The 115,343-nt window shown below is 60.3% G+C and carries 99 protein-coding genes, 1 tRNA gene and 3 pseudogenes (1 of these 103 running past the window's edge); 38 read left to right on the forward strand and 65 right to left on the reverse strand.

Annotated features, from left to right (window positions below; genetic code table 11):
* Positions 1-220: pseudogene (locus PH547_RS04210) on the reverse strand (IS110 family transposase); the annotation flags it as partial.
* A 112-nt stretch (positions 221-332) separates the two neighbouring features.
* Here PH547_RS04210 and PH547_RS04215 point away from each other — a divergent pair.
* The 6 genes from PH547_RS04215 to PH547_RS04240 all read left to right on the forward strand — a co-directional run bounded on the left by PH547_RS04215 (position 333) and on the right by PH547_RS04240 (position 7,243).
* Positions 333-2,636 carry a putative bifunctional diguanylate cyclase/phosphodiesterase gene (locus PH547_RS04215; protein ID WP_104824297.1) on the forward strand — a complete coding sequence of 768 codons (2,304 nt, stop codon included), beginning with the start codon at positions 333-335 and terminating at the stop codon, positions 2,634-2,636.
* Between the two features lie 351 nt (positions 2,637-2,987).
* Positions 2,988-3,743 (forward strand): N-acyl amino acid synthase FeeM domain-containing protein, encoded by a 756-nt coding sequence (locus tag PH547_RS04220; RefSeq protein ID WP_104824296.1) that lies wholly within the window; start codon positions 2,988-2,990, stop codon positions 3,741-3,743.
* Positions 3,744-3,924: 181 nt separating this feature from the next.
* Positions 3,925-4,149, forward strand: a complete 225-nt coding sequence (locus PH547_RS04225) for an aa3-type cytochrome c oxidase subunit IV (protein ID WP_104824295.1) — start codon at positions 3,925-3,927, stop codon at positions 4,147-4,149.
* A gap of 126 nt (positions 4,150-4,275) precedes the next feature.
* Positions 4,276-5,439: a Re/Si-specific NAD(P)(+) transhydrogenase subunit alpha gene (locus tag PH547_RS04230; RefSeq protein WP_285167522.1), complete on the forward strand. Its 1,164-nt coding sequence runs from the start codon at positions 4,276-4,278 to the stop codon at positions 5,437-5,439.
* Complete coding sequence (locus tag PH547_RS04235) at positions 5,440-5,838, forward strand: NAD(P) transhydrogenase subunit alpha part 2 (RefSeq protein ID WP_104824293.1); 399 nt, start codon at positions 5,440-5,442, stop codon at positions 5,836-5,838. It abuts the gene before it with no gap.
* A gap of 10 nt (positions 5,839-5,848) precedes the next feature.
* Positions 5,849-7,243, forward strand: a complete 1,395-nt coding sequence (locus PH547_RS04240; protein WP_285167882.1) for an NAD(P)(+) transhydrogenase (Re/Si-specific) subunit beta — start codon at positions 5,849-5,851, stop codon at positions 7,241-7,243.
* Positions 7,244-7,331: 88 nt separating this feature from the next.
* Here PH547_RS04240 and PH547_RS04245 read toward each other — a convergent pair whose 3' ends face one another.
* The 6 genes from PH547_RS04245 to rpsU all read right to left on the reverse strand — a co-directional run bounded on the left by PH547_RS04245 (position 7,332) and on the right by rpsU (position 12,259).
* Positions 7,332-7,814, reverse strand: a complete 483-nt coding sequence (locus tag PH547_RS04245) for a DUF992 domain-containing protein (RefSeq protein ID WP_104824292.1) — start codon at positions 7,812-7,814, stop codon at positions 7,332-7,334.
* A gap of 81 nt (positions 7,815-7,895) precedes the next feature.
* The gene (locus PH547_RS04250) at positions 7,896-9,560 is read right to left on the reverse strand and encodes a sensor histidine kinase (protein WP_285167524.1); all 1,665 of its coding nucleotides are present in this window, start codon (positions 9,558-9,560) and stop codon (positions 7,896-7,898) included.
* A gap of 7 nt (positions 9,561-9,567) precedes the next feature.
* Positions 9,568-9,798, reverse strand: coding sequence for a hypothetical protein (locus tag PH547_RS04255; protein WP_285167525.1), 231 nt, complete (start codon positions 9,796-9,798; stop codon positions 9,568-9,570).
* Between the two features lie 3 nt (positions 9,799-9,801).
* Positions 9,802-10,881 (reverse strand): NAD(P)/FAD-dependent oxidoreductase, encoded by a 1,080-nt coding sequence (locus tag PH547_RS04260; RefSeq protein WP_285167527.1) that lies wholly within the window; start codon positions 10,879-10,881, stop codon positions 9,802-9,804.
* Positions 10,882-11,033: 152 nt separating this feature from the next.
* Complete coding sequence (locus PH547_RS04265; protein ID WP_104824290.1) at positions 11,034-11,909, reverse strand: tetratricopeptide repeat protein; 876 nt, start codon at positions 11,907-11,909, stop codon at positions 11,034-11,036.
* 137 nt (positions 11,910-12,046) lie between these two features.
* Positions 12,047-12,259 (reverse strand): 30S ribosomal protein S21, encoded by a 213-nt coding sequence (gene rpsU, locus PH547_RS04270; protein WP_003585885.1) that lies wholly within the window; start codon positions 12,257-12,259, stop codon positions 12,047-12,049.
* A gap of 295 nt (positions 12,260-12,554) precedes the next feature.
* Here rpsU and PH547_RS04275 point away from each other — a divergent pair, with 295 nt between their 5' ends.
* The 6 genes from PH547_RS04275 (at position 12,555) to PH547_RS04300 (ending at position 18,719) form a co-directional block, all read left to right on the forward strand.
* Positions 12,555-12,833 (forward strand): hypothetical protein, encoded by a 279-nt coding sequence (locus PH547_RS04275; protein WP_285167578.1) that lies wholly within the window; start codon positions 12,555-12,557, stop codon positions 12,831-12,833.
* 256 nt (positions 12,834-13,089) lie between these two features.
* Positions 13,090-14,343 carry a sarcosine oxidase subunit beta family protein gene (locus PH547_RS04280; RefSeq protein ID WP_104824289.1) on the forward strand — a complete coding sequence of 418 codons (1,254 nt, stop codon included), beginning with the start codon at positions 13,090-13,092 and terminating at the stop codon, positions 14,341-14,343.
* The gene (locus PH547_RS04285) at positions 14,343-14,762 is read left to right on the forward strand and encodes a hypothetical protein (protein ID WP_283047400.1); all 420 of its coding nucleotides are present in this window, start codon (positions 14,343-14,345) and stop codon (positions 14,760-14,762) included. The genes PH547_RS04280 and PH547_RS04285 overlap by 1 nt, the downstream gene beginning before the upstream one ends.
* A gap of 15 nt (positions 14,763-14,777) precedes the next feature.
* Positions 14,778-15,170, forward strand: coding sequence for a sarcosine oxidase subunit delta (locus PH547_RS04290; protein ID WP_104824288.1), 393 nt, complete (start codon positions 14,778-14,780; stop codon positions 15,168-15,170).
* Positions 15,167-18,163, forward strand: coding sequence for a sarcosine oxidase subunit alpha (locus tag PH547_RS04295; protein ID WP_104824287.1), 2,997 nt, complete (start codon positions 15,167-15,169; stop codon positions 18,161-18,163). The genes PH547_RS04290 and PH547_RS04295 overlap by 4 nt, the downstream gene beginning before the upstream one ends.
* On the forward strand, positions 18,156-18,719 hold the full coding sequence (locus tag PH547_RS04300) for a sarcosine oxidase subunit gamma (RefSeq protein WP_104824286.1): 564 nt from the start codon (positions 18,156-18,158) through the stop codon (positions 18,717-18,719). The genes PH547_RS04295 and PH547_RS04300 overlap by 8 nt, the downstream gene beginning before the upstream one ends.
* A 109-nt stretch (positions 18,720-18,828) precedes the next feature.
* Here the strand turns inward: PH547_RS04300 and PH547_RS04305 are convergent, their stop codons facing one another.
* The 13 genes from PH547_RS04305 to PH547_RS04365 all read right to left on the reverse strand — a co-directional run bounded on the left by PH547_RS04305 (position 18,829) and on the right by PH547_RS04365 (position 41,916).
* Complete coding sequence (locus PH547_RS04305; protein ID WP_260303141.1) at positions 18,829-19,317, reverse strand: MaoC family dehydratase; 489 nt, start codon at positions 19,315-19,317, stop codon at positions 18,829-18,831.
* 68 nt (positions 19,318-19,385) lie between these two features.
* On the reverse strand, positions 19,386-21,359 hold the full coding sequence (gene glgX, locus PH547_RS04310; RefSeq protein ID WP_285167582.1) for a glycogen debranching protein GlgX: 1,974 nt from the start codon (positions 21,357-21,359) through the stop codon (positions 19,386-19,388).
* A 213-nt stretch (positions 21,360-21,572) separates the two neighbouring features.
* A complete protein-coding gene (locus PH547_RS04315; RefSeq protein WP_104824283.1) occupies positions 21,573-23,201 on the reverse strand; it encodes an alpha-D-glucose phosphate-specific phosphoglucomutase in 1,629 nt (542 codons plus the stop codon).
* 4 nt (positions 23,202-23,205) lie between these two features.
* On the reverse strand, positions 23,206-24,648 hold the full coding sequence (gene glgA, locus PH547_RS04320; RefSeq protein ID WP_104824282.1) for a glycogen synthase GlgA: 1,443 nt from the start codon (positions 24,646-24,648) through the stop codon (positions 23,206-23,208).
* A gap of 3 nt (positions 24,649-24,651) precedes the next feature.
* On the reverse strand, positions 24,652-25,914 hold the full coding sequence (gene glgC / locus PH547_RS04325) for a glucose-1-phosphate adenylyltransferase (RefSeq protein WP_104824281.1): 1,263 nt from the start codon (positions 25,912-25,914) through the stop codon (positions 24,652-24,654).
* Positions 25,915-25,940: 26 nt separating this feature from the next.
* A complete protein-coding gene (gene glgB / locus PH547_RS04330; protein WP_104824280.1) occupies positions 25,941-28,148 on the reverse strand; it encodes a 1,4-alpha-glucan branching protein GlgB in 2,208 nt (735 codons plus the stop codon).
* Entirely contained in the window at positions 28,145-30,607 is a 2,463-nt protein-coding gene (locus PH547_RS04335) for a glycogen/starch/alpha-glucan phosphorylase (protein WP_104824279.1), read from the reverse strand. Before PH547_RS04335 ends, glgB begins: the two co-directional genes overlap by 4 nt.
* A 297-nt stretch (positions 30,608-30,904) precedes the next feature.
* Complete coding sequence (locus PH547_RS04340) at positions 30,905-32,149, reverse strand: vWA domain-containing protein (RefSeq protein WP_104824278.1); 1,245 nt, start codon at positions 32,147-32,149, stop codon at positions 30,905-30,907.
* A 129-nt stretch (positions 32,150-32,278) separates the two neighbouring features.
* Positions 32,279-33,160, reverse strand: a complete 882-nt coding sequence (locus PH547_RS04345) for a transglutaminase family protein (protein WP_104824277.1) — start codon at positions 33,158-33,160, stop codon at positions 32,279-32,281.
* Positions 33,161-33,164: 4 nt separating this feature from the next.
* Positions 33,165-35,582 carry a circularly permuted type 2 ATP-grasp protein gene (locus tag PH547_RS04350; protein ID WP_285167883.1) on the reverse strand — a complete coding sequence of 806 codons (2,418 nt, stop codon included), beginning with the start codon at positions 35,580-35,582 and terminating at the stop codon, positions 33,165-33,167.
* A gap of 16 nt (positions 35,583-35,598) precedes the next feature.
* Positions 35,599-38,919 (reverse strand): transglutaminase family protein, encoded by a 3,321-nt coding sequence (locus PH547_RS04355; protein ID WP_285167585.1) that lies wholly within the window; start codon positions 38,917-38,919, stop codon positions 35,599-35,601.
* Positions 38,920-39,099: 180 nt separating this feature from the next.
* Complete coding sequence (locus PH547_RS04360; RefSeq protein WP_285167587.1) at positions 39,100-40,527, reverse strand: mannose-1-phosphate guanylyltransferase/mannose-6-phosphate isomerase; 1,428 nt, start codon at positions 40,525-40,527, stop codon at positions 39,100-39,102.
* 291 nt (positions 40,528-40,818) lie between these two features.
* Entirely contained in the window at positions 40,819-41,916 is a 1,098-nt protein-coding gene (locus PH547_RS04365) for a DUF475 domain-containing protein (protein ID WP_285167588.1), read from the reverse strand.
* A gap of 425 nt (positions 41,917-42,341) precedes the next feature.
* Here PH547_RS04365 and PH547_RS04370 point away from each other — a divergent pair, with 425 nt between their 5' ends.
* Positions 42,342-42,587: a hypothetical protein gene (locus PH547_RS04370; RefSeq protein WP_104824273.1), complete on the forward strand. Its 246-nt coding sequence runs from the start codon at positions 42,342-42,344 to the stop codon at positions 42,585-42,587.
* Between the two features lie 60 nt (positions 42,588-42,647).
* Here the strand turns inward: PH547_RS04370 and PH547_RS04375 are convergent, their stop codons facing one another.
* Both PH547_RS04375 and PH547_RS04380 read right to left on the reverse strand, forming a co-directional pair.
* Complete coding sequence (locus PH547_RS04375; protein ID WP_104824272.1) at positions 42,648-43,118, reverse strand: hypothetical protein; 471 nt, start codon at positions 43,116-43,118, stop codon at positions 42,648-42,650.
* A 91-nt stretch (positions 43,119-43,209) separates the two neighbouring features.
* Positions 43,210-43,440 carry a hypothetical protein gene (locus tag PH547_RS04380; protein ID WP_104824271.1) on the reverse strand — a complete coding sequence of 77 codons (231 nt, stop codon included), beginning with the start codon at positions 43,438-43,440 and terminating at the stop codon, positions 43,210-43,212.
* Between the two features lie 217 nt (positions 43,441-43,657).
* Between PH547_RS04380 and PH547_RS04385 the strand changes: the two genes are divergently transcribed.
* Positions 43,658-43,966, forward strand: a complete 309-nt coding sequence (locus tag PH547_RS04385) for a hypothetical protein (protein ID WP_283047382.1) — start codon at positions 43,658-43,660, stop codon at positions 43,964-43,966.
* 96 nt (positions 43,967-44,062) lie between these two features.
* Here PH547_RS04385 and PH547_RS04390 read toward each other — a convergent pair whose 3' ends face one another.
* From PH547_RS04390 to cpdR1, 4 genes are all read right to left on the reverse strand, one after another.
* Positions 44,063-44,278, reverse strand: a complete 216-nt coding sequence (locus PH547_RS04390) for a hypothetical protein (RefSeq protein ID WP_104824270.1) — start codon at positions 44,276-44,278, stop codon at positions 44,063-44,065.
* A gap of 34 nt (positions 44,279-44,312) precedes the next feature.
* Complete coding sequence (locus PH547_RS04395) at positions 44,313-44,528, reverse strand: hypothetical protein (protein WP_104824269.1); 216 nt, start codon at positions 44,526-44,528, stop codon at positions 44,313-44,315.
* A gap of 192 nt (positions 44,529-44,720) precedes the next feature.
* Positions 44,721-44,795, reverse strand: a tRNA-Val gene (locus tag PH547_RS04400).
* 84 nt (positions 44,796-44,879) lie between these two features.
* Positions 44,880-45,242 carry a response regulator CpdR1 gene (gene cpdR1, locus PH547_RS04405; protein WP_004117561.1) on the reverse strand — a complete coding sequence of 121 codons (363 nt, stop codon included), beginning with the start codon at positions 45,240-45,242 and terminating at the stop codon, positions 44,880-44,882.
* Between the two features lie 288 nt (positions 45,243-45,530).
* Here cpdR1 and PH547_RS04410 point away from each other — a divergent pair, with 288 nt between their 5' ends.
* Positions 45,531-46,415, forward strand: coding sequence for an N-formylglutamate amidohydrolase (locus tag PH547_RS04410; protein ID WP_104825205.1), 885 nt, complete (start codon positions 45,531-45,533; stop codon positions 46,413-46,415).
* A gap of 551 nt (positions 46,416-46,966) precedes the next feature.
* Complete coding sequence (gene hisN / locus PH547_RS04415) at positions 46,967-47,740, forward strand: histidinol-phosphatase (protein ID WP_104824268.1); 774 nt, start codon at positions 46,967-46,969, stop codon at positions 47,738-47,740.
* A gap of 29 nt (positions 47,741-47,769) precedes the next feature.
* Here the strand turns inward: hisN and PH547_RS04420 are convergent, their stop codons facing one another.
* Positions 47,770-48,744, reverse strand: coding sequence for an alpha/beta fold hydrolase (locus PH547_RS04420; RefSeq protein WP_104825204.1), 975 nt, complete (start codon positions 48,742-48,744; stop codon positions 47,770-47,772).
* A 192-nt stretch (positions 48,745-48,936) separates the two neighbouring features.
* Between PH547_RS04420 and PH547_RS04425 the strand changes: the two genes are divergently transcribed.
* Positions 48,937-49,671, forward strand: coding sequence for an SDR family oxidoreductase (locus PH547_RS04425; protein ID WP_104824267.1), 735 nt, complete (start codon positions 48,937-48,939; stop codon positions 49,669-49,671).
* Here the strand turns inward: PH547_RS04425 and PH547_RS04430 are convergent.
* The 3 genes from PH547_RS04430 to PH547_RS04440 all read right to left on the reverse strand — a co-directional run bounded on the left by PH547_RS04430 (position 49,622) and on the right by PH547_RS04440 (position 52,385).
* The gene (locus tag PH547_RS04430; RefSeq protein WP_285167884.1) at positions 49,622-50,560 is read right to left on the reverse strand and encodes a LysR family transcriptional regulator; all 939 of its coding nucleotides are present in this window, start codon (positions 50,558-50,560) and stop codon (positions 49,622-49,624) included. The genes PH547_RS04425 and PH547_RS04430 overlap by 50 nt on opposite strands.
* A 147-nt stretch (positions 50,561-50,707) precedes the next feature.
* The gene (locus tag PH547_RS04435) at positions 50,708-51,775 is read right to left on the reverse strand and encodes a cyclic nucleotide-gated ion channel (RefSeq protein WP_285167590.1); all 1,068 of its coding nucleotides are present in this window, start codon (positions 51,773-51,775) and stop codon (positions 50,708-50,710) included.
* 130 nt (positions 51,776-51,905) lie between these two features.
* Positions 51,906-52,385 carry an Lrp/AsnC family transcriptional regulator gene (locus PH547_RS04440; protein WP_285167591.1) on the reverse strand — a complete coding sequence of 160 codons (480 nt, stop codon included), beginning with the start codon at positions 52,383-52,385 and terminating at the stop codon, positions 51,906-51,908.
* Positions 52,386-52,516: 131 nt separating this feature from the next.
* Between PH547_RS04440 and PH547_RS04445 the strand changes: the two genes are divergently transcribed.
* Both PH547_RS04445 and PH547_RS04450 read left to right on the forward strand, forming a co-directional pair.
* On the forward strand, positions 52,517-52,933 hold the full coding sequence (locus PH547_RS04445; protein WP_283047371.1) for a DUF2000 domain-containing protein: 417 nt from the start codon (positions 52,517-52,519) through the stop codon (positions 52,931-52,933).
* Positions 52,934-53,286: 353 nt separating this feature from the next.
* Positions 53,287-53,751, forward strand: coding sequence for an Hsp20 family protein (locus PH547_RS04450; RefSeq protein WP_104824263.1), 465 nt, complete (start codon positions 53,287-53,289; stop codon positions 53,749-53,751).
* A 107-nt stretch (positions 53,752-53,858) separates the two neighbouring features.
* Here the strand turns inward: PH547_RS04450 and PH547_RS04455 are convergent, their stop codons facing one another.
* A complete protein-coding gene (locus PH547_RS04455; protein ID WP_285167595.1) occupies positions 53,859-54,893 on the reverse strand; it encodes a bile acid:sodium symporter family protein in 1,035 nt (344 codons plus the stop codon).
* Between the two features lie 105 nt (positions 54,894-54,998).
* Between PH547_RS04455 and PH547_RS04460 the strand changes: the two genes are divergently transcribed.
* Positions 54,999-55,856, forward strand: a complete 858-nt coding sequence (locus tag PH547_RS04460) for a LysR family transcriptional regulator (protein ID WP_283047368.1) — start codon at positions 54,999-55,001, stop codon at positions 55,854-55,856.
* Between the two features lie 141 nt (positions 55,857-55,997).
* Here the strand turns inward: PH547_RS04460 and PH547_RS04465 are convergent, their stop codons facing one another.
* Both PH547_RS04465 and PH547_RS04470 read right to left on the reverse strand, forming a co-directional pair.
* Positions 55,998-56,120 (reverse strand): hypothetical protein, encoded by a 123-nt coding sequence (locus tag PH547_RS04465; RefSeq protein WP_260303136.1) that lies wholly within the window; start codon positions 56,118-56,120, stop codon positions 55,998-56,000.
* 149 nt (positions 56,121-56,269) lie between these two features.
* Positions 56,270-57,316: a threonine aldolase family protein gene (locus PH547_RS04470; RefSeq protein ID WP_285167597.1), complete on the reverse strand. Its 1,047-nt coding sequence runs from the start codon at positions 57,314-57,316 to the stop codon at positions 56,270-56,272.
* A gap of 568 nt (positions 57,317-57,884) precedes the next feature.
* Between PH547_RS04470 and gltB the strand changes: the two genes are divergently transcribed.
* Together gltB and PH547_RS04480 are read left to right on the forward strand one after the other, a co-directional pair.
* A complete protein-coding gene (gltB, locus tag PH547_RS04475) occupies positions 57,885-62,624 on the forward strand; it encodes a glutamate synthase large subunit (RefSeq protein ID WP_285167598.1) in 4,740 nt (1,579 codons plus the stop codon).
* Positions 62,625-62,786: 162 nt separating this feature from the next.
* Complete coding sequence (locus PH547_RS04480; protein ID WP_285167599.1) at positions 62,787-64,241, forward strand: glutamate synthase subunit beta; 1,455 nt, start codon at positions 62,787-62,789, stop codon at positions 64,239-64,241.
* 66 nt (positions 64,242-64,307) lie between these two features.
* Here PH547_RS04480 and PH547_RS04485 read toward each other — a convergent pair whose 3' ends face one another.
* From PH547_RS04485 to PH547_RS04500, 4 genes are all read right to left on the reverse strand, one after another.
* Complete coding sequence (locus PH547_RS04485; RefSeq protein ID WP_104824257.1) at positions 64,308-65,057, reverse strand: aminoacyl--tRNA ligase-related protein; 750 nt, start codon at positions 65,055-65,057, stop codon at positions 64,308-64,310.
* A gap of 247 nt (positions 65,058-65,304) precedes the next feature.
* Positions 65,305-66,390, reverse strand: coding sequence for a serine hydrolase domain-containing protein (locus PH547_RS04490; RefSeq protein ID WP_104824256.1), 1,086 nt, complete (start codon positions 66,388-66,390; stop codon positions 65,305-65,307).
* Positions 66,391-66,425: 35 nt separating this feature from the next.
* A complete protein-coding gene (locus PH547_RS04495; protein WP_483315529.1) occupies positions 66,426-67,613 on the reverse strand; it encodes an SGNH/GDSL hydrolase family protein in 1,188 nt (395 codons plus the stop codon).
* A gap of 87 nt (positions 67,614-67,700) precedes the next feature.
* Positions 67,701-68,924 carry a lytic murein transglycosylase gene (locus PH547_RS04500; protein ID WP_285167601.1) on the reverse strand — a complete coding sequence of 408 codons (1,224 nt, stop codon included), beginning with the start codon at positions 68,922-68,924 and terminating at the stop codon, positions 67,701-67,703.
* Positions 68,925-69,130: 206 nt separating this feature from the next.
* Here PH547_RS04500 and galU point away from each other — a divergent pair, with 206 nt between their 5' ends.
* A complete protein-coding gene (galU, locus tag PH547_RS04505) occupies positions 69,131-70,018 on the forward strand; it encodes a UTP--glucose-1-phosphate uridylyltransferase GalU (protein ID WP_285167603.1) in 888 nt (295 codons plus the stop codon).
* A gap of 58 nt (positions 70,019-70,076) precedes the next feature.
* On the opposite strand, the gene PH547_RS04510 is transcribed toward galU, so the two are convergent.
* Positions 70,077-71,606, reverse strand: coding sequence for an outer membrane beta-barrel protein (locus PH547_RS04510; protein ID WP_285167605.1), 1,530 nt, complete (start codon positions 71,604-71,606; stop codon positions 70,077-70,079).
* A gap of 196 nt (positions 71,607-71,802) precedes the next feature.
* On the opposite strand from PH547_RS04510, the gene PH547_RS04515 reads away from it, so the two are divergent.
* Positions 71,803-72,798: a KpsF/GutQ family sugar-phosphate isomerase gene (locus PH547_RS04515; protein WP_285167606.1), complete on the forward strand. Its 996-nt coding sequence runs from the start codon at positions 71,803-71,805 to the stop codon at positions 72,796-72,798.
* Here the strand turns inward: PH547_RS04515 and PH547_RS04520 are convergent, their stop codons facing one another.
* Together PH547_RS04520 and PH547_RS04525 are read right to left on the reverse strand one after the other, a co-directional pair.
* The gene (locus tag PH547_RS04520) at positions 72,799-73,257 is read right to left on the reverse strand and encodes an NfeD family protein (RefSeq protein WP_285167608.1); all 459 of its coding nucleotides are present in this window, start codon (positions 73,255-73,257) and stop codon (positions 72,799-72,801) included. It lies immediately after the preceding gene.
* 1 nt (position 73,258) lies between these two features.
* Complete coding sequence (locus tag PH547_RS04525) at positions 73,259-74,275, reverse strand: SPFH domain-containing protein (RefSeq protein ID WP_285167609.1); 1,017 nt, start codon at positions 74,273-74,275, stop codon at positions 73,259-73,261.
* Positions 74,276-74,639: 364 nt separating this feature from the next.
* Between PH547_RS04525 and PH547_RS04530 the strand changes: the two genes are divergently transcribed.
* A complete protein-coding gene (locus PH547_RS04530; RefSeq protein WP_285167886.1) occupies positions 74,640-75,548 on the forward strand; it encodes a S1C family serine protease in 909 nt (302 codons plus the stop codon).
* A 60-nt stretch (positions 75,549-75,608) separates the two neighbouring features.
* Here the strand turns inward: PH547_RS04530 and hemH are convergent, their stop codons facing one another.
* The 11 genes from hemH to PH547_RS04585 all read right to left on the reverse strand — a co-directional run bounded on the left by hemH (position 75,609) and on the right by PH547_RS04585 (position 86,929).
* Entirely contained in the window at positions 75,609-76,634 is a 1,026-nt protein-coding gene (gene hemH, locus PH547_RS04535; protein ID WP_285167611.1) for a ferrochelatase, read from the reverse strand.
* Positions 76,635-76,732: 98 nt separating this feature from the next.
* Complete coding sequence (locus tag PH547_RS04540; RefSeq protein ID WP_285167613.1) at positions 76,733-78,997, reverse strand: 5'-nucleotidase C-terminal domain-containing protein; 2,265 nt, start codon at positions 78,995-78,997, stop codon at positions 76,733-76,735.
* A gap of 150 nt (positions 78,998-79,147) precedes the next feature.
* Positions 79,148-79,468, reverse strand: coding sequence for a hypothetical protein (locus PH547_RS04545; RefSeq protein ID WP_104824245.1), 321 nt, complete (start codon positions 79,466-79,468; stop codon positions 79,148-79,150).
* Between the two features lie 34 nt (positions 79,469-79,502).
* On the reverse strand, positions 79,503-79,877 hold the full coding sequence (gene omp10 / locus PH547_RS04550) for an outer membrane lipoprotein Omp10 (RefSeq protein ID WP_283047352.1): 375 nt from the start codon (positions 79,875-79,877) through the stop codon (positions 79,503-79,505).
* A 182-nt stretch (positions 79,878-80,059) separates the two neighbouring features.
* Complete coding sequence (locus PH547_RS04555) at positions 80,060-81,511, reverse strand: homospermidine synthase (protein WP_104824243.1); 1,452 nt, start codon at positions 81,509-81,511, stop codon at positions 80,060-80,062.
* 136 nt (positions 81,512-81,647) lie between these two features.
* Positions 81,648-82,553 (reverse strand): heme-dependent oxidative N-demethylase family protein, encoded by a 906-nt coding sequence (locus PH547_RS04560; protein WP_285167616.1) that lies wholly within the window; start codon positions 82,551-82,553, stop codon positions 81,648-81,650.
* A 9-nt stretch (positions 82,554-82,562) separates the two neighbouring features.
* Positions 82,563-82,931, reverse strand: a complete 369-nt coding sequence (locus tag PH547_RS04565) for a nuclear transport factor 2 family protein (protein WP_285167887.1) — start codon at positions 82,929-82,931, stop codon at positions 82,563-82,565.
* A gap of 42 nt (positions 82,932-82,973) precedes the next feature.
* Entirely contained in the window at positions 82,974-83,258 is a 285-nt protein-coding gene (locus tag PH547_RS04570; RefSeq protein WP_285167617.1) for a YciI family protein, read from the reverse strand.
* 4 nt (positions 83,259-83,262) lie between these two features.
* Entirely contained in the window at positions 83,263-83,904 is a 642-nt protein-coding gene (locus PH547_RS04575; RefSeq protein WP_285167619.1) for an aminotransferase class IV family protein, read from the reverse strand.
* Positions 83,889-85,049 carry an aminodeoxychorismate synthase component I gene (locus PH547_RS04580; RefSeq protein WP_285167889.1) on the reverse strand — a complete coding sequence of 387 codons (1,161 nt, stop codon included), beginning with the start codon at positions 85,047-85,049 and terminating at the stop codon, positions 83,889-83,891. The genes PH547_RS04575 and PH547_RS04580 overlap by 16 nt, the downstream gene beginning before the upstream one ends.
* A gap of 23 nt (positions 85,050-85,072) precedes the next feature.
* Complete coding sequence (locus PH547_RS04585; RefSeq protein WP_283047348.1) at positions 85,073-86,929, reverse strand: M3 family oligoendopeptidase; 1,857 nt, start codon at positions 86,927-86,929, stop codon at positions 85,073-85,075.
* A 222-nt stretch (positions 86,930-87,151) separates the two neighbouring features.
* Here PH547_RS04585 and PH547_RS04590 point away from each other — a divergent pair.
* From PH547_RS04590 to PH547_RS04615, 7 genes and pseudogenes are all read left to right on the forward strand, one after another.
* Positions 87,152-88,403: pseudogene (locus tag PH547_RS04590) on the forward strand (sigma-54-dependent transcriptional regulator); the annotation flags it as partial.
* A gap of 125 nt (positions 88,404-88,528) precedes the next feature.
* A pseudogene (locus tag PH547_RS33930) lies at positions 88,529-88,735 on the forward strand (helix-turn-helix domain-containing protein); the annotation flags it as partial.
* Between the two features lie 174 nt (positions 88,736-88,909).
* Positions 88,910-90,880, forward strand: a complete 1,971-nt coding sequence (locus PH547_RS04595) for a peptidoglycan L,D-endopeptidase MepK (protein WP_104824237.1) — start codon at positions 88,910-88,912, stop codon at positions 90,878-90,880.
* 306 nt (positions 90,881-91,186) lie between these two features.
* Positions 91,187-92,119, forward strand: coding sequence for a LysR family transcriptional regulator (locus tag PH547_RS04600; RefSeq protein WP_285167622.1), 933 nt, complete (start codon positions 91,187-91,189; stop codon positions 92,117-92,119).
* A gap of 142 nt (positions 92,120-92,261) precedes the next feature.
* Positions 92,262-92,975, forward strand: a complete 714-nt coding sequence (locus PH547_RS04605) for an SDR family NAD(P)-dependent oxidoreductase (RefSeq protein ID WP_285167623.1) — start codon at positions 92,262-92,264, stop codon at positions 92,973-92,975.
* 56 nt (positions 92,976-93,031) lie between these two features.
* A complete protein-coding gene (locus PH547_RS04610) occupies positions 93,032-93,274 on the forward strand; it encodes a tautomerase family protein (RefSeq protein ID WP_104824233.1) in 243 nt (80 codons plus the stop codon).
* A gap of 370 nt (positions 93,275-93,644) precedes the next feature.
* The gene (locus PH547_RS04615) at positions 93,645-94,319 is read left to right on the forward strand and encodes a type 1 glutamine amidotransferase domain-containing protein (protein WP_104824232.1); all 675 of its coding nucleotides are present in this window, start codon (positions 93,645-93,647) and stop codon (positions 94,317-94,319) included.
* Positions 94,320-94,414: 95 nt separating this feature from the next.
* Here the strand turns inward: PH547_RS04615 and PH547_RS04620 are convergent, their stop codons facing one another.
* From PH547_RS04620 to PH547_RS04660, 9 genes are all read right to left on the reverse strand, one after another.
* The gene (locus tag PH547_RS04620; RefSeq protein ID WP_285167626.1) at positions 94,415-96,721 is read right to left on the reverse strand and encodes a cellulose synthase; all 2,307 of its coding nucleotides are present in this window, start codon (positions 96,719-96,721) and stop codon (positions 94,415-94,417) included.
* On the reverse strand, positions 96,718-97,767 hold the full coding sequence (locus PH547_RS04625) for a family 8 glycosyl hydrolase (protein WP_285167630.1): 1,050 nt from the start codon (positions 97,765-97,767) through the stop codon (positions 96,718-96,720). Before PH547_RS04625 ends, PH547_RS04620 begins: the two co-directional genes overlap by 4 nt.
* Entirely contained in the window at positions 97,764-100,229 is a 2,466-nt protein-coding gene (locus PH547_RS04630) for a cellulose biosynthesis cyclic di-GMP-binding regulatory protein BcsB (protein ID WP_285167631.1), read from the reverse strand. Before PH547_RS04630 ends, PH547_RS04625 begins: the two co-directional genes overlap by 4 nt.
* Positions 100,229-102,418, reverse strand: a complete 2,190-nt coding sequence (gene bcsA / locus PH547_RS04635) for a UDP-forming cellulose synthase catalytic subunit (RefSeq protein ID WP_104824229.1) — start codon at positions 102,416-102,418, stop codon at positions 100,229-100,231. Before bcsA ends, PH547_RS04630 begins: the two co-directional genes overlap by 1 nt.
* A 52-nt stretch (positions 102,419-102,470) precedes the next feature.
* The gene (gene bcsN / locus PH547_RS04640) at positions 102,471-103,460 is read right to left on the reverse strand and encodes a cellulose biosynthesis protein BcsN (protein ID WP_104824228.1); all 990 of its coding nucleotides are present in this window, start codon (positions 103,458-103,460) and stop codon (positions 102,471-102,473) included.
* Positions 103,461-103,740: 280 nt separating this feature from the next.
* A complete protein-coding gene (locus tag PH547_RS04645; protein ID WP_104824227.1) occupies positions 103,741-104,325 on the reverse strand; it encodes a hypothetical protein in 585 nt (194 codons plus the stop codon).
* A 161-nt stretch (positions 104,326-104,486) separates the two neighbouring features.
* Positions 104,487-104,747: a DUF2312 domain-containing protein gene (locus PH547_RS04650; RefSeq protein ID WP_104824226.1), complete on the reverse strand. Its 261-nt coding sequence runs from the start codon at positions 104,745-104,747 to the stop codon at positions 104,487-104,489.
* A gap of 99 nt (positions 104,748-104,846) precedes the next feature.
* Positions 104,847-105,152, reverse strand: a complete 306-nt coding sequence (locus PH547_RS04655) for a DUF1244 domain-containing protein (protein ID WP_104824225.1) — start codon at positions 105,150-105,152, stop codon at positions 104,847-104,849.
* 63 nt (positions 105,153-105,215) lie between these two features.
* Positions 105,216-106,013 (reverse strand): N-formylglutamate amidohydrolase, encoded by a 798-nt coding sequence (locus PH547_RS04660; protein ID WP_285167640.1) that lies wholly within the window; start codon positions 106,011-106,013, stop codon positions 105,216-105,218.
* A gap of 206 nt (positions 106,014-106,219) precedes the next feature.
* Between PH547_RS04660 and PH547_RS04665 the strand changes: the two genes are divergently transcribed.
* The 5 genes from PH547_RS04665 (at position 106,220) to PH547_RS04685 (ending at position 111,252) form a co-directional block, all read left to right on the forward strand.
* Entirely contained in the window at positions 106,220-106,708 is a 489-nt protein-coding gene (locus PH547_RS04665) for a DUF1036 domain-containing protein (protein ID WP_028752900.1), read from the forward strand.
* Positions 106,708-108,147 (forward strand): pyruvate kinase, encoded by a 1,440-nt coding sequence (pyk, locus tag PH547_RS04670; protein WP_104824223.1) that lies wholly within the window; start codon positions 106,708-106,710, stop codon positions 108,145-108,147. The genes PH547_RS04665 and pyk overlap by 1 nt, the downstream gene beginning before the upstream one ends.
* Before the next feature lie 340 nt (positions 108,148-108,487).
* Positions 108,488-109,882 (forward strand): selenium-binding family protein, encoded by a 1,395-nt coding sequence (locus PH547_RS04675; protein ID WP_104824222.1) that lies wholly within the window; start codon positions 108,488-108,490, stop codon positions 109,880-109,882.
* 27 nt (positions 109,883-109,909) lie between these two features.
* Positions 109,910-110,539: a hypothetical protein gene (locus tag PH547_RS04680; RefSeq protein WP_285167642.1), complete on the forward strand. Its 630-nt coding sequence runs from the start codon at positions 109,910-109,912 to the stop codon at positions 110,537-110,539.
* Positions 110,540-110,616: 77 nt separating this feature from the next.
* Entirely contained in the window at positions 110,617-111,252 is a 636-nt protein-coding gene (locus tag PH547_RS04685; RefSeq protein ID WP_285167643.1) for a LysE family translocator, read from the forward strand.
* A gap of 3 nt (positions 111,253-111,255) precedes the next feature.
* Here PH547_RS04685 and PH547_RS04690 read toward each other — a convergent pair whose 3' ends face one another.
* The 4 genes from PH547_RS04690 to PH547_RS04705 all read right to left on the reverse strand — a co-directional run bounded on the left by PH547_RS04690 (position 111,256) and on the right by PH547_RS04705 (position 113,682).
* Positions 111,256-112,227, reverse strand: a complete 972-nt coding sequence (locus tag PH547_RS04690; RefSeq protein WP_285167645.1) for a threonine ammonia-lyase — start codon at positions 112,225-112,227, stop codon at positions 111,256-111,258.
* Positions 112,228-112,316: 89 nt separating this feature from the next.
* Positions 112,317-112,889 carry a DUF4865 family protein gene (locus PH547_RS04695; protein ID WP_285167646.1) on the reverse strand — a complete coding sequence of 191 codons (573 nt, stop codon included), beginning with the start codon at positions 112,887-112,889 and terminating at the stop codon, positions 112,317-112,319.
* Between the two features lie 2 nt (positions 112,890-112,891).
* Positions 112,892-113,287, reverse strand: coding sequence for a cupin domain-containing protein (locus PH547_RS04700; protein ID WP_285167648.1), 396 nt, complete (start codon positions 113,285-113,287; stop codon positions 112,892-112,894).
* A 5-nt stretch (positions 113,288-113,292) separates the two neighbouring features.
* Positions 113,293-113,682: a tautomerase family protein gene (locus tag PH547_RS04705; RefSeq protein WP_104824217.1), complete on the reverse strand. Its 390-nt coding sequence runs from the start codon at positions 113,680-113,682 to the stop codon at positions 113,293-113,295.
* A gap of 110 nt (positions 113,683-113,792) precedes the next feature.
* Here PH547_RS04705 and PH547_RS04710 point away from each other — a divergent pair, with 110 nt between their 5' ends.
* Positions 113,793-114,734, forward strand: a complete 942-nt coding sequence (locus PH547_RS04710) for a LysR substrate-binding domain-containing protein (protein ID WP_285167651.1) — start codon at positions 113,793-113,795, stop codon at positions 114,732-114,734.
* Here PH547_RS04710 and PH547_RS04715 read toward each other — a convergent pair.
* Positions 114,713-115,343 carry the 3' portion of an alpha/beta fold hydrolase gene (locus PH547_RS04715; protein WP_285167652.1) on the reverse strand. It continues 419 nt past the right edge of the window, so the window shows 631 of its 1,050 coding nt (coding positions 420-1,050); its start codon lies beyond the right edge, outside the window; its stop codon occupies positions 114,713-114,715. The genes PH547_RS04710 and PH547_RS04715 overlap by 22 nt on opposite strands.

Here is a 115,343-nt window from a genome sequence, read left to right on the forward strand (position 1 = left end):
TCAACCGGATCTGGTGGCCTTGCGCCATAAACAGGCGTCCCAGATGATGCGCGCCGCAACATGCTTCCATTGCGACCACACAGGCCGGAAGCTTCGTCACATAGTCGATCAGCGTCTGCCGGCGCATTGTACGACGAACGACCACGGCACCGGCCGCATCGACGCCAACTATGCTGCAAGAGTTCTTGCCCAGATCAACACCGAGGATAGCAATAGACATTCGCTCGTTCCTTTCTCTTTCCCGATATCAGCATCCTACTCGATGCTGGGTGAAAGGGCGGGCCATTCCATAAGTTTCAACTAGAGTGCCTGCCGCATCAGGGGAACTCTGAATGAAGCCTCAAAGCCCGGACACCGTGCCGACAGATGTTTATCTGTCGTTCGTAAGTTCGCTTTTCGGAAACCGTAAAACGTTGTTTACGGGTGTGTTTGTTCACATCCTGACATATGTCATCGTGTTTCTGAGCACGGACGCCGGCATCTATCTCGGTCTCTGTCTCGCTTTCGCCGCCGTTTTCGCTTTCCGCATGTATTCCTTCTGGCAGTTCGACGCTGCCGATAAACATGCCTTTTCGCGCGCCGATATTGCTCATTGGGAAACGCGCTACGTGCTTGGCGCCGCAGGGACAGCGGCTATCCTCGGCATCGGCAGCGGCTATGCGATCCTGATCGTCCAGGATCCGTTGGCGGAGTTCATCTGCATCGCCGTGACCATGGCCTCGATGGTGTCGATCGTCGGCCGCAACTATGGTTCGCAGAAAGCGATCGACCTCCAGACCATGGCCTGCTGCCTGCCGATTATCGTCGCCTGCCTGATGTCGGAACAGCTTTACAAGTCCATCGTCTCCATCATGCTCGTGCCCTTCGGGTTGACGACGCGCTCGATGGCCAATGGCGTGCGCGAATTTCTCTACAAGAACGTCATCGCGTCACGCGAAATATCGTTGATTGCCGACCGGTTCGATACGGCGCTCAACAATATGACGCACGGCCTGTTCATGCTGGATGCCGACAATCGGATCCTGGTGGTGAACCGCAAAGCCTGCGAGCTGTTGAACCTGGCGCATCAGGAGCAGCTCAGGGATTGCGAGTTCGATGTCGTGCTGCGCTACGGTGCCCGCCATGCCTTCATCGACGGTTCGCTGCCCGGCCTGATCCAGCGGCAGATGGCGCAGCTCGTCAGCGGCTCGCTATCGCGCACCCTCATTCAGTTCAATGAGGATCTGTTTCTGGAATTTTCGGCAAGCCGTCGTGCCGATGGCATTGTCATTCTGATTTTCGAGGATGTGACGCCACGCATTCGCGCCGAGCGCAAGATCCTGCATATGGTGCGCTTCGATCCGCTGACGGGTCTGCCGAACCGCGAATATTTCGTCCAGATGGTCAAGGAAAAGCTCGCCGCTCGCGCCCAGGAAGGCCAAATTGGCCTTCTGGTTCTCGATGTGGACGACTTCAAGCACGTCAACGATACTAAGGGGCATTTCATCGGCGATCGGCTGCTGGTCGCCATAGCAGCGCGACTGAAGGAGAGGGCGGGAGACATGGCGCTTTGTGCGCGCCTCGTCGGGGATCAATTCGTCTTGTTTTTTCCGAACGAGGATGGCGAGCCGGATTTGGATAGCCGCGTGCATGCGCTGCACGCCGCCATGTCGGGCATCTACGAGGTGGACCGCAATAGTTTCCGCGTTTCCTTCAGCGGCGGCTATGTGACCATGTCGAGCCGCGAGTTCCGTCCGGAGGAATGGCAGATCAAGGCTGATCTGGCGCTGTTCGAAACCAAGTCGCGGATGAAGGGCGGATGCTCCGCCTTCGAGCAGGAAATGGATGCCCGTTACGTCGAGCGGCAGAAACTGAAAGAGGATCTGCGCGAGGCAATCGAAGGCGGTAAGCTGCATGCCGTCTATCAGCCGATGTTTACGCCGGATGGCAGCCGCATCGATTGCTGCGAGGCGCTGTCGCGCTGGGTGCATCCGGAAAAGGGCTCGATCCCGCCCAACGTCTTCGTGCAGATCGCCGAGGAAATGGGCATCGTGACCGGCATCACCCGCTTCGTGCTCAATCAGGCCTGCCGGGACTGTGCCAACTGGCCGGAGCCGATCTCGGTCTCGGTCAATCTCTCGGCGCAGGATCTGCGCAGCAACGATATCGTCACCATGGTCATGGAAGCGCTCGATGCATCGGGGCTGGACCCATCGCGGCTGCATCTGGAAGTAACCGAAAGCTGCCTGATGGACGAAATCGCGATCACGCGATCCGTTCTCACCGATCTGCGCGCCAGAGGCATCACCATCGCCATCGATGATTTCGGCACCGGCTTCTCCAGCCTCAGCTATCTCGACACGCTGCCTGTGGATATCGTCAAAATCGACCGCTCCTTCGTGCGCGACATCACCACGGACAGCCGCCGTTTCAAGCTCCTGTGCGGTATCGCCGATCTTTCCCGGGCTCTCAGCCTGGAAATCGTCATCGAGGGCGTGGAGACGCCGGAACAACTATCGCTCATTGAACAATATGATTTGGCCGACATCGTCCAGGGCTATGTCTTTTCGGTTCCCGTGCCGCGGGATAGCGTCATTGAGATGGTGGACAATCTCGGTCGCCACCAGCCGGCCATCCGGCAGGATAATGTGGCTTAGACCTCGCCGGGGAGGTCGGTTACAAAGCGTCCTTTACGACTGCCTCGGACACCAAGCCGGACTCAAGCCGCTCAGTGCAAGCCCCTTCATTTTCGATGGCAGACAGGCATTTCCGCCGCCGATACTTCCTAGCCTGCCGTTACGTTAGGCTCTTCCCAGCAAAGCCGGTAGCGCGGTCAGTTTATCCCCAATAATCTGTAGATGAGAATTTGTTAATATTCGAATCTATACCGGTATTTTTAATCAAAAATTAACCTTAACGAAAAGATAATTAATAAAAATTAAAACGATTATTGATCAATTTTTCTATTAATACCAATAATGGTCCGTTAACGTTTTGGAATAACGACCATGTCTTATATAAGTACTTTGAAAAATAGCTTCGCCGGCAAGCTAATGGAGGTGCTTGATCATATCGAATATCGCCGGATCGAGAGCAGCGAGGACATGGAGGATGTCGCTCGGTTGCGTTACAAGGCCTATAAAGCGCGTGCGGTTTTGCCGGTTGCGGCCCAGACCATGATCGACGATATCGATTTCGACGAGCAGGCCTATATTTTCGGCGTCTATTATTACGAAGAGCTGGTGAGTACGGTGCGGGTGCACCATGTCACGCCGGACCATCGTGTCTGCCAGTCAACAGGCATTTTTCCCGATGAAATCCATGCCTTTCTCGATGCCGGCATGACGCTGATCGATCCGGCGCGCTTCGCCATCGATCCCGATTTCGAACTTGAAATGCCGGCGCTGCCTTATTTGACGCTGAGACCGGCAATTGTCGGCGCTGTCTATTTCGATACCGACCGAGTCATGCAGCATATCCGCCCGGCGCATGCCGCCTTCTACAAACGTGTCTTTTATGCAGATACGATCGTGCCGCCGCGCATGACGGAGACCTATGGTTTCGAACTGACGCTGCTGGCTTCGCGGTCGAAGGAGATTCGCGGCAAGTTGATGCAGCGATACCCCTTTTTCGATTCGGAACCCTATGAGCGGCGGATGATGTTCTCGCGCGGCGCTGACGGCGGCACGCATCCGCTGACCATTCTGCCGACGGCGCGAATGGCTGCTGGCGGCCGCGCTGCTGGTCGGCAGCAGTTCAGCTAAGCCTTCTCAAGCCGCTGCGGCGTTCTCGTGCATTGCATTTTTCGTCGCTTTGTGTAACCCCTCGATTGAGGAAATTTGGCCGCGGTGTCTCTTCGGGATCTACCGCGGCTTTCGAGGCTGAACTCCAGCCGACACGCGATTGCAAAGCCGGTCGGGGAGTGCATAGAGGGGAGATTTTTGCATGGCCGAACATCAAGCCGGACCGGTCGAAACCGGTGCTCCTATGGATTACAAAGAGCACGACAAGACCTATCACGGGTTCCTTTTCGTCGCCAGGGCCGGATCGGCGATCATCGCCGCGTTGATGATAGCGATGGCGGCTGGCTTCTTCGGTCATGCCGGCTTCCTTGGCGGTCTGCTTATTTTCTTCGTTCTTTCAATCGTTGGCACCATGCTCGTGCGCTGATATTTCAAGCGCGCTGATCGATGCAGGGCCGTCCGGCCCGCGCCTTCCATGGAATCTCAGCCCTGGGTCTGCAGGCTATGCGCTGCTGTATCCAGTGGCGCTGTCGTTTGACGTGAGGTGGTGTCGTTGGGCAATCTGGTTTTTGTCGCCAAGGAGACCGTGGCGGATGAGACGCGTGTCGCAGCGTCCATCGAAACGGTGAAGAAAATGAAAAGCCTTGGCTTTGACATTGTGGTCGAAGCCGGCGCCGGTGCTCTGTCGCGCATCCCGGATGATGAATATGAAGCCATCGGCGCGCGTATCGGCTCCGCTCGGGATGCTGTGCGCGCCGATGTCATTCTCAAAGTGCGCCGGCCGACGAGCGAAGAGATTGCCGGTTACAAGAGCGGCGCGATCGTCATCGCCATCATGGATCCCTATGGCAATGAGGCAGCGCTCGCTGACATGGCGCGGGCCGGGCTCACAAGCTTCTCCATGGAGCTGATGCCGCGCATCACCCGTGCGCAGTCGATGGACGTGCTGTCATCGCAAGCCAATCTTGCCGGCTATCAGGCCGTGATCGAGGCAGCCGCGGTCTATGACCGGGCCTTGCCAATGATGATGACGGCGGCCGGCACCGTGCCGGCGGCGAAGGTCTTCGTCATGGGTGCCGGCGTCGCAGGCCTGCAGGCGATCGCGACAGCGAGGCGATTGGGCGCGCAGGTATCGGCAACGGATGTTCGTCCTGCAGCCAAGGAACAGGTCGCCTCGCTCGGTGCGAAATTCGTGGCCGTCGAGGACGAAGAGTTCAAGGCGGCGGAAACCGCCGGCGGCTATGCCAAGGAGATGTCCAAGGATTATCAGGCCAAGCAGGCGGCGCTGGTTGCCGAACATATCTCCAAACAGGATATCGTTATCACCACGGCGTTGATTCCCGGCCGTCCGGCGCCGCGGCTTGTCAACCGCGAGATGCTGAAGGCCATGCGCCCCGGCGCAGTTGCCGTCGATCTCGCCGTCGAACGCGGCGGCAATATCGAGGGTGTCGAATTCGGGACCGTGGCCGATGTCGAGGGCGTCAAGGTGATCGGATATCCCAATCTGGCCGGTCGCATTCCGGCAAGTGCCTCCGCGCTCTATGCCAAGAACCTCGTCACTTTCCTGGAAACGATGGTCGACAAGAATAGCAAGAGCCTCGGGCTCAACCGGGCCGATGAGCTGATCAAGGCGACGATGCTAACCGATGGAGGCGAGGTCGTGCATCCGAATTTCGTCGACCCGGATCAGCCGACGGTCAACAAGGGGGATCTGTAGATGGCCAGCCAAGCAATGGATCAGGCGCTCCAGAAATTGAACGACGCCGTTGCCGCTGTGACGACCGCGGCCGCGCAGGCGCCGGAATCCGTCAGCGCCATCTCCGGCGGCGCGATCGATCCCTTCGTGTTCCAACTGGCGATCTTCGTATTGGCGATCTTCGTTGGTTATTACGTCGTGTGGTCGGTGACTCCCGCCCTGCATACGCCGCTGATGGCCGTCACGAACGCGATTTCCTCGGTGATCGTCGTCGGTGCGCTTCTGGCGGTCGGCATTTCCGCCAGCGGGCTTGCCACCGGTTTCGGCTTCGTGGCGCTGGTGCTCGTCTCGGTCAATATCGTCGGCGGCTTCCTTGTCACCCAGCGCATGCTGGCGATGTACAAGAAGAAAGACAAGTGAGGGCGGCATGCTGAGCAATATCGCGGCCTTCCTCTATCTCGTCTCCGGCGTGCTGTTCATCCTGGCGCTGCGCGGCCTGTCGCATCCGGCCACCAGCCGCCGCGGTAATCTCTACGGCATGGTCGGCATGGGCATCGCCATCGCGACGACGCTGGTTCTCGCGACGCCTTCCTTCGGCGGCTTCGTGCTGATCATCCTCGGCCTTGCCATCGGCGGCGGGGCAGGGGCCTATATCGCCCGCGTCATTCCGATGACCTCGATGCCGCAACTCGTTGCCGGTTTCCATTCGCTGGTCGGTCTGGCCGCTGTGCTCGTCGCCGCCGCGGCACTCTATACGCCGTCGTCCTTTGGCATAGGCGAAATCGGGCATATCCATACGGAAGCGCGCATCGAAATGGCGATCGGCGTCGCTATCGGTGCGCTGACCTTCACCGGCTCGATCATCGCCTTCCTGAAGCTCGACGGCCGCATGTCCGGCAAGCCGATCCTGTTGCCCAACCGGCATATCATCAACGCCGTGCTGCTGGCGCTTATCCTGTTTTTCATCTTCGGCCTGGCGGTCAGCGAAAGCCACTTCAATTTCTGGGCGATCGTCGCCCTGGCTCTGGCGCTCGGCGTGTTGCTGATCGTGCCGATCGGCGGCGCCGACATGCCCGTCGTCGTATCGATGCTGAACTCCTATTCCGGCTGGGCGGCGGCCGGCATCGGTTTCACGCTCGGCAATCTGGCGCTGATCATCACCGGTGCTCTGGTCGGCTCCTCGGGTGCCATCCTCAGCTATATCATGTGCAAGGGCATGAACCGTTCCTTCATCTCCGTCATCCTCGGAGGATTCGGCGGCGAAACGGCGTCCAGCGGCGCCGACAATAGTGACAAGACGGTGAAGCTCGGCTCGGCTGAGGATGCCGCCTACCTGATGGCCAACGCCTCGAAGGTCATCATCGTGCCGGGCTATGGCATGGCGGTTGCGCAGGCCCAACATGCGCTGCGCGAAATGGCCGACAAGCTGAAGGCGAACGGCGTCGACGTGAAATACGCCATTCATCCCGTCGCCGGCCGCATGCCGGGACACATGAATGTGCTGCTTGCCGAGGCCAATGTTCCTTATGACGAGGTCTTTGAGCTGGAAGACATTAATTCGGAATTTGCCCAGGCCGATGTCGCCTATGTCATCGGCGCCAACGACGTCACCAATCCGGCTGCACGCGACGACAAGACGTCGCCGATCTACGGCATGCCGATCCTTGACGTCGACAAGGCCAAGACCTGCCTCTTCGTCAAACGTTCTCTTGGTTCCGGCTATGCCGGTATCGACAACACGCTGTTCTACAAGGACGGCACGATGATGCTGCTCGGGGACGCCAAAAAGGTCACCGAGGAGATCGTCAAGGCGATGAACGAGTGACCCCTCTCCGCGGCGGGAAGGTGGATCTCTGAGGCTGCGAAGGTACGGCATGGGGCGATTTGCAGGAATCGCCCCAACTTTGTCTTTCTCAAATCGAAGCGGGTGCCAGTGTCATCTTCTCGACGCCAATGGCGACGTTGACGCCTTCCTGAGCCTGGACGTTGAGAGGTTGCAGCATGAAAGCCCGGTTGGTGCCGCCAGCGATGACCTTGGCGCCGCCTCCGGCTGCAACGCTGGCATCGGCGCCGACGCCGTAATATTCGCCGGCCAGCGCGATATCGCTGAATGGCGTGCCGGTTTTAGCAAGCACAACCCAGACCATGACGCTGCGGCCGGTAATGCCGAGATCGACGCCATATTTCTGGATCATGCCGGCGTAACGCGCAGGCGCCCCGCCGCCGCTCGGCTCAAAAATGCACATCAGGTTCTTCTGCGACATGATGATCATGCCCGTCGACCCCTTCGACGTGCAGGTGAGCCTGCCGAGAGTAGCGTAGTCGGCGGACGTTGCGGGCGCAGCCCATACAGCAAAGGACAGTGCTGCGGATGCCAGGAGAATGTGTTTCAGCATGGTCTTTCTCCTCTGGATTGACCAATGATGAAACTGGAACGGCTCCTGCGGTGGAATGTTCCGGGCGGAGTCGGGGGCCAGCTAGTTTCGTTCGCGCTCACGCTCCATGGTGCTGCGCACAGCATTCAGCACCCAAACGAGGCCTGTCGGACGGAAGTCGATCTCGACTGTGCCGCTGAAGGCGGCGGCGGCATGCGCCTTGGTAACGGTTGTGCCAAAGCCCGTGATGGTCGGCGCTTTGACGATCGGGCCGCCGCTTTCCGTCCAGATGAGCCTGATCATCTGCCCGATCTCGCCGTCGGCGCTCGTCCATTCGATGGTGATCTTCCCTTCGGGAGCGGACAGAGCGCCGTATTTCACCGAATTCGTCGCCAGCTCGTGCAGAATCAAGCCGAGATTCTGCACCGCCTCCGGCTTGAGCAGGAAATCCCTGCCCTTGATATCGAGTTGTTGCGGTCCTTGCAGGAAGGTGGCCAGATGAATGTCGATCACCCGCCGCAGCGACACGCCGGACCATTGTTCGCTGGTCAGGACTTCGATCGAGCGCGCCAGGCCTTCCAGCCGGTCGGCGACCGCGCGCTGAAAGGTGTCGACGCTGTCGGTTTGTCGGGCGAGCTGACGGGTCATCGCCTGGGCGAGGGCGAGCAGGTTCTTGGTGCGGTGAACGAGCTCATGCATGACGAAATGCAGCCTGTCCTCCGTTTCGCTGCGATCGAAGGATGCGTTGGAAAGCGCCATGGCCATCTGATTGGCCTCGATCACACTGGTCTCGATCGGCGAAACAATCTCGCCCCGGCCCATGCGGTCCGCCATGTCGGCGATGCTCTGGATGGTAGTGCGCACCTGTCGGGCCAGCGCATAAACCGCAATCACCGCGATCAGCAACAGGGTGACGCCACCATAGATCAGGAAGCGCCAGGTGCTCATCAGCGAAGCCTGCGCGGACGCGATGGGGCCCCAGACCACGGCTTTCCACGACCAGCCCGGAATTTGCGCATAGCCGAGCAGCGAGTGCGGCAGGACCTTCTCATCCTGATAGACGCCGCTCGAGGCAATCAGTTTCGGCAGGATATCCTTGTTGAACGCGTCGCCAGGGGAATGATTGGCAGGGCCGCTGGCGGCAACGATGTGGCCGGAGCTGTCGATGACCGCAGCCGACCAGCCGGGCGCAAGGGCATCGGTCGTCACGAGCTTGGCGAGTTCATCGGCATCCTGGGTCATGGCCAGAGCCGCGCCGGCCGGCGAATGATCGAGCGGCAGGGTGACATTATAGACCCAGCGGTGGATGACTGATCCGACAAAGACGTCCGAAGCCTCGATGCGGCCCGAATTGAGCGCCGATTGTAAGGCGGCCATATTGCCGGTCTTGCCGAGCGGCTTGCTCAGCGGCCAGCGCGTGTTCAGTCGCATCTGACCGTCCTTGTCCAAAAGCAGGACGAAAAGCGAATCGGTGCGCAACACCGTCTCTGTCCGGTCGAAGAAGGTGGCGATGTCGTTGCGCTCCAGTTCCGGCGAGGAGGAAAGCAATCGCAGGGTCGTCGCCATGTCCTGCAGTTGCCGGTCGATGGTGCGCGCCAATGCCTGGGCGTCTTGAACCGTATCGCGCTTCAGCACATCGCGTTCGTTGTTTTCGAGCTGAACCAGCAGCAATGCCACGAAAGCCAGAATCGGCAAAGCGATCGCCAATGCTATGGCGATCAGATAGGCCCCAATCGAAGCCTTTGGGAAACGCGGCGGCTTTCTCATGACGCGATCAACCGATCGGACCACCATTAAAATAAAAAGCGTCTACCAAAGCGGGAATATCGGTCTTGATCACCATGTCGAGCGCCCCCATGCTTTTACCCGAGCAGCATGCTCTCGAAAGGGCCATGTTAGGGCCCGGTAAATTGCGTTGCAACACATGAAAAGTCATCGCAGTTAAATCGTAAGTGATACCAGACACTTTGGACGCGAGTGGCATAGGCTTAAAGTTGAGATCCATGAGTCAGTCACTTGTCGGCGCGAATCGCGACAGGCGAAATGGCGCGAGCTGAGGATCGGGATCGCCACTGAGGATCTCTGCTGCCGCAACCGATCCGACGAGCGGCGCCAGCGTCACACCGGAATGCAACACGGCAAGATAGAGGCCCGGAGCTGCATCGACACCGCCGATGATCGGGAAACCGTCTTTCGGCGTCGGACGATAGCCAACCGTATAAAAATCGAGTTCGAGCTCGTCGCCGCCACGCAGCATGGTTTTGACCTTGGCGAAGAGTTCGTCGGCGGCCTGCTGCGGTTTCTCGCCCGGATCGGTACCGCCGAAATCGGTGCCGGCAATGATCCTGCCTTCCATCGTCTGGCGCATGTGCAGCTCCGGCGCCATGACGAGGCCGTTCAGCAGCCGGGGAGCAGGGCGGGAATGAACGATGAGGCCCGGCGGCGTTTCGATCGGCACATCTATGCCGACGGATGCTGCGAGGGCTGCGGTGCCGGCGCCGGCGGCGAGAACGACATGATCGGCAAGCAGCACTCCGTCTGCCGTTTCAACGCCTACGATCCTGTCGTTCTCCCGCAGGAGGCGCCTAGCCTCCGTGCCATAAGACAGCGTTGCGCCATGACGGGTGGCATCCTCCAACAGCAAATTGGCGGCGGCAACCGGCTCGACGGCGCCTTCTTCGCCGACATGCAGCGCAAAAGTGGGCGGATCGGCGAGGTGAGGTTCGAGGGCGGCGCTTGTTTCGCGATCGACCTGCCGCAGGCTGTAGCCCCAGCCGCCCTGCCGCGCGGCATAGGCCTCCAATTCGGCTTCTGGCAGATCCCAGCAGAGCCCGCCGCACCAGGAAAGCGGCAGGCCGGGAAGGTCAGCCGCCAGCCGCGACCATTCCGCCATCGAGCGGCGACGGAAATGGAAATAGAATTCGGGGTTGCCCCAGCTCGCGTTGATCCAGGCGAAAGAGCTGGGCGTCGCCTCGCCTCCGGGCTTTGCCGCGATCACGGTGACGGATGCACCCTTGCGCGCCAAATGCCAGGCGATGGAGGCGCCGATAATGCCGGCGCCGATGACGATGATTTCTTGAGAAGGCATGCCGCGTCTCTTATCCGAATGTGGGGTCGGGGGGAGACTATGCGTTCAACAGCGCAAAGAAAAGCCGCCGGGCGGATGATCGCACGGCGGCCCACTGTTGTTCTCAGGCATTTGTGGCAAGAAAAGCGCCATGCGCTTTTCCTGCAACTATTTTAGGCGCCTGCCCCGACGCGTGCCAGGCCGTCCTTGGCCGGCTGGTAGGACGGGTCGAGGTTGACGGCGTGCTGATAGGAACGGCGGGCTTTGGCCTTATCGCCACGGCGCTCATAAACGAAAGCCTGGTTGGCCCAGGATTCGGCGACCTTGTTGTTGAGGTCGATCGCGTGATTGAAATCGGCAAACGCGTTGTCGTCGTCGTTCTGCGCGAGATAGGAGATGCCGCGGCTGTTATAGGGCTCGGGCGAATTCGGCGACAGCGAGATCGCCTTGGAGAAGTCGTCGATCGCCTTATCCTGCTGATTGCGCTTCTGGTAGATCACACCACGACCGTTATAGGCGCGGCCATCCGTCGTGCCGAGGCTGATCGCCTTGGAATAATCGTTGAAAGCGTCGTTGTCGCGGCCGGACTGACGATAGAGGTTGCCGCGGCCGATATAGGCGACGTCATAATTGGAGTTGATCTGCAGCGCGGCGTTATAGTCGGCGACCGCTTCCGGCAGCTTGCCCATGTTGCGATAGATGAGCGCGCGGTTGGCGTAGGCCTGATAGAACTTCGGATTGAGCTGGATCGCCTGGTTGAAGTCTGCAAGGGCGCGGCTGAATTCGCCGCCGCGGCCATAGGCCGTGCCGCGGACGTTATAGCCTTCCGGATCCTGCGGATTGGCATTGATGACCGAGGTCAGCGAGGCAATGTTTTCCGAAGAACCCTGCGCCTTGTCGATGCGGATCACCGTATCGGTGGAGGCGGTCTGGCAGCCGGAAAGGCCGATTGCAGTGAGAAGAGCCAAAGCGGGTACGGCAGCAGCGCGCTTCGAAACAAAAAAAGACAGTTTCGAAGTGCGGAACTGTTTGGACGTCGTGATTGCCATTATCGGGTTCGCTTTCCCCATGCGTTATATCAGGCTGTTTTGATAAATTCCGTTTGCCCGGAGAATAAATCAAAAAGGCGGCGGCGAACGACTCGCCCCCGCCAGACATGCATCTGAAAACGTCGAAAAAACGACGATTAGCGTGCGACCAGACCTTCGCGCTGTGCGCGCTTGCGTGCCAGCTTGCGAACGCGACGAACAGCTTCAGCCTTCTCGCGAGCACGCTTCTGCGACGGCTTTTCGTAGTAGTCGCGCATCTTCATTTCGCGGAAAATGCCTTCGCGCTGCATCTTCTTCTTGAGAGCGCGGAGAGCCTGATCGACATTGTTATCGCGGACAAGTACCTGCACGAGAATCACGTTCCTTTGGTTTGGTTGATGCCAGCGGCGACTGCAGCGCCAGGAGGCAAAACAATAACGTTCGCGCGGCCGCAGCCTTGCGATTGGTAAGGCGAGATAACAGATCGGTTTGTCAAAGTCTAGCCAGATCGTGAGTTTGCAGAGGAAAAAGCGCTTTGTCGAGCCTGAAGTGAGCCCGCGAGGTCGCCTCCGGCGTGCTTATGTGAGATTTGAGGGCCTGGTCATTTCCACCCGCTGCCGAACCGCCTGGTTTCGGTGGTTATCCGGCGTTAAGGGGAATCGCTTTATGAAATCGTTCGATCTCGCTGTCGCCGTCAGGTCATTTGGTGCGTCTATCCTGGTCGCCATCCTTCTTGTCGCAACGCTCGCACCTGCCGCAGCCGGCGAGGTGCGACTCGGCAAAAATGTCCACATCGGCGGCCATGACTTTTCCAACCAGACCTTCGACAGCAAACATCGGGCAAGAATCTATCTTTACGACCGCAAACCACAGAAGGAAGGATGCGCGTGGCGCAGCGACGGCCATGGTGGTCGAGTGAAGATCTGTCATCTTCAGCGCAAGTAAGGGTTGGGGGACTGATGAACGATCGGACCATGACGCACAGCGTTCACTATGCGAGCGGCTTGTGTATGCCTCAATGGCAGTCACTCAGATATATCGATCCGGGCTGTTCACGAGGTCGGGCCTTGCTGTAGCATTCTTTTTAACCGTGTCGAAAGCCGGTCGTGATTGCGTCGCAAAAGAGCCGTTGTGTCGGTTTTTGATCTGCGATTTGTATGGCCCATCGAAAGGGCTTGATCCCTGAAGGAGTTGAGGGCGAATGCGTAAATACTCTGTCTTTGCCGTGGCACGGGAAGCAATGCGGGCTCACAAGGGCTGGGAGGCCCAGTGGAGTTCGCCGGAGCCGCGCAAGGAGTATGACGTCATCATCATCGGCGCTGGCGGCCATGGCCTGGGCGCCGCCTATTATCTCGCCAAGGAACACGGCATCACCAATGTCGCCGTGATCGAGAAGGGCTGGCTCGGCGGCGGCAATACCGGCCGCAATACGACCATCATCCGCTCGAACTATCTCTATGAAGAGAGCATGCATATCTACGAGCATTCGATGAAGCTCTGGGAGGGGCTTTCTCAGGATCTCAATTACAATGTCATGTACTCGCCGCGCGGCGTGATGATGCTGTCGCACAATATTCACGATCAGCAGTCCTTCAAGCGGCATATCCATGCCAATAGGCTCTACGGCATCGACAATGAATGGCTGACGCCGGAGCAGGCCAAGGCTTACTGTCCGCCGCTCGATATTTCGAAGACGGCGCGCTACCCGATCAATGGCGCTGCGCTCCAGCGCCGCGGCGGCACGGCCCGTCACGATGCCGTGGCCTGGGGCTTTGCCCGCGCGGCTTCGGATCGCGGCGTGCACATCATCCAGAATTGCGAAGTGACCGGTATCCAGCGCGGGCCGGACGGTCGCGTGGCCGGCGTCGACACCACCAAGGGCTTCATCGGCGCCAAGAAGATCGGCGTTTCGGCGGCAGGTCACACGACCGTCGTCATGCAGATGGCCGGCGTGCGCGTGCCGCTGCAGTCGAGCCCGTTGCAGGCGCTGGTTTCCGAGCCGTTGAAGCCGATCTTCCCCTGCGTCGTCATGTCGAACACGGTGCATGCCTATATTTCGCAATCCGACAAGGGCGAACTCGTCATCGGCGCGGGTACGGACCAGTACAATTCCTATAGCCAGACCGGTGGCCTGCAGATCATCACCCATACGCTGGATGCGATCTGTGAACTCTTCCCGATGTTCCGCCGCGTGAAGATGATGCGCTCCTGGGGCGGCATCGTCGACAACACGCCGGATCGTTCGGCGATCCAGTCGAAGACGCCGGTGCCGGGCCTCTATGTCAATTGCGGCTGGGGCACGGGCGGTTTCAAGGCGACGCCGGGTTCGGCCAATCTGTTTGCGCATCTCATCGCCCGCGACGAGCCGCATCGGTTCAATGCCGGCCTGACGCTGGATCGCTTCCGCACTGGCCGCTTGATCGACGAGGCGGCTGCCGCCGCCGTGGCGCATTGATGCTGACGGCGGTCGGGATCGTTCTTGCGGCAAGGTTTTCGTTGTCGGCAGGAACGATCGTGACCGAAGTCAGTGATCTCTTTCCGGGGGTCGAGGATGTTCGCATGCAGGTGATCCATAAGGCGAAGGCCGAGGCCGAATGGCCCTTCGTGGCCGAAAGCGGCGTGCTTGCCTGCGTCAAGGTGTTGAAAAAGCCGGCGGTCTATTTTGTGCCGGAGCAGACGCCTGAGGCGACAAGGGCTTTTGCCATCGACACGGATCTGCTGGGAATGAGCTTGGTCAATCTGGGAATGACCAATGTGCTGAAACCCTACGGATCGCTGGAGGCGCTCGTGAAGCGCATAACACCTTTCGTCACAATGGGACGCCAGCTCTGCGCACAGCCTCCCGGCACAAGCCTTACGGGCTCCGAGCTTTAACATAGGTAGAAAACGATGCTGCTGATTTACTGCCCCTATTGCGAGGAAGAGCGTTCGGAACTGGAATTCCGCAACGCGGGCGACGCGCATATCGTGAGGCCGGAAAATATCGCCGGAATTTCCGATGAGGAATTCGAGGAATATTTCTTCCTGCGTGACAATCCGAAGGGCCTGATCTTCGAGCGCTGGCGGCATATGCATGGCTGCGGCCGCTTCTTCAACGCTGCGCGCGATACGGTGAGCGACCGCTTCTACCGGACCTACAAGGCCGGCGAGCCGAAGCCGGATATTTCGACGCTGCTGCCCGCGGCCCCCGAGCCGGTCCATGAGCCGGTGGCGCAAGACAACAACGTGCAAGAACAACGTGCACAAGAACAAGCACACCAAGAAGAGGGATTTGCGAAATGAGCGGCGCCAATCGTATTGCAGGCAAGGGCCGCCTGACGCCGGCCAGAACCGCCCGCTTCACCTTTGATGGCAAGAGTTATACGGCACTCGAAGGCGACACCGTCGCCTCGGCGCTGCTTGCCAACGGTATTCATCTCGTCGGCCGCTCGTTCAAATATCATCGCCCGCGCGGCATCCTGTCGGCCGGCGCGGAAGAGCCCAACGCGTTGCTCGACATCTCCCGCGATTCGGCCCGCCGCCAGCCCAATGTGCGCGCCAGCGTGCAGGAGGTCTTCGATGGCATGAAGGCGGAGTCGCAGAATCGTTGGCCGTCTCTCGCCTTCGATGTCGGCGGCGTCAACAATCTCATGTCGCCCTTCTTCGCCGCCGGCTTCTACTACAAGACCTTCATGTGGCCGAAGGCGGCCTGGAAGAATATTTACGAACCCTTCATTCGCCGCGCCGCCGGTCTCGGCGTCGCGCCGACTGAGGAGGATCCGGATCACTATGCCAGCCGTTATGCCCATTGCGACGTGCTGGTGGTCGGCGCCGGCATTGCCGGTCTTTCCGCCGCACTGGCGGCCGCAGAAACCGGCGCCAAGGTCATTCTCTGCGACGAACAGGCGGAAGCGGGCGGCTCGCTGCGTTTCGATGCCAGCGTCAAGATCGACGGTGTTGAGGGCTATGTCTGGGCACAGGATGTCGTCGCCAAGCTCAAGTCGATGGACAATGTGGAAGTGCTGACCCGCACGACGGCTTTCGGCTATTACAACCACAATTTCATCGGCCTTGCCGAACGCGTCACCGATCATCTCGCAAAGCCGGGCCGTCATCTGCCGCGCGAGCGTCTGTGGCAGGTCCGCGCCAAGCGCGTCATCATGGCGACGGGCGCGATCGAGCGGCATATGGTGTTCCCGAACAACGACCGCCCGGGCATCATGCTGGCATCCGCGGCGCGCACTTATCTCAACCATTACGGTGTTGCCGTCGGCGCCAAGGTTGGCGTTTATACGGCGCATGACTCGGCTTACGAGGCTGCCTTCGACCTGAAGCGCGCCGGCGTCTCCGTCGCGGCGATCATCGACAGCCGCGCACGGCCCGGCGAGGCCGTGCTTGCCGAGGCGAAGCGGCTCGGGATTGAGGTGCTGAGCGACTATGCCGTCATCGATACCGCCGGCAAGCTGCGCATTTCCTCCATGACCGTGGCGCGCAATGGCAGCCGCGGTGCCCGCAAGATTGCTATCGATGCGCTGCTGGTTTCGGCCGGCTGGACGCCTTCTGTGCATCTATTCTCGCAGTCGCGCGGCAAGCTGAAATTCGATGCCGAGAAGCAGCGCTTCCTGCCGGGCACCTATGTGCAGGATTGTCTCTCCGTCGGTGCCTGCAACGGCACGGACGGGCTGCAGGCGGCGATTGAGGAATCGCTTGCCGCCGGTGAATTGATGGCGCGAGCTGCGGGCGCAGGTGGCGCGGGCGGCAAGATCCTGCTGCAGGCCGAACAGGCCTTCGAATGGACGGGCGGCATGATCGGCGCAGCCGAGGGTGCCGGGCCTAATACCAATGCCAAGGCTTTCGTCGACTTCCAGCACGATGTCTGCGCGAAGGATATCCGCCTCGCCGTGCGCGAAGGCATGCATTCGATCGAGCATATCAAGCGGTTCACCACCAACGGCATGGCGTCCGACCAGGGCAAGCTCTCCAATATGCATGGCCTGGCGATCGCCGCGGAAATGCTTGGCAAGGATATTCCGAAGGTCGGTCTTACCACCTTCCGCGCGCCCTATACGCCGGTGACCTATGGCACGCTGATCAGCCATTCGCGCGGGTCGCTCTTCGATCCCGCGCGCAAGACGCCGATGCATGCCTGGGAAGAGGCGCATGGCGCCATCTTCGAAGATGTCGGCAACTGGAAGCGCGCCTGGTTCTATCCGCGACCCGGCGAGACGATGCATCAGGCTGTCAACCGCGAATGCCAAACGGCACGCGAAGTGGCTGGTGTGTTCGACGCCTCGACGCTCGGCAAGATCGAAGTGGTCGGGCCGGATGCGGCGCAGTTCCTGAACCTGCTCTACACCAACGCCTGGGACACGCTGAAGCCCGGTCGCTGCCGTTACGGCATCATGACCCGCGAGGACGGCTTTGTTTATGACGACGGCGTCGTCGGGCGCTTGGCCGAAGATCGCTTCCATGTGACGACCACAACCGGCGGTGCGCCGCGCGTGCTGCACCACATGGAAGATTATCTGCAAACCGAATTCCCGCATCTGAAGGTTTGGCTGACGTCGACTACGGAACAGTGGGCCGTCATCGCCGTGCAAGGGCCGAAGGCGCGCGAGATCATCGAGCCGCTCGTCGAGGGGCAGGATCTGTCCAATGAAGCCTTCCCGCATATGAGCGTGGCCGAGTGCAAGGTCTGCGGTGTACCGGCGCGGCTGTTCCGCGTCTCCTTCACCGGTGAGGCGGGCTACGAAATCAACGTGCCGGCGGACTACGGGCAGTCGGTTTTGGAAGCCGTCTGGGCGCGGGCCGAGCCGTTGGGCGCTTGCGCGTACGGCACCGAGACCATGCACGTTCTTCGCGCCGAGAAGGGCTATATCATCGTCGGCCAGGATACCGACGGTACGGTGACGCCCGATGACGCCGGACTTTCCTGGGCCGTGTCCAAGAAGAAGACCGATTTCGTCGGTATTCGTGGCCTGAAGCGGCCGGACCTTGTCAAGGAAGGGCGCAAGCAGCTCGTCGGTCTCGTCACCCGCGACCCGAAGGTGGTGCTGGAAGAAGGCGCGCAGATCGTCGCCGATCCGAATGAGCCGAAGCCGATGACCATGCTCGGCCATGTCACCTCTTCCTATTGGTCCGAAAATCTCGGCCGCTCGATTGCCTTCGCACTTGTTGCCGGTGGCCGCGAGCGCATGGGCAAGACGCTCTATGTGCCGATGCCGGACAAGACGATTGCCGTCGAGGTGACGGATCTGGTGTTCTTTGACAAGGAAGGAGGCCGGATCAATGGCTGATCTCGCTGTTCGCAAATTGCCGCTCGCCGGCCGCCACGGTGGCTCGGCCACTGTTCGCCTGACACCCGCAGCACCTGCAAGCCGCATTGCGCTGCGGGCACCGGCCGACTCTCTTGGCGGTCTTTCGCAGGCGCTCGGCCTGCAACTGCCTACCCGGCCGAAGACATCTGCCAGTGCAAATGGGCGTCATGCTCTGTGGATCGGCCCGGACGAATGGCTCGTTATCGACGAGAATGGCGCCGAGCTGGTCGGCATTGCCGCTTCCGCCGGCGTTGTGCATTCGGCCGCCGATGTCTCCCATCGAAACACGGCGATCATCGCTTCCGGCCCCGGCGCGGAAGCGACTCTCGCCGGCGGTTGCCCGCAGGACCTGTCGCTGCAGGCTTTTCCTGTCGGGGCCTGCTCGCGCACGCTGTTGGGTAAGGTGGAAGTCGTGCTGCTGCGCCTCGATGACGAGACATTCCGCGTCGAAGTCTGGCGCTCCTTTTCCGAGTATGCTTTCGGACTGTTGGCCGAGGCGGCTGAGGATGCGCAAAATACGTTTTCTCCTCGCTGACACGGCGCCTAATAGGGGAGGGGCGGGAAGCAGTTCTTTGCTGTAACGCCCCTTCATCCCGCGCGATGCGCGACCTTCTCGCCGCTGAGGCGAAGGTGGAAAAGCGGCCCTAAGCCCCTTCCGGCCGATCCTTTGGATCGAACTGCGATATAGTCGTCCATGTTGCGGTCAGCGCCGGCTTACGCTCGTTTTCGATTTCCACGGTCACATCATAAGTGAGCATCAGCATACTTGCACCGCGCAGCCGAGTTTCGGCGAGCTTGAAGTGGCCGCGCACGCGCGCCCCGCATTTGACCGGCGACATGAAGCGGATCTGCTCGAAGCCGTAGTTGATGCCCATCGTCTGCTCGCGGATCTTCGGCAGGCCGCTGTAGTTCATCGCCGAAAGCAGCGACAGCGTCAGGAAGCCGTGTGCGATGGTGCCGCCATAGGGCGTTTCCGCTTTGGCGCGCTCGGGATCGACATGGATGAACTGATGGTCGAGCGTCGCGTCGGCGAAAGTGTCGATCATCGTCTGGTCGACCGTGATCCAGTCGGAAATGCCGATCTCGGTTCCTACCAGCTTCATGATCTCAACAAGCGAAATATCGCCGGGCATTCCATCCTCGTCAGGTTTTGCTGCTTTCTGCGATCTTTCTGGCGATTAAAACCGGAAAGTCAACGGGCTCAGTTTTCGAGGAGGAAGCTGACCGAGCGCGCCGGCACGATGGTCTCGCCTTGAACCGGCGTTGCTCCCTCAGGCTTCAGCAGCGACCAGCCGGCCCCGCTCGAGGCCGGCAGCTTGACGTGTTGTTCCTCGTTCGCGCGGTTCAGCAACACGGCGAGACGGGTCTTCTTGCCACTATCACGATCCTCAGTCCCGATCGCCATGCCGAGCACGCGGGCAACCGGCGTCTCCCAATCAGGCACCGTCATGGCCGTGCCGTTGGCGGAGAACCAGAGGACATCGCCTTTGCCGTTGAAAAATTCCATCTCGCTGAAGGCTGTAAATCGACGGCGGAGACTGGCGAGCCAGGCGGTATGGCCAATCAACTCCTCGTCTGGCGTCGTCCAGTCCATCCAGGTGATATCGTTGTCCTGGCAATAGGCATTGTTGTTGCCCCGCTGGGTGCGCCCACATTCGTCGCCGGCGGTCAGCATGATCGTGCCGCGTGTGGCGAAAAGCGTAGAGAGCAGGGCTTCGATGTCGGTGCGGCGTTTGCGAAGGATCACTGGATCATCCGTCTTGCCCTCGACGCCATTGTTCCAGGAGAAATTTTCGTTATGGCCATCGCGATTGTTCTCGCCGTTCGCCTCATTGTGCTTGTGCGCATAGGAGACGATGTCCATGAGCGTGAAGCCATCATGGGCGGCGAGGAAGTTGACGCTGCGGGTCTGGGTGCGGCCGTCGCGGCCGAAGAAGGAAGACGAGCCGGCGAGGATGGTGGCGATGTCCCCGATCTTGTTGTCGTCGCCGCGCCAGAAGCAACGCAGATCGTCACGGGCGCGATCGTTCCATTCGAGAAAGGGAGCCGGAAAATTGCCGAGCTGGTAGCCACCGGGACCGATGTCCCAGGGTTCGGCAATCATGATCCGGTCCTGAAGCACGTCATCGGCGAAGAGGGACCGCAGCGTCAGGCTTTCGGGATCGAAGCCCTTGGCGGTACGGCCGAGGACGGTGGCAAGGTCGAAACGGAAGCCGTCGACGCCAGCGTGGAGCACGAAATGGCGCAGGCTGTCGATGATGAGCTGGCGCGTCGCCGGCTGATCGCAGGCCACCGTATTGCCGGTGCCGGTGTCGTTGATCAGCACACCGGGCTGGTTCGGGTCATGGTGGAAATAGGTGGGATTGTCGAGGCCACGCAATGACAGCGTCGAGCCTTGGCGATCGCTCTCGCCGGTGTGATTGAAAACGAGATCAAGGATGACAGCGATGCCCTCGGCGTGCAGTGCCGCCACCGTCCCGCGCAATTCCACGACGCCACCGGGTACGATACGGGGGTCGAGCGCCATGAAGGCGACGGGATTATAGCCCCAGCCATTGCCGAGGCCGAGCGGCGGCAGATGCCGTTCATCGATCCATGCGGTGATCGGCATCAACTCGACGGCATCGACATGCAGTCGCTTGAGATGGGCGATAACCGCGGGATGGGCGAGGGCGGCCAGCGTGCCGCGCTTCTCCGCCGGCACGCCCGGATGCAGCATGGTGAAAGGCTTGACGGCGATTTCGTAGATCAGGCCGCCCGGCTTGAACAACGGCTTGGCCGGCTTGACCACTATATCGCGGGAGACGATCGCCCTCGGTATCAGATCCTGCGTATCCTCGCCGAACGTGCCGAGGCGAGGATCGTAGCGGAAGGGCCGGTCGATTTCCTTGGCATAGGGATCGACAAGCAGCTTCGACGGATCGAACCACAGACCCTGGTTCGGGTCGTATGTACCATGGGCGCGGAAACCGTAGCGCGTGCCTTCCTTGATGCCATCGACTGCCAGACGATGCTCCTCGCCTTCGCGCTTCATCGGCAGACGCGCAATCTCTTCTCCGCCCTCGGCATCGAACAGGCAAAGCTCGATCTTCTCGGCATGTTTGGACGCGACGGCAAATTCGACACCCGAGTTGGTGAGGATCGCGCCAAGGCTGCGGATTGTCGGCTCGGACATGTCTTCGCGGGCTTTCCGGATGGCTAGAGGTGGTCCTCTCTCCCCGCATGCGGGAGAAGGCTAGGGTGAGGGGGGCGGAGCGTCCGGCAAACTGCGCAGTCGCGGTGAATTTTGAGAAGGCCCCTCATCCGACCAGTCGCCGCTTCACTACGTTCGGCGGCGTCTGGCCACCTTCTCCCCGCAATGCGGGGAGAAGGGCTTAGATCGTAGGGATCAGGTAATCACCGTCGGTGCATCGCGGCCGGTGCGGCCCTTGATATCGGCGATATCCTGAGCGGCGGCGATGAGGTCGGCAAGCGCTTCCTGCGTCTCGATGTTGTGGCGAGTCGGATCGGGCTCGTAGCGCTCGATGTAGACGCGCAGCGTCGCACCCGTCGTGCCGGTGCCCGAAAGGCGGAAGACGACGCGGGAGCCGCCCTCGAACAGGATGCGGATGCCCTGGTGCTGGCTGACCGACTTGTCGATCGGATCGTGATAGGCAAAGTCGTCGGCGGCGGAAACGGTGAGATCGCCAAACTGCGTGCCCGGCAGGGTCGGCAGCTTTTCGCGCAAGGCGTCGATCAGGCCATTGGCGGCATCGGTATCGACGCCTTCGTAGTCATGCCGCGAATAATAGTTGCGGCCATAGGTCGCCCAATGCTGGGTGACGATATCGATGACGCTTTCGCCGCGCACCGCAAGAATGTTGAGCCAGAGCAGCACGGCCCAGAGGCCGTCCTTTTCGCGGACATGGTTGGAACCGGTGCCGGAGCTTTCCTCGCCGCAGATCGTCGCCATGCCGGCGTCAAGCAGATTGCCGAAGAATTTCCAGCCGGTCGGGGTCTCGTAGATACCGATGCCGCGCTTTTCCGCGACGCGGTCGGCGGCGCCGCTTGTCGGCATGGAGCGGGCGATACCGGCGATGCCATGCGAATAGCCTGGCGCCAGATTGGCATTGGCGGCGAGGATCGCGAGGCTGTCCGACGGCGTGACATAGATGCCCTTGCCGATAATCAGGTTGCGGTCGCCGTCGCCGTCGGATGCCGCGCCGAAATCGGGCGCATCATCGCCCATCATCTCGTCATAGAGCTCTTTGCAATAGACGAGATTCGGATCGGGGTGATGGCCGCCGAAATCCGGCAGCGGCAGGAAATTGCGGACCGAGCCGCCCGGTGCGCCGAGGCGGATTTCGAAGATTTCCTTGGCATAGGGGCCGGTCACCGCGCTCATTGCGTCGAAGCAGAGGCGGAAGCCGAGGCTGATGAGGTTGCGGATGGCGCCGAAATCGAACAGCTCTTCCATCAAAGCAGCATAGTCTTCGACCGGGTCGATGACCGAGACGATCATCCCGCCAACGTCTTCACGGCCGATGCGGTCGAGATTGATGTCGGCGAAATCGGCGATCTTATAGCTTTCGATGATCTTGGTGCGCTCATAGATCGCATCGGTGATCTTTTCCGGCGCCGGGCCGCCATTGCCAATATTGTACTTGATGCCGAAATCCTCGGTCGGGCCGCCGGGATTGTGGCTCGCCGACAGCACGATGCCGCCGAACGCCTTGTATTTGCGGATGATGTTTGAGGCGGCGGGCGTGGAGAGAATGCCGCCCTTGCCGACCATCACCTTGCCGAAGCCATTGGCGGCGGCCATCTTGATGGCCTTCTGGATGACTTCGCGATTGTAGTAGCGGCCGTCGCCGCCGATGACCAGGCATTTGCCCTGGTAGCCTTCCAGCGAATCGAAAATCGACTGGATGAAGTTCTCAGCGTAATTCGGCTGCTGGAATACGGGAACTTTCTTCCGGAGGCCTGACGTGCCAGGCTTCTGATCCGCATAGGGTTTGGTGGGAATGGTTTTAATCATCTGATTAAGCGCCTCTCGAGACAAGGCTGGAGTAGAGGGCTGCATAGCGTTCTGCGCTCTTGCCCCAGGATACGTCGGATTTCATGCCCTGCTTTTGCATCTGCGTCCAGACCTTTCGATCCTGGAAAAGGTGCATGGCGCGGCGTACGGCTTGCAGCAGCCCATCGGCAGTGATGGGCGAAAACTGAATGCCGGTCGCGACTTTTGCCTGCAGCGCGGCGTGGTTGGCATCTATGATGGTGTCGTTGAGGCCACCCGTACGCGCAACGATCGGCAGGCAGCCATAGCGTAAGCCATAAAGCTGCGTGAGGCCACAGGGTTCGAAGCGGGACGGAATGATGATGGCGTCGCAGCCGGCCTGCATCAGATGCGACATCGGTTCATTATAGCCGGCGGAAACGCCGACGCGGCCGCGATGACGGCCGGCGGCGGCGAAAAGTGCGCCTTCGAGGGCGGCATCGCCGGCGCCGAGGATGGCGAGCTTGCCGCCCATCCGGACGATATCGCTGGAAATGCGGGCAAGCAGATCCATGCCCTTCTGCCAGGTCAGACGGCTGACGACGCAGAAAATCGGGCCGTCATCATCGTCCAGACCAAAATGCTCGACCACGAGCTTGCGGTTCGCGGCGCGGTCTTTCAGCGTCGTGGCGCCATAGGTCTGCGCGATCATCGGATCGGTTTCCGGGTTCCAGATACCGTCGTCGATGCCATTCACAATTCCGTGCAGGCTATTTGCCCGGCTGGCGATGACGCCTTCCAGGCCCATGCCGAATTCCGGCGTCAGGATTTCCTCCGCATAGGAAGGGCTGACGGTGGTCAGTGCAAGAGCGGTCTGAAGGCCGCCCTTCAGGAAGCCGACGTCGCCGTAATACTCGACACCTTCGATCGAAAAGGCATGCGCAGGCAGGCGCAGGCCGGGGAAGATGTCGGCGCCGAACTGGCCTTGAAAGGCGATGTTGTGGACGGTGAGGACGCTCGGCAGTTCCGGTGTCGGATAGTAACGCATGTAGACGGGCACCATGGCCGACTGCCAGTCATGGACATGCACCAAGTCCGGCCGCCAGCCGGGCAGCAGACCGGCGGCGATTTCCGCGCCGGCGAGCGACAGGGCAGCGAAACGCTGCCAGTTGTCGGGATAATCCTTGCCGGCAGCGTCGACATAGGGGCCGCCGGTGCGGTTATAGTAGGCCGGTGCGTCGAGGACGAGGAGGGAAATTCCGTCATGCTCGGCTTCGAAGACCGTCGCTTTTTCACCGAGCAGGTCGGAAAACTCGAGACGGGCCACCGGATTGCGAATGGCCTTCATAACGGCGGGATAGCCCGGGATCAGGGTCTTCGTTTCGACGCCGTAGGGCTTGAGAGCGATAGGCAGGGCGCCGGCCACATCGGCCAGGCCCCCTGTCTTGATCAAAGGGAAGACTTCGGACGAAACCGAAAGAACTTTCATATGTCAGATATCCAGCTTGTCGATCATCGTCTGGGTGATCAGGCAGATACCACTTTCCGTGCGGCGGAAGCGTTTGCCGTCCAGTTCCGGATCTTCGCCGACCACCAGGCCTTCCGGAATGGTGACGCCATGGTCGATGACGACATTCTTTAGCTGGGCGCGACGGCCGATCTTGACGCTCGGCAGCACGACGGCCCCTTCCAGCTTGGAATAGGAGTTGGCGCGCACGCCGGTAAACAGCAGGCTGTTCGACAGGCTTGCGCCGGAGATGATGCAGTCGCCGGCAACGACGGAGGAGACGGCCGAACCGCGGCGGTCCTCGTCGTCATGGACGAACTTGGCCGGCGGGGTGATTTCGGCATAGGTCCAGATCGGCCAGGACTTGTCGTAGATGTCGAGTTCCGGCACCACGGCGGTGAGGTCGATATTGGCCTGCCAGTAGGCGTCGACCGTACCGACATCGCGCCAATAGGCTTCGCGCTCGAAATCGGAGCGCACGCAGGACTGCGTGAAGCGATGGGCGACGGCTTTGCCGTTCTTGACGATGTAGGGGATGATATCCTTGCCGAAGTCGCGGCTGGAATTCGGATCGGCAGCATCGCGGCGCAGGCACTCGATCAGGAACTTCGTGTGGAAGACGTAGATGCCCATCGACGCCAGCGCGAAATCGGGATTGCCGGGAATGCCCGGCGGGTCCGCCGGCTTCTCGACGAAGTCGATGATCCGGTCCTTCTCGTCGACATGCATGACGCCGAAGCCGACGGCATCCATGCGCGGCACTTCGAGGCAGCCGATGGTGACATCGGCGCCGGAATCGACGTGCTGCTGCAGCATCCACTCATAGTCCATCTTGTAAATATGGTCGCCGGCGAGGATGACCATGTATTCCGGACCATAGGGCTCGATGATGTCGATGTTCTGATAGACAGCGTCGGCCGTGCCTTCGTACCACTGCGTTTCGGAAACGCGCTGGCTGGCCGGCAGGATGTCGAAGCTTTCGTTACGCTCTGGACGCAGGAAGTTCCAGCCGCGCTGCAGGTGGCGAATAAGGGAGTGCGCCTTGTATTGGGTGGCGACGCCGATGCGGCGGATACCGGAGTTCAGCGCGTTGGATAGCGCGAAATCAATGATACGAGCCTTGCCGCCGAAGTAGACGGCAGGTTTGGCACGGCGGTCGGTTAGCTCTTTCAGGCGGCTGCCCCGGCCACCGGCAAGAACGTAGGCCATGGCGTCGCGGGCCAGTGGCTGGATACGTTTTTCTACCATTTCAGTCCTCCCTGTCTGTGATGATTTCAAGATTCCGGTTCAAGCATGATCGTCGCCAGGGGAGGTAGCGTTATCGTCGCTTGTATGCCTCCGCCCGCACTGACGGCCTGCACGCGCCCGCCATTGCCCTTGCCGCTGCCGCCGTAAATATCGGCATCGGTGTTCAATATTTCGCGCCACCGCCCCTCAGCCGGCAGGCGCAAAGTGTAATTCTCGCGGTAGACCGGCGTGAAATTGGTGATGACCGCGACCGGCTTTTCGCCCGGCGCCTTGCGCAGCCAGGCAAAGACCGAATTCTCAAAGTCATCGACGATCAACCACTCGAAACCTTCGCCCTCGCAGTCCCGGGCATGCAGTGCTGCTTTGCTGCGATAGGTGAAGTTGAGATCACGCACCAGGCGTCGCATGCCTTCATGCATGCGGTACTGCAGAAGATTCCAATCCAGCGCACGGGCTTCGCTCCACTCGCTCCATTGCGCGAATTCCTGGCCCATGAACAACAGCTTCTTGCCCGGATAGCCCCACATGAAAGCGTAATAGGCGCGCAGGTTGGCAAATTTCTGCCAGTCGTCGCCTGCCATCTTGGCAATCAGCGACCCCTTTCCGTGTACCACTTCGTCATGGGAGAGCGGCAGAACGAAATTTTCCGAGAAAGCATAGATCAGGCCGAAGGTCAGTTCGTTGTGGTGATATCTGCGATGCACGGGCTCGCGGGCGAGATAGCTCAGCGTGTCGTGCATGAAGCCCATATTCCACTTGAAGCCGAAGCCGAGGCCGCCTTCGTGGACCGGCTGCGAGACTTTCGGCCAGGAGGTCGATTCCTCCGCGATGGTCATCACGCCCGGGTGCGAACCATAAAGCCTGGTGTTCATCGATTGCAGGAAGCGAACCGCTTCCAGGTTCTCGTTGCCGCCATATTCGTTGGGGATCCATTCGCCGTGCTTGCGGGAATAGTCGAGGTAGAGCATCGAGGCGACGGCATCGACGCGCACGCCGTCGAGATGAAATTTCTCGGCCCAATAGAGCGCGTTGTTCTGCAGGTAGGCGAGAACTTCGGTGCGACCGAAATTGTAGATCGCCGTGTTCCAGTCGGGATGGAAGCCCTTGCGCGGATCTTCATGCTCGTAGAGCGCGGTACCGTCGAACCAGCCGAGGCCGTGTTCGTCGGTCGGGAAGTGCGCCGGCACCCAATCGAGGATGACGCCGATGCCGACCTTGTGGCAGCCGTTGACAAAGCGCGCCAGGCCTTCCGGTTCGCCAAAGCGGGCCGTCGGCGCATAGAGGCCGGTGGTCTGATAGCCCCAGGACGGATCGTAAGGATGTTCGGTGATCGGCAGGAATTCGATATGGGTGAAGCCCATGTCGACGCAATAGGGAATGAGGCGCGAGGCAAGCTCGTCCCAGGAGAGCATGGAACCATCGTCGCGGCGCTGCCACGAGGCGGCATGCACCTCGTAGATCGAGATCGGCTGGCGGCGCTTATCGACACTGGCCCAATGTTCGAGATGGGCCTCGTCTTCCCAGACCTGCGTCATTTCGGTGGCGGTGACCGAAGCGGTCTTCGGCCGGAGTTCGCTGCGACGGGCGAAGGGATCGGCCTTCAACGGCAGGAGCACGCCGTCATGGCCGCGGATTTCGAACTTGTAGGCGACGCCGGCTGGAACGTCCGGCGCGAAGATTTCCCAGATGCCGGAGTCCGAGCGAAAGCGCATGACATGCCGGCGGCCGTCCCAATTGTTGAAGTCGCCGACCACCGAAACGCGCTGCGCATTCGGCGCCCAGACGGCGAAGTGAAAGCCCTGTACGCCTTCGTGCTTCAAGAGGTGAGCGCCCATCTTGTCGAACAGGCGCAGATGGGTACCTTCCCGGACGAAATAATCGTCCATCGGACCGAGGACCGGGCCGAAGCTGTAAGGATCGGTCACCGCCCATTCGGAATCGCCGCGCCGGGCGCGATAGCGCACCGGCTGCTGCTTGGTGACCGTGATATTACCGGAAAAGAACCCGGCTGGATCGAGACGATCCAGCTCGCCGATGACGGAGCCGTCCAACGCCGTGGCGGTGACGGCTTCTGCGCCGAGAATGAAGCAACGGGCGATGAACCCATTATCCGTCCGATGTACGCCGAGGACGGCGAATGGATCGGAATGTGTGCCTGCGAGAATTGCAGCAATCTCGTCTGCCGAAATGTCCCTCAAGGCGGTGCCGTCAGCGGGTCTTTTCGGCTTTTTCATCCGGCTCTCCAGATTTCCTTGGCGTATTGGCGGATCGTGCGATCGGAGGAGAACCAGCCCATCCGAGCGGTGTTGTTGATCGTCTTCGCGTACCACTCGGAGGGATTGGCCCAGAGGGTGTCGACCTGGCGCTGAGCGGCGGCGTAGGCGTCGAAATCGGCCGCGACCATGAACCAGTCATGGGCGTAGATGCCGTCGATCAGGCCGGCATAACGGCTGCGGTCGTCCGGGGAGAAGACACCAGACGCGATGGCCGAAAGGGCCTGCGCCAATTCGCGCGAACGTTCGATGACGGCGCGGGGATCGTGGCCGTCGCTGCGCAGATTGGCGACCTCGTCGGCTTTCAGGCCGAAGATCACGATATTGTCCTCACCGACATTGTCGCGCATTTCGACATTGGCGCCGTCCAGCGTGCCGATGGTCAGGGCGCCGTTGAGGCCGAACTTCATATTGCCGGTGCCGGATGCCTCCATGCCGGCGGTCGAAATCTGCTCGGAAAGGTCCGCAGCAGGAACCATAACCTCGGCGAGCGAAACGTTGTAGTTCGGCACGAAGACGACCTTCAGCAGGCCACGCACCGAAGGGTCGTGGTTGATGACGCGGGCGACATCGTTGATCAGCTTGATGATCAGCTTGGCGTTGTGATAGCTCGGCGCTGCCTTGCCGGCGAACAGCTTTACGCGCGGCTGCCAGTCCAGTTCCGGATGCGAGCGGATCTGATCATAAAGCGCGATGGCTTCGATGATGTTCAGAAGCTGGCGCTTGTATTCATGGATGCGCTTGATCTGGATGTCGAACATCGCATTGGGATCGAGCTTGATACCCATGCGGCTGGCGACGAGATTGGAAAGCTGCACCTTGTTGGCCCGTTTGACGGCGGCGAACTTCTCCTGGAAGGCGCTGTCGCGGGCGAATTGGTCGAGCGGCTTCAGCTTTTCCGCATCGTCGAGGAACGCGTCGCCGATGGTTTCGCGCACGAGGTTGGTCAGGCCCGGATTGCATTGCATCAGCCAGCGGCGTGGCGTGATGCCGTTGGTCTTGTTGTTGATGCGATCCGGGTAAAGCTTGTGGAGATCAGAGAAGACCGTGACCTTCATCAGATCTGTGTGAAGCGCCGAGACGCCATTGATCGAGTGCGAGCCGACGAAAGCGAGATTGCCCATGCGCAGGCGGCGGTCGCCATTTTCATCGATCAGCGAGATCGAGCGGATTTCTGCGTCGCTGAAATTGCGTGCCTTGCGGGCTTCGACCAGGATCTTGGCATTGATCGCATAGACGATCTGCATGTGGCGGGGCAGCAGCCGTTCGAACAGCGGCACCGGCCAGCTTTCCAGCGCTTCCGGAAGAAGCGTGTGGTTGGTGTAGCCGAAGGTGTTGCGGGTGATATCCCAGGCGGCGTCGAACTCCATGCCGTGAACATCGACCAGAAGGCGCATCATTTCGGCGACGGAAACGGCCGGATGGGTGTCGTTCAGTTGGATCGCGACCTTGTCGGCGAGGTTGGTGAGATCGTCATACTGCTGCAGATGGCGGCGCAGGATGTCCTGCAGCGAGGCCGACGAGAAGAAGAATTCCTGGCGCAGACGCAGTTCCTGGCCGGCAGGCGTCGCGTCGGCTGGGTAGAGAACGCGGGTCAGGCTTTCCGCCTTGTTGCTTTCACGCAGCGCGCCGATATGGTCGCCGGCATTGAAGGCGTCGAGCAGGATCGGGTCGATCGGCTGTGCCGACCAGAGGCGCAGCGTGTTGACGCGCTTGGCGCGCCAGCCGACGACGGGCGTATCGAAGGCGGCGGCGATGACGCGTTCGGCCGGCTTCCAGACATAGCGCGGCTGGTCGTCATGGCCGCTGACGAATTCGACGGCGCCGCCGAAACCGATTTCATAGGCGCTTTCCTGACGCTCGAATTCCCATGGATTGCCGTGGGCAAGCCAGGTTTCCGGCAGTTCCACCTGCCAGCCGTCGGCCATCTGCTGGCGGAACAGGCCGTGGACATAACGAATGCCGTAGCCATAGGCCGGCACATCGACGGTCGCCATCGATTCCATGAAGCAGGCGGCGAGACGGCCAAGGCCGCCGTTGCCAAGCGCCGCGTCGGGTTCGAGGCCGGCGATGACGCGGATGTCGACGCCGAGCGAGGAGAGCGCATTGGTGATCTCCTCCATCAGGCCGAGGTTCGACACAGCGTCGCGCATCAGGCGGCCGATGAGGAATTCGAGGGATAGATAGTAGACGCGCTTGGCACCGGTCTCGTACACCTTGCGGGTCGATTCCATCCATTTGTCGATGACACGGTCGCGAATGACAAGGATCGTCGCCGTCAACCAATCGTGCGGCTTGGCCACTTTTGCATCCTTGCCGATGCGATAGGTCAGGCGCTCGATGATTTCTTCCGCAAGGATTTCGGGGTGGGAACTGCGCGGAGCAGGAACGGGGAGATTGGCCTTGGTCAAGTTATTCATACTATCAAGTCTCGCCATTTGTGATTTATATTCAGGGCGTTACGCCTGATAAATCAAATTGCCATCGCCTTTACCTAGCAGTTTATGCACCGATGTAAAGCCGTTGCAACAAGTGAATTCGGCAGATGCGAAAATACCGGGCAAATGCTCTCAAAGCGCTAAAAAGACTTGATTCCGATTGTTTTTCCGGCTCTTATCGCCGGATTAGCTAACGCGCGAAAGCCGCCCCGGATTATTCTGGAGCGGCTTTCGTTTTTACGATCTATTCATAGTTTCCGGTGCGTCGCGCTCCGGTTGTTATTTGGTCAGGAGCGTCATTTTCTTTGACGCCTGCGTTGCAATCGACGAAAAGGCGCTGAACAGGTCTGCTGCATTCTGCGGCGTGAAGTAGTCGGAGGCCGACGTTGCGCAGTACTTCAGCAGAGCCTGGCCGTTTGCGGGCGCCATGAAGGCGATCGTGTAGACATGGATGCCGGCAGTGCGTGCCGCATCGCACTGGATCTTGGTGTTTGCGTCGGCGCTTGCCACGTTGTTGTCGCCGTCGGTCATGAAGACGATATACGTACTCGGGTTCGTTGAGCCGTTCTTGTTCTTGTGCTGCAACTGTTCGTTCGTGAGCCCCGGCGTCGTGGATGCCATCGTGAGGGCGGTCACTGCAGCCGTGAATGCAGGCGCCGAGTTTGTCGTGCCGCTTGCTGTCAGGTTGTTGACGTAGCTGGTGACGCCGCTGGTGCCCCAGGCGAGCGCCGTCGGCGTCTGGGCGCTGGAATTGTAGGAGTCGGCGCCAGTGCGAACATACATGCTGTTGGGGTCGGCCGTGTTCAATTGTGCCGCCAAGTTCGCGGTAGCGATCTTCAGCGATTGAAGCTTGGTGTAATAATTGGTTTGCGTACCCGTGCAGGTACTATTGACGGTCTTGCCTTTCGAGTTGGTCGTCGTGCAGGCATATGTGTACGTCGTCGTCGGCTGCTCGGTGTTGACCGTGTCCGTTGGTTCGTCCATCGAGCCAGAACGGTCGAGAACGAAATACATGGACAGCGGATTCTTTTGCGTGGATGTATTGTTGCCACTGACCGACGTGCTCGATGCGCCGACATTCATCGTGGTGAGGCCTAGCATGCGGGTCATGCCGTTCACCGGCATCGCATAGGACGCGTTCACAACGACGGAATAGCTGGCATTGCCTGACGAATCGGTCGTTTTCGTCACCGTTGCGGTCGTGCCGGCCCTGAGTGCGCTGGTGGCACTCGCATCGCCGGCAAGATAATTCGACATCTGCCCGGTCACGAAGTCAGCGGCCAGTTGCTGGGCGTTGGATGTCGTCGCACTGCCATTGGCAAGTGCCGTTGCCGTGGCAAGGGCCGCCGCATCGGTCGCTTCCTGCAGTTGGCTGTCCGTTACAGCCATATTGGAAACATCGACCGCAACGCCAGCCGCGGCCGCGAGGACGGGAATGGCTAGCGCGGTCAATATGCCGAAATTGCCGGCGCGATCGCGCAAAAGATTTTGAATGCCACGGAATTTGCTCGAACAAGTGATCATCACGTCCGCCCAAAAAGTATATGCCCCAGAACCGCGACTATCGGCGAAAACTCTAAGGACGGCGTTGAGATGATCATTCGACTTTTAGCAAATGACGCGAATATTTCCGATTTAGGGTTGTATTCGAAACTACTGCTTTAATGGAATGACGTCGACGGCCTGCACCGTCTTCTGGGTTCCATAGCTCTTCAGCACACCGATAACAGGGGCGACGTCGGAATAGTCGCGGCCGTAGGCGACGACGATATGGTCGGTTCCGGCCGGGATATTGTTGGTCGGATCGAGCTCGATCCAGCCTGCCGTTTCGCCGCACCAGATGCGCACCCAGGCATGCATGGCATCGGCGCCTTCCAGCCGCTCCTTGCCGGGCGGCGGGATGGTGCGCAGGAAGCCGCTGACATAGCCGGCCGGAATGCCGAGGCTACGCAACGCGATGATCATGACATGCGCGAAATCCTGGCAGACGCCGCGTTTCAGGCGGAATGCCTCTTTCGGCGCGGTGTCGACCGTCGTCGCCTTGGGGTCGTAGAGGAAATCCTTGTGGATCTGGGCGCAGACGGCGTGGGCGATCTGCATCACCGTCAGATTGGTCGTCGCCCATTGCCGGGCATAGTCGGCGATCTCCGTCGTCTCCGGCAGACGCGGGCTTGTGCCGATGAAATGATGCGGCGAGGATGGCTCGATCGACCAGCAGTCGCTGATTTCATCCGGCAGTTTGGCAAGTACGGGCGAGAAGTCGGCGGAGACCGGCTGGCTCTCGACCTGCACCCGCGCCTGCATGCGGATGTCGAGCTTTTCATGGGGGTTGCGCACCAGGATCGAAGTCGCTGGATGCTGGAAAAAATCGGTGAAGTTCGACTGCTCGTCCGGATGGGGCGTGACTTTCAGCGAGCCGGCAATCAAGCGCTGGCGGTTGGCGAGCGACAGCGGTAGCACGCGCACGATATGACGCGCGCCGCTGGCCGGCACGTCGTAGATATAGCCCATGTGCAGCGAGAGGTCGTAAAGCATCACATCATCCGAGATAGGTCTGGGCCAGGAGATCGGAGAGATGCTCCAGCTCCCGTTCCAGCTTTTTGTAGACCTCGTCGTTCATGGCCTCCGGCGTCATAACGGCCAGGCCCGAATGCAGCCGCATGGCTTCGCGGTAGAAGGGCGACATCTGGCCGTTGACGAAGGCGTTCGGCAATTGCTCCACTTCCCGATGGATTTCGTTCATCTGGAAGAGAATCGAGCGCGGGTTAAGTGGATCGAGCGCCAGCAGATCGGTCACCGTCAACCGAGCGGTATTGACGTTGTAGCGGCGGCGATGGGTCATCACGCTGTCGCCGATTTCGAGCAGCATGTCGAGCGCGCCGTCGGGCGCCTCCGGGCCGGACATGTAGCCGAGCAGGCGCGTCATATGCAGTCCGCGCTCGATATAGCGGCCGAGCGACAGGAAGCGCCAGCCGGTGAAACGATACATGTTTTCATGCACGAGACCGGCAAAGCCCGCGAGCTTGCGCAGGAGGATCGTCATCGCGTGACTGGCGTCGTCGCCGGATTTGACCTTTTCCTTGAAGCGGCGGGCGGTCTTGGCGAGATCGTTCAGCGCCAGCCAGCCGTCCGGCGAGAAGCGGTCGCGGATGTTGCTGGCGGAATAGACGGCGCTGTCGATATTGCGCAGCAGGCTTTCCGGCACGGCTTCCTTGGTATCGATATCGACGGCGGCGAGATAGGCGCTGACAGCGGCAAGCAGCGGCTGAGTGGGGTCGGCGGCTTCGGCAAAGCGGCCGTGCCAGGCGCGCAGGATGCGCAAGGCCCCTTCGGCGCGTTCGATATAACGGCCGAGCCAGAAGAGGTTGTCAGCGGCGCGGCTCGGCAGGCTGCCGGGCATGTTGCGGGTGAAGGTCTCTTCGGCCGGCAGCAGCGTGTGGCGCTCAACCGGTTTGTCGGAAACGATCCAGACATCGGCGGCCGAGCCGCCGGACTGCATGGCGATGGCGGCAACATCGTCGCCGCTGCCGATACGGGCAAAGCCGCCCGGCATGATCTGCCAGCCGTTTTCGGTGCGGGCGGCAAAGACGCGCAGGCTCATCGGCCGCGGTAGCAGTTTGCCGTTTACCCAGGCAGGAGTCGTCGAGAGGGTGACGACCTCCTGGCCAACCAGCTTGTGGCCGTCCGTCCGCAGCCAGTCGGTAATCGATTCCTTGGCGGTGGTGCGCAGCGTCGAGCCTAGCACTGACTGGCCATTGTCGTCGAAGAAGGGCATGCAGGAATAGGCCGGGCCGATCACCATTTTTTCGATATGCGCGGCGACATGTTCGCGCTCGGTCTTCTGTCCGCACCACCAGGTAGCGATCGACGGCAGCTTCAGGTCCTCGCCACGCAGATGCCGGCAGATGGTGGGCATGAAGGCGAGCAGGGCGCGGGTTTCCAGAATGCCCGAACCGAGCGCGTTGACGATGGTGACGGTTTGCGCCCTCAGCGCCTCGATCATGCCGGGCGTGCCGATATGGGATTGCTGATTGAGCTCCAGCGGGTCGGCATAGGATGCATCGAGGCGCCGCCAGAGCACGCTGATCGGTCGCAGGCCCGCGACCGTTCGCACCATCAGTTGATCGTTGACGACGGTAATGTCCTCGCCTTCGAGCAGCATGAAGCCGAGGTAGCGGGCAATATAGGCGTGTTCGTAATAGGTCTCGTTGGCGGGGCCTGGCGTCAGCACGGCAATGCGGTCGGTCGTGCCGCGCTTTGCACCCTGCAACGCGTCGCGGAAGGCGCCGAAGAAGGATGCGAGACGATGCACTCTTGTCTCTGCATAGATATCGGAGAAAGCGCGCGTGGTGGCGACGCGGGTCTCCAGCGCGAAACCGGCACCCGACGGAGCCTGGGCGCGGTCGGCCAGCACCCACCAATTGCCGTCCGGACCACGGCCGATCTCGAAGGCTAGGAAGTGGAGATAGTGCCCGTTCGCGGGTTTGACACCGGCGAGCGGCCGCAAGAATTCGGGGTTGGCGGCGATCAGCGCCGGCGGCAGCAAGCCTTCGTTGACCAGCCGGTTATCGCCATAGATATCGGCGATGACCTCCTCCAGCAGATCGGCGCGTTGCTGCAGGCCGGCCGACAGCGTCTGCCATTCACGCTCGTCGATCAGAACGGGGATATGCGAGATCGGCCAGTTGCGTTCGCTGACACCTGCCGCTCCATAGGCGCGGTAGAAAACGCCGGCATCGCGCAGATAGCGGTCGGCGCGAGCAAAACGCTCCAGGAGCTCCTTTTCCGGCATGCGGGTGAGCGCGGCCAGCAGATTTTGCCAGACCGGCCGCACCGCACCGGTATTGTCGACCATCTCGTCAGCGATGCCGGGCATGGCGGAATAGGCAAATGCCGGATCGTTGCCGATGCCAGCCTTTACCTCGTCCCGCCGTTCCGTCGCTGGTTTCTTCCCCACCATGCGTATGCCCGTTTCAAACTCCTATCGGCCGCCTCAGATCGAGCGTCAGCGGAAATTCTCCCGACACTGATTCTGTGCGCAGATTATAACCGCCCGCCGTATGTCCCCAAGGTTCGAATCGCGCCAAACGCCGCGCTTCGGCCTCATTGCCGTTGACAGGGAAGGTGTCATAGTTCCGGCCGCCGGGATGGGCAACATGATAGATACAGCCGCCGATCGAACGCTTCGACCATGTATCATAAATGTCGAAGGTCAGAGGTGTGTCGATCGGCAGAACCGGATGCAGGCCCGAGGCCGGATGCCAGGCCTTGTAACGGACACCGGCGATGGAGACGCCCGACGCGCCCGTGGGCGTCAGCGGCACGGCGCGGCCGTTGCAGGCGACGACATAACGCGAGGGATTGTTGGTTTCGAACCGCACCTGCAGCCGCTCCACCGACGAATCGACATAACGGACGGTGCCGCCGATCGCGCCTTCCTCACCCATGACATGCCAGGGCTCGAGAGCCTGACGCAGTTCCAGCTTGCTGCCTTCGTATTCGACTTCGCCGCAGAAGGGGAAACGGAATTCGAGCTGCGCCTGGAACCATTCGGGACGAAGGTCGAAGCCGTTTTCCCGAAGATCCGTCAGCACATCGAGGAAATCCTGCCAGATATGATGCGGCAGCATGAAGCGGTCGTGCAGCGCTGTTCCCCAGCGGACGAACTTGCCGTCGATCGGATTGCGCCAGAAACGGGCGATGAGGGCGCGGACCAGCAATTGCTGGGCAAGGCTCATGCGGGCGTTCGGCGGCATTTCGAAGCCACGGAGTTCCACCAGGCCAAGGCGGCCGGTCGGTCCATCCGGGGAAAACAGCTTGTCGATGCAGATTTCCGAGCGGTGCGTGTTGCCGCTGACGTCGGTCAGAAGATTGCGGAACAGGCGGTCGACGAGCCAGGGCAGGGGCGGGATGCCGCGACCGGGTGCCGGCACCTGCGCCAGCGCGATCTCCAGTTCGTAGAGGCTGTCGTGACGCGCCTCGTCGATGCGCGGCGCCTGGCTGGTCGGGCCGATGAACAGGCCGGAAAAGAGGTAGGAGAGCGAGGGGTGGCGCTGCCAATGCAGCACCAGGCTCTTCAAAAGGTCCGGCCGGCGCAGGAACGGGCTGTCGTTCGGATTGGCGCCGCCGACGACGACGTGGTTGCCGCCGCCAGTGCCGGTATGGCGGCCGTCGATCATGAATTTGTCGGTGCCGAGGCGCGTCTGCCGCGCCTCTTCATAGACCGCAGTGGTGATATCGACGCATTCCTGCCAGCTCGAAGCTGGATGAATGTTGACTTCGATCACGCCGGGATCGGGAGCGACGCGGATCACGTTGATGCGCTCGTCCTGGGGTGGCGGATAGCCTTCGATGTGAACAGGCAGGTTCAGGGCCGCGGCTGCGCGCTCGGCGGAGGCGACGAGGTCGAGGTAATCCTCGACGCTGACCGTCGGCGGCATGAAGATGCAGAGGCGCCCGTCGCGCGGCTCGACCGAGATCGCGGTGCGGACATAGCCGCCGATCTCGTCGATCGATTGCGGCATGGTCGGCTGCTGGCCGGCAAAGGGCTGGAAATGGGCGGCTTGCAGCGGCCGGCCCTTGTCCCGACCGTAATCCGGCAGTGCCTCGCGCGGGATCGTCGGGTCCATCGAGTTGATGTAGGGATATTGCGATGCCGGTATCCAGCCGAGCGAATTCAGCGGCAGGCGATAGCCGACCGGGCTGTCGCCGGGCATAAGGAAGATGCGGCCGCGGCGGGTGCGCCATTTCTCACTGACCCAACGACGGCCGCTGGCGCGCGCATTCCAGGCCTGTATCGGCAGAATATAGCCCGTCGGTCGCGTCAGCCCGCGCTCGAAGACGCGGGCCATGCGCGAGCGTTCCTCCGGATCCTTCAGCTTCGAGTTGGACGGGTCGACATTGTCGGGCAGGTTCGCTTCCTTGACCAGCCATTCGGCCGGATCTTCGAAAGCCGGCGCCACGTAGTCGGGCTCGATATCGAGCTCGCCGGCGATCGCCGTCAGGAGGCGACCGGCATCGTCCTCGGTAACGCTGTAGTTGCGGCCCTCGTTGGCGATCAGGTCGGGGTTCGACCAGATCGGCAGGCCGTCGCGCCGCCAGTACAGCGAGAAGGTCCAGCGAGGCAGGCTTTCGCCGGGATACCATTTGCCCTGGCCGTAATGCAGAAAGCCATTCGGCGCGAAGCGTTCGCGCAGGCGGCGGATCAGATTATCGGCCTTTTCGCGCTTGGTCGGGCCGACCGCGGCTGTGTTCCATTCATCGGACTGGAAGTCGTCGATCGAGACGAAGGTCGGCTCGCCGCCCATGGTCAGGCGCACGTCGTCTTGCCTGAGGATGGTGTCGACCTTTTCGCCGAGCGCGTTCAGGGCTTCCCAGCTTTCATCGGAGAAGGGCTTGGTGATGCGCGGATGCTCGGCAACGCGGGCAACCGTCATGTCGAAATCGAACTCGGTCTTGGCCTCACCGAAATAACCGCCAGAGATCGGTGCCGCGTTGCGGTAATGCGGTGTGGCGGCGAGCGGAATATGGCTCTCGCCGGTCAGCAGGCCTGAGGTCGGGTCGAGACCCACCCAGCCGGCGCCGGGAAGATAGACCTCCGCCCAGGCATGCAGGTCGGTAAAGTCGTGTTCCGTACCCGAGGGTCCATCGAGCGCCTTCAGATCCGGCGTGAGCTGAATGAGATAGCCGGAAACGAAGCGTGCAGCGAGGCCGAGATGGCGGAGAATCTGGACGAGCAGCCAGCTCGTATCGCGACAGGAGCCCTTTGCCTTTTCCAGCGTCTCTTCCGGCGTTTGTACGCCGGTTTCCAGGCGGATGACGTAGCCGATTTCATGCTGCAGCCGCGCATTGAGGCCAACGATCATGTCGACGGTGCGCTGTTCGGAGCGGTCGAGGGTTGAAAGGAAAGCGGCAAGGCGCGGCCCCGGCTCCTCCGGCTTCATATAGATCGACAGATCTTCGCTGATAGTCTCGGGATAGTCGAAAGGCCACTTGGTCGCTTCCTCTTCGACGAAGAAGTCGAAGGGATTGTAGACCGTCATATCGGCAACGAGATCGACCTCGATCTTCAACTCGGTCACCGGATCGGGAAAGACGAAGCGGGCGAGATAATTGCCGTAGGGGTCCTGCTGCAAATTCACGAAATGATTTGATGGCGTCACCTTCAGCGAATGACTGAGGACGCGTGTCTTGGAATGCGGAGCGGGTTTCAGGCGAATGATTTGAGGGCCGAGGCGGACCGGGTTGTCGTATTTATAATGGGTGAGATGATAAATGCTTGCTTTGATCGCCATATTTTCTCTTTGCCTAGCTCGCAACGTTGTGCGGCATTTGCTGTTCCCGCCGGCAGTGTGTGCAATGCAGCGGAAGAATGCAAGGCGTCTCGGCAGTCAATCAGGGTCGTTCCATAGGGTGTCAAAAATAAAAGCGGCGAGCTTTCGCCCGCCGCTTTGAAATCGATGCCGTCGAAAATCTCAGCTTCTGCCGAACTCATCGACCAGGCGGATGATGTCGTCTTCGCCGAGATAGGAGCCCGTCTGGACTTCGATCAGTTCCAGTAGGATCTTGCCGGGGTTGGAAAGGCGGTGCACTTCGCCGAGCGGGATATAGACCGACTCGTTTTCGCGCAGCATCTGCACGTGCTCGCCGACTGTCACCTCCGCCGTGCCCTTGACGACGATCCAGTGTTCCGAACGGTGATGATGTTTCTGCAGCGACAGCTTCTTGCCGGGCAGAACGAAGATGCGCTTCACCTGGAAACGTTCGCCGTTCAGGACCGAGGTATAGCCGCCCCATGGGCGATAGGACGTCGGATGCGTCTCGGTGAGCTTGGCCGTCGTCTTCTGGCTGGCGAGCAGCTTGACCAGCTTGCCGACTTCCTGGCTGTCCTTGAGATGGCCGACATAGACGGCGTCTTCGCTGGCGATGACGGCGACGTCTTCCATCCCCTGCACGGCGAGATGAACGCCATGTGTCATGACGAGCGAATTCTTGGTGTTGATCAGCGTCGTGTCGCCGGCAGCCACGTTGCCGTTATCGTCGCGCTTGCCGGTCTTCCAGACCGAATCCCAGCTTCCGAGATCCGACCAGGTGAAGGGCGAGGGAACGACGGCGGCATTCTCCGTCTTTTCCATCAGTGCGTAGTCAATGGAAATATCGGGGCTTTTGACGAAGGCCTCGGCGTCGAGGCGGGTGAAATCGAGGTCGCGCGTCGACTTGGAAACGGCCTTGGCGGCGGCCTTTTCGACTTCCGGTGCGTATTCGTGCATCTCGGCGAGAAGCTGGCCGGCGGAGAACATGAACATGCCGGAATTCCAGTAGAACCCGCCGCTGGCGACCATCGCCTCCGCCTTTTCCAGGGCAGGCTTTTCGACGAAACGCTTGACGGCATGCGCACCGGTCGAAAGCTCCTTGCCGCTCTCGATATAGCCGTAGCCGGTCGCCGGCTCGGTCGGTGTAATGCCGAAGGTCACGAGCTTGCCTTCCAGCGCGGTATCGCGGGCAGTTCGAACGCAGTCGAAATAGGTGCCGTTGGCGTCGATCTCGTAATCGGATCCGAGGACGTGCATCGTGGCGTCCTGGCCGAAAAGTTCGCTGACGAGCGTGGCGGCGGCGGCAACGGCGGCAGCCGTGTTGCGGGCAACCGGCTCCAGCAGGACGGCAGCCAGCTTCAGCCCGAGTTCACGCGCCTGTTCGGCAACGAGGAAGCGAAATTCTTCGTTGGTGAGGACGATCGGGGCTTCGTAAAGTTCGGGATCGGAGACGCGCGTCAAAGTGCTCTGAAAGAGCGTCTTGTCGCCGATGAACTGGATGAACTGCTTTGGCGCAGAGGCACGCGACAGCGGCCATAACCGTGTTCCCTTGCCGCCGGCCATGATCACTGGGACGATTTTGGCTGCCATATCTGCCTCTCTCCTACACACTTTACTGAAGAACGCTTCGCGGACATCTGCAACATATGCGATCGCCACCTGCGTCCCTTGAACAATTGGCTTTCGCCATTGCGATATTTTTCAGGAAAACGCCAGCGCGAATTTTCCATCAACTCCGAACATTCCTCGATCTTAGTGAGGAAATTCTAACAATCAAAGTTATGCTTCGGTTGAGAGACCAGATCCGTGTTGTGGGATTTTCCGCCGAAAGATGTAGGCGTTGCCGCGATTTCTATGCGGCAACGCCAGGGAATCATCTTGTCAGGCTTTGGCTCTGTCGCGCGGCTCTTCATCGACCGGGCCATGCCTAGTGCCGTTGCGCTTGTTGTAGCGGATCGACGACCAGAGCGAGACGCCGATCAAAGCCGCGCCGCCGAGGCCGGTGACGACCTCGGGAATATGCATGAGCGTTTGCACATACATGATCACCGAGAGAATCAGGATGGCGTAGAAGGCGCCATGCTCAAGGTAACGATAGTGGGCGAGCGTACCCTTTTCTACAAGCATGACCGTCATCGAGCGCACATACATGGCGCCGATACCGAGGCCAATAGCGATGATGAAGAGGTTCTGGGTGAGTGCGAAAGCGCCGATGACACCGTCGAATGAGAAGCTGGCGTCGAGGATTTCCAGATAGAGGAAGGCTCCGAAGCCACCCCTGGCGGCGGCGCTCATCGTCTTTTGCGAGGCATCCAGAAAGCCACTGAGGACCTCGACCAGAAGGAAGGTCAGGAGACCGTAGACGGAGGCATAGAGGAATGTGGTCGCATCCTCGCCACCGAGCAGGGAGGAAAAGATTAGGACGAGGATCAGCACGAAGGCGATTTCGATGCCCTTGATGGTGGCGAAATGCGCCATCGCCTTCTCGACAAAGGCGATCCAGTGCACATCCTTCTCGCGATCGAAGAAATAGGTGAGGCCGACCATCATCAGGAAGGTGCCGCCGAAAGCGGCGATGGGCAGATGCGCGTCATGCATGATCGCGGCATATTGCTCCGGTTCGGCAGCCGCGAGCTTCAGCGCCTCCCAGGGATTGATATGGGCGGCGATGGCGACGATCGCCAGCGGAAAGACGATTCGCATGCCGAAAACGGCGATGACGATGCCCCAGGTCAGAAAGCGATGCTGCCAGACCGGTGTCATCTCTTTTAGCTTGTTGGCATTGACGATGGCGTTGTCGAACGAGAGCGATATCTCCAGCACGGCCAGCACCAGGCAGATGAAAAAGGCCGTTGCCAAGCCGCCCAAGGTGCCGGTCATGTTCCAGCCGAGCAATGCGCCCAGGATGAGACCGCCGATAGTGACGATAAAGGCCCAACCGAAATAGCTGAGCGTGGATTTGGAGGAGGACGACGTCATCGACGCACCTCCTTGGGAGCGGAGAAGATATGTCCGGACTCAAGGCATGGCCGCATGCCAGACAGGGCATGCGGGCGAGGCATGGTCAGAGTATTCATGAAAAGAAATCCGCCGGCTCATCTGCAGGCGGTACCGACATCGCGAGAGCGCCGTTAAAACTCTCGCCAGAGGGGCCCGGCACCAAAGTTCAATCCGCAGCCGATGTCAGAAGGCGCGGAGATACCACCATTAGTTAGTGAAATTGCGGTTCCCGTCAAGAGGCACGGCGGTTCGACGCTGCCGCATTCCCCAGGATAGGAATTTCCGGAACCAAACGGGAAAGAGGAGCGTTTGGGCTTGAGGCGGGCAGGGCGATGTCCGTTGCAGGACTAATCCAGAAACGGATTGATTGTCGGATAGAGAGCAGCGGACAAGGAGGACCTCTCATGAGCCCCCATCCCATTCATCATAGACCGAAAGAAGCAAAGCCGGAGCCGAGCCGGCAGAAACGGACGCGTTCGAACGTCCTTCGTCAGGCGCAGGTATTGCCGCCGCACAACGTCGATCTGACGCTGCAACCTGCAACGCATGAAGATGTGCATGTGCCGGCCCATGTCAGCGGCGCGGACCTGTCGCGGGAGGCACCTGGCGACGCCAATCATGGCGGGAAACACAAAGGCCGCTCAAAATAAAAGCTGGAAGCCGGATATTTTTTTGAGGCTCCGGGTCTGATGGCCCGGAGCCGGCTTTGCTTATTTGCCGTGCGGCGGTTTGCCGTTCGACAGGAAGCTGGCGGCAAAGCTCAGCTCGGTCGATTTCGCCGAACATTCGATGGCGACGGGTTTGCCCGAATAAGGATTGGCGAAGGTGCAGGTGCCCTTGGCGCCGACCTGGCCGGTCATCTTGTTGCCGGCGCCCGTGGAGATGACCTCGATCGGCAATTGCGCGGTTCCCTTCGTCGCGCCGGGCTTGATACCGCGGCCGTTGCCCTGGAAGCCAAGCATCTTGCCGCCGGATGAAAAGATGAACGTCACCGAGCCATCCGGCCCCGTGACGCTGGCGATCTCACCCTTGCAGCCTTTCGAGGCATCGAGCTTGCCCACGACGAGCTTGGAACAGGTGCCGCTGACCACCACCGCGCCGGGCGCCGGAAAATTCTGTGCAGCGGCGTCAGCCGCAACGGTCATCACTGTCAGTCCAATAGCAAGGCCTGCGAATCGCATGAATGGGTCCTTTCGAAGCCCTCGCAGTTTGCCGATCGAAATGTGGCAGTCAATCCCGAAGCCCTAATGTGCCGGCGTAGGCAGGCGCCGGTCACTCCGGCACGAGCGTGCCGATCAGTTGCAGCAGCGCATTCTGCCGGTTGCCGCCGCCGGCCAGGAATTCATAGAGGGTCATCTTCTTTTCGCTGCCACCATCGACGAGATAGTCGGACTGGCGGATAACGAAGACCTCGCCGCTGTCGGTGTCCCGGGCGAGGTGGAACAGATATTCGTCGCCGTTGGGCTTGTGGTTTTTATAGAACTGCTTCTTCACGATCGCCATTCTCGTCCTCCCGTACGATCAATGCTTTAGCGTGACAGTAGTGTGACGGCGCGACCGGAAGTCAAGCGATTTGCGGGGGAAACTTATGCCTGCCTGCCCGACGGTGGCGCGTTCAAGCGTCGGACATCAGCATGTGATTGGATATCAACGAAAAGACGATTATCCTCAACCCTCGCGATCGAGAATTCGATGCGCCATGAGCGAGAGGTCAAAGCAAATGAGAATGATGTTAGCGTTAGGGGCCATATTAAGCCTCGCTTGCGTCTCTGCAGGCGAAGCACCCTCGAACTACCAGTCATACCAGGGCATTCGCGCCGATAGCGATCCCGTGCTTCTAGCGCGATATGACAGGGCTCTGCACTATTGTGAACCCGAAGCCTACTCCTGGTATCGGGGCTCCCCCGATCCCAACAGCAGCATGTACATCCTGGCATTGAGAAGTTGCTTGTATCGGCACAGCTTTATAGACCGCGGCGCCTACGCCTATCCGAACACGGCGGTATTCCAGCATTTCCTGGATCGCTAAACGGTCAAGACTTTTTCGCACGCGGAAGCGCCTTTCCCTCACCGGGAGGGCGCTTTTTTCATAGAGGCGTCTTTGCTTCTCGCGCTGCGATCGACCTCAGGCGCCCAAAATCGCATTAATCTCAGCGATCAGCGTCGCGTAAGTTTCGATATGCCGCTGGTATTCCGCCCTGATCTCGTCGGTTATTTCCTTCAGCGGCCCGTCACCTTCCTGACGGAAATGGCGTATGTCCTTATCCTCCAGCGAGCGAAGCTGCTCTTCATGCTCCTCGATTTTGCGCTCATAGTTGTTTCGAAGCTTGGTGAGATCCATTGCATCCTCCATAAGTCATGCTGATGCAGCTAAATCAATCGTGTCCGCGCCCGCGGTACTTCGTCGGAATGCCTGCCGTCTCATGGCATTGCGCCAGGGTTTCAAGCCATGCTGCCAAGCCTTCGGGCACTTCAGCGTTTCCAGCCTCCATCGCTTCCACCCAAGACAAGTCGCATTGCAGAGCGCTCGCCAGGTTGAGCGGCGTCCAGCGGATATGCAGAAGGCATTCGGTGAACCGGGCTGGGGTCATAGCAGACATCCATTCTATTCTGTTCAGAGGGTGACACGACCAATCAGCAAGTCAAGCGCTCTCCAAGGTCAAGCATAGCAGCGGAATGCGCGCTTCTGGTGGCAGAACTCTGAACGCTATTGAGGTGCGATGTACCTTGGGGCCTTTATGCGAAAAGGGCTCAGCGATTTCTCGCTAAGCCCTTGAAAAGGATGGTGGGCGTGACAAGGATCGAACTTGTGACCCCTACGATGTCAACGTAGTGCTCTCCCGCTGAGCTACACGCCCATCCGATGGCGGCGCATAGATCACAAAACCTTGGTAGCCGTCAATAGGCTTTTTTTCGGTTTTGTGACGTTGCCGCCGGAAGCCTTAGGCGGCAAGGAGTTTGTTGACTTCGTCGACCAGCTCGCGCAGGTGGAAAGGCTTGGAAAGTACCTTGGCATCCTTCGGCGCTTTCGAATCGGGGTTCAGCGCGACAGCGGCGAAGCCGGTGATGAACATCACCTTCAGATCCGGATCGAGCTCGGTGGCGCGGCGCGCCAGTTCGATGCCATCCATCTCCGGCATGACAATGTCGGTAAGCAGCAGCGAAAAGGGCTCCTCGCGCAGCCGGTCGTAGGCGCTTGCTCCATTGTCAAAGGACAAGACCTTGTAGCCGGCCTTTTCCAGCGCCTTCACAAGGAACCGACGCATGTCGTTGTCATCTTCGGCAAGGAGTATCTTCTGGGTCATCATCTGTTCGCTAATCAACTTCTGTCTTGTTGGACTTGTCCAGCGTCCAACTTAGTCGTTGGCCGTAAACAAGCGGTGAATGGTCGGGTCAGGACAAAGCCATTCGCGTTCGTCCGTTGCAGCATAATCGCCTCCCAAGACCGCTTCGCTGTCTTAAGGATCGTGCTTTCGGGCATTTCCGTAGCGGCCCTTTGTATAAGGCCATTTTGCTTAAGTTAGTATGGACTTGCGGGCGAGCAACTGGCAACATGGATGCTGCGACAAGTTGTTGACATGGTAAAGACGTTGATGTCCGCAGAAATGCGTAATTTCGAGATTTTTGAGGTATCGGAGCCCGTCTCTCAGACAATTCCCTTTGTCTACAGCTCGCCCCATAGCGGCCGCATCTATCCACCGGATTTTATCGCCCAGTCCCGCCTGCAGGGCATCGCCATTCGCCGCTCGGAAGATCATTATGTCGATGAGCTGTTTTCGGCGGCAAGCGCTCTCGGCGCGCCGCTGCTGCTCGCCAATTTCCCGCGCGCCTATATAGATGTCAACCGCGAGCCCTATGAGCTCGACCCGCGTATGTTCGACGGCGTGTTGCCGCCCTATGCCAACATCAATTCGCTGCGAGTCGCCGGCGGTCTCGGCACCATTCCGCGCATCGTTGCCGAAAACATGGAAATCTACGCCCGCCGGGTGCCGGTCGAGGATGCGCTGAGGCGCATCGATACGATCTACAAGCCTTACCATGCGACGCTGCGCCGGTTGATTGCCCGCACCCATGTCAAATTCGGCTTCGGCGTTCTGGTCGACTGCCATTCCATGCCGGGCAATATCCGCATCGCCGGCAGCAATGTGCGACCCGATTTCATCCTTGGCGACCGCTACGGAACGAGCGCCTCGGCGGACCTGTCGCGCGCCGCCATGCAGATTCTCGACGAGCTCGGCTTTAACGCCGTGCGCAACAAGCCCTATGCCGGCGGCTTCATCACCGAGCATTATGGCCGCCCCTCCCGTGGACTTCATGCCCTGCAGATCGAGGTTAACCGCTCGCTCTACGTCGATGAAACGACGCTGGAGAAACGGTCGGATTTTGGTGCCGTCGCCGCAGCCATCACCCTGTTCATGAAGCGCATGGCCGAGCATGTGGAATCCTACGCAGGCGATCCGGCGCTGGCGGCGGAGTAGGGGGTATCTCGCCCCTTGCGGGCGAGAAAGCAAAATCAGCATTTAGCTTTAGCTAAGTGCTGATTTTGCAAGAGAGGGGGTAGGTCAGGGCGCGCTTAGTCTCTGAATAGAGTCAGCAAGAAACGGACCCCCGCTCTGGCAATTTCAATGGCTTAGAAATTGCGCTAGGCTGTTGAATATGCAGCGCGTCCGGTATCGCAATTCCTAAACCAATGAAATTGCTTTCTCGCCCGCCAAGGCTGAGATCGAGCGCATCTGCCGCGCCATTCCCATGAAACAAATAGGCCGGACAAAAAAGAACCGCGCTTGTGGCGCGGCTAAGTCTAGGGAGGAAACACCCAAGGAGGGTATTTACAGTCAGAAGACTGTAAGGGGATATTGCTGTTGCATTGCACAAATGTCAAGCAGATTATTGCGGTGCAAAATATTTAGGCAATCGCTGGATTTCTGCCTGATCTCCGGGCAATCCGCCTCTCGCAACGGCATTTGGTTTGCTTCGCCGCGTTTATGCGCTATGACTTCGCCCGTCCCGTCATTTATCCGGATCGACCATGCTTCCTGATCGTGCCTTCTTCTATCGTCTGGCCGAGGCGGCCAAGGCTGAGACCCTGCCGCGCTTTCGCGCCGGCGTCGACGTGGTTAACAAGGAGGCTCAGGGGTTCGACCCGGTAACCGAGGGCGACCGCGCCGCCGAAGTGGCGATTCGCACCTTGATCGAGGCGGAGTTTCCCGACCACGGCATCCTGGGCGAAGAGCACGGCGATGTCGGTCTGGATAGGGAACATGTCTGGGTGATCGATCCGATCGATGGTACCCGGGCCTTCATTTCCGGTGTGCCTGTCTGGGGGACGCTGATCGGCCTGCAGAAAAACGGACGCGCCGTCATGGGCATGATCGACCAGCCGTTTACGGGCGAGCGCTATTTCGCCGACGGCAACGGCTCGACCTATTCCGGCCCGGAAGGCGAAAGGCGGCTGCTGGTTCGTGATTGCGGCAGCCTGTCGAATGCCATTCTCTTCACCACTTCGCCGCATCTTTTCGTCGGCAAGGAGTTGGCAAAATATCGCGAGATTGAGAGCCAGGTGCGCCTGTTCCGCTACGGCACGGATTGCTATGCCTATGCGCTGCTCGCCGCCGGTCACGTCGATCTCGTCATCGAAAATTCGCTGAAGCCCTACGATGTCGGCGGCATTATCCCCGTCATCGAGCAGGCGGGCGGCATCATCACCACCTGGGACGGCGGTCGGCCGGAAAAGGGCGGCACGATCATCGCCGCCGGCAGCCGCGCGGTCTATGATCAGGCAATGGCGATCCTGTCGCGCTAGCTATACGTTTTCGGGTTCGCGATCCCGCTCTAAATCCCCACTCCCGCCATATCCGTATTCGCCTCGGCATCGCTGCCGGGGATGAAGGCGTTGATGGCGGCGAGGGCGGCGTTGCGATAGACGTCCCGCTCCTGAAGAATCTCGTGTTTGGCGCCGTGAATAGGCACGAGCTGCGCTGCGCGGAAATAGCGCGACAATCGTTCCTGGTCGGCATAGGGCACGACGCCGTCGCGGGTCGGCGCGATCAACACGGTCGGAATGGTGATGGAAAAGAGATGTTCGGGCGTGTTGACGCGATCGATCGCGCGGAATGCTTCCAGCAGCCAGCGCGCCGTCGGCGGTCCCAAGGTGAGCTGCGGGTAGGCCGTTGCGATGGCGATATTGCGCCGATAACGCAGCTCGTCCGTCGTCAACGGATTTTCCGGAAACGGCTTTTCCTTGATAGTTTTGCTGAACTGCATCCGGCCAAGACCAAGAGCGCAGACTATGCCGGAGAGAGAGCGGATGAGGCCGGGCGAGACGCCGTGGCCGGTGAGGCCAACGAAGGGCGCCGACAGCACCATGCGCTCGATCCGGGTCGCAAGCCGCGGCGCCGCCGACAATGCGATCAGTCCACCGGTCGAGTGCGCCAGCAGGAAGAACGGCAGGCGCGTATCCGGCAGCACGATCTTGTCGAGAAAGGCGGTCAGGTCACGCTCATAGTCCGAGAAGCGTCTGACATGTCCGCGCAGCGGGTCCTTCAACAGCCGCTCGGAGCCGCCTTGGCCGCGCAGATCGAAGGTTGCGACCCAGAGACCCTTTTTGGTCAAGTCGCGGATCGTTTCGAAATATTTCTCGATGAACTCGTTGCGACCCTGCATCAGCACCACGGTGCCCTTGGCGACCGGCTGCTCGCAGCGGAAGACGACGTAGCGCAGCTTTCGCCCGTCAAATGACTCGAAGAACCCCTCGGTGCGGTTTTCCGGCACCGGATTGTCTGGAGTGGAATAGAGGATCGAATCCATGACGATGTCGCGCCCCGCTGAAGGGATGTCCTCCTCAAGGGGATAACGCAGGTGTAGGGAATTGCAACTGCTTTGTTGGCGGCGGTATGCCTCCATCTGCGTCTCCGATAGCACTATCGTTTTTCTCCGTTTCCCCTCCTTGCGCGTCTCTGCGAGTTCTCGGCCGTGGTCATCCGTATGGGAATGAAAGACATGGCAATTGCTGAAATCGTGAATTCAAGAATTCTTATTGTTGGCGGCAGCTCTGGAATGGGCTTGGCGCTGGCGAAACGCTCGCTCGCCGTCGGTGCCGAGGTCATCATCGTTGGGCGGAACGCGGACAAACTGAAGCGCACCGGCGCGGAATTCCAAAATCCGGCACTTTCCACGATCGCGACCGATATCACGCAGGAAGGCCAGGTTGCCGATCTATTCGAGCGGGTCGGTCGGCTCGACCATATCGTGAGCACAGCCGCCGATATCGAAGGTGCTTATGAGCTGCTGCCCTCGCTGGATCTCAAAGCTGCGCAAAAGGTTGTGGAAAGCAAATTCTACGGACCGCTATTGCTGGCGAAATATGGCGCGCCAGCACTCTCTCCAACTGGCTCCATCACCTTCACATCCGGTATCGCGGCCTATCGTCCAGCGGCGCGAGGGTCGGTTGTTGCCGCCGTCAATGCGGGCTTGGAAGGGCTGGTCCGGGCGCTCGCGGTCGAGTTGGCGCCAATCCGTGTGAATGCCGTTTCGCCCGGCTGGGTCGACACACCGATCTGGACGCTCGTTGCCGGCGACAAGAAGGACGAGACGCTGAACGCCATGGCAAAACGGCTGCCGGTTGGGCGCGTAGGACAACCGGAAGATATCGCCGACGCCATCAGTTTCCTGATGGGCAATGCTTTCACAACGGGAACGATACTGCATGTCGAGGGCGGGCACCGGTTGGTTTAGCGGGTACGAAACCGTTGCTTTCGGCTGCCAGCAACAATTTCAAGGCTGGGGGCTGAACACGCCTGCGCCGCCAAATCATCACAAGCGACGCTGTCCGGGTTGGGCCGGGCCAGGGCAGCTCGTTGATTTCGCCGCGATCGAGGGCGTCGGCGACCGCAAGCCGCGGAACCAGGCTCATCCCTGTACCGGCTGCCACGAGCCGGGCAATTGTACCGATGCTGCCGACTTCGGCGGCGAGTTTCGGTGCCGCTATCCCAGCCTCGTCGAAGACCTTGTCGAACAGGTGTCGATAGATGCAACCGGCCTCGGTTGCGACGAAGCTCGTAGAAGCAAGCGCAGCCAAATCGCCTCCTTTCGATAAGGATTCCTGCCCAGGAGGCGCGATAAGAACCAATGGCTCCGCCGATATCATCCGCTTCGCCAGGCGTTCATCGAGACCGTCCTTGTCAAAACAGAAGGCGACATCGATCTCGCCGTCTTCGACCTTCCGCAATAGATCGCCGCTGCCTGCAACTTTCAGCTGCAGATTGACATCAGGATGATTGCTTTGAAAAGCCGCCAGCCATTGCGGAAGCCTCACGGAAGCAATCGTCTCCAGTGCGCCGATCGTCACCGTTCCCGCGGTGCGCCCCGAGGCTGCCTCGACGGCCGCACGCGCCTCGTCCGCCATCATCAGAATTTCTTCGGCATAGGGTCTCAGTGCTTCGCCCGCTGCCGTGAGTTCCAAGCCCGATCTCAACCGAATAAAGAGCTTAGTGCCCAGTTCGGTTTCGAGCGACTGGATTTGATCGCTCACGCTCGATTGCGCGAGATTCACCTCCTCGGCCGCACGAGTGAAATTCCGATTTCGGGCAACCGCCAGGAATGTCTTGAGTAGTCTCGGATGCATTGAGCCGTGCCGAAGTGGGATCAGAACAAGCGCCACCAAATGAGGAGGCAGCGCGGAGGCGACGCAACGATATCGATTTTGTCACCGCCAACAGATTACGGAATGGTCATATAGAAGGTCAACGGGGCAGGGCCATCGCCGCCGCCCTCAAGGCTTCGGTGTTGTACCGCGGCGCTCGAGTGCGGTTTTGCGGATGATGTCGGCGATCTCCGGGCTGCTGCTGGACAGCATCTGGAAGTCGGCGGAATAGAGCGAGAGGAGCGAGACTTCGGTGACTGCGCTGACGGTTGCCGAGCGGGGTTCGCCGCTGATCAGCGCCATCTCGCCGAAGAAGCTGCCAGAGCCGAGCTCCACCGGATGTGGTGTCGCGACGCTGACGCGGCCTTCGACGATGAAAAACATCTGGTCGCCCGTGTCGCCCTTGCGGCAGATTACGGTGCCCGCCGGTACGACGCGCGGCCTCAGCGCCCGTACGATCTCGATCAGTGCGGCAGAACCAAGTTTTTGGAACAGCGGCACGGCCGCAACCAACTGCCAATTGCGCACGAAGTCCTGGCGGCGGACTTCTTCGTAGAAACCGGTGGCGAGGATGCCGGCCCATAGGGCAAAGATGCCGATGCCGCTCATCATGACCAGCCCGGCGAGAACGCGTCCGGCGAAGCTTTGCGGAATCTCGTCGCCATAGCCGGTGGTCGATAAGGTCACTACCGCCCACCACATCGCCAGGGGTATGCTGCCGAACTTGTCGGGCTGGACGTCGCGCTCGATGACATAGGCTGCGAGTGCCGCGCCGAACAGAACGATGCCGAAGATCGAGGTGACGCCGATCAGATTGGGCGCTTCTTTAGTGAGGACCCTACCCAACAGTCGAAAGAAGTTCGAACCGCGCAGGGGTTTCAGCAGCCAGATGGCACAATAGAGGCTTTGGTCGCGGCCGCCGACGAACAGGAACGCAGCCATGGGGATGAGAACGGCGAGCACATCGACGACTATTTCCGGCCCCTTGTCGCGAACTTTTTTTGTCCGGCGCACGATCAGCGTTTCGATCAATTGCAGGACATAGGCAGCCCAGATGCCGGCAAGCAGGACTTCCAGAATGAGCCTAGTCTGTCCGGCGATGTCCGGCATCGTGAGCGCAGCCACGGTCACGAGACCGATTGCAGCAAGCAGCGCGCTCAGCGGCTCAGAAATCTTCGAGAAAGGGAGTGCCGACATTCAACAACCTCCCCGACCGGCCTGCCACTCACCTAAGCATAGGATGCCTTCGGCCCAAACGTAAAGGGCTGTTGAGGCATGTGCAGCAGCCAAGTGTTGACCAGTGAACGAGCAAATTCGTCTTGGGCCGTTATCGCTGCCCGACATCCAGCGGAAAGCCCTTGAAGGGCTTGATTTCCTTGAGCACGAACGTCGTCTGCATTTCCTTGATACGGGGCAATCGGCGAACGGCCGCCATCGCGAAATCCGCGTAGCTGTCGAGGTCCGCGGCAACGACCTGCAGCAGGAAATCCGAGTCTCCGGCGATGCTGTAGCATGCCACGACTTCGCTCAGCTTCAGGACGTCGCGCGAGAATTCTTCGGCTTCGGCCTCGCTGTGGCTGTCGATCTTCACCCTGATGAAAGCCAGGACGCCGAGGCCGATCTGGCGCCTGTCGAGGGTTGCCGTATAGCCCTGGATGACCCCTGTTTCTTCCAATTGACGCACGCGCCGCCAGCATGGGGAGGTGGAGAGCCCGACTTCGGACGAAAGTGCCTGATTGGTCAGGCGTCCGTCCTTCTGGAGTGCTTCGAGGATTCTGAGGTCGATCGATTCAAGTGCGGAGGGCATATGTCGCCTTATTATGGGTCGATATGGGTAGAGTCTGCCATATATAGCCAAGTATTGGCAATAAAAGGTAAGAATCTCCGCGACGCCCAGGATATTCTTTTGGGAACATCGACACCAGCAACAGGTTTCCCATGCTTCCCGATATCCGCCTCGCCATCGTCATCAATCCGGATCTGCCGCTTGGGCTGATCGCCAATACCGCCAGCGCCATCGCGATCGGGCTGGGGGCGCGATTTCCTACGCTTGCGGCGCAGCAATTGATCGATAGCGAAGGGCGGGCCATCGACATCAGTTCGAACATGCCGGTTCCAATGCTGCAGGCGGATGCCGACACCATCCGGTCGCTGCTGCTGAAGGCTTTGCCGCCGCAGGGCGAACGGGCGGTCGTCGCCTTTCCGGCCTTTGCACGCTCGCTGCACGATTACAGGGAGTATGAGGCAACGTTTCCCGTCCGCGACCTCCAGATGGAAGCGATCGACGGTCTGGGGATAGCGGGTCCATCGAAATGGGTGAAATCGCTGACGGGCTCGCTGAAGCTGTTGCGCTGACGGAAGGAAAGAAAAGGGCCGGCTTGCGGAGATAGAGAGATCCGCGTCGCCGGCCTAGCAAGGACTGAAGAAGAAGGGACGATACACTTCAGTCATCGGACAGTGAATGTATCCGATGGTTCCATTGGTAGTCCCGCCAGCCTGAACGGGTGCCGAACCGGCCGTTCATCTGCGGTTCACGCCGCGTTATGTCTGAAATTCGGGAGATGTCCTCAGGGGTCTTGAACTCCCGAAAAGCGATCACCATCTCCATTCTGCGGGTGCCAAAAGGGCTCGCATAACCGTCCCGAGACCGCCCAGAGCGGGGTCATGGGGCACAACCGAATCGCAATCGTCGCTCACAGGAGGACACCATGCGTCACGTAGATTTCTCTCCCCTTTATCGTTCCACCGTCGGTTTCGACCGCCTCTTCACCATGCTCGACAGCCTTGCGCAGCCGGATCAGGCCCAGACCTATCCGCCCTACAACATCGAGCGTACCGGTGAGAACACCTATCGCATCACCATGGCCGTTGCCGGTTTCGATGAAAAGGAACTGAGCATCGAGGCTCATGCCCATGTTCTCCAGGTCAAGGGTGAAAAGAGCGAGGAGCCGGCTGAGGCCAGCGAATATCTCTATCGCGGTATCGCCAAGCGCGCCTTCGAGCGCCGCTTCCAGCTCGCTGATCATGTCGAGGTCCAGGCGGCTTCGCTGAAGAATGGTCTGCTGCACATCGATCTATTGCGCAACATTCCGGAAGCCATGAAGCCCCGCCGTATCTCCATCGCCGCCGAGCCGGTCGAGACCCCGAAGGCAATCGAGGCCCGTATCAACTAACGGCCTTCAATCAATAGACCAAAGACCGATCCTCCCAAGGTCACAAAAGCAAGGCGGCGCTCCGTTGGGGCGCCGCCTTTTGTATTTGATCGTGGCTGGAATGGTCCTCACGCGGCGTTCGGGGCTCCGTTCGCCTTGGAGGCCACGCCCGCCTGGGCTTCGGCCTTGGCCGCTTCTCGCCTCTTGGCGGCATCCGCATATTTTTGGGCGATGACGGCGCAGGCCATCAACTGGATTTGGTGAAACAGCATCAGTGGCAGGACAATGGCGCCGATGCCCTGGCCGGCGAAGATGACGTTGGCCATCGGAACGCCGCTCGCAAGCGATTTTTTCGAACCGCAGAAGGTGATGGTGATCTCGTCGGCGCGGGAGAAGCCGAGCGCGCGACTGCCGAACATGGTGATGCAGAGCACCAGCGCCAGAAGCACGATGTTGGCGACGATGACTGTAGCGATATCGACGAGCGAGAAGGTATGCCACAGGCCTTCGACGACGGCCTCGCTGAAGGCCGAATAGACGACCATCAGGATCGAGCCACGGTCGACCGGCATCAGGATCGTCTTCTTCGAGCGTATCCAATTGCCGATCCAGGGCTGCAGGACCTGGCCGGCGATGAAGGGCGCGAGCAGTTGCAGCATGATCTGCTCCAGCACGTCCCAGGAGAATCCACCGCCATGGCCGCCGACGGAGAAGAGCACGCCGACGAGCAGGGGCGTCAGGAACATGCCGAAAATATTGGAGGCCGACGCGGCGCAGATCGCGGCCGGCACATTGCCGCCGGCAATCGAGGTGAAGGCGATCGAGGACTGCACCGTTGAGGGCAGCACGCTGAGGAACAGGATGCCGGTGTAAAGTGCCTGCGGCAGGATGGCTGGCACCAGCACGCCCATGGCGAGAGCCAGAAGCGGGAAAATGCCAAAGGTTGTCAGCAGGATGACCAGGTGCAGCCGCCAATGCAGCAGGCCGGCGATGACCACATCCCGCGACAGGCGCGCGCCGTGCAGGAAGAACAGCAGGCCGATGGCAAAATTGGTGGCGGTGCCGAAGTAGCTGGCGCTCGTACCCTGCACGGGGAAGAAGGATGCCGTCAGCACGGTGAGCACGAGCAGCATGGTGAAGGTGTCTGGAAGAAAGCGGCGCATGATGCCAACCCCGATTTGCAATTCCGTAAGATTAGTTCTAGCACATAGACCTATCGTGATCCGCGATGCAAGGAATAACAGTTATCGTGATTCAGGATGAGTGCCATGCTTGATCTCACGCAATTGCGCAGCTTCGTTGCCGTCGAGCAGATGGGCAGCTTCACGCTCGCGGCCGAGCGGCTTGGCCTCGGCCAGTCCACGGTCAGCCAGCATATCCAGCGGCTGGAAACTACGCTTGGCCGCAAGCTTCTGGCCCGCGACACGCATCGAGTGGTGTTGACGGGCGACGGCGAGGCGCTGCTCGGCCATGCCCGGCAGATGCTGTCGATCGAGGGGGAGGTGCAGCAGCTCTTTGCCGGCAATAGTCTGCGCGGCACCCTGCGGCTCGGTGTCTCCGAGGATTTCGTCACCAGCCAGTTGCCGGATGTGCTGGAAGAATTCGTTCGCTCGCATCCTTCCGTCGATCTCGAATTGACGGTCGCGCTCAGCGGCACGCTCTATGAAATGCAGGACAATGGCGACCTCGACCTCGTTCTTGCCAAGCGCCGCCTCGGCGACGCCAGGGGGAGGCTCGTCTATCGTGAGCCGCTGGTCTGGCTGGCGCGCGATCCGGAGCGCATTCGCAAGCTCGCGGCGCCTTTACCGCTGATCGCCTTTCCCGCCCCAAGCGTTACCCGGGCCGTAGCGCTTGAGGCGCTGCGCCGTCAACAGGTGCCCTGGCGCATCGTCTGTACCTGCGGCAGCCTCAGCGGCCTGACGGCGGCGGCGCGTGCCGGCATGGGCGTCCTCGTTCAGCCCCGCAGCATGGCGCCAACAGGACTGTCGGAAATTGCGCCCGGTTGGCTGCCGATGCTGGAGGACGTCGAATTCGTGTTGGTGCCACGCAAGGGAGCGGATCAGTTGCTGGTCAGCGCCTTGTCGGAGGATATTCTGGCGAAGGTGAGAGGGCTGAGATCCATCTGACGTATCAGAGCGGCGATGCCATCCATAAAAAATATTTAGAATCATATGGATAATATTCTGAACTTCGCTGAAGTTCCTTCGCCGGCTTCCGACACGCCTTCCGCGTGTCCTACCTTTTTGATTCACCTATTCAGGTTCATGTCAGTTTTCGTTGGTACCCTTGAAGCCAACTAAACGAGCTGAGTCGAGGAAAATCAGCCCGATGAAATATGGTGCGATGTTTATTTGCGGGCTGGTCGCCTGCGTGATGGCGATGACGGTCATAACCCGCCATATGCCAGGCCAATCGGGCCAAGACGTTTCACATTCCGCACTGTTCATGCACCCAAGTGAGAATTTAACCTCCAAATGAGGTGCTGAGCGCCGCGTGCGTCCCAATGGGACAGCTACGGCGCTCCTTTTTTACCCGAAAATCAGGCGAGGCAAGCCAGGAAGCCGGCGACATCGTCATCTGTCGTGGCGAAGCTGGTGACGAGGCGGATCAGTGTCTCGTTCGCGTTTACCAGCTCGGGGCGCGATTCCGGGATCGGCCATTCGTAGAACTTTGCACCCCTGTCCTCGGCGGTCTTGGCGGCCGATTTCGAAATGATCGCAAAGACTTCGTTCGAGGCGGTCGGCCAGGCGAGGCGTGCGGTGGCGACCTGCTCGATGCCAGCGCGCAGGCGATCGGCCATACGGTTGGAATGGCGGGCAAGGTCGAGCCAGAGGCCATCTTCGAAATAGCCGTCGAACTGGGCGGCGATGAAACGCGACTTGGAGAAAAGCTGGGCGGCGCGTTTGCGGATGAAGTGCATCTCCTTCGCCTGCTCCGGATTGAAGAAGACGATCGCCTCGGCGCACCAGCAGCCGTTTTTGGTGCCGCCGAAGGAAAGGATGTCGACGCCGCGCTTCCAGGTCATTTCCGCCGGGCTGACGCCGAGCGCGACCAGCGCATTGGCGAAGCGGGCGCCATCCATGTGCAGTGGCAGGCTGTTTGCCTTGCAGACGGAGGCGATGGCGTCGATTTCAGCGAGTGAATAGACCGTGCCGATCTCCGTTGCCTGGGTGATGGTCACTGCCGCGGCGCGGCCATGATGGAGGTCATCCTGCGGAAAGCGGGCGACCTTGGTGACGAGCGCCTTCACGTTGATTTTACCGGCCGCACCATCGACCGTCGCCAGCCGCGCCCCACTGAAGAAATCCGGCGCCCCGCATTCGTCCTCGGCGACATGTGCTTCTGGATGGCAGAAGCTGACGCCGCCCGGCTTCTGGACGCTGGCGAGCGACAGCGAATTGGCGGCCGTGCCGGTTGCGACGAAGAAGACGGCGACCTCACGCTCGAAGATCTCGGCGAACTTAGCTTCAACTTTCTGGTCGAGATCGCTGGTGCCGTAGGCTGCGGCGAAACCGCCGGATTCGGCAAGGAGGCGTTCGGCGATCTTGGCATGGGCGCCGGCCCAATTATCGGAAGCAAAAAACATGGATATGCACCAACTGAATCAACGGGATTACGGGAGGGTTAGCTGAGGTCCGACGGACATTAATCCAATGCCGCAGGGGATCAAGAGTGCCATGCTGAAGGACACATCACAGAAATTGATCTACGCAATCAACAAACAAAATGATGCGGTGCGGTGAAACTTTCTTGCTCGAATTTTGAAGCATCGGCAATCTTCCGTCGCGGGTTAACGTTATTTTGCCGTTTTGCTCTTGCGAAGCCGATCACTTTCTGGCATAGAGCTGATGAATTAGGACAGGGTTGCTGTCCTATTTTGGCCGCCAAGGCCGAAGATGCGCTAGAGGGTCCTGACGATATCGGGATTTCGAGCTATAGTTACCGCGAGCATGTCCTATCGAGCCGTGAGGCGATCAGGCGGAGCGGCGGTGGAATAAGCAAGGCGCGGAACGCTGACGACGGGCTCCACCAAGGAGTCATGGTCTGCGGCCCGATCTTCACAATGCAACAGCGCTGTCGCGCGTCGGACCCGATAACGGGGCGGCGCGGGACGAAGGATCGCCCGCGATGCGGGCCTTACCGGAGGGAAAACGATGACGAACAGGACGCCGTCCATGACTTTTGACCATATCGCAGCAGCAGAGGCTGCCGCCACGGTCAATACGTCGAAACGTGCCGATCGTTTGGCCTCGGGAGGCCTCCCGCCGAAGCAGGGCCTCTATGATCCGCGCAATGAACATGATGCCTGCGGCGTTGGTTTTGTCGCGCATATGAAGGGCCAGAAGTCGCACCAGATCGTGCGCGACGGCCTGTTCATTCTGGAAAACCTGACGCATCGCGGCGCTGTCGGCGCCGATCCGCTGATGGGCGATGGCGCCGGCATTCTTGTGCAGATTCCGGACCGCTTCTTCCGCGAGGAAATGGCCTTGCAGGGCGTTACCCTGCCGAAGGCCGGCGAATATGGCGTCGGCCATTTCTTCCTGCCGCGCGACGAGGCGCTGATCGAGCATTTCAAGACCGCCATCAAGCAGGTCGTCACCGAAGAGGGCCAGGTTCTGCTCGGCTTTCGCGATGTGCCGGTCGACAACTCCTCGCTCTCGAAGGCGCCTGACATCGCTGCCACCGAGCCGCATCATGTGCAGGTCTTCATCGGCGCCGGCCGCGATGCCGGCACGCATGAGGAATTCGAGCGCCGCCTGTTCACTCTGCGCAAGGTGATCTCCAACCGCATCTATGCGGAATATGAGGGCGAAGAGAGCAACTTCTACCCGGTCTCGCTGTCGAGCTCGACCGTGGTCTACAAGGGCATGTTCCTCGCCTATCAGGTCGGCGCCTATTACAAGGATCTCGCCGATCCGCGTTTCGAATCGGCCGTCGCCCTCGTGCACCAGCGCTTTTCCACCAACACCTTCCCGTCGTGGAAGCTGGCGCACCCCTATCGCATGGTTGCCCATAACGGCGAAATCAACACGCTGCGCGGCAACGTCAACTGGATGGCGGCGCGCCAGGCATCGGTCTCTTCGCCGCTCTTCGGCGACGACATCTCCAAGCTCTGGCCGATTTCCTACGAAGGACAGTCGGACACCGCCTGCTTCGACAACGCGCTCGAATTCCTCGTGCGCGGTGGCTATTCCATGGCGCATGCCGTGATGATGCTGATCCCGGAAGCCTGGGCCGGCAACCAGTTGATGGCGGCGGAACGCAAGGCGTTCTACGAATATCATGCCGCCCTGATGGAGCCGTGGGATGGTCCGGCCGCTGTCGCCTTCACCGATGGCAAGCAGATCGGCGCGACGCTCGACCGCAACGGCCTGCGTCCGGCCCGCTATCTCGTCACCAACGACGATCGCGTCATCATGGCGTCCGAAGCCGGCGTTTTGCCGGTTGAGGAAGAAAAGATCATTCAGAAGTGGCGCCTGCAGCCGGGCAAGATGCTGCTCATCGATATGGAAAAGGGCCGGATCATCTCCGACGACGAGGTGAAGTCGGAGCTTGCGACCAAGCATCCCTATCGGAGCTGGCTCAACCGCACGCAGTTGATCCTCGAAGACTTGAAGCCGGTGGAGCCGCGGGCGCTGCGCCGCGACGTGTCGCTGCTCGATCGCCAGCAGGCTTTCGGCTATACGCTGGAAGACACCAAGATCCTGATGTCGCCGATGGCGACGACGGGGCAGGAGGCGATTGGCTCCATGGGCACGGATACGCCGATCTCGGCCATGTCAGACAAGCCGAAGCTGCTCTATACCTATTTCAAGCAGAACTTCGCGCAGGTCACCAACCCGCCGATCGACCCGATCCGCGAAGAGCTGGTGATGAGCCTCGTCTCCTTCATCGGCCCGCGCCCGAACCTGCTCGACCATACCGGCATGGCCAATGCCAAGCGGCTGGAAGTGCGTCAGCCGATCCTGACCAATGGCGATCTGGAAAAGATCCGCTCGATCGGTCATACGGAAGACCGTTTCGACACCAAGACGCTGGACTTCACCTATGATGTCGAGCGCGGTGCCGAAGGCATGCCGGAAATGCTGGACCGTCTCTGCGAGCGTGCGGAAGCTGCCGTTCGCGGCGGCTACAACATCATCGTGCTGTCCGACCGCCAGATCGGGCCGGACCGCATCGCGATCCCGGCGCTGCTGGCGACGGCGGCCGTTCACCATCACCTAATCCGCAAGGGGCTGCGCACGTCGGTCGGTATCGTCGTTGAAACCGGCGAGCCGCGCGAAGTGCACCATTTCTGCCTGCTCGCCGGCTATGGCGCGGAGGCGATCAACCCCTATCTCGCCTTCGACACGCTGCTCGACATGCATCAGCGCGGTGACTTCCCGAAGGAAGTCGATGCGAGCGAAGTCGTCTACCGCTATATCAAGGCGGTCGGCAAAGGCATCCTCAAGGTCATGTCGAAGATGGGCATTTCGACCTATCAGTCCTATTGCGGCGCGCAGATCTTCGATGCGATCGGCCTGCAGCAGGAACTGGTCGACAAGTACTTCTTCGGCACGGCGACGATGATCGAAGGCATCGGCCTCGAAACCATTGCCGAGGAAACCGTTGCCCGTCACAAGTCGGCTTTTGGCCGTGATCCGATCCTGGCAAGCACGCTCGATATCGGCGGCGAATATGCCTACCGTATGCGCGGTGAAAGCCATGCCTGGACGCCGGATGCTGTCGCCGCCCTTCAGCATGCCGTGCGCGGTAATGCTGCGGACCGCTATCGCGAGTTCTCGGAGATGGTCAACCAGTCGGCGCTCCGGATGAACACCATCCGCGGTCTCTTCAAGATCAAGGGTGCGGAAACACTCGGCCGCAAGCCGATCTCGGTCGACGAGGTCGAGCCCGCCGTCGATATCGTCAAGCGCTTCTCGACAGGCGCCATGTCCTTCGGCTCGATCAGCCGTGAGGCGCATACGACGCTGGCGATCGCCATGAACCGCATCGGCGGCAAGTCGAACACCGGCGAAGGCGGAGAAGAATCCGACCGCTACATGCCGCTCTTCGACGGTTCGCCGAACCCGGAACGCTCCGCCATCAAGCAGATCGCCTCCGGCCGCTTCGGTGTGACCACCGAATATCTGGTCAATGCCGACGTGCTGCAGATCAAGGTGGCGCAGGGTGCCAAGCCCGGCGAAGGCGGCCAGTTGCCCGGCCATAAGGTCGACGCCACCGTCGCCAAGACCCGCCATTCGACGCCGGGTGTGGGCCTGATCTCGCCGCCGCCGCACCATGATATCTACTCGATCGAAGATCTGGCGCAGCTCATCTTCGACCTGAAGAACGTCAACCCGACGTCTGATGTGTCGGTCAAGCTCGTCTCGGAAGTCGGTGTCGGCACCGTCGCCGCCGGCGTTGCCAAGGCGCGCGCCGATCACATCACCGTTGCCGGCTTCGACGGTGGTACGGGCGCTTCGCCGCTCACCTCGCTGAAGCATGCGGGTTCGCCCTGGGAAATCGGCCTTGCTGAGACACAGCAGACGCTGGTGCTGAACGGGTTGCGCTCACGCGTCGCCCTGCAGGTGGATGGCGGTCTGAAGACCGGCCGCGACGTCATCGTCGGCGCGCTGCTCGGCGCAGACGAATTCGGTTTCGCCACCGCGCCGTTGATTGCGGCCGGCTGCATCATGATGCGCAAGTGCCACCTCAACACCTGTCCAGTCGGCGTTGCGACGCAGGACCCGGTTCTGCGCAAGCGCTTCAAGGGCACGCCGGAGCATGTCATCAACTACTTCTTCTTCGTTGCGGAGGAAGTGCGCGAAATTCTCGCCTCGCTTGGCGCTACCAAGCTGGACGACATCATCGGCGCTTCGGAACTGCTGGAGAAGGATGATATGCTCGCCCATTGGAAGGCCAAGGGGCTCGACTTCAGCCGCATCTTCCACAAGGTCGATGCGCCGAAGGAAGACACCTATTGGACGACCGTGCAGAAGCACCCGATCGTCGACATTCTCGACCGCAAGCTGATCGAGAAGGCAGAGCCGGCGCTTGCCAGCAAGACGCCGGTCGCCTTCGAAGTCGACATCAAGAACGTCGACCGTTCGGCCGGTGCGATGCTGTCGGGCGCCGTCGCCAAGCGCTATGGTCACCGCGGCCTGAAGGATGACACGATCAACGTCACGCTGAGAGGCACGGCCGGCCAGTCCTTCGGCGCGTTCCTGGCGCGCGGCGTCACCTTCAACCTCATCGGTGACGGTAACGACTACGTCGGCAAGGGTCTTTCGGGTGGCCGCATCATCATCCGTCCGCCGGAAAACTCGCAGATCTCAGCCGAACATTCGATCATCGTCGGCAACACCGTGCTTTACGGCGCGACCGAAGGCGAATGCTACTTCCGTGGCGTCGCCGGTGAGCGTTTTGCGGTGCGCAACTCCGGCGCCATCACCGTCGTCGAAGGCGTGGGTGACCATGGCTGCGAATATATGACCGGCGGTGTCGTCGTCGTGCTCGGCGAAACCGGCCGCAACTTCGCAGCCGGTATGTCGGGCGGCGTCGCTTATGTGCTCGACGAGAAGGGCGATTTCGCCCGTCGCTGCAACATGGCGATGGTCGAGCTGGAACCGGTTCCGGAAGAGGATGAATTGCTGGAGAAGCTGCATCATCACGGCGGCGACCTCATGCACAAGGGACGCGTCGACGTCTCCGGTGACATGACCCGCCACGACGAAGAGCGCCTCTACCAGTTGATTTCGAACCATTTCCACTACACCGGCTCGACGCGGGCAAAGGAAATCCTCGATCACTGGGCCGACTACCGCCCGAAATTCCGCAAGGTCATGCCGGTTGAATACCGTCGTGCGCTGGAAGAGATGGAGCGTAGCCGGATGGGTGTGGCGGCGGAGTGATCCGCTGCACCTCCTCTTCCTTCGAGGATTTCGCGTCCAGTTGCGATCGCAACTGTCGAAAAGCGGAATCGGTTTTGAATTACAGTGCCGGACAAGGCAGCGGGATTTGCCTTCAGGCACGGGAGCCATCGGCTCCTCTATTTAGCGTGAGGAAACGAAAGCATGGGCAAGGTAACAGGCTTCTTGGAAATCGACCGGCAGGTTGGCAAGTATCAGCCGGCGTCGGACCGCATCCGGCATTTCCGCGAATTCACGATCCCCATGTCGGACCAGGAAGTGCAGAAACAGGCAGCACGCTGCATGGACTGTGGCATTCCCTATTGCCACGGCCCGACCGGCTGCCCGGTCCACAACCAGATTCCGGATTGGAACGACCTCGTTTACAACAACAATTGGGAAGAGGCGATCCGCAACCTGCATTCGACCAACAACTTCCCGGAATTCACCGGCCGCGTCTGCCCCGCACCTTGCGAGGAAGCCTGCACGCTGAACCTCGAGGATGCCCCGGTCGCGATCAAGACGGTCGAGCAGGCCATTGCCGACAAGGCCTATGAACTCGGCTTCATCCGTCCGGAACCGGCAACCGTCCATACGGGCAAGAAGGTCGCCGTCATCGGCTCCGGCCCCGCCGGCATGGCGGCGGCTCAGCAGCTTGGCCGCGCGGGTCACGAAGTCCATGTCTACGAGCGCGAGACGAAGCCCGGCGGGCTGCTGCGCTACGGCATTCCGGACTTCAAGATGGAGAAGAACTTCATCGACCGCCGCGTCGAGCAGATGAAGGGCGAGGGCGTGACCTTCCATTGCGGCGTCAATGTCGGCGTGGACGTCAAGGTCGAGCAGCTTCTGGCGGACTATGATGCGGTTCTTTATTGCGGCGGCTCGGAAACCCCGCGCGAAGCCGGCATTCCTGGCACGACGCTAGCAGGCGTCCATGACGCCATGCCCTATCTCGTGCAGCAGAACCGCCGCATCGGCCGCGAAAACATCGACAGCATCGGCTGGCCGTCCGACCCGATCCTTGCCGGCGGCAAGCATATCGTGGTCGTCGGTGGCGGCGATACTGCGTCCGACTGCGTCGGCACCGCGTTCCGCCAGGGTGCCGTCAAGGTGACCCAGCTCGATATCCGCCCGCAGCCGCCGGAAAAGGAAGACAAGCTCGCCGTCTGGCCCTTCTGGGCGACGAAGATGCGTACCTCCTCCTCGCAGGCCGAGGGCGCCGTGCGCGAATTCCAGGTGGCAACGCTGGAATTCATCGGCGAAGACGGCGTACTGACCGGCGTGAAGTGCTGCGAAGTGGATGAGCGCCGCAAGCCGATTGCCGGCACGGAGTTCGTTATCCGCGCCGATCTCGCCTTCATCGCCATCGGCTTCCGCGGTCCGTTCACCGACAGCGTGCTGAAGGAACTCGACGGCAAGCTGACGCTCAACACCGACAAGCGCGGCTCGACTAATGTCGTCGCCGACGACAAGGACTATAGGACCTCGGTCGACAAGCTCTGGACCGCCGGCGACGCCCGCCGCGGCCAGTCCCTGGTCGTCTGGGCCATCCGCGAAGGCCGCCAGGCCGCCCGCGCGATCGACGAAGCCCTGATGGGCTCGACGGTGCTGCCGCGGTAAACTTCGCCGCCACCTTCATGCAGGTTATCGGAGGGCCGGGTTCGTGATGAGCCCGGCCCTTTCTCTTTATCTGTTTGCTGCGATGTTCCAGTTATAGATGCAGCGATCGAGACCGATCGCGATTTCCAGCACTGCGACGTCGTGGTCCATTGCCGGCCGTTTCTTGGACTGACTGCGATAGCGTTGAGGAAAGTCCGTGCGTTTCGAGATCGAGCAGATCTCCATCCATTTGTCGCCGTTATCGACCTCAATATCCATGGTGACCTCAGAATAGGCCGGAAGGCGATCGGATGGCACGATCCTTGTCGGCAGATGGATCACCGAGGCGATCATTCGGCGGACCGGTTCCAGGGCGGCGGCGTGGTAGTCATTGCCGCTGTCGGCGGTGAAGGCGCATTGGAATTCAAGCTGCCAGAATTCCTTGAGACGAACATGCTTGGTCGATTGGTCCTGTTCCCGGCGATAGGATTTTCCAGCCTGCCAAATACACAATGGCAGCCGCGTTCTGGAATGATTTCCGAGAAGATGCTGCATATAGGCATAGGTTGATGGCGTCGTTTCGGGCCGCAGCACAAGTTCGGCTTCCGTCTTTGATAGCCGCTCCTGTACCCATATGTCCGAATTGGAATAGGCATCCGAGACGAGGCTTCGAGGCATCAAGACCGGAGCTTCGACCCTTCGGATATCCCAGGCGGGGTTTGCGGATCGTAGAACGCTGCCGACTTCATCGGAAAAGAACCGGATGAGATCGTCGCGGAGCCGGATATCCCGCTCTTCCCAATGAACGAGCGAATTGACGTGATAGATATTGAGCACGTGCCTTTCTCCATGGGCAACGTTGATGTCTTGAGGTGAGGGCTTTACGTCCAGCAGCCGCCGGACACGCCAATCGCTCCGGCTGTCACGACTGGACGCGGAGACCTCGGCCGGAGAAAGCGCGCAAAACCACAGCCTGCAGGCAGGTGCGGTTGCGATCGATATGATCTGCGCTGTTCAAGCTCATGCAGTGCTTGTATTGGCGGGTTGCGGCGTTGTCAAACAACCGATTGCCCTGCGTGGACAGCTATCCGCGTAGCGCCGCCGGAAGCACAAATCGCCTAAGCACCGTATCACCGACGGCCGGCTGGAGCGTGGGATTATGGTATAATCCTGCCAACACGACGGCCGTTATGTTCAAGCTGGGAATGACATAGAGTCTTTGTCCACCCCAACCAACGGCGGCGGTCCAGCTAATCTCCTGCCGATCGATCAGCGATCGTCCCAGCCACCATTGGAACCCGTAGAAATACAAGCCTTCACCCTGGACCTGCGGTGACGTAACCTGATCGATCCAGGCTGGTGAAAGGATCCTGGCGTTGTTCCAGGCGCCTTTATTCAACACCAATTGACCGATCTTGGCCACGTCGCGGGGCCGCATGCGCAAGCCGGACGCGACATTGGGCGTTCCGTCCCAGTAGCGAATCCATTCCACCTCTTCGATGCCAAGGGGCTCGAAGAGATATTCCTTCGCAAGCTGATCCGGCCGCCGACTCGATGCCCTATGCAGAATGGCGCCGAGCAGAGCGGTCAAGCCACCATTATAGGTATAGACAGCGCCGGCCGGCCTGGCGACGTTCTGTTCCAGAACGTAGCGGTGAGGGTCAGCAGCCTCCATCATGCGGCGCTCGCTGTTGGCTGGATCGCTGTAGGGCAACTCCTCGCTCCAGGCTAAGCCGGCGGACATGGTGAGCAGATGGCGGAGCGTTATCCTATCTTTTTCCGGCGTGCGGAGATCGGCATGATCAGGAAAAAAGGAGAAAACCGGCGTATCGAGGTCGTCGATCCAGCCGTTTTCGATGGCGATGCCGACGAGCAGAGAGGTGATGCTTTTGGTGATAGAGCGAAGATCGTGTTTGAGGCCTGCATGGAAGGCCACGCGGCCTAGCGGAGTCCCCCATGTCCTGTCCTCGCCGGTGAAATATCGCTCGTAGACCAGTTTGCCATGGCGGGCGATCAAGATGGCATGGGCATTTGCCTCTGTCCACGCTTCGAAATGCGGACCGATCCCTCGCAATCTGTCCGCATCGAAGCCGTGCTCCTCAGGGATTGATGATATCCATCCATCCGCTGATACTTCCGGTAGACCAAGGTCTGCGTGCGATTCCAGCATGCGATTGCCCTTGTTTTGTTAGTAGCCGGTGGTGGTTACGGTGCAGTCGTAGCCGCCGGCAGTCGGTAGTCGTCGACGCGTCCGGTCGGCGCCGGGGCCATCTGGCCTTTCTCGACCAGGAGGTCGCGAGGAGATTGGGTGACGGAATTGTGGGCGGGAGCGCCGCCGAGAAGCTGTGCGCCGCCGTCGAGATTGGGGTCGGAAAGGCTCACCGGCTGTGTGCGGGTGATCATTTCCATCTCCGTCGGCGGCAGGTTGACTTGTTCGGCCGGCAGTTGATTGCCGGTGTCGAGGCGGATGATATCCGGGCTCGCCTGGTCACCGAGCAGTCGGCGCGTCGGTTTTTCGACGTAAAAGGCGACCTTGCGTTTTCCCGCTGCCGTGAGATTGACACCGTCGGAGGTTCGGAGCCGCACCTGCTGGCCGTTGATATCCGAGCCAGTGACGATGAACTCGCCGTTCTCGTCGGTGAAGCCGTCCCAGATATCGATGAATTCGCCGCCGACGCTTTCGACCTTGCTTTGGTAGAGTTGGTTGAGCTTCACCGCATCGGCCGTCATCTGGTCGGAGCCGAAGGGTGGCAGGCCGACCCAGAGGAGGGGGATATGGCGGTTCGTCACCAGCCTGCCGAACTGCTGCACGCGCTCCTCATAGGCAAGGTACCAGGGGTCGGTGCCGAATTTTTCGTTGAGCCCGTCACCCGTCATCTGCTGGCGATCGTTGGCGCCGATCATGACGACGACCATGGCGGGTTTCAATTGATCCAGCATGGCCGGCAACTGTTGCGGCCAGTTGTAATAGTCCTGGCGCACCAGGCCGGAGGCGACAGTGCTGCGTGTCTGTACGACGACGCCGGGCGAGGTGGAAAAGGCATCTTCCAGCCCGTCGCCCAGGCCGCCCGCCAGAAAATCGCCGACGACGAGGATCGTCTTGGCATCCGGCAGTTTCTGGATCTCCGGTGGCGGCTCCGGCTGAGCCACCACTACCTGGCGCGGCGGTGGAGCGATCCGTTTGCGCGGCGGCCGAATCGCGCGTCTCGGCGGAGGTTGATAGGGAATATCGGGCTCCGAACGGCCGAACAACATTTCAAGCAATGTCCTGCGCGGCCGCTCCTGCGCCTCGGCTGCCGTCAGCAGACAGGCAAACGCCAAAAGGCCTGCAAGAAGTGCCGTGAACATCGTTCTTGCAGCAGTCATGGTCGCGCGGGCAGGTCGGTTTTTCATCGGGCTCTTTTCCGCTCGCTGCGCCATGGTTGCATGAAGGCCGTGCCGCCGTCCAGTCAATCCAAGGCTCATCTCGACCGCGGCGACCTATTTGCGCAGGGCGTTCAACAGGTTCATCGACGGCTCGCCGTCGGCGCTCATGCCGAAACGCTGCTGAACGGCGGTAATGGCGGCCTTGGAGCCGGAGCCAAAATTGCCGTCGACGACGCCGTCGTAATAGCCGAGCTCCTTCAGGCGGGTTTGCAGCTCGAATTTCTGCTTTACATCCAGCGTGCCGCTCGGGCGCGGCCAGGATTGCTGCACGCCGCCATAGCCGGCGATCTGATCGGCCAGCAGGCCAACGGCGAGCGCGTAGCTGTCGGAGGCATTGTAACGCTTGATGGTGAAGAAGTTGCCGGCCATCAGGAAACCGGGGCCGCCAGCTCCGCCCGGCATCTTCAGTTGCGCGCGGTCGGATGTCAGGCGGAAGCTCTTGCCGTTGGGGCGTACGAAGCCCATGGCAGCCCATTGTGCGATCGTGTGGGTCTTGCCGACCTGCGCTGCGCCGCCCGGCGGTACGGTCACTTCGTAGCCCCAGGTGCGGCTGGTGCTCCAGCCGTTCTTTGCCAGCAGATTGGCGGTCGTTGCCAGCGCGTCGGGAATGGAGTTCCAGATATCGGCATGGCCGTTGCCATCAGCGTCGACCGCATAGAGCAGGTAGCTGGTCGGGATGAACTGCGTGTGGCCCATGGCGCCGGCCCAGGAGCCGTTCAGCTCGTCGCGCGGCACATCGCCGCTCTGCAGGATCTTCAGTGCCGCGATCAATTGCTTTTTGGCGTAGCCGGCGCGCTTCGGATCGGCATAGGCAAGCGTCGCCAGAGCGCGCGGCACGTAATGCAGCTTCTCGTCCTTGGCGAGCACGGCACCGTAATTTGATTCCATCGACCAGATCGCGAGGATAATATTGCGATCCACGCCGAAATGCTGTTCAAGGGAACGGAGTGTGGAACCGTATTTGGCCGCCATCTTCCGGCCAACATCGACGGTATAGGGATTGACGCGGGAATCCAGATAATCCCAGATCTGGGATTTGAATTCCGGTTGATACTGCGCTTTTTCGAGGACCGTGGGGTCGGGGTCCGTTACGCCGGCAAATGCTTTGCGATAGGTTGACTGCGTGATGCCGCTTTTGGCTGCGGTATCGTAGAAGCCCGCGATCCATTTCTGGAACCCGGGGTCCGCATTGGCGTTAATGGGAGTTAGTCCCGCAAAGGCACCGAACGCGAGCGCCAGAGCGAGACCACGAAGGGAGTGTTTGCGGTTTGGGGTCATCAACAGCCGTGTCCATCAATACTTGGATTTCGGTGCGGCGATGCCGGTGGCATTCGCCCAAGCGTGACACTACAGGAACGAAGTCAACAAATTCTTTACCATGGAAGCCAGGGTCAGTCATCATTTGCAAAACAGTAGCAAATTTATACTACTGACCCTTCGATTAGCTTTGGCGCAAAAGCGACGTAATTCCCCAGGAGGTATGCGTGGGACAGCATAAAAAGGTGCGTAAGGCAGTATTTCCGGTCGCCGGACTAGGGACGCGGTTCTTGCCGGCGACCAAGGCGGTGCCGAAGGAGATGCTGACCGTCGTCGACAAGCCGGTGATTCAGTACGTCGTCGACGAGGCGATGGAAGCGGGCATCGAGCATTTCGTGTTCGTGACCGGCCGCAGCAAGCATGTCATCGAGGACTATTTCGACATTCAGTTCGAACTCGAGCACACGCTGCGCCAGCGCAACAAGAATGCCGAACTGTCGCTGCTGAACGGCCTGCTGCCGAAGGCCGGCACGGCGAGCTTCACGCGCCAGCAGGAGCCGCTCGGCCTCGGCCATGCCGTTTGGTGCGCCCGCGAGATCGTCGGCGACGAACCGTTCGCGCTGCTTTTGCCCGACATGGTCATGCGTGCCGAAAAGGGCTGCATGAAGGGTATGATCGAGCTTTATGAGCATAGCGGCGGCAACGTCATCGCCGTCGAGGAATGCGCTCCGGACCAGACGCATAAATACGGCATCGTCGGCGTCGGCGAAACGATCGGCAGCGGCTTCCGCATCACCGAAATGGTGGAGAAGCCGGCCAAGGGCACGGCTCCGTCGAACTTCTTCATCAATGGCCGCTACATCCTGCAGCCGGAGATCTTCCACATCCTGGAGCGCCAGGAGCGCGGTGCCGGCAATGAGATCCAGTTGACGGACGGCATGCTGAAGCTTGCGCAAGAGCAGGATTTCGCCGGCTATCACTTCCAGGGCCAGACTTTCGACTGTGGCGCCAAGGATGGCTTCATCCTCGCCAACGTCGCCTTCGCGCTCGCCCGCGCGGACATCCGCCCGACCATCGAGGATGGGTTCAAGGCGCTGGTCGAGGCGTTGAAATAGTAGAAAGATCAGAAGCACCCTCTCCCCGCTCATGCGGGGCGAGGGAGTGACCGGGGCTTTACTTCTTCACCGTCAAGCCCACGCCCGCCTGGAGCTGCCGCGTATCGTCGCCCGTCTTTCGTGACGTGAGCTGATAGCCGACGTTACTGGTCAGATCGAGATAGCGATTGATGCCCCAGGTCAGGCCGAGGGCCGCATCATATTCGGTTTCGTCGGAGATGGTGCTGCCGGACGGATAGTCGCGCCAGATCGTGCCGCCGGTCAGCTTGGCCGTGAGATCGTCGCGTAGTTCCTGGCTCAATGTGCTCGTCAACTGATAGGCGGTGTAGCCGCTTTCGCCCGCCGTCGTGGAGGGTTGGACCGTTGTCGAAAGGCCGATGCTGACGTCGGTGCCGCGCTGGGGCGACCAGGCGAGATTGCCGTCGACAGTCGGCGAATCGATCGAAGCCAGGCGCGAATCATCGAATTCCGTATGCTGGTAGCCGAAACCGAGCTCGCCTTTCATCTTGTCGCCAAGATCGAGCTCGATACCCGCCTTGCCGCCATAGCTTTGGTTCGAGCGGGCGTAGCCGTTGCTGTCGTGGGACTGGTCGTAGAAGGTGCGGCCGAGATCGGCCTCCAGGAAGGGGATGAGGACAGGCGACAATTCGTAGCCGATGCGCCCGCGCCAGGTGCCGGCCGTCTGATTGCGGTCGCTAAGCGTCACCTGCGTTCCGTCCGACAGGGTGGCATCGGAATAGATGGTGCGGGTTAGCGCCACGGCCGTCGTGCCGCGCAGCAGGCCGAAATCGCGCTCCAGCGATGTGCCTGCGTTGAATTGATTGACGGCCGACTGCTTCGAGGCGCCGGCAATCGCGTTCGGGTCGCTCGTATCTTCGCGGAAGAACTGATAGCCGGCGGCGATATGCGCGGTGGTGTCACTGGGAAGATCAAGGCGCAGATCGGCGTTGATATTGACATTCGGCTGTTCGGCGCCGCTGCCGCTCAGGTTTTTCTGCCAGACGCCCTCACCGGTGACGATCAGCGCATGGCGGTCCCAATCCGATGTCAGGGTGCTGCGCAGATCGGTCTGCAGGAAGCTCCGATCGTCATTGGTCGAGCCGGTGCGGTTGCGCTCGAAGTTGATGGACTGGTTGACGGAAGGCCGCAGAGTGAAGGTGCCGAGCGGTATGCCTTGCACATCCTCGCGATCCGGATGCTGCCGCGCTTTCAGATCATCGACACTGGTCTCGCGCAGATTGACGCGGCGCAGATCGTCATCCAGCGTCGAGCCCGTCGTGGTCGGATCGATGCCGAGTCGCAGGCGTGAACTGGACGACGTGTCCGGATCCGTCGTCGTCTGTTTCGCGGCTTTGGTCGTCTTGGATTTGGAGGATGTCGTGCCCGTCGTGTCCGAACCGGGAAGATCGAAACTATCTGTGTCGGTCGATGCTGCCGTCAGATTGGTGCTGGAACTCTGGCTCGCGTCGAGCGATTGCGCCTGAACCGGCATCGGCATGGCGAATGCAGCCCAGCCCAGCAGAGCGGATGCAGCGCATGCCGTCAGCCGGAGGGAGCCACCACCCGCCTTGTTCTTGCCGATGTCCATTTGATCTATGTCTGGCCTTACTGGAAATGCTTTAAATCGTTACCCAAGCGTAAAGGCCCATGGTTAACGCTTCCTTGCCAGCCGACTACAAGGAGTCATGGTGACGGAACTGGCTTTGGTGGCGCGACGGCCGATCTCCGCTGCACAAAATCGATCTCCGGTGGACAGATTTGCAGAAAAGCGTTAGGCCTCCCTCATGAATAAGAGAGCTGTAAGACTCATCGAGAACGGTGCGATCGAATCCGCGATGCGGACGATCGAGACTGAGAGACGGGGCATGGAGGCGCTGGAACGCGCCCTGACCAATGGTCTGGCCGAGCCCTTCAGCCGCGCGGTCGAGATCATCGGCGACATCAGCGGCCGCGTCATCATCACCGGTGTCGGCAAGAGCGGTCATATCGGCAACAAGCTTGCCGCCAGCTTGGCCTCCACCGGAACTCCGGCCTTTTTCGTGCATCCGGTCGAGGCCAATCACGGCGATCTCGGCATGATCACGCAGGACGACGTCATCATCGCGATGTCCTGGAGCGGCGAAAGTGCGGAGTTGCGCGGCATCATCAGCTATTCCCGCCGCTTCTCGATCCCGATGATCGCCATTACATCGGGCGAGACCTCTACGCTGGCGCGCGAATCGGATGTCGTTCTATTGCTGCCTAAGGAACAGGAAGCCTGCCCGCACGGGCTGGCGCCCACCACATCGACGCTGCTGCAGCTCGCGATCGGCGATGCGCTCACCGTGGCTCTGCTGGAGGCGCGCGGCTTCACCGCCGAGGATTTCCGCACCTTCCATCCGGGTGGCAAGCTGGGCGCTAGCCTCTCGCATGTCGCCGATATCATGCACAAGGGCGATCGCGTACCCCTGGTCAAGCTTGGCACGGGCATGCGCGAAGCGGTCATGACGCTAGCGCAAATGCGCTTTGGTTGCGTCGGCGTCGTCGATGATGACGGTTGCCTTTGCGGCATTGTGACCGATGGCGACATTGCCCGCAATCTCGGCAACAGCCTTGCGGAGATGCGCGTGGACGAGGTGATGACGCGCAATCCGAAGACGGTGAAGGAAACGACGCTGGCGACCGGCGCCATGGCCGTGCTCAACCGTCATAATATCTCGGCGCTGATCGTCGTCGACGATGCCCGGCGGCCTGTCGGCATCGTCCATTTCCACGATCTGCTGCGGATCGGCGTCGCCTGATCAGACGGGTTCGACCGTGAGGTCGCGGCCGCTGCTGGCGACGACCTTGACGCGGGTACCGACTGGCAGATCCGGTCCGCTGACCGTCCAATAGGTATCGTTCAGGCGAATGCGCCCCCGGCCTTCGGTGATCGGTTGGTCGAGCGTCGCCGTGCGTCCGACCAAGCTGGCGCTGCGCTGGTTGAGGAACGGCTCGTCGGTGGCCTGGCTGTTGTTATAGAGATAATGGCGGCCGATGAGGGTGACGATCACGGCCGTCGCGGCGAAGACAAGTCCCTGCAGTTGCCAGACCCAGAAGGCGCTATCCCAGAAAAGCAGCGACAAAGCGCCGACGATGATGCCGGCCAAGCCGATCCATACCAGGAAGAAGCCCGGCAGGATCAGTTCGGCCGCGAGCAGAATCAGACCTACCAGCCACCAGCTCCAGGGGCCGAGTTCGACGACGAGATTGTCGAACATTTCAGCTCTCCTTTGATGTCAGCGGATTGATCGTCGGCGTGGTGCGTGCAGGGCCTGTCCGGGGACGAGGAGGCTGCGGCGCGCCGCTGCCATCGCCATTGTCGCCGAAGACTTCGCGGGCGATAGCGCCGATGCCGCCGAGCGAGCCGATGATGGAGCTGGCCTCCATCGGCATGAGCACAATCTTCGAATTGCCGGCCGAGCCGATTGCGCTCAGGGCTTCGGTGTATTTCTGCGCAATGAAGTAGTTGATCGCCTGGACATTGCCCTCGGCAATCGCCTCGGACACCACGCGCGTCGCCCTGGCTTCAGCCTCGGCTAGGCGCTCGCGGGCCTCGGCATTGCGGAATGCAGCCTCCCGCTGGCCTTCGGCCTGTAGGACAGCCGCCTGCTTGGCTCCTTCGGCGCGCAGGATCTGCGCATTGCGCAAGCCTTCCGCTTCGAGAACCTGCGCACGCTTTTCGCGCTCGGCCTTCATCTGCCGCGCCATGGCGTCGACAAGATCCTTCGGCGGCTGGATGTCCTTGATTTCCACGCGCGTCACCTTGATGCCCCAGGGCTCGGCTGCTTCGTCGACCACGCGTAGCAGCCGCTCGTTGATGGCGTCGCGGTTCGACAGCAATTCATCGAGGTCCATCGAGCCCATGACGGAGCGGATGTTGGTTTTGGTGAGATTGAGGATCGCGGTTTCGAGATTGGTAATCTGATAGGCAGCCTGCGCCGCATTCAGCACCTGGAAGAAGGCGACCGCATCTGCTGAGATGCTGGCGTTGTCCTTGGTGATGACCTCCTGCGTCGGCACGGCGAGGACCTGTTCCATCACGTTCATGCGTGCGCCGACCGTTTCGATGAAGGGCACGATCAGATTGAGCCCCGGCTCCAGCGTGCGCATATAGCGGCCGAAGCGCTGGACCGTGTAGCGATATCCCTGCGGCACCGTTTTGATACCCGCAAACAGCACCAGGATGACCAAAACAACCAAGGCAACCGCAAAGATGCTGAACCCACCGATTACCATAAAATCCTCCATGGACGCCCCACACGATGCAGGGTTTGCGTCACTTCAAAGCACTGCCGCGATCTCTGCGTATTCGGGCGAACAAGCGACGCAGCAGGTCAATCAGATGTGGTGGGTTAGCATGTTCTCGGCAAGGGCGGAATGGGCGCTGCCATCCGACTCCTTGCCCTATTTCACCGTACGAAAGGGCGGGGGGAAATCTCGTTGTTTGCGGCTGGAACAGACGGTTCCGTCACCCTCCCAATTTCACTCAGGCCTTGCACCTGACCGCACATGTTCATACCTTAAGGGGAGGAAAAGTATCCGGTTTCTGCCGCCGCGCGACCCTCCGAGCCGTGGCATGGCACATCACCAGGGTGAGACGATGAATATCGACAGGACTTTGCGGTCAATCGTGGCCGTGCACGCTTCAATTCCGGACGATGCCTTTACGGCTGGGGCGCTGGGAACCCGGCGGGAAGGCAGCGGTGTGGTCATCAGGGATAACGGACTGGTTCTCACGATCGGCTATCTCATCACCGAGGCCGAGGAGGTTTGGCTTACGACCAATGAAGGCCGCGTGGTGCCCGCCCATGCGCTTGCCTATGATCAGGAGACCGGTTTCGGTCTGGTCCAGGCACTCGGGTCGCTTGGTGTCCCCGCTTTGGAATTCGGCAACGTGGCCAAGGCCGCGATCGGCGATCCCGTGGTGATTGCCGATGGGGTCGGTCAATTCGTCCGGGCAAGCATCGTGGCCAAGCAGGAATTCGCCGGCTATTGGGAATATCTGCTGGAGGAGGCGATCTTCGTCGCGCCCGCCCATCCTTCATGGGGAGGTGCCGCGCTTCTCGACGCGCACGGCAAGCTATTGGGCATCGGCTCACTTCACCTGCAGATGGCCTCACAAAATAACGAGGCTGCCGATATCAATATGGTCGTGCCGATCGATTTGTTGCCGCCCATTCTTGATGATCTGCTCAACCGCGGTCAGGTCAATAAGCCGCCCAGACCTTGGCTCGGGGCTTTCTCCGCCGAAAGCAATGGGGAGGTCGTGGTCATGAGCGTGGCAGAAGGAGGTCCGGCCGCCCAGGCGGGCCTGCGTCGCGGCGACGTCATCTCCGAGATCCGGGATGGGGAAGTGGACAGCCTGGCCGATTTTTACCGCAAGGTCTGGGAAAGCGGCCCCGCCGGTGCAGAAATCCCCATGAGGATATTGCGCAACGGCCGCGAAGCATGGCTACGCATCAAGTCGGCCGACCGCAGCAGCTTTCTGAGGAAGCCGCAGTTGCAATGAGGCAGGGCGGTCGTGGCGGCGGCTGGAACAGCATCCGACGCCACGGGCGCATGGCAGGCATCAAATCCAGCCAAGCAACTCCCGCCTGACCACTTTTTCCAGCACCCGCATGCCATCCTCGGTGTCGTTCAGGCAGGGAATGTGCGTGAATTTCTCGCCGCCATTGTGGCGGAAGGATTCGGCGGCCTGTTCGGCGATTTCTTCGAGCGTTTCCAAGCAATCCGAGACGAAACCGGGGTTGAGGACGGCGATGCGTTTGGTGCCCTCCTTGGCAAGGCGCTCCACCGTCTTGTCGGTATAGGGTTGCAGCCATTCCTCCGGTCCGAAGCGGGACTGGAAGGTGAGCATGAATTGGTCTTCGGAGAGCCCGAGCTTTTCGCGCAGCAACCGGCTGGTCTCGACGCATTGCCGATAATAGGGATCGCCCTTCTCGGAATAGGAAAGCGGAATGCCGTGGAAGGAGGCCAGGATCTTCTCCGGTTGCCAGTCGAGCGTGGCGAGGTGCCGGGTGACGGAGTTGGCGAGCGCCTCGATATAGGTGGGATCGGCATGATAATCCGGCACGGTGCGCAGTGCCGGCTGCCAGCGCATGGCCATCAGCTTTTCGAAAGCCTTGTCATTGACGGTGGCAGTGGTCGCAGCCGCATATTGCGGATAGAGCGGAAACAGCAAGATACGGTCGCAACCCTGATCCTTCAGCACCTGGATGCGCTCGCCGATCGACGGCTTGCCGTAGCGCATCGCCCAATCGACGATAACGTCCGGTAAGTCCATCAGCCGCGCCGCCATCAAATCCGATTGGTTGCGGGTATAGGTGCGCAGGAAACTTTCGTTCTTTTCCTTGTTCCAGATCGTCTCATACGCCTTGCCGACCTTGCCGGGGCGGGTGTTGAGGACGATGCCGAACAGGATCGGATACCACTTCCATGGCGACCACTCGATGACGCGCTTGTCCGTCAGGAATTCGCGCAGATAGCGCCGCATCGACGTGTAGTCGGTGCCGTCGGGTGTGCCGAGATTGACGAGAAGGACGCCGATCTTGCCGGATTTTTGCTGCGATTGGCCAGTCGGGGCTTCTGCGATCATCAATTGTGGTCCTCTCAACGAAACGGAGCACCTCACATAGGAACAAAAACCGGCCCGGGAAAGCCCGGACCGGCTGACTTTTACGAGACAAATCGTCCTTACTTGGCCGGAATCTTCAATTCACGGCCGATGGTAAGGTGGCGCGCTCTGAGATTGCGGTTGGCGGCCACGAGTTTGCGCCATTCGCCGGCATCGCCGTAGTAGGTCTTGGCGAGATCCCAGAGTGTGTCGCCGGCGGCGATGACATGGGTGGTCGGCGTTTTCGGAGGCTCGCTTGCCTGGGGTGCCGGCGCCGCAGCCTCCTGCGTTGATGTGGCAGGCGTGGTGGTGCCGGGTGCTGAAGTAGCGGGTGCGGTGGTCTCGGGCGCTTTAGTCGTCGCCGGAGCGGTGGTAGCTGGGGCTGTTGTTGCGGGAGCGGTCGTCGTCGGAGGCGTCGCGGCGGGGGCCGTGGTCTCAGGCGTTGACGTGGCAGGTGTGGCGGTACTGGGTGTCGACGCAGCGGGCGCGGTCGTGGTCGGCGCAGTCGTGGTTGCCGGAGCGGTAGTAGCTGGGGCTGCTGTTTCCGGAGTGGTGGTCGTCGCCGGAGGCGTCGCGGCGGGTGCTGCCGTCTGAGATGTTGACGTCGAAGCAGCGGGAGCCGTCGTGGAGGGGGCTGCGCTGGTTTCGGCCGCAGCCGGGACGGGCTTCTGATCCGATGATGCTGCCTGTTGCGTCTCCGCCGGCTTGCCTGCCTCCGGTTGGGCAGCGGTTGCGGTGCCGCCGAGCTGTGCTATGCGGCCATCGGTGTAGGGCTTGTAGGGATTGTGCGACGCCAGATAATCGGCGACCACCGCTTCGAGGTCGGGGCCGAAGTCATAGGCGTTCTTGCCGTTCTGCGCGAAGACGACGTAACCGTCTCCGCCGGCGCGCATGTAATTATTGCTGACGACGCCATAGGTCTTGTTGGGATCGAGCGGCACGAACTCCGTGCCTTCCTGCACAACGACGGAGACGACGCGGCTGCCGGGCGGCTTTGATTTGTCGAAGGTATATTTGATACCAGCGACCTGCGGGAAGCGGCCGGCGCCATCGTCGATCTGGCTGAGGCCGTTTTCCAATGCCGTCTTCACATCAGCGCCCGTCAACTGGAAAGTGGCGATGGTGTTTTGGAACGGCAGCACGGTCAGCACGTCACCCATGGTGACGTCACCGGCGCCGATCGAGGCGCGCAGGCCGCCGCCGTTCTGGATGGCGATGGCGATGTTCTGATTTTTTGTGCGGTCCAGCATAGCGTCGGCGACGAGATCGCCCATGGAGCATTCCTGAACGCGGCAAATCTCACGTGCGCCTTCGATCGGGGCCTGCGTGGCGCCAATGACCTTATGGCGCAGTTCCTCGATCGGCTTGGCCATCTCCTGGACACGGGCGGCAATGGCGGGGTCCTGTTTGATCGAAGAATCGAGCAGGATCGGATCGCCCTTGGCTTCCTTGACGACGCCGTTGTCATCGAAGGTGATGACGATATCGCCGAGATATTTGCTGTAGGAGGCGGCCTGAACGACCGGGACTTTATAACCTGCAGGGTTGTCGACCATGGTCGGATAGGGGCCAGCGGCTTTCGGGTCCGTATTCGACAGCAGCGTGTGCGAATGACCGCCGACGACGACATCCACGCCGGCGATTCTGGCGATCTGGGCGACGTCGCGCGGATAGCCGACATGGGTAAGCGCGATGATCTTGTTGACGCCCTGCGACTTCAGCGCGTCCACTTCGGCACTGATGGCGGCCGCATCGTCGGTGATCTTGACGTGTGGGCCGGGGGAGGAGAGCTCCGGCGTCTCGGTCGTGACCGCGCCGACGATGCCGATCTTCTGGCCGCCAATATCGAGCACGATCGATTTCTTGATGCGGTCGCCGATTTTCGATTCGCCGTCGATGACCAGATTGGCGGTGACCACGGGGAATTGCGCCTTGTCGAGGAAGGCTGCGAGCGGGCCTTCGCCGTCATCGAATTCATGGTTGCCGACGGTCATGGCGTCGATCTTCATATCGTTGAGGAATTCGACCTCGGCAGCTCCCTTGTAGGTCGTGTAGAAAAGCGAACCCTGAAAATTGTCGCCGGCATCGAGCAGCAGGACATTTTGGCCGGCAAGTGCGGCGCGACGCTGGTCGATCGCGGTCTTCAGCCGCGCTGCGCCGCCGAAGCATTCATTCTTGCTTTCTTCGGCGGCAGAGCAGGTGGCGTCGAACTTGTTGATCGGTTCCACGCGCGAATGGAAATCGTTGAAGTGCAGAATGTTGAGCTGGTAATCCGCGAAAGCGGTGCTGGCGCTGAGCGCCAAGGCCGCAACGGCCAAAAGACCCATACCCAAGGGCTTCGTCATCTCTCTCTCCTGTTACTCACCATATCCGGCCCGCCCATGTCCCGCAGCGGTACCCCCGGGGCGAATCTTTCCATCCCGGCGAAAAGAGCGCAAGCAAAAGCTGTTGGCTTTATTAGGATTTTGCAAATCAACGGAAAAGAAGCCGCTGTATCAGGCGCAAGCCTCAATGGAGGCATCGCCATAGGATTCCCGCAGGGCGGCGAGGACATTCCAGCCGATGGCAAGGGTGAGAAGCAGGCAGCAAAGTGCCGCGATGCGATGAAAGCGCCGGCTGCCATCGCGGTAAAGCAGGATCGTGCCGGCGCCATAGATCAGCAAAGCAGGCAGGGCGATGATGAAGACGCTTATCGGTCCGTCACAATCGAGCGCCGCGATGCCTTGTGCCTTATAGCTGTTGGCAGGCAAAGCCGCCGCCAGGATAGCGACCGGCAATGCGGCGACCAAAACGAGATAGAGCACCAATCTGCGCATGGCGATCTATCCGTCCACAGCGCCCGTTTCAGCCCTAGCGGCGAGTGAGGGAGAACTGCTTCCCGGCATCGGACGTGCAGTTGAGCTGGGCGGGGCTGATCATGGCGCAGTTGATCTTGGACTGAGTCTTGCGCACCAGCGAGGTCATGTTGATCTCGATCAGGCTGGGAGAAACGCTGGTATAGGTGCCGGAGGCCAGAACCGAATTGCTGTCGGTGGTGTGGGTCGTGAATGTGCCGGCCTGGAAGGTCGAAATGAGGCCGTTTGCATCGCTCCAGTTGCCTTCTACCCCTGTCTGCGGCTGGACGCTGGCGCGCATGGCCGGCGGAGGCCTCGATCCGCCGAAATCGACGCAGGCGGACAAGGCTGCTGCGGCGGCGAGAAGGGCAATGCTGGTTCTGATCTTCATAAATGTCTCCCGCGATTGAAGGCGGACTAATGTCATGTTGGTTGCGGGAAACCATGCCGTGGCCATCTGTTGAAAGCAAGGCTTCAGAACCCGTCAGGTCGATTTATCCGGCGAGCGTAACAAAAATGCCCGCACGACCAGTGCGGGCATTTGAGTTTCTGACTGTTCGGATGATCCGTCGATCAGCGAACCAGGATGTTCTTGAACTGCCAAGGATCCTTGGTGTCGATGTCTTCCGGGAACAGGCCCGGACGGCCGTCAAGCGGAGTCCAGTCGGTGTAGTGGCCTTCAACCGGACCGAGATACGGCAACTGCACTTCGAGGCAGCGCTTGTAGTCGATCTCGTCAGCTTCGACGATGCCGGCGGTCGGATTTTCCAGGGCCCAGACCATGCCGGCGAGCACGGCGGAGGTCACCTGCAGGCCGGTTGCATTCTGGTAAGGAGCGATGCGGCGGGTCTCTTCGAGCGACAGACGCGAACCGTACCAATAGGCGTTCTTGTCGTGGCCATAGAGCAGCACGCCGAGTTCGTCGATGCCGTCCTCAAGCTCGTCCTCGTCCAGAACGTGATGGACCGGCTGCGCCGTGCCGCCGTTGCCGAACATTTCGTGCAGCGACAGCACGGCGTCGTTGGCCGGATGATAGGCGTAGTGGCAGGTTGGGCGGAAGGTGACGTCGCCATCCTTGTCGCGGACCGTGAAGAAATCGGCGATCGAGATTGACTCATTGTGCGTGACGAGGAAGCCGTATTGCGGGCCGGGGGTCGGGCACCAGGTACGAACGCGGGTGTTGGCGCCCGGCTGCTCGAGATAGATGGCGGCCTGGCAGCCCTTCTTGTGCTTCTTGGCGTTCTTCGGCATCCACGCTTCATGGGTGCCCCAGCCGAGTTCAGCCGGCTGCATGCCTTCGGAGATGAAGCCTTCGACGGACCAGGTGTTCCAGAATACGTTCAGCGGCTTCGGATGCTTGGTGCGCTGAGTGTCACGCTCGGCGATGTGGATGCCCTTGACGCCGACCTTCTTCATCAGCTTTGCCCAGCCTTCGCGGTCATGCTGATCCGGCTCGTCGAACTTGATGCCGATATCGTTGGCGAGATTGACGAGCGCCTGCTTGACGAACCAGGAAACCATGCCCGGGTTTGCGCCGCAGGTGGAAACAGCCGTCGCACCACCGGGGTTCTTTGCCTTTTCCTTGCGCACGGTTTCACGCAGCGCGTAGTTGGTGCGGTCGGCGTTTTTCATGTTCTTGTCGAAATAGAAGCCGAGCCAGGGCTCGACGACGGTATCGACATAGAGCACGTCGAGCTTGCGGCACAGCTTGATCAGGTCAAGCGAAGAGGTGTCGACCGAGAGGTTGACGCAGAAGCCCTGGCCGCCGCCTTCCGTCAGGAGGGGCTTCAAGAGGTCCTTGTAATTGTCCTTGGTGACATATTCCTCGATATAGCGGACGCCATGCTTTTCCAGGATCGCCTTGTGGTCGGCGTCCAATTGCGGGTCGATGACGACCATCCGGCTTTTGTCGAATTTGAAATGGCGTTCGATCAGGGGCAAGGTGCCGCGGCCGATGGAGCCAAAGCCGATCATTACGATCGGACCGGTAATTTCGGCATATACCGGATAGTTCTGTTCCGTCATTCTTGTCTCCTTCGAAGGGCAGGACGCCGTTCGGCCTGTGAAATTCAATCAATATGTGCGCGAAAATGCGAGGTGAACGGCTCTAACCATAAATTGATGTCACAATAAAGAGCCGTCCCGGCTTATCGGGCAAATGTCAAGCCGGTGAAGCAACGTCCGCAAGCGCTCGCAATTGTCTCGCCAGCTCGCTTTTCTGGTGCGTGAGGCCCTTATAGGCCGTCTGCTGCTCATCCAAAGCATCCAATTGCGCGGCAAAACTCAACGCCAGTTCCGAAGCTTTGGGATGGTTCGCGATCGCTGCGATCGGGTCGACATAGACGCGGATGGTAAAGAGGATATCGCCTGATACCGGCAGCTTGCGCAGCGTCTGGCGCTCGACGCGGGCGAAGCGGGTCTCAAGCGTGGGAGGCGTGGCGGCCGGCGGACGGCTATGCGTCGACGTCCGGAGAGACAGCTCCTTCGTCGTGCTCACCGACCAGTTCATCCGCTCGACAGGCTGCGCCACCTGCAGATTGTCGAAGATGCGGTTGATGAGGACAGCATTGCGGGTGCCCTCGCCAAAGCCGGGCACGTCTCCATGAATCGCCTGCATCGGCCGGCCGAATTTTTCCTGAAGCGACCAGGAGGAGGGGAAGGCGACATGGCCGGCGACGAGATGCCAGCCATTCTCCTTGCGCCGCATGATGACGAGATCGTCGGCAACGAGCGAACCGGCCTTCAGGAGCGGCGGCAGGCCGGGATCGGCAAGATCGATCGAGTGACCGGCGGCGGAGATGGTATCGCCGTCGCGGCGATAGATTGCCGGATGCTGTTCGCAAAGATAGGTCGTCAGGAGGTCAAGACATTCCCGTTGCGCATGTTCCGAACCGGCTTCGGAAACGAAAACATCATTGCGGCGGTCGTAAAGAAGCCTTTGCTTTTCATCGAGATAGCGCCCGAGATCGGCGTCCGGCTCGATCCATCGTGCCGGATCGAGCGGCATCAGGCCGATCGTGAAGGGTTTTGCGGAGCCGTCATAGGGCGTGTAGGTCAACAAGGTCATGGATGGAGCTTACTGCGTCAGCGTTCCCTGATGGAAGAGCATTCGCCAATGCTCCTCCGCTTCTAGCCGCCAGATCGAGCTGCGAAGCGTTCTGACCTCACGACCATCCGGATAATGGCGGGCCGCACGATAGGTCGCGAGCGCGAGCGTACCGGAGAGCATCTTCAATTCGAAGTCGGTCAACGTTCGCGAAATACCGTCGGGCTCACCCTCGACAAGCCGATCGACGATGTCGCGGAACGTATAGAGAGCGCCCGAACTGCCGATCTCGCGAAACTCGGCAGACAACAGGTCCGCCAACGCCTGTTTCGATGTGCGCACCGCCGGATCGAAAAGCCGTTCTTCCAATTCTTTCAGATGTCGACAGAGATCATCCATCACGGTGACGGACGGCATCGGCGAACTCCCTCCCGTTTCAAATCAGACCTTCAGGGCCTCCAATCCTTCTCTGACGGTCGTCAGAGCGATTTCCGCGACGTCATAGGCGGCAACGCCGTGGATGGTGAAGGGATCGGCTGCGACATAGGCTTCCAGTTCGGCGCGATCGCCGCGGGCAAAGATGATGCCGCCAGTGCGCGGCATTTTGCGGCCGGACGCGAGAAACCAGCCCTTCGCATAGCCTTCCTTCACCCAGGCCATATGCGGCTCCATGTGCTTGTCGGCTTCGTCATTGCCCTTGAGATAGGTCAGCGAGAGGATGAACATTGCGTCAATTCCATATGAGTTGTGTGCGGATCAGCCCGCGCAGGGAGTTCCCGACATAAAGCGCACCTTTTTCCAGATCGTCCAGCCTTATCCGACCGACTCGGGCTTTGCGCTGGCAGATGAGTTCGGTGCGCAACACGCCGGCGAGCAGGCCGGAAGAGATCGGCGGCGTTCGCAACGGTCCGGAACCCTCGTCGAGGAAGATCGAGGTAATGGTGCCCTCGCAGACCTCGTCCTTTTCATTGAGCAACAGCACTTCGTCCGCCTCTGCCGACGAATATTCGGCGCGGGCAGCCTCATAGACGGACCGACGGGTGGTTTTGATGCGCAGTAGCTTGTCGGCAGAATCAAGACGAGTTCCAGCAATGCGGACGCGCCAGACGGTATCGGGAGCAAGGGGCGTGAAGGCGGCAGTCGTAACGTCTGTCTGCCCGGTGCGATCGAATGTCAGGCGCACCCGCAACGGAGCGTTCGCATCAGCAACAGCAGCATCGAGTTTCGCAAGCGCATCCTTCGGCGCGGGAAAACCCAATCGGCGGGCGGAACGTTGCAGTCGGGCAAGATGGAGGCGCAGGCGCACGAAGCCCGTCTGCGGCTCGTAGCGCAACGTCTCGATCAGCGAAAAATCCTCTAGCGCTTGATCCATCGATCTCCCATGGCGAAGCGCGCCTTCAACAGGCATTCTTCATATTCCGCCTCCGCCGTCGAATCGAAAACGATGCCGCCGCCGACATTGAAGACGGCACGGCCGTCATCGAACAGCGTGATGGTGCGGATCGCCACGGAAAAGCGCATGGCGCCGCCAGGTGAAATCATGCCGATCGCCCCGCAATAGGCGTCGCGCGGGTTATCTTCGAGTTCGTGCAGAATTTCCATCGCCCGCATTTTCGGCGCGCCGGTGATCGAGCCGCAGGGGAAGAGCGCTGCGAAGATATCGCGAATGGTCATGTTGGGGAGTAGCTTCGCCTGCACATGGCTGACCATCTGGTGCACGGTCGGATAGGTCTCGATCTCGAAGAGTTTCGGCACGTCGAGCGTACCGACCTCGGTGATGCGTGAGATGTCGTTGCGCAGGAGGTCGACGATCATGCGGTTCTCGGCCTGCGTCTTCTCGTCGGCCAGCATGGCGTCGATGATCTCGGCATCCTCGACGGCGTCGGCGCCGCGCTTGGCGGTACCCTTCATCGGATGCGTCTCGATCCAGCCGTCGTCGTCGGTCCGGAAGAAGAGTTCGGGCGAGCGCGACAGGATGATCGGGCCGCCGAGATCGACCAGCGCGCCATATTTTACCGGCTGAAGCTCGATCAGCGACCAGAAGGCGGCACGGGCGTCGCCATTCCAACGGGCCGTGATGGGCATGGTCAGGTTTGCCTGGTAGCAATCGCCCTGGCGCAAATGCCAATGCAGCCGGTCGAATCTCTCTTTATATATAGGGAAGTCCCACCCGGCCGTGGCGTCGGTCAGAAACGCCTCGTTTTCAAGGCGTTGCAATGGCTGGGAGAGGGCATGGCCATCCGCCGCCGGAGCGTCGAAAACGCCGAAAGAGAGCAGCGGCGTCTGGCGGTTTTCTTCAGCGAAAGGCGCAAGCTTTTCCTCGAAGAGGTGACCGGCCTCATAGGCCATATAGCCCGCCAACCACTTCCCCGCGGCCTTTGCCTTTTGCATCCGATCAAGGGCGTTGAAGAATTCCGCACGTGTTCGAGCTGTGATGATCTCCGCCGGTTCGGCGAAGAGCATCACCTGTCCTGTGCTGTCGTCCCGGAAGAGGACGTAGGGTTGCGTATCGGCCACGTGCGATTCTTTATCAGTGTGCATCAAGCACTCTTATCAAGCGCCTCCAGCTCATCGATGAGCCCTTCGATCATCGACAGTCCCTTGCTCCAGAACGACGGATCGGTGGCGTCGAGGCCGAAGGGTTTCAGGAGTTCGGAATGATGCTTGGTGCCGCCGGCCTTCAGCAGCTCGAAATATTTCGCCTGGAAGCCCTCTTCGGCATTCTGATAGACGGCATAGAGCGAATTCACCAGGCAGTCGCCGAAGGCATAGGCATAGACGTAGAAAGGCGAGTGGATGAAGTGGGGGATATAGGCCCAATAGGTCTCGTAGCCCTCTGAGATCTTGATCGCCGGCCCGAGGCTTTCCGACTGGACGGAGAGCCACAGCTCGCCGATATCGTCTGAAGTCAGCTCGCCGTTCTTGCGCGCGGTGTGAACCTTACGTTCGAATTCGTAGAAGGCGATCTGGCGGACGACCGTATTGATCATGTCCTCGACTTTCTGGGCGAGCATCGCCTTGCGCTCGCGCTTGTCGGTGGTCTTGTCGAGCAAGGCGCGGAAGGTCAACATTTCGCCGAAGACTGAGGCGGTTTCGGCCAAGGTCAGCGGCGTCTGGCACATCAGCGCGCCTTGGCCGCCGGCAAGCACCTGATGCACGCCATGGCCGAGCTCGTGCGCCAGCGTCATGACATCGCGCGGCTTGCCCATATAGTTGACGAGCACATAGGGATGTGCGGAAGGAACGGTCGGATGCGCGAAGGCGCCCGGCGCCTTGCCGGGACGCACCGGCGCATCGATCCATTCCTCATCGAAGAAACGCTTGGCGATATCAGCCATTTCCGGTGCGAAATCGCCATAGGCGGAGAGAACGGTCTGCTTCGCCTCGGTCCAGGGGATCAGCGCGTTGGAGGTCTCGGGCAGCGGCGCGTTGCGGTCCCAGAAATTCATCTGTTCCATGCCGAGCCACTTCGCCTTCATCTGATAATAGCGATGCGACAGGCGAGGATAGGCGTCGCGCACGGCGGCAGCCAAGGCATCGACCACCTCGCGCTCGACGCGGTTGGCCAGATGCCGGCTGTCGGCGATATCTTCGAAGCCGCGCCAGCGGTCGGCGATGTCCTTATCCTTGGCAAGCGTATTGGTGATCAGGGTGAAGATGCGCAAATTGGCCTTGAAGGTCTCGGCGAGAGCCATTGCCGCCTTGCGGCGCAGCTCGGTGTCTTTCTCCTGAAGCATGTTCAACGTGACTTCCAGCGGAAGCTTCTCGCCGTCCACCTCGAAGCGCAGCTCCGCCATGGTCTCGTCGAACAGGCGATTGAAGGCGGCGGCGCTGGTCATGGATTTTTCCAGGAATAGCTGCTCCAGCTTGTCCTCGAGCTGGTAGGGCTTGTCCTTGCGCAAGTCGACGATCCAGGGACGGTAATGGCCGGCGGCTGGGTCGTTTGCCATGCAGGCGTCCATCACCGCATCGTCGATGCGATTGAGTTCCAGCGGAAAGAACAGCAGATGGGCGGAATAGTCGGTCAGCCGCGCCTGCACGTCGCCATAGAGCTTGCCGTTGGCCGGATCGCTGGTGTTTGAGAAATAGGTAAGGCCCGCGAAGGAGCCGAGGCGGCCCATGATATCGTCCAGGGCTTCATAGTCCTTCAGCGCTGCACCGATGCCGGCTTCACCGGTCTTGGTGGCAGCGTCCGCAAGTTTGCCTTTCCACTTTTCCTCAAACGCGATCGCCGCCTTTCCGGCCTTTTCCATATCACTGACAAAGGCGGTGGAGGTGGCGGACGGATAGAGGTCGCTGAGCTTCCAGGCGGGCAGATCGCCGAGGGCGGGATTGGTTGCGGCGGCCGCCGGGCCGGCGGAAAAATTAAAGGATGAATGGAGCGAGGTCGGGCTCATGGGCGGTATTTCCTCTGCTTTTCTTTGCGGAACAGTCCGGTCTCTCCGTGTCTATTCGGCTGAAAAGGCCGCGGCAAGGGCGATTTCCTCGAGATCGGACAACCGAATTCATAGGCACCGTTACATTCGTCATAATGATTAAAATATGATGCTTTGGCAAAACTTCGTGTTCAAGCCTTTCTGCGAAGGTCCTCGTCAGGTTTCGCATGAAGTGAGGCACCAATGACCGTATTTAATAGCGCCAAGGGGGGCGCGCAGATTCTCGTTGTTGAGGATGATCCGATTCAACGCCGTCTGCTGAAAAACGCTATCGAGCGGCACGGACACGTTGCTCATCTGGCGGAGAATGGCCGTTTTGGCCTTGAGATACTGAAGCGCAACAGCGATCAGATCAATGTGATCGTGCTCGATCTCATGATGCCGGAGATGAACGGCATCGAGTTTCTGAGCGCGCTGCGCGATATGGGCACCGAGGTGCCCGTCATCGTGCAGACCGGGCAGGGCGGTATCGAGACCGTAGTGCAGGCCATGCGGGCCGGCGCCTTCGATTTCGTCGTCAAACCGGTATCGCCGGAGCGGATAGCGGCTTCGATCGCCAATGCGCTGAAGCTCGATCAACGCGAGGCTAGGGCTCGCGCCGGACGCAGGTCGCGCTCCAGCGCGATCAGTTTCGACGACATCGTTTCTGCAAGTCCGGCGATGATGCGGGTGATCGATCTTGCCCAGCGAGCAGCGCAATCGAACATCCCCGTGGTGCTCGAGGGCGAATCCGGCGTCGGCAAGGAGCTGGTGGCGCGTGCCATCCAGGCCGCCAGCGACCGCGCTGGCAAGCCCTTCGTGACGGTCAATTGCGGTGCCATTCCGCACAATCTCGTGGAGAGCATTCTCTTCGGCCATGAGAAAGGCGCCTTTACTGGCGCTGCCGAGCGGCATGTCGGCAAGTTTATGGAGGCGGACGGCGGCACGCTGTTCCTCGACGAAGTCGGCGATCTGCCGCTGGAGGTGCAGGTCAAGCTCCTGCGCGCTGTACAGCAAGGCGAGATTGAGACGGTCGGCGCCCGCGTTGCGCAGAAGGTCAATGTCCGGCTGATCTCGGCCACCAACAAGGACCTGATCGAGGAGGTGAAGGCCGGCCGGTTCCGTGAAGACCTCTACTATCGCCTCAACGTTTTCCCGATCACCATGCCGGCGCTGCGTCGTCGCAAGGAAGATATTCCGTATCTTGCTCGTGCCTTCGCCGACCGATTTGCGCTCGAACAGAAGCTCGGCCATTCGCTTTCGATCAGTCCGGGCGCCCTGGCGTTGCTGACCGCCTATGACTGGCCGGGCAATATTCGCCAGCTCGAAAACGCGATCTTCCGCGCTGTCGTGCTGTCCGAGGGTTCGGAACTGGTCGAAGCCGATTTTCCGCAGATCGCGGCACAGTTGCCCGGCTATTTCACTGCCGAGCATCCGACCTTAGTTGTGGATAATTCCGAGGCTTTCAGCATCGGCGCGGAGACCGGCGAGAGGTTTGAGCGGGGGACGCGTGTCAGTTCCTCGGATGCGGTTACAACCCCGCCGCTATCGGTCGTCGAAACACCGTCTGTTTCGGCGGCAGACAATGTCATCGTCAGTACGGACCCGTCCGGTGACGTCAGAAAGCTCGCAGATGTTGAGGAAGAGCTCATTCGATTCGCTCTCAAATTCTATCGAGGACAAATGAGTCAAGTGGCAAGGAAGCTCGGAATCGGGCGGTCGACTCTCTATCGCAAGTTGAAGGACTATGGAATAGACCCGGATGACCCGCAGAAACATGCGGCTTGAGCGTATATTAACGTTTAGGCAAGCATATTTTGTTACCTGTCGTAAAGCACTTGTTAGTGCATCGTTCACCATGTATGAAGAGGGCGACCATGTGTGGCATTTTTGCCATCGTGTCACCGCAATTGACAGCCATTTGGAACACGATGCGACATTGTCTGTCGGACGGGGATCGAATTGCCGAATCTGATTGGAAATACCAAGCTTAATAGCTTGAGCAGGCTTTTTGCGTGCTCTGAGATATTTCGTAAGGTGGCCAAGGTCGTAGCCGTTGGTCTTCTTGCGATGGCTGTTTCCACTCCGGTTTTCGTTGGAACCCCCTCCCAGGCAGGCGGCGAAACCCGCAGCCTCAAGATCTATTACGTCCATACAGGCGAAAAGGCTGTTATCACCTACAAGCGCAATGGAAAATTCGATCCGGACGGTTTGGAGAAACTGAACCGCATCCTGCGCGACTGGCGTAAAAACCAGCCGACCAAGATGAACCCGCGCTTGTTCGACCTGATCTGGGAAGTCTACCGCGAAAGCGGTTCGCATGAATTCATCTATGTCGTCTGCGGCTTCCGCTCGCCGGGAACCAACGAGATGCTGCGCACGCGTTCTGCCCATACGGGCGTCGCGAAGAAGAGCCAGCATATGCTCGGCAACGCGATGGATTTCTATATTCCGGACGTCAAGCTCACCAAGCTGCGCGAAATCGGCATGAAGCTGCAGGTCGGCGGCGTCGGCTATTATCCGACATCCGGCTCGCCCTTCGTTCACATGGACGTCGGCGGCGTGCGCGCCTGGCCGCGCATGGATCGCCAGGATCTCGTCCGTCTCTTCCCCGATGGCAAGACGATGCATATTCCGGCCGACGGTCGGCCATTGCCGGGCTATCAGGAAGCGGTTGCCGACTATAAGCGCCGCATGTCTTCCGACGATATCCAGATCGCCAGTGCTTCGTCTCCGCGTCGTGGCTTCTTCGCCAGACTGTTTGGCGGCGGTGCCGACGAGGAAGAGGACAATGCGGATGAAGGCGCACCGGCAACGGCAGCGCCGACCACGGTCGTTGCCAAGAAAGGCCAGTCCGCTCCTGCGGCGACGGATGACGGCGGCGATGACAGCCAGCCGGAAACGCAGGTTGCCAGCATAAATGCGCCTGTTCCGCAGGTTCGGCCAGCCTTCGGCAATCAGCCGGCGGGCAGCGAAGTGGCTTCGGCTCTGATGTCGCCGCCGCATAACGCCGCTCAGGATGCGCTTGCCGCAGCCATGCCGGATGCGAATGACCAGCAGCAATATGCGGATCTTCGCACCTATCACGTTCCGGTTCCGTCGCTCCTTGACCGCCGTTCGCCCGGTGATGCTGAGCTAGCTTCGGCAGAGTCAGACCAGACCGCGGGCGTGCCGGTTCCGGTTGAGCGTCCGGAAATCGCCGAAAACCTGCTTGCTTCCGCCGATGCCGATCCGGACGCGATCGATGATGCGGCCGATGAAGGCACGCTCTCGCCGTCGATCGTGGCAGCTCTCGAACAGCATCGCGTCGATCAAGCGGATGTAAATGCTGGCGTTCCGGTTAATGCTGATGTTCCGGTCAATGTGGCCGCCAACAATGCCGCATCCAAGGATGAGATGCCGGTGAAGACTGCTGCGGATACCGCGGCGCCGGCCAATGCCGTTGGCGACAGTGACGCCGTCCGGGCGATCGCTGCGGTCTCGCCGCAGAAGCGGCCGGGACAGCAGATGCCGATGCAGGTCGCGGCACTTGCGCCGACCACCAATGAGATCAAGGTCAGCAGTGGCCGCTTCAATGATAGCTTCGAACCGGCGCTGTCGCAGGAGCGTCCGATTGCTGCCGGTATCGCGACCAAGGGCGGCCGGCCGAATAGGCAGGATGCCGCAGTGGCCGATGCCGGCCGTGCGACCGTGACCACCGAGCCGAAGCTGACCGAGAAGATGATTTCGCAGTGGGCGATCGCCAATGCCCGTGTCGAAATCGTCAACCGCCCGGTCAAGGCACCGCGCTTCGTCAGCCCGACGCTGCGCGCGCAGCCGACCGCCGTCTATACCGAAGGCTTCAAGGTGCAGACGGCATCGATCGATCCGGAACGCTTCAGCGGTTCGGCCGTGAACTTCCTGCAGGTAAAGAAGTTCAATTCGGTCGAATAGCCCCACCTCCGCCGATCCAAAAGAAGACCGCCGAAGCGGTCGGTTTCGCTTCGGTGGAGCCGGCCGTTGATGTTCTCTAGGTTCGAACGGGGCTCAACGCTGTTCTGAGTTCAGCCGAAAACACTTTCTCCATCGAACACCCGCGCGATCATCAGCTCGACCCAGGCACGGGCGATGCGGGTCGGTACGATGGCGTCGCCGATACCTTTGGATTGCTTTCGGGCGCTTCGGAAGGTGCGTATTTACGCCAGGCGAAATTCCGACGAAAAGTGTCCGTCACGAACCACAATTCCGCGGAGCCTTAGAATGGATCGGATCGACGCAATGAGGGTCTTCGTCACGGCGATCGACGAGGGCAGCCTTGCCGGCGCGGCGCGCAAGCTGAAACGATCGCCGACCGCGATCAGTAGGGCCCTGAGTTCGCTGGAGGCCCATGTCGGCGTCGAGCTGCTCCATCGGACAACTCGCACGCTCAAGCTAAGCGAGGCCGGTCAACGCTATGTGGCCGCATGCCGGCGGGTACTCGTCGAGCTCGAGGAGGCCGACATGGTGGCGGGAGGCGAGCGTTCGTCACCGCGCGGCACTCTGACCATTTCGGCGCCGCCAATCCTTGGCGAAGAGGTGCTGCGGCCGATTCTGGATGATTTTCTCGAGCTTCACCCCAGCGTCTCCGTTCGGTTTCTGATGCTGGATCGCTTCGTCAACCTCGTCGACGAGGGCGTCGATCTTGCGCTCCGCATCGGCAATTTGACGGATTCGTCTCATATCTCGACCCGCATCGGCGGCGATGTAAGGCGCGTCGTCGTCGCATCGCCACGTTATCTCGCCGGCAATCCGGATATCGTCGAGCCGTCCGATCTCGCCAAACATCAGATCGTGGCCTTCAGCAATTTCGGTCTCGATTCCTGGAGCTTCACCCCAACGAAAGGATCGCCAGTTCCGCGGACGGTTCATTTTACGCCTCGATATATCGTCAATAGCGTGCGCGCCGCGGCGGCATCGGCGGTAGCCGGCATTGGATTGACGCGGCTTTATTCCTATCACGTCGCAGAATATGTCCGGGACGGCCGGCTCAAGATTGTGCTCGCCGACGCCGAGCATCCCGCGCTTCCGGTCCATTTGCTGGCACCACCGGGCCGCATGTCCGTGCCAAAGGTTCGCGCCTTCGTCGATCATGCCGTCCCTCGTCTGCGCGTCGAACTCAATCGCATAGCGACGGAAGCAGGCTCCTTGCCTTGATTGTGCCGATATACGGAGGAGTGTCTGCCAAAGGCCGACAATTCTCCCGAATGACGGATGCATCTAAATCAGTAGCACCGACGCCGACGGCGTTGGGCGGCCCGAAACCCCGGCCGCTGCACTTGAAAAGGATGCACACATCATGAGCAGTCAACAAAAGGTCGCCATTATCACCGGAGCCTCGCAAGGGATCGGCGAGGGGCTTGTTCGAGCCTACCGTGATCGCAACTATCGTGTCGTCGCAACCTCCCGGTCGATCAAGGCCAACTCTGACGCAGGTGTACATACCGTGGCTGGCGATATCGCCGACCCGGAAACCGCGGAACGGGTAGTTCGCGAAGCACTTGAGCACTTCGGCCGCATCGATACGCTGGTCAACAACGCCGGCGTCTTCCTTGCCAAGCCGTTCATCGAGTTCACTCAGCAGGACTTCGATCATAACATGAGCGTGAACGTCGCCGGCTTCTTTCACATCACGCAGCGCGTTGCTGCGGAGATGCTGAAGCAACGCTCGGGCCATATCGTCAACATCACCACGAGCCTGGTCAATCAGCCAATTGCCGGCGTGCCGGCAGCGCTCGCCTCCTTGACCAAGGGCGGCCTCAACTCGGTCACTCGGGAACTGGCGATAGAATTCGCGAAAACCGGCGTCCGCGTGAACGCGGTATCGCCAGGGATCATCAAAACGCCGATGCATGCGCCGGAAACGCACGAGGCGCTTTCGAGTCTTCATCCCGTCGGCCGGATGGGCGAGATCCGCGATATCGTCGATGCGGTTCTCTATCTTGAGACGGCGAATTTTGTAACCGGTGAAATCCTCCACGTCGATGGCGGCCAAAACGCTGGCCGCTGGTGAAATTGCAGCGCCAAAGCAATTAAGTCCTCGAATCCAAATCTTGAAAGGAAACAGTCATGCCGATCGTTACCGTACAGGTTACTCGTGAGGGAACGAACCCCGACCGGAATTCGGTCACCGCGGAAGAGAAAGCCGCCATCATTGCCGGTGTCAGCCAAGTGTTGCTTGATGTGCTGAACAAACCTCTGGAATCCACCTATGTGGTGATCGAGGAGGTGGATCTGGACAATTGGGGCTGGGGCGGCCTTCCGACGGTCCAATATCGAAAGCAGCGCGCCGCAGCGGCGGCAAAAGCCTGAGCTTCAGGCTTGCATCGTTGACGGCGGATGGTTGATGGCAACAACGGCTGAGATGACGGGCGACGCTCTCTGTGTCGCCCGTCTCAATGTCTCTTGAGCGCAAGAATCTGAATTTTCAGGAAGCACGGAAGCGCTTTGCTTGGTAAAGTGCAGGTGCTTGTCGGGCAAGACGGTAGAAACCCGTGCCTGGCGGTGACATCAGAATCCGGCCGAGATCGACGCTCGTGGCCGTCCTTTCGCAGTTGGCCGTCTTGATGATTCTACAGTTCCGGCGGCTGTCGACATATCGAACCGATGCATATTACGCATGCTTTCGCACGCCGGCGGAATGCTGGGGTGTCCGGTAAAATCCAATTCAGGAGTAATGCCGATGAGCAAGATTTTGATTGTGCTGACCTCCCATGATCAGCTTGGCAATACGGGAAGAAAGACCGGCTTCTGGCTGGAAGAGTTTGCGGCCCCTTATTACGTCTTCAAGGACGCCGGGGCTGAGATCACGGTCGCATCCCCCAAGGGTGGACAGCCGCCGATCGATCCCAAAAGCGACGAGCCTGAAAATCAAACTCCAGCGATGACACGCTTTAAGTCTGATAAGGACGCGCAAGCCGTGCTTGCCAATACCGTAAAGCTCGCGACCGTCAACGCTGCCGACTTCGATACCGTTTTTTATCCCGGCGGTCACGGTCCCATGTGGGATCTGGCGGAAGACAGGAAATCCATTTCCCTGATCGAGGATTTTTACAATTCGGGCAAGCCGGTTGCCGCCGTCTGCCACGCACCCGGAGTCCTCCATCACGTACAATATCAGGGGCAGCCTCTAGTCAAGGGCAAGCGCGTCACGGGGTTTGCGAACAGCGAAGAGGAGGCAGTCCATCTTACCTCCGTTGTTCCTTTCCTTGTGGAGGATGAACTGAAGCGCCTTGGCGGCAGGTATGAGAAGGTCGCCGACTGGCAGAGCTTTGCCATCACCGATGGCAGGCTGGTAACCGGTCAGAATCCGGCATCATCAACGGCTGCCGCTCAAGCGCTGTTGAAGCTGCTTTGACCGCAGACTGAACCGACGAGGCAAACAGGAGGGGTTCAGCTTTCCACGGAAATGCTGAACCCCTCTATCGTTTGGCCAAACTTGTGCTGCCAAAATCAGTCGCCGGGCTTCGCATGCGTGGCGAGCCTCAGATCGTTAAGCCCGCGATTTCCGTCCTTGTTGCCGGTCGCAGCCACGGCGGTGAATATGCGCTCGGCATCGTCGTACATTTTGAGATTGAGATAGCAGTAGCCGCGCAGAACCATGAGATCGACGCGTTCCTGCTGCAGTTGCGCGCGTTGATCGAGATAGATCAGGGTTTCCTGATAGCGTTTGCCGGAAAATGCCGTAAGCGCGCGATCGGCGAGGATGGCAACCTGCAATTCGGCAGCACGCTGGCGGCTGAGAGGAGCCTTGGCTGCAGCAACAGCCGCATTGTTGGCGAGCCCCACGCGCAGATAGGCGAGGCTTTGCCCGTAGGCTGCGTCTTCGCGCGCCTTGCTGGCAGGGCTGTTCAATGCGACCTCGAAGGCTTCGATCGCCTCCATCGGGCGATTGAGGTCCATGAGGCACCAGCCACGGTTCAAAGCATCCGTCGCATTGAGACTTTGAGCGTTGACAGTTGCGGAGCATCCCCGCGGTCCGCGCGCGCTGCGTCGAACCGTCGTGACTTGTGTCTCAGGCCCGCTATATACCACGCGCGCGGTTGTGCGCTGGCGCGTGGTGACATTGGTCTCGGACGGCGCGGGTGTTGCCAGCGGCTGTGCGTTGGTTGGAGCAGCCGCCGTTTGCGGTGTCGTTTGATTTGGCGAAGGCAGCGGTGCATAGCCGATGGGCGCTTGAGGCGTGACCTCGCCGAGCCTGGCGATGCGCTCCGAACGGCCCGCCCATAGCCGTTGAATTTCAGCGACACCCTGCCGGTCATTCAACTGATTGCGGGTGATGGCCAGGCCATAGGCGGACGGCTCATCGTCGGGTTTCCAGCGCAATGCGGTCTCGAACCAGCGTATCGCGGTTTGTGGTTGGTTCAGTGAACGCGCATACCAGCCGAATTCCTGCGCGGTCGGCACGTATTTCTGCTCGATGACTTCGGCGGCCATGCGGCTCAGCACGTCTTCGCTGAGATTGGCTGGCGGTTGCAGCGCCATCAGATTGGCGGTGGCCGCGAGATAGGTTGCTGTCGCATCCTTGGACTCGTTCCGCCATCTGTACATGACGTCTTCGGCTTCCTGCGGCTTGTGATCGTCGATCAGGATCAAGGCCAATCCCTGTGACGCCGAAGCGGAATCATCCTTTGCGCGGGCCATGCGAAACCATTTTTCCGCTTCGCCATTGTTTTGGTGGCGCAGATGATACCAACCGAGCAGCAGGGCGTCGGACGCGAGACCCTGGGTCTCAGCCGCACGTTCCACTTGAGAAATATAGTCCGGCGCCACGGACAGTTTCGGATCATCATTGCCCTCGGCGACGAAGCGCCGCGCAAGGTCCGTGCGGATGCTGTCAAATTCCCGCCCGCCATTGCCGTCGGGTTTCTCCAGAGCAAGAAGATCCTGCATGGGCTGATAGGGCTGCAGTGCCGACGCCTTTTGAACGGTTGCGAGCCTCTCCTGAGGATTGACGCAATTCTTCAGGATGTAGACGTAGGCGTCCTGGCCGCGGGTAGACCTGTTGGTCTTGATGAAAGCCTCTGCGACACGCCATAAAATGTCGATGTCACTGCAAGTAAGCAGGCTTGGCGTGTTGGCGCCGATGTCGACCACGGTTGCATATTGTTTGAGATCGGAGGCGTTGACCAGACGCGCCCGCGCTTCGGCAATATCGAGACGTTCCAGCAAGTCGGCGGGCGGTTGCCAGCCGGTTTCCGCCGCCTGGCGATCCGCGATGGCCTTGCGCAGCTCGGCATAGCGCCCTTCGGAATAGAGCTGCCACATGGCTTCGAGCTGCTTGTCGCTGTTTTGCGGGATGGCCAGCGGATCGGCTGGCGGCACCCAATCCGGATAAAGCGCCTGAAGTCGGGAAATTTCTGCCTGAAGCCTCGCCTTGTCGCCGTGGCTTGCGAAATAGCGAAGTGCGCTTTCGTCGACTTTGGGCGGCGGTGCGGGCTGCGGTGTGGCTGATTGAGGCGTCGCTTGCGCAACGGCGTCCGGTGTGTCGGATGCCGCTTGGACAGGGGGCGAAGTATCGGACAGAACTGCGGAAGGTGCTGTCGCCTGGATACGATCGGAGACGGTTTTCATATCCAGCGGCGGGGAGTTGAAGGCCATGTCGACCGGCTTGATGCTTCCGGTCTGGGAAACTTGGCTGTCCTGACGATTTTGCGCGGCCAGCCCCAATCCCTCTTCGAGGTTCCCACGGCCTTTCGTCGCGATGACCAATCCCGCCACCACGACTGCCGCCGAAACCGTAAGTAGGGAGGATTTCATAAACACTCCGGATGTTTCTCCTCAACGAAAGCCAGACCCAACAATTGAAGCGTCGACGGATAGTAGAGTGACGGCACGAATTGCCGAACCGAAGCGGGCAACTTCGCCCCGCTTGTTACACACGCCACAACATCGTTAACAATTCGATAACCGGGGTCCGTAAGTGGCTGTTTTGGCTTGCCAGTTTCCAGATCGATGGTGGCTGGTTCATCGCCTTCGACCGTCATGCCCGCCTGCAGCCGCGTTAACAGCGCCTTGTCGGAAATCCCCGCCCGTACAAGGTAAAGCGGGATGCGAATCGCATTGTAACCGAATTCGGCGTCGAAACCGTCAGCGGGTCTCGGCTTCGCCCGCAGGCTCACCCAGTCGGCTGGCAATTTTCGCGGTCCCAACTGTATCGACTGCAGCAGGGACAGGCCGTCATCCGTAAGCTTTTGCCATTCGTCAGATGGTGCCAGCAGTGCCATAACGGGAATGGCTTCATAAACCCAGTAGGATGGATTGACGACCGGCCCGTCATCGCGTTCCGAGGCCGCATAGCCTTTGATGCCCGGGAGAAGCAGCGTTCGTCCGCCTGCGTGGACCACGGCATGCGATAGAAGCGCCTGCGCTATCGTCGCTGCCGCCTCCAGATAGTCCTTCTTATTCCATGCCGATCCTGCCAGCGCCAGGGCGTAAGCAATCAGTATGTCGCCGTCGGAGGCATTGTTCGTGTCCGTGACGTGTGGAGTGACGGCCGGGTCCCATTTCCAGGCGGCGAGACCATCGTCGCGCAGCAGCAGCTCGGTTCGCGTGAAATACCATATTTGCTCGAAATCGGCGGGACTGTTCGAAAGATAGGCAAGCAACAAGCCGTAGCCTTGTCCCTCGCTGTGGCTGATATTGTCGTTTCCGTTGTCGACGATGCGGCCGCTTGCATCGAGGAATTTCGCCTTGTAGGCGGCCCATGCCTGCGGATCGATTGCAGCGCGTTGTGCCGCAAGTGGCTGGCACATCGTCAAAAGAGCGACGCCGCCGGCAACGACCATGGCTTGCCAGCGCCTCATCCGCGCCTGCCGATCTTTGCGAGGATTCCGGACGTCGCCACGCCGAGCAGCAAGAAGAGGATGATAAGCAGGAATGCGTAGGACAGAATGTTGGTCGAAAGCCAGTTCGCGGCAATCAGGCGGTAGTTGGTAAACGACCAGGGCTGAGTCATGACGAAGTCGAAGCGGCTGACGGGTACCGTGTCGACCTTTCCGGTCTTGCTGGAATAAACGGTGATATGACCGGCAATCTGCGGCCAATCGGCCTGGGATGTCATGGCTTCGACTCCGGCTCTCAAGTCCTTTGCCGAAGGCGCGGTGACGATCGTCCAAGAGGATTCGCCCGTGGCGCTCGCTCCCTGCGCAATCATGAAGCTGTTGAGATTCGAGGGCGTGAAGACACGCTCGGCACTGGGAATGAATTGTAGTGAACTGAGCGAGATATCAAAATTGCGGCGCATCCAATCCTGAAACAGCGAAATTTGGCGCTGCAATGCGCCGCCGCCGATTCTGGAGCGCCATTCGTCGAATGTGACAGTCGTTTCCGATTGGCCATTTTGCCCGGCTGTGGGGGGACGCCAGGATGCTTGGCTGGCCGTCGCGATATTCATCTGCGACAACGTCGTCGTCGGCATCTGCGAAATCGAGCCGACGAAGATCGCATCGCGGTTTCCAACGCCGCTCGGCGAGGCGATAAGATCCACATCGATTGGATGTCCTGCAACAACCGCCATTTGTCCCAGCAATGTTGCCGTTGCGGATACGGTGTCGGGATCAGCACGGTCGATGAAGAGGGCGACCGGCGCGAGACCACGATTGTAAGGATAGCTCGTGCCTGCCAGTGCTGCCAGATTCGGACGCTGGGCGACCCTGGCGAAATCCGGCATATGAAATTGGCTCGTATCGAACAGTGCGAAACGTGGCGTCGTGTTGGAGGTCGTGCCGGGCGCGCAGGCTTGGTCCTCGTTGGTCAGCAACATCGCTTCCAGCGTCACCGTATTGAGACCAGGTTTGAAATGGCGCATCGTCACGCGAATGGGCAGATGCCTGAAAATGCCGCCGCCGGTCGCAGTAATCGGCTTCGTCGTAGCGATGCTTCCATTGACATAAACGTCGACATGGCTTCCCGGCAGAACGTTCTTCGCATAGGCGGCGTCAAGAAGGATGGTCGCTTCGCCATAGGCATTGGCATAGAAGTCCGACGGGATTGCCACATTGAAGCTGGTGTGGAAGCGGCGGCCCGAAAATTCTGTCGTGTCGATGCCCAATTGCGAGAATGAGAGGCTCGTGTCCGAAAACAGGAATGGTGCATCCGGTGCGGTCCAGCGCTGGGTTATCAAGATATCCCTGCGGACGGTCGGATCTCTGTCGGTCGGCGAGACGATGGTATCGATGGCGCCGGAAACCGCCTGCCAGGACGGCCCGCTGACGAGAAGGATCGTCGAGCCCGTGCGCGGATCCTTGACGAAAGTTGCCAGTGCGGCGGTCTGTGCTGCCGCCGGTGCCGAAAACAAAGGCTGCAGCTCGGCGGGCGTCCCAACGAGCACCGTCATCTTTCCGGGACCGGGCGGAGGTAGCGTGTCCGTGCTGAAAGAGAAAGTCTCATTTGGCATTCCGCTCAGCAGCGAAAGGCCCTGGGCCAGCCGCATCAGCGGTTTTGTGGTGCCCGGTTGCGCCAGAGCCGGCACGACGAGGTTGAATTCGGTTTTGCCGGCACCATCGACACCGATTGCGCGGATTGCATCCGTGCTCGACAGTCTTTGTGCATCCTGTTCGCTAAAGCTTAGATAGGTCTTTGCCGGATCGATATCGGACCAAAGCTCGTAGGTTGATTGGATGTTGCAATCGGTGCGATGACGTTGTGTCGCTTCAAAGGTCACCAGATTGGCGCCCGGCTGCAGCAGACCGCGCGGGATGTCGAAACTTATCGAGGAGGCGCTATCCGGCGAGCCGATCTGCTGCTGGCCGATAGGGCGATTGTTGAGAAAGATGGTCAGTTGCGAAGCCTCGGGGGCAACGACGACCGCATTCTGATAGGCGAAATTGAACTTGGCCGGAGCGGCGGCCTGTTCGGGAGTGAGGAAAATCGACCACGATTTCCGATCATATTCGCCTTGCAGTCGGAAGTCTGTGAACGGCACGACATACCGCCGGAAATCAGCGGCCGCCGGCGTTGCTGCCGCCTGCTTCACCACCGGAACATTTTGCGCCGGTAGGACAGGCGCGACCTGTGGCGTGCTTGTTTTGGGTGCGGTCGCCTGCGGAGCCGCTACTTGCGGAACTGCCGCTTGCGGAGTGACCACCTTTGGACTCGTCACCTGCGGGGTGGTCGTTTGCGGTGCAGTGACCCGCGGCATCAATGTTTCCGGCATGATCGGCTTCGCACCCTTCGGCCGTTCACCGGACATGTCGAAAGGCGCCGTCTGAGCATGGGCGATCGTGGCGCCAAGCAGGAAAATCAGCGCTGAAAGGACGCTCTTCATCAATTGCTCGCCTTTACCCCTTGCTGCTCCGCCTCGCTTTCGGATCGCATGCTGCGGAAAAGATAAAGTAAACCGCGGCTTGTCTGATAAAGCGACAGACCCACAAACCATATGGTTCCGCGAATGATACCGGGATTGCGGCGGCGGGCCTGCTGGAACTGCGTCCATTGATCGGAGTTTGCAAACACCAGATCCGCGATCAGACGATGGTCCAGGGCACCTTTCGGAACATATTGGCAGCCGATTGTCGTTATCTCACCGGTTCGCTGGACGTTGCGGACGACAACCGGCAGCGTTTCCATCTCCGCGCCGCTATATGGCTGAAAGCGGAGGACCCCTTCCGCACCCACGACGATCGGATCAAGCTCCTTGTTGAAGACATTCAATCGCGCGCCGTGGACGGAAACGTCCTCGATCGAGGCGGAATTCCACCGGCCGTTGACGCCGAATTCGCTGCGACGATTGACCCTGACGCGGCGCGAGGACGACCGCTCGCCACGCTCTGAAACAACGCCAAGCGCACAACCGGACAGGACCAGGTTGATCATATTCCATCCGCCGACGACGAGCGTCACATCCGCTTTATAGGGTTCGGCATAGATGCGGTATATCGTTACCGCGACTGCGAGAATCTGCACGGCGAAAATCACGAAGAAGGGGCGGCTGATTTCGGAAAGACGGCTGGTAGAAATCGACTCATCCTTGGCCGTGACCTTGAACGTCGGTTTTCGCGGATTGAGCATGACCGAGATGACGGCGGGCAGCAAATGCACCGTCTGGACATATTCATAGAGCTCCGAAATCCACGGCCAGCGGAAGGAGCCGTAGAGATAGTTCTGCATCATGAGGTTCACGAGCATGTAGGCAAGCGTGTAGGCGAGGAATTCGCCGCCGGACGCCGTGAAGATCTCGAGATCGAAGAAAAGATAAAAGAGCGGCGCGAACAGGAAAATGGTGCGAGGAAAGGGAAAGAGCCAGAAAAGCGTGGACGACATGTAGCAAAGCCGTTGCGGCAACGAGAGGCCTCGCTTCAGCAGCGGGAAGCGGAAGCGCAGGATTTGCATCATGCCCTGAGCCCAGCGGCTGCGCTGGCCGATGAAGCTTGCAAACGTCGCGGGCTGCAGACCGGCAATCAGCGGCTTGTCGACATAGATGCTGTTCCAGCCGCTGCCATGAAGGGCCAATGCCGTTTCGCAGTCCTCGGTGATGCTGATGCCGCTGAAGCCCTTTTGCGATTCCAGTGCGGTGCGGCTCAATACAGCCGCCGAACCGCAGAAAAAGGCGGCATTCCACTTGTCCAGACCGCGCTGAATGATGCCGTAGAACATCTCGTTCTCACTCGGCATGTTGTCAAAAGTCTTAAGATTGCGCTCCAGCGGATCGGGATTGATGAAGAAATGCGGCGTTTGGACGAGAAAGAGCTTCGGATCGTCTTCGAAATAACCGACGGTTTCGAGCAAGAAATCGCGGGCCGGCGCATGGTCGGCATCGAAGACGGCGATCAGGTCGCCGCTCGAATGCTTCAAGCCGTTGTTGAGGTTGCCGGCCTTGGCGTGCTCATTGCGGTCGCGCGTCAGATATTCGACATCGAGATCGTCGCAAAGCTGCTTGAGTTCGTTGTGACGCGCAATTGCCGTCTGCGATTCCAAAAGTTTGGTGGAATTGCGCTTCTGTAAAGTGCCGCCGTCGTCGAGCAGCCAAACCTTGAGTTTGTCGGCCGGATAATCCATCGCCTTGGCGGAGGCGAGTGTGTTGGCGAGAAGCTTTGTGTCCTCATTGTAGGACGGAACGAAAACGTCGACGGATGGAAATTGCTGTACCTTCGATGCGCGGGCGGTGCGTGGAGGCAGGGGCGTCGCAACGATGAAAAGGCTGAGCATCAGCATGGCGACGTTGTACATTTCTGCAAGATAGAGCAGCAGGCCAGGGATGAAATTTTCCGGCTGATTGACGGGTGGCAGGGTGTTGGTCGTGCGCCAATAGACATAGCGCAGCACGATCGACGTACCGAAAGCGAGCGCAATCAGCCGCCAGGTTCCCTGAGCCTTGAGGATCTTGATGATCGCCATGATGGCAACGACAGCGGTGCTCGCGATGAGCTGAGTCTGCAGGTTGACCGGCAATGTGATCAGGACGATCCCGCATAGCGAAACCACCATCCACATCAAGATGCTTCGCGCTGTTTGCATCGATGTCCCTTCAATGGCGCTGAGCCGCACGCGTGTCGGCGCTCTAGGTTGTTTATCTCCGGCAGGCCGCGGTCGCGGCCGCGTCGCCGATACAGTCTGGGGATGGTACGATTGTACCGTTGGTTCCCATCGTTCTGGGCTGAACCTGTGCCGGTATCTGCGCCGGCGCGGTCGTGACGCCTGTCTGGGGCATGCTGCCTTGCGGATCGGGCAATGGTACGCGAGGACCGACTGCTTGAGGCGGAGCCACAGTGACGGCTTGCGGCTGGACCGTGACCTGGCGACGGACGACGGCGGGACGAACGGCAACAGGGCGGGCTTCATAGCCGCTGGTGATCGCACCGTTTCGGTAGCCGCCCGCATCCGGGTAAATCGGATCGCCAGGATGGCCGAGCAAAGCATCGGCTCCTCGCGGGGCACCATAGGGGTTCAAGGTCTCGCCTTCGAAGCCGCCGGCGATCGTGTAGCCGTAAACGGTGCTTAGGAGCTGCCGCTCGTTTGCCTGCGCATCGCAGAGCCGGAGCCTGACCTGAACCATGCTGAAATTACGCTGCTCCACCGGCGGGGAATGACCGGCACGGATTTGCTGCCAGGCATAAATGCAGGTATCGCCCGCCCGGCTCTGGCCAGAAGCATAACCGAAGGGGCCGTAGCTGTTCTGCACGAAGTTTGCGGAGCGAGCGAGGCGAACGCCGGGTATCGTCGCAGCCATCTCGCGCGAGATCGCGCCTTCGCTGATCATTTGATAAGGCGTGCTGCCAAGTCCCGGGTTCGAGCCGGACGCGCCGAGAAACTGCACTTTGAGAAAGTTCTGACCGGCAACCGACGATGTCGTGGAGAGCGATATCGTTTGCTCTACATCGTCTTTATGCTTGCGCTCGACCACGCTGACGATGGCAGGGCCGCCGGGCGGCGGGAATGCCAAAGCTTTTTCATTAGGCACGGTTTCCGCATCAGCCGATTGCCGCACTCCGCCCGTTGTCGTGCAACTGGTCGCTACAACGGCCAATGTTACGAGGGCTATTATTCTGACTAAGTGCATCTTTGATCGCGGCAATCATTTGTCGTTATATTCACGGGCAAATTACGCGATGAATTTTGAAATCAAGCCCCTGAGTTCAATATTTAGGTTAAGCGCAACTATGGTTAATTATCAATTAACAATGAAAGGATTGGTCAAATCTTAGGGCGGAAACGACGGTTTTCCGTTATTTCGGCGCGCTCGCCGCACTGCTGCATAAGATGATCGAGGCCACATCGCTTTCGCGGTCGCGACCGAGCAACCGTCGTCGTGAGGATTGTCCTGGCACTTGGCCGTAATATCATCGCAGAGGGTCCACCACGACCCTCAACGCTGACTCGCTCTTCCGATATGCTCCCAGCGAGGCAGCCCCGACGTTGGCAATGAAGTCTTCGCCACCGTCCACGATCGACGCCATGATCGTCCTGCGTGGCTCAACGACGACTTCGGAAACGTCGTAGTCGGAGTCATCAGAGGGCTCGGCGTACGAAACCTTGCTAGGAGACGCGACCAGGGGATCACGGGTTTCGCATTCGGGGAGGCACGATTCAAAAGTGCGTGTCGCATCGTACCGTTTCGAAGTTGCTTTCGTCGCAACTTCGGAGGACGTCCTGATGATGGTGGGGATCGGAAGGTTTGCCGGCGTTGACGCTACCGTTGCCGTGGAGACGTCCGATTGCGTCTGCTGCGGAAGTGATGCGAGGAGATCGTCCTTTGCAGGCCGGCTGTTTTGCGTGTCGGCAGCGAAGACGGTTGCTACTTGCGGCAAAGGGCGGGACGCTTCTATGTCTCCCCCGCCGATCCACCAGGACACACCCAATCCTGCACCGGCGAAGGCCAGATACAGAATCTTACTCTCGATGAACCTCGAAATTGATACAGCCATCTCTCGAACTCTTTCTCACCGTTGAAACCGGTCTGAGAAGAACCCCAAATCAGGGCGCAATTTTCGCCCAATGATGACGGGAAAGCGGCTGATTGTTCAAAAATATTTCGGCGGAAGCAGCGGAATGAACGCGCTCCTCGCGCTTCCATTCCGCCGAAAGCTTATTCCATTCCGAGCGCGGCCATGTAGGTCTGAAGGATGGATTCTTCCTCGAGGCGCTCATTGGCGTCCTTTTTGCGCAGGCGGATGATCGTCTTCATCGCCTTCGTGTCGTAGCCCCGGCCTTTCGCTTCCCCGAACACGTCCTTGATGTCGTCGGCGATCGTCTGCTTTTCTTCTTCCAGTCGCTCGATGCGCTCGATGAACTGGCGGAGTTCCGCCGCCGCTACGTTGATATCGCCGGTCGTGGCCACTTCTTCCATGTGTCATATCCTCTCTTGCTGCCTTGAGGCCTGAATTCGATGGGCCGTTGACCTGCCGTGAATGGAGCGCGAGGTCAAGCCGTCTCGATGAACGTCGCCCTATTCCTTCGGCCTGTTCTGCTCAAAAGCGGCTTTTTGCACAGCGGAAGCCTCCGTCTGGTGCAGATTTTTCCAGTCCTCGTAAGGCATGCCGTAGACCATTTCGCGCGATTCGTCCTTGGTCACCGGCAGGCCCGCTTCCTCTGCCGCCTCGCGATACCAGTTGGACAGGCAGTTGCGGCAGAAACCGGCAAGATTCATCAGGTCGATGTTCTGCACGTCGCTCCGCTCGCGCAGATGCGCGACAAGGCGACGGAAGGCGGCTGCCTCCAGTTCGGTCTGCTGTTCCTTGGTGAGCTCAGTCATCTCTGTTTCCTCACGTCATTTTTCCGGCACGATTTCGTCCGAGGCCGCTTTGCTTGTTTGGCGTCAAGCCTCGTCATACGGGCCGGTACGCGACGGATAGCGCTTATATTCGTGTAGCGCCGGGTCGTCGTTCATCGCCGCAAAGATCGGCGCCAGCCGCGCGGCCCACTCGCTGATGCCCGCCTCATCACCGATCAAATCCTGGCGGACTTCGAGCAGCGCGTGTGCGATGCCCTTGGCCATGCAGTGGCGGTACATGGTGTCGTTCCTCAGCGCCCCGTCATAGGGTTCGTTGTCGCCTATAACGAGATTGGTGTCGGCGCTGAGCTTTGCAAGAAGCGGCAGCACGGCGCGATCGTCGCTGTCCCAGAGCACGCTTGCATGCCAAGGGCGAGGGACGCCCTTCCAGGCCGGTGTGAAGGAATGCAGCGACAGCACCAGCGGCGCCTTGCCCGTCGCGTCGGCGACCGATGTGATCGTCTCATCCACGGCGCGGTGATAGGGGCGGTGGAAGGTCTCGATGCGGTAGTTCCACTCTTCCTCGGTGATCGGATGATTGCCTGGGATGATCGCCCCGTCGGAGATTTTCATGATCAGGGTCGGGTCGTCTTCGCCGCGGTTCGGGTCGATCAGCAGGCGGGAAAAGCCGCCCAGCACGGCGGGCACGCCGAGCCGCGCCGAAAGTTGGCGGCAAAGCCCCTCGATGCCGATGTCATAGGCGATATGCCGCGAAAAGGCAGTTTCGGGCAGGCCTAGCCGGCCATAGCGTTCGGGGAGGTGCCGCATCGCATGATCGCCGAGGATGACCATGCCTTTGTCACGATTGCCGGTTATGATTTCGAAAGATTTGAAGTCATTCATGTGGATTGTCGATTATCGCATTTTTCAGCCCGTTGTTTGATTGCATGCGCGGGCAGAAGGTGCAAGGCTCGGCCTCTTGATCGGGCGAGAGCGAGGCCGCAGGGCACTGCTACCATCCCGTGAAGAAAATATAATCGATTAGAGTTGCGTTGACATTCGTGGGATGGCAGCGCAAGAAGACGCAACAACGAATAACCGGGAGCCCATTGGAAGCCGTGTCCAGCCAAGTCGCGCCAAGTTTCGTTACGCGGTCAGGGCCGCTTGCCCGATTCGCATTTTTCATCCTTGCCGCCGCCGCGCCATTTTTCTTCATGCCAAATGCAGCCCATGCCGATTTCCGCGTCTGCAACGGTACGCAGAATCTCGTGGGTGTGGCGATCGGCTATCGTGCGAAGGAAGGCTGGGTGACCGAGGGATGGTGGCAGGTTCCGGCCACCACCTGCGCGACTTTGATCGAAGGGCCGCTTCAATCCCGCTATTATTACCTCTACGCAGAAGATGCAGCTCGCGGTGGCCGCTGGACGGGCGATATCGAAATGTGCGTGGCGGAAAATGAATTCAAGATCCCAGGCGTGAAGGATTGCTACGCGCGCGGTTACCAGAAAATGGGATTCAAGGAATACGACACGGGGCGTCAGGCGAGTTGGATGGTTCAGCTCTCCGATACCCCGGGCAGCCAAGAAAGCCAGAATTGATGAAACGCAACCGAAAAGTCAAAATCCTAGCGACGCTCGGCCCAGCTTCCTCCGAAGAGGAGATGATTCAGAAGCTGCATGAGGCCGGTGCCGACCTCTTCCGCATCAACATGAGCCATGCCAGCCATGACCTGATGCGCACGCTCATCCAGCGTATCCGCGCCGTCGAGGCCCGCTGTGGCCGTCCGATCGGCATTCTTGCCGACTTGCAGGGTCCCAAGCTGCGTGTCGGTAAGTTTGCCCAGGGCAAGGTCGATCTCAAGCCCGGCCAGACCTTCACGCTCGACAACAACGATACGCCCGGCGACAATACCCGCGTGTTCCTGCCGCATCCGGAAATCCTGGAGTCGGTTCAGCCCGGTCATCGGCTGTTGATCGACGACGGCAAGCTCGCGCTTCGCGCTGAAAAGTGCGACGGCAAGAGCATTGTCACGACCGTCATTTCCGGCACGAAGATTTCCGACCGCAAGGGCGTCAGCCTGCCGGATACGCTGCTTGGCGTCGGCGCGCTGACCGACAAGGATCGCACCGACCTTGACGCCGTTCTCGCCACCAACGAGGTCGACTGGGTTGCGCTCTCGTTCATCCAGCGTCCGGAAGACCTGTCCGAAGTCCGCAAGATTTCGCGCGGCCGCGTCGGCCTGATGTCGAAGATCGAGAAGCCGCAGGCTGTCGAGCGCATCGAGGAAATCATCGAGCTTTCCGACGCGCTGATGGTCGCCCGCGGCGATCTTGGTGTCGAGATGCCGCTCGAAGCGGTTCCCGGCATCCAGAAGCAGTTGATCCGCGCCTGCCGCCGTTCCGGTAAGCCGGTGGTTGTCGCCACGCAGATGCTGGAATCGATGATCTCGGCGCCGGTTCCGACCCGTGCCGAAGTCTCTGACGTCGCCACCGCCGTCTTCGAAGGTGCTGACGCCGTCATGCTGTCGGCCGAGTCCGCTTCGGGCGACTATCCGGTCGAGGCCGTATCGACAATGGCTTCGATCGCCAGCACCATCGAGCGCGAGCCGCACTATCCGGGCATTATCTACGCCCAGCGCGCGCAGCCGGAAGCAACCGGCGCCGACGCTATCTCGCTCGCTGCCCGTCAGATCGCCGAGACGCTGAAGCTCGCTGCCATCGTCTGCTACACCTCGTCGGGCACGACCGGTCTGCGCGCTTCGCGCGAGCGCCCGCAGGTTCCGATCCTGGCGCTGTCGCCGATCATCCAGACGGCTCGCCGTCTGTCGGTGGTTTGGGGTATGCACTGTGTCGTCACGCATGACGCCACGGACCTCGACGATATGGTCAACAATGCCTGCCGCATCGTCGCCGAAGAAGGCTTCGGCAAGCCCGGCGACCGCATCATCATCTCCGCCGGCGTGCCGCTCGGCACTCCCGGTGCGACCAACATGCTGCGCATCGCCTACATCGGCTCGGACGGCCAATCGGGCGTCTGATTGCCGGTTTTTAAGAGTATCGAAGCCCGCTGCCTGAGAAGGCGGCGGGCTTTTGCGTTATGGGAAAGGCCAGGGCCTTCGCGCCAACCTTCATCTTGAAAAGATAACCGGTCGCTGTGGTGAGAATGGCGGCGAAAAAAGCTGCCCAAACCCGCCTTTATCTGAGATAATCGCGCGGGGAGGATTGCCTCTGCTGAATGTTCAGCGGAGAGGACAGTCGCAAATCAGTATCCCATTGAAGCATTTGATCCTGCCCCGTCCGCAGCGATGAGCCTGCTGTCGGCAAGCATCTAGCGAACATCTTTCACTGTTCAGCAATCGCGAGCCAGGAGCACTTCACATGGTAACGTGGAAACCCGATCCGAGCTTTTATCCGTCACCGCGCATGGCCATGAAGGCTGCGCCGGAGACACTTGCCTATGTCGTTGCCTTCGATCCGACGCGAGCGGTTCCCGACGAGCTCGCGGTCGTCGATGTCGATCCCAATTCAGCCTCTTATGGTCAGATCGTCACCTCCGTCGCGATGCCTAATGTCGGTGACGAGTTGCATCATTTCGGCTGGAACGCCTGCTCGTCCTGCCTTTGCCCGAATGCGCCGCATCCGCATGCGGAGCGCCGCTACCTGGTCGTGCCGGGATTGAGGTCCTCACGCATCCACATCATCGACACCAAGCCCGATGGCCGCAAACCATCGATCGTCAAGGTCATCGAGCCCGGTGAAGTCGCCGAGCGAGCCGGATATTCCCGGCCACATACCATTCACTGCGGACCGGAAGGGATCTATGTCGCCGCTCTTGGCAATGCCGAGGGGAAGGGACCGGGCGGGGTGTTCCTCATGGATCACGAGACCTTCGAGGTGCGCGGCCAATGGGAAATGGATCGCGGACCGCAGCAGCTTTCCTATGATGTCTGGTGGCATCTTGGTCACGATACGCTCGTCACCAGCGAGTGGGGTACGCCGGATACATTCGAAAACGGCTTGATCCCGGAAGTCCTGCTCGGTGCAAAATATGGCCGCCGTCTGCATTTCTGGGATCTGCACAAGCGCAAGCATCTGCAGACGATCGATTTCGGCGACAAGTATCAGCTCGTATTCGAACTCAGACCCGCGCATGACCCGACCAAGGCCTATGGTTTCGTCAACTGCGTTCTCAGTCTTGAGGACCTCTCCTCCTCGATATGGGTCTGGCATCGCGACGGGGAGAAGTGGGCGGTGACGAAGGTGATCGACATTCCGGCGGAGCCGGCCGATCCGGAGCAGTTGCCGCCGATGCTCAAGGGCTTCGGTGCCGTGCCGCCGCTCGTTACCGACATCGATCTTTCGATGGATGACAGATTTCTCTACGTCTCCTGCTGGGGGACCGGCGATCTGCATCAGTATGATGTCTCCGATCCGTTCAAGCCGAAGCTGACGGGGAAGGTCAGGATCGGCGGCATCGTTTCGCGCGCGTCGCACCCGAAAGCGAAGAATGGCGCGCTGAATGGCGGCCCGCAAATGGTCGAGATCAGCCGCGATGGTCGCCGCGTCTATTTCACCAACTCGCTCTATGGCGCGATCGACGAGCAGTTCTATCCCGATGGCCTTTCCGGCTGGATGGTAAAGCTCGATGCGGGCGCGGACGGCGGCATTGCCTTCGACGAGAAATTCTTCGTCGAGTGGCCGAAATCGCATCGTCCGCACCAGGTCCGCTTGCAGGGTGGGGATTGCTCGTCGGATTCCTATTGCTATCCGTGAGCAAAGGTCAGCCGGACGAGGCGCCCCATGAACGAACTCTGGCCCTGGATGCTGCTGGCGGGATTGGGCGCCTTTCATGGCCTCAACCCCGCGATGGGATGGTTGTTTGCCGTGGCGCTTGGCGTTCATCGGCAGAGTTCCGCAGCCGTGGTCAAGGCGGTGCCCGCCATCGCCCTTGGCCACGCCGTATCCATCGCGCTTGTTGCCGGAGCGGTGGTCGCTGTCGGTCTTTTTGTGGATCAGGGCGCCGTACGCACGGTCACGGGGCTGGGTCTCATCGCATGGGCTATCTGGCATTATTTTTATGGACACCGGCACCGCGTTCGCATCGGCATGCGTACTGGGCTTGCGGGCCTCGTGCTCTGGTCGTTCCTGATGGCGACGGCCCACGGCGCGGGGCTCATGCTCCTGCCAGCCTTGATGCCGCTCTGCCTTGCGGGGTCGCCATTGCATGACATCGGCGGGGATGCGTCCGCGGCGATGACGATTGCGGCCGTCGGTGTCCACACCCTTGCGATGTTAGTGGTCACAAGCCTCGTTGCCCTCGCGGTCTATCGCTGGGTCGGGCTCGAAATATTGCGCAGCGCCTGGATCAATGTGGATCTCGTATGGACGCTGGTTCTGCTTGGCACCGGTACTGTGCTGTTGGTCGTCTAGAGGTTGTGGAGATCCATCCCCATGCTTGCAAAGCGCAGCGGTGCATGCAAGTTTCCGACAGTCATGGGGAGGAAATCATGCACACTGCCACGCTGCTTGCCTTTGCCACTGTCTCCTTCATCGGCATCGCGACGCCGGGGCCGACCGTGCTCCTGGCATTGACCAACGGCTCGCGCTACGGCGTGCGCCGCGCCCTGGCGGGCATGGTCGGCGCCGTGCTGTCGGATTTCGTGCTGATCGGCGCGGTTGCCATCGGGCTCGGCGCGTTGCTGGCAGCCTCGGAATTCTGGTTTTCGGTGCTGAAATGGGCGGGTGCCGCCTATCTTGCCTTTCTCGGCATCATGATGCTGCGCTCCAAGGGAACGATCGACGGCATGCTCAAGGCCAGTGCCGGGCAGGCGAAGGGGACGATGCTGTCGATTGGAATGAAGAGCTTCCTGGTCGCGGTGACCAATCCCAAGGGTTATCTGTTCTTCTCGGCCTTTTTGCCGCAGTTCATCGATCCTGCCGCACCGCAAATGCCGCAATATGCCATCCTCGCGGTGCTTTTCGCTTCGCTCGATTTCGCGATCATGTTCGGATACGCCGCTTTCGGCTCGCAAGCCGTGCGTTTCCTCAAGACGGAAGGTACGAAATGGCTGGAACGCGCCTGCGGTGGCACGCTCCTCGCCTTGGCCGGCTCGCTGGCGCTTTATCGTCGCGCGACGAATTGACGGTTAGTGGCGGTGCAGCGCCGTTTCGAAGAGGTCGGCATCGACATTGCCGCCGGAGGTGACCGCAATGACCGTGTCGCCGTCGATCTCCTTGCCATGAAAAAGGGCGGCCGCCAGCGCTACGGCGCCGCCCGGCTCGACGACGATCTTGAGGCGAGTGAAGGCGAGTGCCATGGCGTCCAGCGCTTCCTCGTCGGTCACGACAAGGCCGGGGCCGCAGAGGCGCTTCAGGATCGGAAAAGTAATATTGCCAGGCTGTGGAGTGATGATGGCGTCGCAGATCGAGCCCTGCAGAGCGGCGTTGCGTTCGATTTTGCCGGAGGCAAGAGAGCGGGTCGTGTCGTCAAAGTCCTTGGGTTCGCAGGGGCGGACCTTGAAGCCGGGCGCGCGGGCTTCCAGTGCCAGTGCAATGCCCGAGGTGAGGCCACCGCCGCCGCAGGGGACGAGCACGGTCGCGGCATCGATGCCCTCTTCGGCTGCCTGTTCGGCGATTTCCAGCCCGGTCGTTCCCTGGCCGGCGATCACCAGCGGCTCGTCGAAGGGCTTGATCAGGGTGAGGCCGCGCTCCTTGGAGAGCCGCGCACCGATCTCGTCGCGATCCTCCTTGATGCGATCGTAGAGTACGACCTCGGCGCCCAAGGCGCGGGTATTGGCGATCTTCAGTTTCGGTGCGTCCGTCGGCATGACGATGACGGCAGGGATGCCATGCAGTTGCGCGGCAAGCGCCACACCCTGGGCGTGATTGCCAGAGGAGAAGGCGATGACGCCCTTGGCACGCAGAGAGCGTTCCAGTCCGGAAACCGCCGACCAGCCGCCACGAAACTTGAAGGAACCGGTATGCTGCAGGCATTCCGCTTTCACAAATAGCCGCCGCCCGGCGATCTCATCCAGGAATGGGGAGGAGAGAAGGGGAGTGCGTCGCGCGCGACCGTCGAGGCGATCGCGAGCGGCTTCAATCATTGCAATATCGACCATGGAAGGAACACTCTTCTGCTGCGGAAAGGCCGTTGATCCATAAAACGCCGTGGTTCTCTTTAAAACAACGACTTTGTCCCGGTGACACTTCAACCGGCATCCGACAAAGAAAGGTGGCCGACATCGTAGATCTGGACGCTAGGCCCCAAAACGTCTTTTGGCAGATCGGCAAGCAGACGGAAACGCACCTGCGTCCAACCGGCCGGCTCGAAGGCGGCGACGGAAGCAAGCGCTTCGCCGCGCGCGACCTCGCCAGCGGCTGCATCGCTTTCGCGCTGACGAATCTCGGCAAGCGGTGCGTAGGGCTCCATCTGAACGATCTCGCGGATGGCGAACCGGGCGTCGCGAATATCTGGCGAAATTGCAGTGTGCCAGACGACCCAGGTCTTCACCTGCGGCCAGCCGAAACTTTCCGTCACCCCGGCAAAACCAGGACCGCAGATGAAATTGCTCAAGCCCTCATCCTTTTCCCAGACATAGAAGGGCGAATAGAGGTTCTCGCGACTTCCTGTCCTGGCATCGCTTTTCCGGGCCGTGAGATAGGCCTTGAACTTCAGACCGGGAAAATTGTCGAGCATAGGCCCCTTGTCGCGGATGCGGCGATCGATAATCGCCATGTCATAGTCGGCAGGCAGGGTGAAGCTGTATTGCATGGCAATCATGGTCAATCCTCCAGCCAGGTCACGGCGGCGCCGTTCTGTGCGGCCTGAATGCTGATATAGGCGAAGGTGCTGTCCGGCGTTGCGCCATGTCTGTGACGCTCGCCGGGTGCGAAGGTGATGCAGTCGCCGGCGCGCAGTTCCTCAGTCGGTTCGTCGTTACGTTGGGCAAGGCCGACACCCGACAGGACGTAGAGAATCTGGCCATGTGGATGGGTGTGCCAACGGGTCATGATGCCGGGTTCCAGCGTGCAGCGCATGGCAGTGAGCCCACCATCCTTGTTGTTTTCGACCAACATTTCGACCCAGAAGGGCGCATTGGCGATGCCCTCTGGCGAACGCTGCGTGGCGGTTCCGGCGCGATGGATCGGAAGTGGCTGTCGAATGCTTGTCTGGTTCATCGTCGTCAGGCCTGTTCGATCATCTGCGCGATGCCGTCTGCGAAGGACCAGTCCTCGCGCGTCGTCGTGATGATGTTGATCATGATATCTTCGGGCCGAATGCCCGGCGCATCCGCAAGCAGGGTGACGAGGCGGCGATAGAAGGCCTTCTTGACTTCGGTCGAGCGCGGTTTGCCGATGGTGATCTGGAAGAAAACGTAATTGTCCGAGCGCGGCCCGCCGAGATAGGTGCGGTCGAAGATCAGCTCGTTCGGCTCCAACTGATGGATTTCCTGAAAGCGATCCGTGGGCGGCACATCGAACGTTTCGACCATGGCGCGGTGGAAATTATCCGAGAGCGTCTGCAGATATTCCGGCGACTTGCCGCGGAGAAGGGAAATGCGGGTGAACGGCATGGGAAACTCCTGTCATCTGTCCACTTGACGGGGCCACAATGCCACGGGATAATCATTCGGAAAATCAGATAATATTGGATCGACAGTCCCAAAAATGTGAATAGTTGACCATGCGGAAAGTTATCTTCGATCTCGACGTTCTGCGCAGCTTCGTGACAGGCATGGAACTTGGCAGCTTCGCCAAGGCGGCGGATCGGCTCGGGCGTTCGACGTCTGCGATCAGCGCGCAGCTCAAGAAACTGGAGGAACAGGCGGGCATGCCGATCTTCCGCAAGGCTGGGCGTGGGCTGGCGCTGACGGAAGCCGGCGAAACCATGCTCGCCTATGCGCGGCGGTTACTGGATCTCAACGACGAGGCGGCGACTGCGCTTCAAGGCGCGGATCTGGAGGGATGGGTGCGGCTCGGCCTGCAGGAGGACTTCGGCGAGACGCTCTTGCCGGAGGTGCTCGGCCGCTTTGCGCGCGCGCATCCGAAGGTGCGGATCGAGGCGCGCGTGGTCCGCAATGCCGAGCTGATCGAGCGCGTGACCTCCGGCAAGCTCGATCTGGCGCTTGCCTGGAGCGACGGTTTTCGCACTGCCCATACCGATCGGATCGCGGAGGTTCCGATGTGCTGGGTCGGGCCGGCGCATGGTGCCACCCATTGGCGTGCCAATAGCGGCGAACCGCTGCCGCTCGCGTCATTGGAAGCGCCCTGCCTGCTGCGGTCGATCGCGACCAAGGTGCTGGACCATGCGGGCATCGGCTGGCGCATTTCCTTCGTCAGCCCCAGCCTTGGCGGGCTCTGGGCTGCGACGGCCGCTGGGTTGGGCCTGACGGTGCGTACGCCGTTGGGTTTGCCGGACAAAGTGCGGCTTATGGCGCTAGGCGAAGCCGGTCTCCCGCCGCTGCCGAAGCTCGATCTGGTCCTGCATCGCGCCGAAGCGGAAGCGAACCCGGCGACGGAGCGGCTGGCGTCGATCATGCTGCAAGCCGTGCGGCAAACGGTGGACGCGACGCCACAGGGGCGGGTGTTTGTCGATGCGCTGGATTACGAACTCGTGACCGCCTGAGCGGCGGCGGCTTCGCTCGGCAGCACGGTCTTCAGGCGGGCGAGGCGGGCTTCCGCCTCCTGAGCGAAAGCCTGGAGATCGCGTGACTGGCCGGCGAGGTGCTCCATCGCGGCGATGGCCACGTCGGTCGCGAGATAATCCGGCTTGTGGCCGAGATGGCGGATGGTGATGAGCTCGGCGCCCGCAATGTCGCGCGCAAGGCCTCGCGAATGCAGCTCTTCCATGACGATATCGTCACTATCGCCGGTGATGATGACGGTCGGCGCCGTGATCTCGCGGTAGCGTGGTGCTTGGGCGCAAACATAGGCGAGGAGATTGGCAACGTCGGCTGCGTTGTTGCGAAAGGCCCTTGGCCGCAACACCAGCTCCGGCGCGGTCTTCGCTATGTAATCGGCAGGCCGCTGATTGGGGCGGAAGACGCCGAGCGTACCGCTTTCGACACGGTGCAGGCCGAGCGGGATCACCAGCAGATGGGCAAAGAGCCAGCCGAAGACGGGAAAGGCGGCAAGCGTATAATACCAGTCGATTCCGCCCGGCCACGGGTGGGTCGCCGGTGCTAGGAAGAGCAGGCCAGCCGTCTTGTCGGGATGGCGCATGCCGAAGGCGGCG

This window comes from Rhizobium cerradonense (genome assembly GCF_030182455.1).
In the GTDB taxonomy this organism is placed as follows: Bacteria; Pseudomonadota; Alphaproteobacteria; order Rhizobiales; family Rhizobiaceae; genus Rhizobium.

Coding starts and splice junctions, on each gene's coding strand:
- PH547_RS04225 (WP_104824295.1), top strand. CDS start 3,925: ATGGCCGAACATCAAGCCGGACCGGTCGAAACCGGTGCTCCTATGGAT.
- PH547_RS04565 (WP_285167887.1), bottom strand. CDS start 82,931: ATGGATGATCTCTGTCGACATCTGAAAGAATTGGAAGAACGGCTTTTC.
- PH547_RS04460 (WP_283047368.1), top strand. CDS start 54,999: ATGCTTGATCTCACGCAATTGCGCAGCTTCGTTGCCGTCGAGCAGATG.
- PH547_RS04660 (WP_285167640.1), bottom strand. CDS start 106,013: ATGAATGACTTCAAATCTTTCGAAATCATAACCGGCAATCGTGACAAA.
- PH547_RS04690 (WP_285167645.1), bottom strand. CDS start 112,227: ATGGTCGATATTGCAATGATTGAAGCCGCTCGCGATCGCCTCGACGGT.
- PH547_RS04305 (WP_260303141.1), bottom strand. CDS start 19,317: ATGCCCGGCGATATTTCGCTTGTTGAGATCATGAAGCTGGTAGGAACC.
- PH547_RS04625 (WP_285167630.1), bottom strand. CDS start 97,767: ATGAGGCGCTGGCAAGCCATGGTCGTTGCCGGCGGCGTCGCTCTTTTG.
- PH547_RS04705 (WP_104824217.1), bottom strand. CDS start 113,682: ATGCCGTTCACCCGCATTTCCCTTCTCCGCGGCAAGTCGCCGGAATAT.
- PH547_RS04440 (WP_285167591.1), bottom strand. CDS start 52,385: ATGCCCTCCGCACTTGAATCGATCGACCTCAGAATCCTCGAAGCACTC.
- PH547_RS04430 (WP_285167884.1), bottom strand. CDS start 50,560: ATGCATCCGAGACTACTCAAGACATTCCTGGCGGTTGCCCGAAATCGG.
- PH547_RS04385 (WP_283047382.1), top strand. CDS start 43,658: ATGAGAATGATGTTAGCGTTAGGGGCCATATTAAGCCTCGCTTGCGTC.
- pyk (WP_104824223.1), top strand. CDS start 106,708: ATGAAACGCAACCGAAAAGTCAAAATCCTAGCGACGCTCGGCCCAGCT.
- PH547_RS04600 (WP_285167622.1), top strand. CDS start 91,187: ATGGATCGGATCGACGCAATGAGGGTCTTCGTCACGGCGATCGACGAG.
- glgX (WP_285167582.1), bottom strand. CDS start 21,359: ATGTCCGAGCCGACAATCCGCAGCCTTGGCGCGATCCTCACCAACTCG.
- PH547_RS04605 (WP_285167623.1), top strand. CDS start 92,262: ATGAGCAGTCAACAAAAGGTCGCCATTATCACCGGAGCCTCGCAAGGG.
- PH547_RS04315 (WP_104824283.1), bottom strand. CDS start 23,201: ATGATTAAAACCATTCCCACCAAACCCTATGCGGATCAGAAGCCTGGC.
- glgA (WP_104824282.1), bottom strand. CDS start 24,648: ATGAAAGTTCTTTCGGTTTCGTCCGAAGTCTTCCCTTTGATCAAGACA.
- PH547_RS04390 (WP_104824270.1), bottom strand. CDS start 44,278: ATGGATCTCACCAAGCTTCGAAACAACTATGAGCGCAAAATCGAGGAG.
- PH547_RS04695 (WP_285167646.1), bottom strand. CDS start 112,889: ATGATTGCCATGCAATACAGCTTCACCCTGCCTGCCGACTATGACATG.
- PH547_RS04645 (WP_104824227.1), bottom strand. CDS start 104,325: ATGGCTGTATCAATTTCGAGGTTCATCGAGAGTAAGATTCTGTATCTG.
- PH547_RS04285 (WP_283047400.1), top strand. CDS start 14,343: ATGCTGACGGCGGTCGGGATCGTTCTTGCGGCAAGGTTTTCGTTGTCG.
- PH547_RS04365 (WP_285167588.1), bottom strand. CDS start 41,916: ATGACGTCGTCCTCCTCCAAATCCACGCTCAGCTATTTCGGTTGGGCC.
- PH547_RS04495 (WP_483315529.1), bottom strand. CDS start 67,613: ATGAAAAACCGACCTGCCCGCGCGACCATGACTGCTGCAAGAACGATG.
- PH547_RS04215 (WP_104824297.1), top strand. CDS start 333: ATGAAGCCTCAAAGCCCGGACACCGTGCCGACAGATGTTTATCTGTCG.
- PH547_RS04560 (WP_285167616.1), bottom strand. CDS start 82,553: ATGACCTTGTTGACCTACACGCCCTATGACGGCTCCGCAAAACCCTTC.
- PH547_RS04700 (WP_285167648.1), bottom strand. CDS start 113,287: ATGAACCAGACAAGCATTCGACAGCCACTTCCGATCCATCGCGCCGGA.
- omp10 (WP_283047352.1), bottom strand. CDS start 79,877: ATGAAGATCAGAACCAGCATTGCCCTTCTCGCCGCCGCAGCAGCCTTG.
- PH547_RS04500 (WP_285167601.1), bottom strand. CDS start 68,924: ATGACCCCAAACCGCAAACACTCCCTTCGTGGTCTCGCTCTGGCGCTC.
- PH547_RS04255 (WP_285167525.1), bottom strand. CDS start 9,798: ATGGATCTCAACTTTAAGCCTATGCCACTCGCGTCCAAAGTGTCTGGT.
- PH547_RS04425 (WP_104824267.1), top strand. CDS start 48,937: ATGGCAATTGCTGAAATCGTGAATTCAAGAATTCTTATTGTTGGCGGC.
- PH547_RS04620 (WP_285167626.1), bottom strand. CDS start 96,721: ATGAAATCCTCCCTACTTACGGTTTCGGCGGCAGTCGTGGTGGCGGGA.
- hisN (WP_104824268.1), top strand. CDS start 46,967: ATGCTTCCTGATCGTGCCTTCTTCTATCGTCTGGCCGAGGCGGCCAAG.
- PH547_RS04470 (WP_285167597.1), bottom strand. CDS start 57,316: ATGTTTTTTGCTTCCGATAATTGGGCCGGCGCCCATGCCAAGATCGCC.
- PH547_RS04540 (WP_285167613.1), bottom strand. CDS start 78,997: ATGACGAAGCCCTTGGGTATGGGTCTTTTGGCCGTTGCGGCCTTGGCG.
- PH547_RS04375 (WP_104824272.1), bottom strand. CDS start 43,118: ATGCGATTCGCAGGCCTTGCTATTGGACTGACAGTGATGACCGTTGCG.
- PH547_RS04510 (WP_285167605.1), bottom strand. CDS start 71,606: ATGGACATCGGCAAGAACAAGGCGGGTGGTGGCTCCCTCCGGCTGACG.
- PH547_RS04610 (WP_104824233.1), top strand. CDS start 93,032: ATGCCGATCGTTACCGTACAGGTTACTCGTGAGGGAACGAACCCCGAC.
- PH547_RS04450 (WP_104824263.1), top strand. CDS start 53,287: ATGCGTCACGTAGATTTCTCTCCCCTTTATCGTTCCACCGTCGGTTTC.
- PH547_RS04250 (WP_285167524.1), bottom strand. CDS start 9,560: ATGAGAAAGCCGCCGCGTTTCCCAAAGGCTTCGATTGGGGCCTATCTG.
- PH547_RS04455 (WP_285167595.1), bottom strand. CDS start 54,893: ATGCGCCGCTTTCTTCCAGACACCTTCACCATGCTGCTCGTGCTCACC.
- PH547_RS04570 (WP_285167617.1), bottom strand. CDS start 83,258: ATGTTCATCCTCTCGCTGACCTATCTCAAGGGCAATGACGAAGCCGAC.
- PH547_RS04435 (WP_285167590.1), bottom strand. CDS start 51,775: ATGTCGGCACTCCCTTTCTCGAAGATTTCTGAGCCGCTGAGCGCGCTG.
- bcsN (WP_104824228.1), bottom strand. CDS start 103,460: ATGCACTTAGTCAGAATAATAGCCCTCGTAACATTGGCCGTTGTAGCG.
- gltB (WP_285167598.1), top strand. CDS start 57,885: ATGACGAACAGGACGCCGTCCATGACTTTTGACCATATCGCAGCAGCA.
- hemH (WP_285167611.1), bottom strand. CDS start 76,634: ATGATCGCAGAAGCCCCGACTGGCCAATCGCAGCAAAAATCCGGCAAG.
- PH547_RS04360 (WP_285167587.1), bottom strand. CDS start 40,527: ATGGCAGCCAAAATCGTCCCAGTGATCATGGCCGGCGGCAAGGGAACA.
- PH547_RS04420 (WP_104825204.1), bottom strand. CDS start 48,744: ATGGATTCGATCCTCTATTCCACTCCAGACAATCCGGTGCCGGAAAAC.
- PH547_RS04710 (WP_285167651.1), top strand. CDS start 113,793: ATGCGGAAAGTTATCTTCGATCTCGACGTTCTGCGCAGCTTCGTGACA.
- cpdR1 (WP_004117561.1), bottom strand. CDS start 45,242: ATGACCCAGAAGATACTCCTTGCCGAAGATGACAACGACATGCGTCGG.
- PH547_RS04465 (WP_260303136.1), bottom strand. CDS start 56,120: ATGACCGTCATCGCCATCACGCAGGCGACCAGCCCGCAAATAAACATC.
- PH547_RS04515 (WP_285167606.1), top strand. CDS start 71,803: ATGAATAAGAGAGCTGTAAGACTCATCGAGAACGGTGCGATCGAATCC.
- glgC (WP_104824281.1), bottom strand. CDS start 25,914: ATGGTAGAAAAACGTATCCAGCCACTGGCCCGCGACGCCATGGCCTAC.
- PH547_RS04545 (WP_104824245.1), bottom strand. CDS start 79,468: ATGCGCAGATTGGTGCTCTATCTCGTTTTGGTCGCCGCATTGCCGGTC.
- PH547_RS04525 (WP_285167609.1), bottom strand. CDS start 74,275: ATGGTAATCGGTGGGTTCAGCATCTTTGCGGTTGCCTTGGTTGTTTTG.
- PH547_RS04340 (WP_104824278.1), bottom strand. CDS start 32,149: ATGATCACTTGTTCGAGCAAATTCCGTGGCATTCAAAATCTTTTGCGC.
- bcsA (WP_104824229.1), bottom strand. CDS start 102,418: ATGCAAACAGCGCGAAGCATCTTGATGTGGATGGTGGTTTCGCTATGC.
- PH547_RS04680 (WP_285167642.1), top strand. CDS start 109,910: ATGAACGAACTCTGGCCCTGGATGCTGCTGGCGGGATTGGGCGCCTTT.
- PH547_RS04585 (WP_283047348.1), bottom strand. CDS start 86,929: ATGAGCCCGACCTCGCTCCATTCATCCTTTAATTTTTCCGCCGGCCCG.
- PH547_RS04290 (WP_104824288.1), top strand. CDS start 14,778: ATGCTGCTGATTTACTGCCCCTATTGCGAGGAAGAGCGTTCGGAACTG.
- PH547_RS04530 (WP_285167886.1), top strand. CDS start 74,640: ATGAATATCGACAGGACTTTGCGGTCAATCGTGGCCGTGCACGCTTCA.
- PH547_RS04345 (WP_104824277.1), bottom strand. CDS start 33,160: ATGCTTTACGACCTCTCGCTGCACATGGGCTATATCTACGACGTGCCG.
- PH547_RS04280 (WP_104824289.1), top strand. CDS start 13,090: ATGCGTAAATACTCTGTCTTTGCCGTGGCACGGGAAGCAATGCGGGCT.
- PH547_RS04675 (WP_104824222.1), top strand. CDS start 108,488: ATGGTAACGTGGAAACCCGATCCGAGCTTTTATCCGTCACCGCGCATG.
- PH547_RS04275 (WP_285167578.1), top strand. CDS start 12,555: ATGAAATCGTTCGATCTCGCTGTCGCCGTCAGGTCATTTGGTGCGTCT.
- PH547_RS04630 (WP_285167631.1), bottom strand. CDS start 100,229: ATGAAGAGCGTCCTTTCAGCGCTGATTTTCCTGCTTGGCGCCACGATC.
- PH547_RS04260 (WP_285167527.1), bottom strand. CDS start 10,881: ATGCCTTCTCAAGAAATCATCGTCATCGGCGCCGGCATTATCGGCGCC.
- glgB (WP_104824280.1), bottom strand. CDS start 28,148: ATGAAAAAGCCGAAAAGACCCGCTGACGGCACCGCCTTGAGGGACATT.
- PH547_RS04335 (WP_104824279.1), bottom strand. CDS start 30,607: ATGAATAACTTGACCAAGGCCAATCTCCCCGTTCCTGCTCCGCGCAGT.
- PH547_RS04650 (WP_104824226.1), bottom strand. CDS start 104,747: ATGGAAGAAGTGGCCACGACCGGCGATATCAACGTAGCGGCGGCGGAA.
- PH547_RS04615 (WP_104824232.1), top strand. CDS start 93,645: ATGAGCAAGATTTTGATTGTGCTGACCTCCCATGATCAGCTTGGCAAT.
- PH547_RS04445 (WP_283047371.1), top strand. CDS start 52,517: ATGCTTCCCGATATCCGCCTCGCCATCGTCATCAATCCGGATCTGCCG.
- PH547_RS04685 (WP_285167643.1), top strand. CDS start 110,617: ATGCACACTGCCACGCTGCTTGCCTTTGCCACTGTCTCCTTCATCGGC.
- PH547_RS04520 (WP_285167608.1), bottom strand. CDS start 73,257: ATGTTCGACAATCTCGTCGTCGAACTCGGCCCCTGGAGCTGGTGGCTG.
- PH547_RS04490 (WP_104824256.1), bottom strand. CDS start 66,390: ATGCTGGAATCGCACGCAGACCTTGGTCTACCGGAAGTATCAGCGGAT.
- PH547_RS04245 (WP_104824292.1), bottom strand. CDS start 7,814: ATGCTGAAACACATTCTCCTGGCATCCGCAGCACTGTCCTTTGCTGTA.
- PH547_RS04380 (WP_104824271.1), bottom strand. CDS start 43,440: ATGGCGATCGTGAAGAAGCAGTTCTATAAAAACCACAAGCCCAACGGC.
- PH547_RS04575 (WP_285167619.1), bottom strand. CDS start 83,904: ATGGATCAAGCGCTAGAGGATTTTTCGCTGATCGAGACGTTGCGCTAC.
- PH547_RS04300 (WP_104824286.1), top strand. CDS start 18,156: ATGGCTGATCTCGCTGTTCGCAAATTGCCGCTCGCCGGCCGCCACGGT.
- PH547_RS04295 (WP_104824287.1), top strand. CDS start 15,167: ATGAGCGGCGCCAATCGTATTGCAGGCAAGGGCCGCCTGACGCCGGCC.
- PH547_RS04655 (WP_104824225.1), bottom strand. CDS start 105,152: ATGACTGAGCTCACCAAGGAACAGCAGACCGAACTGGAGGCAGCCGCC.
- PH547_RS04355 (WP_285167585.1), bottom strand. CDS start 38,919: ATGGCGATCAAAGCAAGCATTTATCATCTCACCCATTATAAATACGAC.
- PH547_RS04265 (WP_104824290.1), bottom strand. CDS start 11,909: ATGGCAATCACGACGTCCAAACAGTTCCGCACTTCGAAACTGTCTTTT.
- PH547_RS04370 (WP_104824273.1), top strand. CDS start 42,342: ATGAGCCCCCATCCCATTCATCATAGACCGAAAGAAGCAAAGCCGGAG.
- PH547_RS04220 (WP_104824296.1), top strand. CDS start 2,988: ATGTCTTATATAAGTACTTTGAAAAATAGCTTCGCCGGCAAGCTAATG.
- PH547_RS04555 (WP_104824243.1), bottom strand. CDS start 81,511: ATGACGGAACAGAACTATCCGGTATATGCCGAAATTACCGGTCCGATC.
- PH547_RS04480 (WP_285167599.1), top strand. CDS start 62,787: ATGGGCAAGGTAACAGGCTTCTTGGAAATCGACCGGCAGGTTGGCAAG.
- PH547_RS04395 (WP_104824269.1), bottom strand. CDS start 44,528: ATGACCCCAGCCCGGTTCACCGAATGCCTTCTGCATATCCGCTGGACG.
- PH547_RS04235 (WP_104824293.1), top strand. CDS start 5,440: ATGGCCAGCCAAGCAATGGATCAGGCGCTCCAGAAATTGAACGACGCC.
- PH547_RS04410 (WP_104825205.1), top strand. CDS start 45,531: ATGTCCGCAGAAATGCGTAATTTCGAGATTTTTGAGGTATCGGAGCCC.